Annotated in this window: 88 protein-coding genes, 1 other RNA gene and 1 riboswitch (1 of these 90 cut by a window edge); of the genes, 40 read left to right on the top strand and 49 right to left on the bottom strand. The window is 67.3% G+C overall.

All coding sequences use genetic code 11. The features are described from left to right. A partial coding sequence (locus nbrcactino_RS13230) for a coiled-coil domain-containing protein (RefSeq protein WP_371864579.1) occupies positions 1-519 on the bottom strand: 519 nt, incomplete at its 3' end. 94 nt (positions 520-613) lie between these two features. Further along, the gene (locus nbrcactino_RS13225) at positions 614-1,321 is read right to left on the bottom strand and encodes a C40 family peptidase (RefSeq protein WP_161928009.1); all 708 of its coding nucleotides are present in this window, start codon (positions 1,319-1,321) and stop codon (positions 614-616) included. 13 nt (positions 1,322-1,334) lie between these two features. After that, positions 1,335-1,504, bottom strand: a riboswitch (cyclic di-AMP (ydaO/yuaA leader). A 562-nt stretch (positions 1,505-2,066) separates the two neighbouring features. On the opposite strand from nbrcactino_RS13225, the gene nbrcactino_RS13220 reads away from it, so the two are divergent. Together nbrcactino_RS13220 and nbrcactino_RS13215 are read left to right on the top strand one after the other, a co-directional pair. Beyond that, positions 2,067-3,923: a DEDD exonuclease domain-containing protein gene (locus tag nbrcactino_RS13220; RefSeq protein WP_161928008.1), complete on the top strand. Its 1,857-nt coding sequence runs from the start codon at positions 2,067-2,069 to the stop codon at positions 3,921-3,923. 13 nt (positions 3,924-3,936) lie between these two features. Further along, positions 3,937-4,212, top strand: a complete 276-nt coding sequence (locus nbrcactino_RS13215; RefSeq protein WP_161928007.1) for an Lrp/AsnC family transcriptional regulator — start codon at positions 3,937-3,939, stop codon at positions 4,210-4,212. 16 nt (positions 4,213-4,228) lie between these two features. Here nbrcactino_RS13215 and trpD read toward each other — a convergent pair whose 3' ends face one another. After that, entirely contained in the window at positions 4,229-5,293 is a 1,065-nt protein-coding gene (gene trpD / locus nbrcactino_RS13210; protein WP_161928006.1) for an anthranilate phosphoribosyltransferase, read from the bottom strand. Between the two features lie 180 nt (positions 5,294-5,473). Here trpD and ctaE point away from each other — a divergent pair, with 180 nt between their 5' ends. The 6 genes from ctaE to istB all read left to right on the top strand — a co-directional run bounded on the left by ctaE (position 5,474) and on the right by istB (position 12,208). Further along, positions 5,474-6,088 carry an aa3-type cytochrome oxidase subunit III gene (gene ctaE / locus nbrcactino_RS13205; protein WP_161928005.1) on the top strand — a complete coding sequence of 205 codons (615 nt, stop codon included), beginning with the start codon at positions 5,474-5,476 and terminating at the stop codon, positions 6,086-6,088. A 49-nt stretch (positions 6,089-6,137) separates the two neighbouring features. Next, complete coding sequence (qcrC, locus tag nbrcactino_RS13200; RefSeq protein ID WP_161928004.1) at positions 6,138-7,055, top strand: cytochrome bc1 complex diheme cytochrome c subunit; 918 nt, start codon at positions 6,138-6,140, stop codon at positions 7,053-7,055. Next, complete coding sequence (gene qcrA / locus nbrcactino_RS13195) at positions 7,052-8,206, top strand: cytochrome bc1 complex Rieske iron-sulfur subunit (RefSeq protein ID WP_161928003.1); 1,155 nt, start codon at positions 7,052-7,054, stop codon at positions 8,204-8,206. The genes qcrC and qcrA overlap by 4 nt, the downstream gene beginning before the upstream one ends. Then, the gene (gene qcrB / locus nbrcactino_RS13190; protein WP_161928002.1) at positions 8,203-9,825 is read left to right on the top strand and encodes a cytochrome bc1 complex cytochrome b subunit; all 1,623 of its coding nucleotides are present in this window, start codon (positions 8,203-8,205) and stop codon (positions 9,823-9,825) included. The genes qcrA and qcrB overlap by 4 nt, the downstream gene beginning before the upstream one ends. Before the next feature lie 338 nt (positions 9,826-10,163). Further along, positions 10,164-11,444 (top strand): IS21 family transposase, encoded by a 1,281-nt coding sequence (istA, locus tag nbrcactino_RS13185; RefSeq protein ID WP_161928001.1) that lies wholly within the window; start codon positions 10,164-10,166, stop codon positions 11,442-11,444. Next, on the top strand, positions 11,441-12,208 hold the full coding sequence (gene istB, locus nbrcactino_RS13180; protein WP_161928000.1) for an IS21-like element helper ATPase IstB: 768 nt from the start codon (positions 11,441-11,443) through the stop codon (positions 12,206-12,208). The genes istA and istB overlap by 4 nt, the downstream gene beginning before the upstream one ends. Positions 12,209-12,597: 389 nt before the next feature. On the opposite strand, the gene nbrcactino_RS13175 is transcribed toward istB, so the two are convergent. Next, positions 12,598-13,014 (bottom strand): cytochrome c oxidase subunit 4, encoded by a 417-nt coding sequence (locus nbrcactino_RS13175; RefSeq protein ID WP_161927999.1) that lies wholly within the window; start codon positions 13,012-13,014, stop codon positions 12,598-12,600. After that, a complete protein-coding gene (ctaC, locus tag nbrcactino_RS13170) occupies positions 13,015-14,139 on the bottom strand; it encodes an aa3-type cytochrome oxidase subunit II (protein ID WP_161927998.1) in 1,125 nt (374 codons plus the stop codon). It abuts the gene before it with no gap. Positions 14,140-14,414: 275 nt separating this feature from the next. On the opposite strand from ctaC, the gene asnB reads away from it, so the two are divergent. Then, positions 14,415-16,340: an asparagine synthase (glutamine-hydrolyzing) gene (gene asnB / locus nbrcactino_RS13165; protein ID WP_161927997.1), complete on the top strand. Its 1,926-nt coding sequence runs from the start codon at positions 14,415-14,417 to the stop codon at positions 16,338-16,340. Between the two features lie 10 nt (positions 16,341-16,350). Here the strand turns inward: asnB and nbrcactino_RS13160 are convergent, their stop codons facing one another. From nbrcactino_RS13160 to nbrcactino_RS13150, 3 genes are all read right to left on the bottom strand, one after another. Continuing rightward, complete coding sequence (locus nbrcactino_RS13160; protein WP_161927996.1) at positions 16,351-17,328, bottom strand: carbohydrate kinase family protein; 978 nt, start codon at positions 17,326-17,328, stop codon at positions 16,351-16,353. Positions 17,329-17,422: 94 nt separating this feature from the next. Then, entirely contained in the window at positions 17,423-17,782 is a 360-nt protein-coding gene (locus nbrcactino_RS13155; RefSeq protein ID WP_161927995.1) for a HesB/IscA family protein, read from the bottom strand. Between the two features lie 53 nt (positions 17,783-17,835). Next, positions 17,836-18,900, bottom strand: coding sequence for a glycerate kinase family protein (locus nbrcactino_RS13150; protein ID WP_161927994.1), 1,065 nt, complete (start codon positions 18,898-18,900; stop codon positions 17,836-17,838). A 63-nt stretch (positions 18,901-18,963) separates the two neighbouring features. Here nbrcactino_RS13150 and nbrcactino_RS13145 point away from each other — a divergent pair, with 63 nt between their 5' ends. The 3 genes from nbrcactino_RS13145 to nbrcactino_RS13135 are packed head-to-tail and all read left to right on the top strand — an operon-like array spanning position 18,964 to position 22,092. Then, complete coding sequence (locus tag nbrcactino_RS13145; RefSeq protein WP_161927993.1) at positions 18,964-19,632, top strand: DUF3043 domain-containing protein; 669 nt, start codon at positions 18,964-18,966, stop codon at positions 19,630-19,632. Positions 19,633-19,637: 5 nt separating this feature from the next. Further along, the gene (cobT, locus tag nbrcactino_RS13140) at positions 19,638-21,344 is read left to right on the top strand and encodes a nicotinate-nucleotide--dimethylbenzimidazole phosphoribosyltransferase (protein WP_161927992.1); all 1,707 of its coding nucleotides are present in this window, start codon (positions 19,638-19,640) and stop codon (positions 21,342-21,344) included. Then, positions 21,334-22,092, top strand: coding sequence for an adenosylcobinamide-GDP ribazoletransferase (locus tag nbrcactino_RS13135; RefSeq protein WP_161927991.1), 759 nt, complete (start codon positions 21,334-21,336; stop codon positions 22,090-22,092). The genes cobT and nbrcactino_RS13135 overlap by 11 nt, the downstream gene beginning before the upstream one ends. Positions 22,093-22,099: 7 nt before the next feature. Here nbrcactino_RS13135 and nbrcactino_RS13130 read toward each other — a convergent pair whose 3' ends face one another. Both nbrcactino_RS13130 and gcvT read right to left on the bottom strand, forming a co-directional pair. Further along, positions 22,100-23,230 carry a branched-chain amino acid aminotransferase gene (locus nbrcactino_RS13130; protein ID WP_161927990.1) on the bottom strand — a complete coding sequence of 377 codons (1,131 nt, stop codon included), beginning with the start codon at positions 23,228-23,230 and terminating at the stop codon, positions 22,100-22,102. A 66-nt stretch (positions 23,231-23,296) separates the two neighbouring features. Continuing rightward, the gene (gcvT, locus tag nbrcactino_RS13125) at positions 23,297-24,415 is read right to left on the bottom strand and encodes a glycine cleavage system aminomethyltransferase GcvT (RefSeq protein WP_161927989.1); all 1,119 of its coding nucleotides are present in this window, start codon (positions 24,413-24,415) and stop codon (positions 23,297-23,299) included. Positions 24,416-24,452: 37 nt separating this feature from the next. Between gcvT and nbrcactino_RS13120 the strand changes: the two genes are divergently transcribed. From nbrcactino_RS13120 to nbrcactino_RS13095, 6 genes are all read left to right on the top strand, one after another. Continuing rightward, positions 24,453-26,027 (top strand): leucyl aminopeptidase, encoded by a 1,575-nt coding sequence (locus tag nbrcactino_RS13120; RefSeq protein WP_161927988.1) that lies wholly within the window; start codon positions 24,453-24,455, stop codon positions 26,025-26,027. A gap of 117 nt (positions 26,028-26,144) precedes the next feature. Further along, a complete protein-coding gene (sucB, locus tag nbrcactino_RS13115; protein WP_161927987.1) occupies positions 26,145-27,935 on the top strand; it encodes a 2-oxoglutarate dehydrogenase, E2 component, dihydrolipoamide succinyltransferase in 1,791 nt (596 codons plus the stop codon). A 3-nt stretch (positions 27,936-27,938) separates the two neighbouring features. Continuing rightward, positions 27,939-28,829 carry a TIGR01777 family oxidoreductase gene (locus tag nbrcactino_RS13110; protein WP_161927986.1) on the top strand — a complete coding sequence of 297 codons (891 nt, stop codon included), beginning with the start codon at positions 27,939-27,941 and terminating at the stop codon, positions 28,827-28,829. Continuing rightward, on the top strand, positions 28,829-29,551 hold the full coding sequence (gene lipB, locus nbrcactino_RS13105) for a lipoyl(octanoyl) transferase LipB (RefSeq protein ID WP_161927985.1): 723 nt from the start codon (positions 28,829-28,831) through the stop codon (positions 29,549-29,551). Before nbrcactino_RS13110 ends, lipB begins: the two co-directional genes overlap by 1 nt. Beyond that, positions 29,548-30,594 carry a lipoyl synthase gene (gene lipA, locus nbrcactino_RS13100; protein WP_161927984.1) on the top strand — a complete coding sequence of 349 codons (1,047 nt, stop codon included), beginning with the start codon at positions 29,548-29,550 and terminating at the stop codon, positions 30,592-30,594. The genes lipB and lipA overlap by 4 nt, the downstream gene beginning before the upstream one ends. A 51-nt stretch (positions 30,595-30,645) precedes the next feature. Further along, the gene (locus nbrcactino_RS13095) at positions 30,646-31,389 is read left to right on the top strand and encodes a DUF4191 domain-containing protein (RefSeq protein WP_161927983.1); all 744 of its coding nucleotides are present in this window, start codon (positions 30,646-30,648) and stop codon (positions 31,387-31,389) included. Here nbrcactino_RS13095 and nbrcactino_RS13090 read toward each other — a convergent pair. The 4 genes from nbrcactino_RS13090 to scoE are packed head-to-tail and all read right to left on the bottom strand — an operon-like array spanning position 31,365 to position 34,079. Continuing rightward, positions 31,365-31,820, bottom strand: a complete 456-nt coding sequence (locus nbrcactino_RS13090) for an ESX secretion-associated protein EspG (RefSeq protein ID WP_161927982.1) — start codon at positions 31,818-31,820, stop codon at positions 31,365-31,367. The two genes, nbrcactino_RS13095 and nbrcactino_RS13090, sit on opposite strands and share 25 nt — an antisense overlap. A 9-nt stretch (positions 31,821-31,829) precedes the next feature. After that, positions 31,830-32,588 carry a glycoside hydrolase family 16 protein gene (locus nbrcactino_RS13085; RefSeq protein WP_161927981.1) on the bottom strand — a complete coding sequence of 253 codons (759 nt, stop codon included), beginning with the start codon at positions 32,586-32,588 and terminating at the stop codon, positions 31,830-31,832. 57 nt (positions 32,589-32,645) lie between these two features. Further along, a complete protein-coding gene (locus tag nbrcactino_RS13080) occupies positions 32,646-33,194 on the bottom strand; it encodes an FcoT family thioesterase (protein ID WP_228460866.1) in 549 nt (182 codons plus the stop codon). A 3-nt stretch (positions 33,195-33,197) separates the two neighbouring features. Next, on the bottom strand, positions 33,198-34,079 hold the full coding sequence (scoE, locus tag nbrcactino_RS13075; RefSeq protein WP_228460865.1) for a (3R)-3-[(carboxymethyl)amino]fatty acid oxygenase/decarboxylase: 882 nt from the start codon (positions 34,077-34,079) through the stop codon (positions 33,198-33,200). Positions 34,080-34,257: 178 nt separating this feature from the next. Between scoE and nbrcactino_RS13070 the strand changes: the two genes are divergently transcribed. After that, complete coding sequence (locus nbrcactino_RS13070) at positions 34,258-35,643, top strand: UDP-glucose dehydrogenase family protein (protein WP_161927979.1); 1,386 nt, start codon at positions 34,258-34,260, stop codon at positions 35,641-35,643. Here the strand turns inward: nbrcactino_RS13070 and nbrcactino_RS13065 are convergent. Further along, positions 35,549-36,328, bottom strand: a complete 780-nt coding sequence (locus nbrcactino_RS13065) for a M56 family metallopeptidase (protein WP_161927978.1) — start codon at positions 36,326-36,328, stop codon at positions 35,549-35,551. The two genes, nbrcactino_RS13070 and nbrcactino_RS13065, sit on opposite strands and share 95 nt — an antisense overlap. A gap of 6 nt (positions 36,329-36,334) precedes the next feature. Next, positions 36,335-36,700 carry a BlaI/MecI/CopY family transcriptional regulator gene (locus nbrcactino_RS13060; RefSeq protein WP_228460864.1) on the bottom strand — a complete coding sequence of 122 codons (366 nt, stop codon included), beginning with the start codon at positions 36,698-36,700 and terminating at the stop codon, positions 36,335-36,337. A gap of 120 nt (positions 36,701-36,820) precedes the next feature. On the opposite strand from nbrcactino_RS13060, the gene nbrcactino_RS13055 reads away from it, so the two are divergent. The 9 genes from nbrcactino_RS13055 to nbrcactino_RS13015 are packed head-to-tail and all read left to right on the top strand — an operon-like array spanning position 36,821 to position 46,025. Then, positions 36,821-37,381: an FcoT family thioesterase gene (locus nbrcactino_RS13055; protein WP_161927977.1), complete on the top strand. Its 561-nt coding sequence runs from the start codon at positions 36,821-36,823 to the stop codon at positions 37,379-37,381. Further along, positions 37,378-39,615, top strand: coding sequence for a hypothetical protein (locus nbrcactino_RS13050; protein WP_161927976.1), 2,238 nt, complete (start codon positions 37,378-37,380; stop codon positions 39,613-39,615). The genes nbrcactino_RS13055 and nbrcactino_RS13050 overlap by 4 nt, the downstream gene beginning before the upstream one ends. Continuing rightward, positions 39,612-39,827 carry a hypothetical protein gene (locus tag nbrcactino_RS13045; RefSeq protein WP_161927975.1) on the top strand — a complete coding sequence of 72 codons (216 nt, stop codon included), beginning with the start codon at positions 39,612-39,614 and terminating at the stop codon, positions 39,825-39,827. The genes nbrcactino_RS13050 and nbrcactino_RS13045 overlap by 4 nt, the downstream gene beginning before the upstream one ends. Continuing rightward, the gene (locus tag nbrcactino_RS13040; RefSeq protein ID WP_161927974.1) at positions 39,824-40,897 is read left to right on the top strand and encodes a serine hydrolase domain-containing protein; all 1,074 of its coding nucleotides are present in this window, start codon (positions 39,824-39,826) and stop codon (positions 40,895-40,897) included. The genes nbrcactino_RS13045 and nbrcactino_RS13040 overlap by 4 nt, the downstream gene beginning before the upstream one ends. Beyond that, positions 40,897-41,949, top strand: coding sequence for a glycosyltransferase family 2 protein (locus nbrcactino_RS13035; RefSeq protein WP_228460863.1), 1,053 nt, complete (start codon positions 40,897-40,899; stop codon positions 41,947-41,949). Before nbrcactino_RS13040 ends, nbrcactino_RS13035 begins: the two co-directional genes overlap by 1 nt. Positions 41,950-41,973: 24 nt before the next feature. Beyond that, a complete protein-coding gene (locus nbrcactino_RS13030; RefSeq protein ID WP_161927972.1) occupies positions 41,974-42,996 on the top strand; it encodes an alpha/beta fold hydrolase in 1,023 nt (340 codons plus the stop codon). Then, positions 42,993-44,537 (top strand): long-chain-fatty-acid--CoA ligase, encoded by a 1,545-nt coding sequence (locus tag nbrcactino_RS13025; protein WP_161927971.1) that lies wholly within the window; start codon positions 42,993-42,995, stop codon positions 44,535-44,537. The genes nbrcactino_RS13030 and nbrcactino_RS13025 overlap by 4 nt, the downstream gene beginning before the upstream one ends. A gap of 28 nt (positions 44,538-44,565) precedes the next feature. Continuing rightward, positions 44,566-45,567 carry a COG1361 family protein gene (locus tag nbrcactino_RS13020; protein ID WP_161927970.1) on the top strand — a complete coding sequence of 334 codons (1,002 nt, stop codon included), beginning with the start codon at positions 44,566-44,568 and terminating at the stop codon, positions 45,565-45,567. A 23-nt stretch (positions 45,568-45,590) separates the two neighbouring features. Beyond that, complete coding sequence (locus tag nbrcactino_RS13015; protein WP_161927969.1) at positions 45,591-46,025, top strand: copper chaperone PCu(A)C; 435 nt, start codon at positions 45,591-45,593, stop codon at positions 46,023-46,025. 417 nt (positions 46,026-46,442) lie between these two features. Here the strand turns inward: nbrcactino_RS13015 and nbrcactino_RS13010 are convergent, their stop codons facing one another. The 13 genes from nbrcactino_RS13010 to nbrcactino_RS12950 form a co-directional block, all read right to left on the bottom strand. Continuing rightward, on the bottom strand, positions 46,443-47,528 hold the full coding sequence (locus nbrcactino_RS13010) for an ABC transporter substrate-binding protein (protein ID WP_161927968.1): 1,086 nt from the start codon (positions 47,526-47,528) through the stop codon (positions 46,443-46,445). Positions 47,529-47,567: 39 nt separating this feature from the next. Then, positions 47,568-48,551, bottom strand: a complete 984-nt coding sequence (locus tag nbrcactino_RS13005; protein WP_161927967.1) for a glycosyltransferase — start codon at positions 48,549-48,551, stop codon at positions 47,568-47,570. Next, complete coding sequence (locus nbrcactino_RS13000; protein WP_161927966.1) at positions 48,544-52,629, bottom strand: condensation domain-containing protein; 4,086 nt, start codon at positions 52,627-52,629, stop codon at positions 48,544-48,546. Before nbrcactino_RS13000 ends, nbrcactino_RS13005 begins: the two co-directional genes overlap by 8 nt. 31 nt (positions 52,630-52,660) lie before the next feature. Beyond that, positions 52,661-52,882: a phosphopantetheine-binding protein gene (locus nbrcactino_RS12995; protein WP_161927965.1), complete on the bottom strand. Its 222-nt coding sequence runs from the start codon at positions 52,880-52,882 to the stop codon at positions 52,661-52,663. 46 nt (positions 52,883-52,928) lie between these two features. Continuing rightward, on the bottom strand, positions 52,929-54,482 hold the full coding sequence (locus nbrcactino_RS12990) for an AMP-binding protein (protein WP_161927964.1): 1,554 nt from the start codon (positions 54,480-54,482) through the stop codon (positions 52,929-52,931). A 41-nt stretch (positions 54,483-54,523) separates the two neighbouring features. Then, a complete protein-coding gene (locus nbrcactino_RS12985) occupies positions 54,524-55,849 on the bottom strand; it encodes a lipopolysaccharide biosynthesis protein (RefSeq protein WP_161927963.1) in 1,326 nt (441 codons plus the stop codon). 4 nt (positions 55,850-55,853) lie between these two features. Further along, positions 55,854-56,111 (bottom strand): acyl carrier protein, encoded by a 258-nt coding sequence (locus nbrcactino_RS12980; RefSeq protein WP_161927962.1) that lies wholly within the window; start codon positions 56,109-56,111, stop codon positions 55,854-55,856. Positions 56,112-56,124: 13 nt separating this feature from the next. Beyond that, positions 56,125-57,195, bottom strand: coding sequence for a beta-ketoacyl-ACP synthase III (locus nbrcactino_RS12975; protein ID WP_228460862.1), 1,071 nt, complete (start codon positions 57,193-57,195; stop codon positions 56,125-56,127). 11 nt (positions 57,196-57,206) lie between these two features. After that, positions 57,207-57,872 (bottom strand): MspA family porin, encoded by a 666-nt coding sequence (locus nbrcactino_RS12970; protein ID WP_161927960.1) that lies wholly within the window; start codon positions 57,870-57,872, stop codon positions 57,207-57,209. 11 nt (positions 57,873-57,883) lie between these two features. After that, on the bottom strand, positions 57,884-60,178 hold the full coding sequence (locus nbrcactino_RS12965; RefSeq protein WP_228460871.1) for a glycosyltransferase family 2 protein: 2,295 nt from the start codon (positions 60,176-60,178) through the stop codon (positions 57,884-57,886). 23 nt (positions 60,179-60,201) lie between these two features. Next, the gene (locus tag nbrcactino_RS12960; RefSeq protein WP_228460861.1) at positions 60,202-61,005 is read right to left on the bottom strand and encodes a glycosyltransferase family 2 protein; all 804 of its coding nucleotides are present in this window, start codon (positions 61,003-61,005) and stop codon (positions 60,202-60,204) included. A 203-nt stretch (positions 61,006-61,208) separates the two neighbouring features. Continuing rightward, positions 61,209-62,036 (bottom strand): ABC transporter ATP-binding protein, encoded by an 828-nt coding sequence (locus nbrcactino_RS12955; RefSeq protein ID WP_161927958.1) that lies wholly within the window; start codon positions 62,034-62,036, stop codon positions 61,209-61,211. Further along, positions 62,033-63,082 (bottom strand): FecCD family ABC transporter permease, encoded by a 1,050-nt coding sequence (locus nbrcactino_RS12950; protein ID WP_161927957.1) that lies wholly within the window; start codon positions 63,080-63,082, stop codon positions 62,033-62,035. The genes nbrcactino_RS12955 and nbrcactino_RS12950 overlap by 4 nt, the downstream gene beginning before the upstream one ends. Before the next feature lie 192 nt (positions 63,083-63,274). On the opposite strand from nbrcactino_RS12950, the gene nbrcactino_RS12945 reads away from it, so the two are divergent. From nbrcactino_RS12945 to nbrcactino_RS12935, 3 genes are all read left to right on the top strand, one after another. Continuing rightward, complete coding sequence (locus nbrcactino_RS12945; RefSeq protein ID WP_161927956.1) at positions 63,275-64,525, top strand: lipopolysaccharide biosynthesis protein; 1,251 nt, start codon at positions 63,275-63,277, stop codon at positions 64,523-64,525. Positions 64,526-64,620: 95 nt separating this feature from the next. Next, positions 64,621-65,187: a sigma-70 family RNA polymerase sigma factor gene (locus nbrcactino_RS12940; RefSeq protein WP_161927955.1), complete on the top strand. Its 567-nt coding sequence runs from the start codon at positions 64,621-64,623 to the stop codon at positions 65,185-65,187. 84 nt (positions 65,188-65,271) lie between these two features. Further along, the gene (locus nbrcactino_RS12935; RefSeq protein ID WP_267130407.1) at positions 65,272-67,539 is read left to right on the top strand and encodes a heavy metal translocating P-type ATPase; all 2,268 of its coding nucleotides are present in this window, start codon (positions 65,272-65,274) and stop codon (positions 67,537-67,539) included. Here nbrcactino_RS12935 and nbrcactino_RS18220 read toward each other — a convergent pair. The 3 genes from nbrcactino_RS18220 to nbrcactino_RS12920 are packed head-to-tail and all read right to left on the bottom strand — an operon-like array spanning position 67,531 to position 70,699. After that, on the bottom strand, positions 67,531-68,100 hold the full coding sequence (locus nbrcactino_RS18220; RefSeq protein ID WP_228460860.1) for a zf-HC2 domain-containing protein: 570 nt from the start codon (positions 68,098-68,100) through the stop codon (positions 67,531-67,533). The two genes, nbrcactino_RS12935 and nbrcactino_RS18220, sit on opposite strands and share 9 nt — an antisense overlap. A gap of 29 nt (positions 68,101-68,129) precedes the next feature. Beyond that, positions 68,130-70,130 carry a cytochrome c oxidase assembly protein gene (locus nbrcactino_RS12925; protein WP_228460859.1) on the bottom strand — a complete coding sequence of 667 codons (2,001 nt, stop codon included), beginning with the start codon at positions 70,128-70,130 and terminating at the stop codon, positions 68,130-68,132. 50 nt (positions 70,131-70,180) lie between these two features. Then, on the bottom strand, positions 70,181-70,699 hold the full coding sequence (locus nbrcactino_RS12920) for an RDD family protein (RefSeq protein ID WP_161927954.1): 519 nt from the start codon (positions 70,697-70,699) through the stop codon (positions 70,181-70,183). A 254-nt stretch (positions 70,700-70,953) separates the two neighbouring features. On the opposite strand from nbrcactino_RS12920, the gene glnA (nbrcactino_RS12915) reads away from it, so the two are divergent. After that, entirely contained in the window at positions 70,954-72,387 is a 1,434-nt protein-coding gene (gene glnA, locus nbrcactino_RS12915) for a type I glutamate--ammonia ligase (protein WP_161927953.1), read from the top strand. A 25-nt stretch (positions 72,388-72,412) separates the two neighbouring features. On the opposite strand, the gene nbrcactino_RS12910 is transcribed toward glnA (nbrcactino_RS12915), so the two are convergent. Beyond that, a complete protein-coding gene (locus nbrcactino_RS12910; protein WP_228460858.1) occupies positions 72,413-73,945 on the bottom strand; it encodes an MFS transporter in 1,533 nt (510 codons plus the stop codon). Positions 73,946-74,046: 101 nt separating this feature from the next. Here nbrcactino_RS12910 and nbrcactino_RS12905 point away from each other — a divergent pair, with 101 nt between their 5' ends. Beyond that, complete coding sequence (locus tag nbrcactino_RS12905) at positions 74,047-74,790, top strand: TetR/AcrR family transcriptional regulator (protein ID WP_161927952.1); 744 nt, start codon at positions 74,047-74,049, stop codon at positions 74,788-74,790. Between the two features lie 45 nt (positions 74,791-74,835). Further along, on the top strand, positions 74,836-75,435 hold the full coding sequence (locus tag nbrcactino_RS12900) for an FKBP-type peptidyl-prolyl cis-trans isomerase (protein WP_161927951.1): 600 nt from the start codon (positions 74,836-74,838) through the stop codon (positions 75,433-75,435). Here the strand turns inward: nbrcactino_RS12900 and nbrcactino_RS12895 are convergent, their stop codons facing one another. From nbrcactino_RS12895 to glnA (nbrcactino_RS12880), 4 genes are read right to left on the bottom strand one after another with little or no spacing between them, the layout of a single operon-like run. Further along, on the bottom strand, positions 75,436-76,080 hold the full coding sequence (locus tag nbrcactino_RS12895; protein ID WP_186343384.1) for a biliverdin-producing heme oxygenase: 645 nt from the start codon (positions 76,078-76,080) through the stop codon (positions 75,436-75,438). Between the two features lie 59 nt (positions 76,081-76,139). After that, on the bottom strand, positions 76,140-77,102 hold the full coding sequence (locus tag nbrcactino_RS12890; RefSeq protein WP_161927949.1) for an endonuclease/exonuclease/phosphatase family protein: 963 nt from the start codon (positions 77,100-77,102) through the stop codon (positions 76,140-76,142). A 45-nt stretch (positions 77,103-77,147) separates the two neighbouring features. After that, positions 77,148-80,186 (bottom strand): bifunctional [glutamine synthetase] adenylyltransferase/[glutamine synthetase]-adenylyl-L-tyrosine phosphorylase, encoded by a 3,039-nt coding sequence (locus tag nbrcactino_RS12885; RefSeq protein WP_161927948.1) that lies wholly within the window; start codon positions 80,184-80,186, stop codon positions 77,148-77,150. Between the two features lie 7 nt (positions 80,187-80,193). Beyond that, positions 80,194-81,534, bottom strand: a complete 1,341-nt coding sequence (gene glnA / locus nbrcactino_RS12880) for a type I glutamate--ammonia ligase (RefSeq protein WP_161927947.1) — start codon at positions 81,532-81,534, stop codon at positions 80,194-80,196. 359 nt (positions 81,535-81,893) lie between these two features. Here glnA (nbrcactino_RS12880) and panB point away from each other — a divergent pair, with 359 nt between their 5' ends. After that, positions 81,894-82,730 carry a 3-methyl-2-oxobutanoate hydroxymethyltransferase gene (gene panB / locus nbrcactino_RS12875; protein ID WP_161927946.1) on the top strand — a complete coding sequence of 279 codons (837 nt, stop codon included), beginning with the start codon at positions 81,894-81,896 and terminating at the stop codon, positions 82,728-82,730. A gap of 42 nt (positions 82,731-82,772) precedes the next feature. Further along, positions 82,773-83,726: a prolyl aminopeptidase gene (gene pip, locus nbrcactino_RS12870; RefSeq protein ID WP_161927945.1), complete on the top strand. Its 954-nt coding sequence runs from the start codon at positions 82,773-82,775 to the stop codon at positions 83,724-83,726. Here pip and nbrcactino_RS12865 read toward each other — a convergent pair whose 3' ends face one another. The 9 genes from nbrcactino_RS12865 to cobC all read right to left on the bottom strand — a co-directional run bounded on the left by nbrcactino_RS12865 (position 83,727) and on the right by cobC (position 92,159). Next, the gene (locus nbrcactino_RS12865; RefSeq protein WP_161927944.1) at positions 83,727-84,890 is read right to left on the bottom strand and encodes a S1 family peptidase; all 1,164 of its coding nucleotides are present in this window, start codon (positions 84,888-84,890) and stop codon (positions 83,727-83,729) included. A gap of 130 nt (positions 84,891-85,020) precedes the next feature. Further along, positions 85,021-85,149 (bottom strand): hypothetical protein, encoded by a 129-nt coding sequence (locus tag nbrcactino_RS18370; RefSeq protein ID WP_267130405.1) that lies wholly within the window; start codon positions 85,147-85,149, stop codon positions 85,021-85,023. Between the two features lie 107 nt (positions 85,150-85,256). Then, positions 85,257-86,537, bottom strand: a complete 1,281-nt coding sequence (locus nbrcactino_RS12860) for a S1 family peptidase (RefSeq protein ID WP_161927943.1) — start codon at positions 86,535-86,537, stop codon at positions 85,257-85,259. Between the two features lie 70 nt (positions 86,538-86,607). After that, on the bottom strand, positions 86,608-88,041 hold the full coding sequence (locus nbrcactino_RS12855; protein WP_161927942.1) for an RNB domain-containing ribonuclease: 1,434 nt from the start codon (positions 88,039-88,041) through the stop codon (positions 86,608-86,610). 43 nt (positions 88,042-88,084) lie between these two features. Beyond that, an RNA gene (gene rnpB, locus nbrcactino_RS12850) (RNase P RNA component class A) lies at positions 88,085-88,484 on the bottom strand. Between the two features lie 40 nt (positions 88,485-88,524). Then, entirely contained in the window at positions 88,525-89,148 is a 624-nt protein-coding gene (locus nbrcactino_RS12845; RefSeq protein WP_161927941.1) for a histidine phosphatase family protein, read from the bottom strand. Positions 89,149-89,157: 9 nt separating this feature from the next. Beyond that, positions 89,158-89,895, bottom strand: a complete 738-nt coding sequence (locus nbrcactino_RS12840; RefSeq protein ID WP_161927940.1) for a zinc ribbon domain-containing protein — start codon at positions 89,893-89,895, stop codon at positions 89,158-89,160. A 141-nt stretch (positions 89,896-90,036) separates the two neighbouring features. Beyond that, complete coding sequence (locus nbrcactino_RS12835; protein WP_161927939.1) at positions 90,037-91,146, bottom strand: Nif3-like dinuclear metal center hexameric protein; 1,110 nt, start codon at positions 91,144-91,146, stop codon at positions 90,037-90,039. Next, entirely contained in the window at positions 91,143-92,159 is a 1,017-nt protein-coding gene (gene cobC / locus nbrcactino_RS12830; protein ID WP_161927938.1) for an Rv2231c family histidinol phosphate aminotransferase CobC, read from the bottom strand. The genes nbrcactino_RS12835 and cobC overlap by 4 nt, the downstream gene beginning before the upstream one ends. 58 nt (positions 92,160-92,217) lie before the next feature. Here cobC and nbrcactino_RS12825 point away from each other — a divergent pair, with 58 nt between their 5' ends. Together nbrcactino_RS12825 and nbrcactino_RS12820 are read left to right on the top strand one after the other, a co-directional pair. Further along, positions 92,218-92,703, top strand: coding sequence for a low molecular weight protein-tyrosine-phosphatase (locus nbrcactino_RS12825; protein ID WP_161927937.1), 486 nt, complete (start codon positions 92,218-92,220; stop codon positions 92,701-92,703). A 2-nt stretch (positions 92,704-92,705) separates the two neighbouring features. Further along, a complete protein-coding gene (locus nbrcactino_RS12820) occupies positions 92,706-93,620 on the top strand; it encodes an SURF1 family cytochrome oxidase biogenesis protein (RefSeq protein ID WP_161927936.1) in 915 nt (304 codons plus the stop codon). Here nbrcactino_RS12820 and nbrcactino_RS12815 read toward each other — a convergent pair. Then, complete coding sequence (locus tag nbrcactino_RS12815; protein WP_161927935.1) at positions 93,583-94,500, bottom strand: cobalamin biosynthesis protein; 918 nt, start codon at positions 94,498-94,500, stop codon at positions 93,583-93,585. The two genes, nbrcactino_RS12820 and nbrcactino_RS12815, sit on opposite strands and share 38 nt — an antisense overlap. A gap of 50 nt (positions 94,501-94,550) precedes the next feature. On the opposite strand from nbrcactino_RS12815, the gene nbrcactino_RS12810 reads away from it, so the two are divergent. Further along, the gene (locus tag nbrcactino_RS12810; protein ID WP_161927934.1) at positions 94,551-95,378 is read left to right on the top strand and encodes a spermidine synthase; all 828 of its coding nucleotides are present in this window, start codon (positions 94,551-94,553) and stop codon (positions 95,376-95,378) included. On the opposite strand, the gene nbrcactino_RS12805 is transcribed toward nbrcactino_RS12810, so the two are convergent. Together nbrcactino_RS12805 and nbrcactino_RS12800 are read right to left on the bottom strand one after the other, a co-directional pair. Further along, positions 95,366-96,178, bottom strand: coding sequence for a maleylpyruvate isomerase family mycothiol-dependent enzyme (locus nbrcactino_RS12805; RefSeq protein ID WP_161927933.1), 813 nt, complete (start codon positions 96,176-96,178; stop codon positions 95,366-95,368). The two genes, nbrcactino_RS12810 and nbrcactino_RS12805, sit on opposite strands and share 13 nt — an antisense overlap. After that, entirely contained in the window at positions 96,178-97,473 is a 1,296-nt protein-coding gene (locus nbrcactino_RS12800; protein ID WP_161927932.1) for a family 1 glycosylhydrolase, read from the bottom strand. The genes nbrcactino_RS12805 and nbrcactino_RS12800 overlap by 1 nt, the downstream gene beginning before the upstream one ends. 60 nt (positions 97,474-97,533) lie before the next feature. On the opposite strand from nbrcactino_RS12800, the gene nbrcactino_RS12795 reads away from it, so the two are divergent. After that, positions 97,534-98,270: the 5' portion of a CE1 family esterase gene (locus nbrcactino_RS12795; RefSeq protein ID WP_228460857.1), read on the top strand. The gene runs 223 nt beyond the window's last position; only the first 737 of its 960 coding nucleotides appear in the window; the start codon lies at positions 97,534-97,536; its stop codon lies off the right edge, out of view.

The raw sequence follows: 98,270 nt of genomic DNA, 5'->3' as shown, positions 1-98,270 counted from the left end.
CACCTCGGCGCTCTTCGTCGCCTCTTCCTTGGTCTTCACCGCGGCCGCACGGACCCGCCCGAGGTCCTTCAGGTTCCGCGTCGCGTCGTGCGAGATGACGTCGAGCGCCGACATCTGGTCCAGCATCTGCTGGGGCGAGTCGCTGACCAGGAGCGCGTACAGGCGGTTGATCCGGGCACCGCGGTAGCTGGCCCGCAAGATGCCGTTGACCCGGCCCTGCAGGTACTGCTGACGCGCCTGCGTGGAGTCCAACTGCTTCTGCGCGGTGGCGGCCGCCTTGCGTGAGCGTGCCACGACTGCGCGCTGCTTGTTGTACTCGATCGTGGCGTTGTGCATGGCCTCGGCGGACTTCTCCGCCTCGACGTTCAGCTTCTTGTAGTCGGCGACCAGCTGACCGGCATTGCGCGACGGAACGGCTGACGCCGTCGTCGTCGGGAGCAGGGACAATCCGATCGAGGAAACCACCAGCGCGACGGCCGCGGCCGCTCCGTGGCGTCGCGCCCAGCTAGCAGAACTCATGAGACTCATACTTCTTCCGACTCCAAGAGACGAGAGCAGGCGGACACCCGAGTCATAACCGGAAGCCCGCCCACCTCAACAGCTCGAACCGCGCTCAGTAGCGGCGGACGGCCGTGAGCGCCCAGGTCTTGACCTTCTGCTTGTTGACCGGCACGCCGTAGGTCTGGCTGTGGACGAACTCGCCGTTGCCGACGTAGATACCGGAGTGGCTGCCGCCGTTGAAGATCAGAACGTCGCCAGGCTTGGCGTCCTTGTAGGCCACCGCCTTGCCGCCGCTCATCTGGCCGTAGCTGTCACGCGGGATGGTCTTGCCGGCGTTCTTGTAGGACCAGAACACCAGGCCCGAGCAATCGAAGGCGTTCGGACCGGCCGACCCGTAGGAGTACGGCGAGCCGATCTTGCTCTTGGCGTTGAGAACGGCCTTGTCAGCAACGGTGGTGCGCTCGAACGGGTTCGACTGCCCGGCCTTGGGCTGGAACTCCTTGGGAATCTGGTTCTGCGCGATCCCCGGGATCGAGAAGGTGCCGACGTTCGGCACGGCGACCTGGGCGCCCTGGGCCGCCTTGGCCTGCTGCGTCTTGGCGGGCGCCTTCTTCACCTTCAAGTTCTTGGCGGGGTGCTTCTGCTGGTTGAGGTGGTCGCCGAGCGCGCCGAGCTCGATGCTGCCCAAGTGCGGCACGGCGACGGGGGACGCTGCGGCTTGGCCTGCGGCGATCGACCCCATGGCGATGGCGCCGGTGATGACCGCGCCCTTCGCGACCGCGCTGCTGCGGCTGGTCTGCTCCAAACGGTGTTTGGCCACGAGATGATTCTCCTTTATGTCTCCCTGCGCCTGCCGGGTTAGCTGTCGGGTTCGGGCTGGAAGATGCCCTACGCGTTGCCTGACGAGCTGCATCAGGCGCGGCGATTCACCCCGGTCAAGACCTTGCGGCCCTGGTTGGGTCCCCGGCTCGCCCCTCGCGGGGCGATTAAGCGGTTGACTCTCGCGGACCACTCCTGTTGGAGCGTGACGTTCCGCAATGTCTCGAAAAGGTTACGAAACCGTTTGACGAATGTCCAACGTTTCGCCAACACCAATTCCAGGCGTCGAGTCAGCGGTTCACTTTACCCGGCCTCGACCAGCTTGAGAAATCCGCGCGAAGACTGCCCCTGACGTGGACTTATCCGGCCGATGGCCGCCTTCGCCTCAGCAGGTGTGACGAGCATCGCCCCCCGGAGGTTCGCGATGGCCACCAGGAGGTCGGCACGCTGCTCGGCAATGCTGGGTGCTTCCGGTGTTTCTCCTGCGTACGAGCTTGAATCTGCACACACCAACACGTTCATCATGCAACCGCCGCAGGCCGTCGGGCGCCCCGGACAGCTCTCGCAATCGATTTTCATGTGATCTCCGTCTCATTTGACTGTTCACTCTCGGTTCAAGGCCCATTCACCCGGGCTCCGACCCGGACGCGACCTCTGACCCCGGACGCTATCGAGGACCTCTGACATCGGATCGAGACCGACGACGGTCGCCGAGAATGTCGGGGGCTCGAACTAATGTTCGCCCCATGCGAGTCATGGACCCCGCGGATACCGATCAACTCACCCTGGCCGACTCCGGGTTGCCCGACGTCGGACTCCCCCGCGGACCCCGCCCGCCCGGCCGCGCCGTGCCGGCCGGCACACACCGCCGTGCCCCCTCGTCGGCGCAGCTCGCCGAGATGGCCGCGTGCGTCGTCGGCGGCGTCGAGCAATCGCTGGCCGGCACGACGTTTGTCGTCGTCGATTTGGAGACCACCGGTGGCAGCGCCGACCGCGACGCGATCACCGAGATCGGCGCGGTCAAGGTCCGCGGCGGCGAGGTGGTGGCAGAGTTCGCGACCCTCGTCGACCCGGAGCGCCCGATTCCGGCGGAGATCGTCGGCCTCACCGGCATCAGCGCGTCGATGGTCGCGGGTGCGCCGCCGATCGGCGAGGTCCTCCTGTCGTTCATGGAGTTTGCCCGCGGAAGTGTCCTGGTGGCGCACAACTCGCGCTTCGACCTCGGCTTCCTGTCGGCGTCGGCGCGCCGCTGCGGCATCGACTTCCACTTCCCCGCAACGCTGTGCACCGTGGCCCTGGCCCGCCGCGTGTTGTCCCGCGACGAGGCCCCGTCGGTGCGGTTGTCCGCCCTGGCCGATCTGTTCGCCACCACCACGACCCCCACCCACCGCGCCCTCGATGACGCGCGGGCGACGGTCGACGTGCTGCACGGGCTGCTGGAGCGGATCGGCAACCGCGGCGTCACCACCTTCGCCGAACTACTCGCCTACCTGCCGCGTGCCACTCCCGCCCAACGCGCCAAGGCCGGGCTCGCCGCCGGCGTCCCCCGCGCACCCGGCGTCTACCTCTTCCGGGGGCCCGCGCAGGAGGTGCTCTACATCGGCACCGCGGTCGACCTGCGCCGTCGCGTGCAGTCCTACTTCTCCGGTGACTCGCGGCCCCGGATCGCCGAGATGGTCGCGTTGGCGACCCGGGTGGACCACGTCGTCTGCGCCCACGACCTCGAAGCCGGCGTCCGCGAACTACGACTCCTGGCCGCGCACAACCCCGCCTACAACCGACGGTCGACACAGCCGCGCCGTGGTTGGTGGGTCTGCCTGACCGACGAGCGGTTCCCGCGGTTCACCGTGCGGCGCGAACCGCCCGCCGAACCGGTCGGACTCGGCGAGCCGATGTCGATCGGCCCCATCCCGCGGCGCGCCACCGCCGCGACCGTCGCCGAGGCGCTGACCCGCGCAACCGGGTTGCGCTCCTGCACCACCCGGCTTGGCGCCCGCGCCGACTACCACTGGTGTCCGCCGCGCAACGGCGTCGGGGACTGCGCCGCGGCGACGCCCACACCCGAGCCGGTGGCCGACTACCTGAGCCGGGTGCGCAACGCACTCGAGTTGGCCGCCGGACGATCCGACGAGGCGTTGCGCACCATGGCGGTCGCCGTCAGGTCCGCCGCCGCCGCCGAGCACTTCGAGACCGCGGCCCGGCGTCGGGACCAACTCGCCGACACGATCAGTGCGATCAGCGCGACCCATCGACTTCGGGCCCTCTGCGCGGTCGGCCAACTCGTCGTCGCACGACCCGCGACCGATGGCGGGTGGCGTTTCGCCGTCGTCCGGCACGGCCGCCTCGCCGGCGCCGGAACCTCCCGACCGGGGGCGCCGCCGATGCCCGTCGTCGACGCCGTGCTCGCCGGTGCGCAAACCGTCCGGCCCACCGACGGCCCGCTGCGGGGGGCGGCCCCCGAAGAGGCCGCGCTCGTCTACCGGTGGGCGACCGCCGCCGACGCCCGCATCGTCGACACCACCGACGGCTTCGCACTCCCCCGCCACAGTGCGTGCGGGTGGACCGGATGGGCTGCGACGGCCCGCTCGGCCCGGGACTCGTGACTACGCTGTAGCCATGCTCACTGCATTCGTGATGATCAGCGCCGACGTCCACTCGATTCCGGAGACCGCCCAGGCCGTTGCCGATATCGACGGGGTCACCGAGGTTTACTCGTGCGCCGGCGACATCGATCTCATCGCGAAGATCAAGGTGCGCGATCACGAGGCCATTGCCGAGGTCGTCACCGGCCGGATTAACCGGCTGCAGGGCGTCACCGCCTCGACGACCCACATCGCCTTCCGCAGTTACGCCAGCAGGGAGACCGAAGCCGGGTTCTCCGTCGGCGAGTAGCGGTGCGGCGGCGGCGCTAGCCCAGTTCGCCGCTCAGGCGCGCCCACCGCTCGAGGACATCGGCCGCGGCGCCGGAATCGATCGCCTCGCCGGCCCGCGACACCTCCGAGGCCAGTGCCGCCACCAGTTCGTCCCGACTCATCGGCGCGGTCTGTTGCGCCGCCACCAGGGCCGCCGCGGAATTGAGCAGTACCGCATCGCGAACCGGGCCGCGCTGGCCGGCGAAGAGTTCTCGGGCCACCACGGCATTGGCCGCCGCATCCCCGCCCTGTAGCGCCGCGAGTTCGACCCGCGCCAGCCCCAGATCGCCCGCGGGATCGATCCGGTGCTTGGTCACGGTGCCGCCGACGACCTGCCACACCGTCGACGTACTCGTCGTGGTGAACTCGTCGAGGCCGTCGTCGCCTCGCACCACCAGCACCGACGACCCCCGGTTGGCGAAGGTCTGGGCCAATACCGGCGCCAGGTCGGCGAACGCGCAGCCGATCAAACCGGCGCGCGGTTGGGCCGGGTTGGTCAGCGGCCCCAAGACGTTGAACACCGTCGGCACGCCCAATTCCTTGCGCGGCGGACCGGTGAACCGGAATGCCGGGTGGAAGACCGGGGCGAAGCAGAAGCCGATCCCCACCTCGTCGACGCAGCGCGCGACCCCCTCGCCGTCGAGGTTGATCGTGACGCCCAGCGCCTCCAGCACATCGGCACCACCGCTCTTGGAGGAGGCGGCCCGGTTGCCGTGCTTGACCACGGGGACGCCGGCGGCGGCGACGACGATCGACGTCATCGTCGAGATGTTCACCGTGTGCGACCGGTCTCCGCCGGTACCGACGATGTCAACCGCATCGCGCGTGGTCTCCACCCGATTCGCATGCGCGAGCATCGCGTCGGCCAACCCGTCGAGTTCGGCCGGAGCCGCACCCTTCATCTTCACGGCCAAGCCGAACCCGGCGATCTGCGCACTGGTCGCGGCGTCGGCCATGATCTCGTTCATCGCCCACCGTGCCTGCTCCGAGGTGAGGTCCTGGTTCTCGCTCACCAGACCGAGAACGAACGGCCAACTCAACTCAGACTGCTTGCTGCTCACCCGTCCACCCTAAACGAGGGGTGGGAGGCCCCGCCCCGGCACCGACGACACACGCACACGCGGCCGAGACACGCCGGACACACCACCGCCCACCTGCTTCTACCTGCAGCGCCGCAAATTCTTTCACCAATTTATCGACCCCGGTGGTCACGCTTTACTACGAACCGTCATACTTCTTGTGTGACTAGCGCTGCAGGTACCCCGTCAACGGCCATCACGGCTCGGGTGCACTCGCTGAACCGCCCCAACATGGTCAGCGTCGGCACAATCGTGTGGCTTTCCAGTGAGCTCATGTTCTTCGCCGGTTTGTTCGCGATGTACTTCGTCGCGCGGGCGAACAACGCCACTGGTGAGTGGCCCATGGCCCCCACCGAGCTCAACCTCTGGCTGGCGGTCCCAGTGACCACCGTGCTGATCCTCTCGTCAGTGACGTGCCAGATGGGCGTGTTCGCCGCCGAGCGCGGCGATGTCTTCGGCCTGCGCCGGTGGTACATCCTGACCTTTGTGATGGGCGCCTTCTTCGTCGCCGGTCAGGCCTACGAGTACGTGCACCTCGTCGAGCACGGCACGACGCTCTCGTCGACCGCCTACGGCTCGGTGTTCTACATGGCCACCGGCTTCCACGGCCTGCACGTCATCGGTGGTCTCGTCGCCTTCATCTTCCTGCTCGTGCGCACATGGCTGTCGAAGTTCACCCCGGCCCAGGCGACCGCGGCAATCGTCGTGTCCTACTACTGGCACTTCGTCGACATCGTGTGGATCGCCCTGTTCGTCACGATCTACTTCATCCGTTAGCCCACACAGACTTCCAGCCCCGGTCAGTCCGCTTAGTAGAGAGTCGCAGATGAGTACATCTCCACCGCGAACGTCGGATATCGCGAACGACGACACCGCCACGGTCACCACGACCCCGGCCCGCTCGACGAAGGCCCGCCGCAAGTTGCGTCGCCGTGCCTCGGGGGCGCTGCTGCTGCTGGCCGGCCTGGCGTCGGCCGGCGTCATCACCGCAGTCCTGACACCCAACGCCCAGGTCGCCGTCGCAGACCCGACCACGCAGTCGCAGGCGATGATCGAGGCGGGCAAGCAGCTGTACGACACCTCGTGCATCAGCTGTCACGGCTCCAACCTGCAGGGTGTGGCCGACCGCGGACCGTCGTTGATCGGTGTCGGCGACGCCGCCGTCTACTTCCAGGTGTCCTCCGGCCGTATGCCCGCGGCGCGCAACGAGGCACAGGCCGCGCGTAAGCCCGCCAAGTTCACCGAGGCGCAGATCACGCAGCTCGGCAAGTACATCCAGTCCGTCTCCGGTGGACCCCAGGTGTACTACGTGCGCGAGAACGGCGTCGTGAAGACCGATGAAAACGGCATCCCGATCGTCGCCCAGCGCGAATTGCGCGGCGCCAACCTCGGTCGAGGCAGTGAACTCTTCCGCCTCAACTGCGCCTCGTGCCACAACTTCACCGGCCGTGGCGGCGCGCTGTCGTCGGGCAAGTTCGCCCCGAACCTCGACGCACCGAGCGAGCAGGAGATCTACACCGCGATGCTGACCGGGCCGCAGAACATGCCCAAGTTCAGCAATCGCCAGCTGTCCCTTCAGGAGAAGAAGGACATCATCGGTTTCATCAAGTACTCCTCGGAGTCGCGGCAGCCCGGTGGCCTCGGCCTCGGCGGCTTCGGCCCGGTCAGCGAGGGCATGGTGATGTGGATCGTCGGCATCGGTGCGATCGTCGGCTTTGCAATGTGGATGGGATCGCGATCATGAGTGCTACGGAGAACACTCCGACCAGCGAAGAGCTCGCCGAGATGGACCGTGCCGAGCTGGTCAAACTCGGGACGAATCTCGACGGCGTCGAGATCCTGCACCGCGAGCCGCGTTTCCCCGTCCCCGGAACCCGCGCCGAGAAGCGCGCGTCGCGCATCGTCACCTTCTGGTTCGCCCTGGCCGGCGTCTCGGCTCTCGCGTGCCTGGTGATCTTCCTGTTCAACCACTGGCGCTTCGTGATGCCTGAGCACCCGGACTACTGGCTGTACTCGCTGAACACGCCGTTGCTGGGCATCACCTTCGGCTTGTCGATCCTGTCCATCGGCATCGGCGTCGTCCAGTTCACCAAGCGGTTCATCCCCGCTGAGATCTCGGTCCAGGACCGCCACGACGGCGGATCCTCCGAGGCGGACAAGAAGTCGACCGCGGCGCTCCTCGGCGATGCGCTGGAGACCTCCACCCTCCCCCGCCGGAAGATGATCCTCGGCTCGGCCGCCTTCGGCCTGGGCGCCTTCGCGCTCACCGGCCTCGTCGCCGCACTCGGCGGATTCATCAAGAATCCGTGGGCGCTGCGCGAGAAGGCCCCGCTGTGGCACTCCGGATGGTCGCCGATCTACAACCCGGCCGACAACCCGAACGAGACCATCTTCCTGCGCCGCGACACCGGCAACCCGTACCAGGTCGCCCTGGTCCGACCCGAGGACCTCGACGCCGGCGGGATGGAGACAGTCTTCCCCTGGCGTCCCTCCGACGGCCACGGCGAGGACGAGGAGTCGCGACACAAGTTGCTGCAGGGCCTGCGCTTGGTGCGTAACCCGGTGATGCTCATCCGCCTTCGTCCCGAAGACGCCGCCAAGGTCGTCAAGCGCAAGGGCCAGGAAAGCTTCAACTACGGCGACTACTACGCCTACACCAAGGTCTGCAGCCACCTCGGGTGCCCGACCTCGTTGTACGAGCAGCAGACGAACCGAATCCTGTGCCCCTGCCACCAGTCGCAGTTCAACGCACTGGAGTACGCCAAGCCGGTCTTCGGCCCGGCTGCGCGAGCACTGGCACAGCTGCCTATCACGGTGAACAACCAGGGCTACATGGTCGCCGCCGGTGACTTCATCGAGCCCGTCGGACCGGCCTTCTGGGAGCGGAAATCATGACAACCATCGCCGATCGCCTCGGAGCTCAGGCGGAAGAAGTCGATTCGCGGTACCACCTTGCCGCTGGCCTGCGCCGGCAGATCAACAAGGTGTTCCCCACCCACTGGTCCTTCCTGCTGGGCGAGGTGGCGCTGTACTCCTTCGTCATCCTGCTGCTCTCCGGTGTCTACCTGACCCTGTTCTTCGACCCGTCGATGGCCCACGTCACCTACCACGGCGACTACCAGCCACTCAACGGTGTCACCATGAGCCGTGCCTACGAGACCACGCTGAACATCTCCTTCGAGGTGCGCGGCGGACTCTTCGTCCGGCAGATCCACCACTGGGCGGCCCTGCTGTTCGCGGCGTCGATCATCATCCACATGCTGCGCATCTTCTTCACCGGTGCGTTCCGCCGGCCGCGCGAGGCCAACTGGATCATCGGCTGCCTGCTCCTGCTGCTGGCGATGTTCGAGGGCTTCTTCGGCTACTCGCTCCCCGACGACCTGCTCTCGGGCACCGGCGTCCGCGCCGCAATGAGCGGTATCGTCCTGGGCATTCCGCTCGTCGGGACCTGGATCCACTGGGCCCTGTTCGGCGGCGACTTCCCGGGCGACATCATCATCCCGCGCATGTACGTGCTGCACATCCTGCTGTTCCCGGCCATCATCCTGGCCCTGATCGGCGCCCACCTCGCGCTGGTCTGGTACCAGAAGCACACGCAGTTCCCCGGCCCCGGCCGTACCGAGCGCAACGTCGTGGGTGTGCGCATCCTGCCGGTGTTCGCCGCCAAGGCCGGCGCCTTCTTCGCGATCACCTTCGGTGTTCTCGGGATCATGGCCGGCGTCTTCCAGATCAACCCGGTGTGGACGATCGGCCCCTACAACCCAGCGCAGGTGTCCGCCGGCTCCCAGCCCGACATCTACATGCAGTGGACTGACGGTCTGGCCCGCTTGATGCCGCCGTGGGAGCTGTACCTGGGCAACTACACCATTCCGGCGATCTTCTGGGTCGTCGTGCTGATCGGCTTCATGTTCACCGGTATGTTCGCCTACCCGTGGATCGAGAAGCGGCTCACCGGCGACAATGCGCACCACAACCTGCTGCAGCGTCCGCGTGACGTGCCGGTGCGCACCGCGATCGGTGCGATGGCCGTCTCGTTCTACGTGATCATGACGCTGTCCTGTATGAACGACATCATCGCGTTCCGCTTCCACATCTCGCTCAACGCGACGACGTGGATGGGTCGCATCGGCCTTCTCGTCGTACCGCCGCTGGCGTACTTCATCGCCTACCGCTGGGCGCTCTCGCTGCAGCGCAGCGACCGTGAGGTGCTCGAGCACGGAATCGAGACCGGCATCATCAAGCGGCTGCCGCAGGGCGAGTACATCGAGGTGCACCAGCCGCTCGGCCCGGTCGACGACCACGGTCACCCGATCCCGCTCCCCTACGAAGGCGCGGCCATCCCGAAGAAGATGAACAAGCTCGGTGCCGCGGGTTCCCCGGGCTCCGGTGGCCTCTTCTTCGCCGACCCGCCGGAGGAGCAGGAACTCAACGCCGAGCTGGAGCACAAGCAGCACGTCGCCGAGCACAAGGCTCTGCGCGAACTGCAGGCCCAGAACGGCAACGTGCTCGACTAGCAACTCCTCCCCTCCCCCCGGGGAGGCACAGGCAAGGAAAGGCCGCCAGGATCAGTCCTGGCGGCCTTTCCCGTCGACTGGGCCCACATCCCCGCCGACTGGGCCCCGATCTTCGCCGACTGGGCCCTCATCTTCGCCGACTGGGCCCCGATCTTCGCCGACTGGGCCCACATCCCCGCCGACTGGGCCCTCATCTTCATCGACTGGGCCCTCAATCTCGCCGACTGGGCCCCGATCTTCGTCGACTGGGCCCTTTCAGTTCCTACGGCTGTTGACGACGCGTGAAAACTGACCCCCAGGTGACGGGTGAATTTTGACCCCCGTCAGATCCTTGGAGGGTGATTTCAGTGGAGCAGTGGGCGGAGATCCGCCGGTTACATTTGAGCGAGGGTGTGCCGATCAAGGAGATCGTGCGGCGTTTGGGGGTCTCGCGGAACACGGTGCGGGTGGCGGTGCGTTCGGCCGAGCCGCCGAAGTATGAGCGCAGGCCGTCGGGGTCGGCGGTTGATGTGTTCGAGCCGCAGATTCGGGCGTTGCTGGCCGGGTATCCGGCGATGCCGGCGACGGTGATCGCTGAGCGGATCGGCTGGACCAGGTCGATGACGGTCTTGAAGGATCGTGTCCGGCAGATCCGGCCGGAGTACCGCGGGGTCGATCCGGCCGATCGGGTGGTATACGAACCGGGTGGGTGTTCGCAGTGGGATCTGTGGTTCCCCGACCGGCGAATCCCGTTGGGCCGTAACCAGTTCGCGGTGTTGCCGGTGCTGGTGATGACGCTGGCGTACTCGCGGTACCGGCTGGCCACGATGATCCCGTCCCGTCAGGGCGGAGACATCCTGGCCGGTATGTGGCTGCTGCTGTCTCAGGTCGGGGCGGTCACACGCAAGCTGGTGTGGGACCGTGAATCGGCGATCGGCGGCAAGGGTGTGCCGACGCAGGCGGCCACCGCGTTCGTCGGGACGCTGGGAACCAGGCTGGAGCTGGCTCCGCCGCGGGACCCCGAATACAAGGGCATGGTCGAACGCACCAACCGGTATCTGGAGACCTCGTTCCTGCCCGGCCGGGAGTTCACCGGGCCGGCCGATTTCAACGCCCAGTTGCAGAGCTGGCTCGATACGTGTGCCAACACCAAGGTCGTGCGGGCGATCGCCGATCGCCGCCCGGTCGACGTGCTCGGGGAGGATGTGGCCGCGATGACCGCGTTGCCGCCGGTGGCCCCGGTCAGCGGGCTGCGCGAACGGGTCCGCCTGGCCCGGGACTACTACGTACGCGTGGACGGCAACGACTACTCGGTCCATCCGGCGGTGATCGGCAAGTTCGTCGACATCACCGCCACCGCCACCACGGTCCGGATTTGTCACGGGCAGACCGTGGTGGCCGACCATGACCGATTCTGGGGGCGGCACGCCTCGATCACCGATCCCCAGCATGTGGCCGCTGCCCGGGAGTTGCGGGTCAACTACCGGCTCCAGGACCTGAACAACCGTGCCGCCAACGCCGCCCGAATACGGGCACACGCCGACGGGCACACCGTGCCGATTCGGCCGCTGCCGGACTACGACCGTCTCTACGGCGTCGACTTCACCAGCGGTAACGGCGGCCTGGAGCCGGTCTCGTGAACGGCAGCGATGATCTCGGCTCGCAGATCGAGTACCTGACCCGGGCACTGAAGACCCCGACGATCAGGCGGTGCTGGGCCGAGCTGGCCGACCGTGCCCGCACCGACGGCTGGAGCCACGAGCAATACCTCGCCGCACTCCTGGAACGGCAGGTCAACGACCGCGAGGCCAACGGCACCACGCTGCGGATCAACGCCGCGAAGTTCCCGGCAGTCAAAACGCTCGAGGACTTCAACTTCGACCACGCCCGGTCGGTGCCGCGCGATGTGATCGCGCACCTGGCCACCAGCACCTGGATCGCCAAAGGCGAGAACGTGATCCTGCTCGGACCACCCGGAGTCGGCAAAACCCATCTGGGGATCGCACTGGGCATCAAGGCCGCCCACCACAGCTATCCGGTGTTGTTCGACACCGCCACCGGGTGGGCCGCACGCCTGACCGACGCCCATGCCGCCGGCCGGCTACCCCAAGAACTCAAACGGCTACGCCGCTACCGGCTCCTGATCATCGACGAGATCGGCTACCTGCCCTTCGACAGCGACACCGCGAACCTGTTCTTCCAACTCATCGCCGCCCGCTACGAACAAGGCTCGATCCTGATCACCTCGAACATGCCTTTCGGCCGCTGGGGAGAAGTTTTCGCCGACGACGTCGTCGCCGCAGCACTCATCGACCGACTCGTCCACCACGTCGAAGTCCTCACCATCACAGGAGACTCCTACCGCACCAAAACCCGACACGACCTCATCAGCAACGACCAGTAGAACCAGACAAAACAACCATCAGGGGGTCAATTTTCAACCGTCGATAGAGGGTCAATTTTCGCCCGCCGTTGACAACGGCTAGTTCCCTAATCGGGCGCCGGTGTTTCTGGCGGGTTCAGACTGTGAGGAACCTCGGCCCCTGGGAAGAATCAGATCGCTTGTGCGGTGAGGATTTGTCTGACATCCGACCCAAAACCGTGTGCTCCCCGAAACCACCTTGATGGCGTCGGGCTCAGGGGCCCACTCGACAGGATCGAGGGCCCACTCGACGAGATCGAGGGCCCACTCGACAAGATCGAGGGCCCACTCGACAAGATCGAGGGCCCACTCGACGAAGAACCGCCGCACCCGGAATCCGAATGCGGCGGTTCTCTCAGAACTCGGTGACGCTAGTGCTTCTCCGGGCCCCAGTGGTACTCGAACACGAGGCCCGCCGCGGTCACGATGATGACACCGGCCGCGAAAATTGCGAACCAGAAGTTCCGCGTCGCAAAGCCGACGGCGAACAGAGCCGCGCCCATCGCGACCAGAATCGGCCAGAAGCTGTGCGGGCTGAAGAAGCCCAACTCGCCGGCGCCGTCCTCGATCTCAGCCTCTTCGTAGTCCTCGGGACGGATCTCGACGCGGCGCGCCACGAACCGGAAGTAGGTCCCGGTGATCAGGCACAGTCCTGCCGAGAAGAAGAAGGCGGTCGCACCGGCCCACTCAACACCCTTCGAGGAGATGCCGGTGAGGATCGTGTAGGCAACCGCGCCGATGAGGAAGAACGCGGTGAGCATCTCGAAGATCCGGGCTTCGACTTTCATTTAGGACGCTCCGATCGCTCGCTTGGTGCAGTTCTGCAGAACCGGGCGCCAGGTGTCGCCCAAGTGCTTCGGGGTGTCGCCGCCGGTCTTGCGACGCGTTTCGAACGGCACCGTGGTCACCGAGGTCGGGACCTGGCAGATGGCCTCGAGGGCACCCGCGTTCGTCAGGCCCTTCTCACGCCACTGGAGGTAGCTCTTGAAATCCTGATCGCTGACAACGCGGATCTCGAAGTTCATCATGGCGTGGTACGTGCCGCACATCTCGGCGCATCGGCCGACGAAAGCGCCAGTACGGGTGATCTTCTCGATCTGGAACCGCGGATCGGTGTGGTTCTGCTTCGGGAAAGGCATCACGTCGCGCTTGTACAGGAACTCGGGCACCCAGAAGGAGTGGACGACGTCCGCGGCGGCGAGGTTGAACTCGATGCGCTTACCCTCCGGGAGGACCAGGATCGGGATCTCGCTCGGCGTGCCAAGCGTCTCGATCTTGGAGAAGCGCAGGTAGTCGCGCACATTGTCACTGCGACCGCCGGCCGGCAGCGGCAGCGGGTGGCCGTGCTCGGCTTCGCGCTGCGCCTGCAGCGCAAACGGGCTGCCGTCCTTGACCGCATAGACCTTGTAGGTGCCGTTGTCCTGGCGGACCTTGTCGTAGCCGAACTTCCAGTTCCACTGGAACGCGGTGACATCGACGACGACGGCGGGGTCGTCGGTCTTCTTCTCGACCTTGTTCTCGACGACGACGGTGAAGTAGAACAACACCGCGATCGCCAGGAACGGGAGCGTGATCAAGGTCAGCTCGACAGGCATGTTGTAGGCCGTCTGCCGCGGGAAAGAGTCCTCCCCATCGCGGTGGCGGAAGAACGTGATGGCGTAGAAAATCGCCATCCAGACGAGGAAACCGACGATCAACGAAGCGATCACCGCCCAGGTCCACAGGTGGCCCATGGCCTCGGCTTCTGGCGTCACACCCGTCGGCCAGCCGAATCGCAGGGTCTCACGCGGACCACAACCGGTCATGACCAGCGTCGCAAGGCCCAGCGCGGCCACCAGGCCGACCCGCTTGACCGTGCGCGATGCGGTCGCGGCGGGCTGCGCCGTGGACCGTTCACCGTGTGTCAATTTCATGCCTTCCTGCTCACCTGGACGCTCCCAGACGCACGGCCCGTTCACACCCAAATCCTGACGCCACATGGCTGCAAGACAATTCTTGCACCTAGTACTACGCAGCGTAGACCAACCCGCCCAAACTGTTGCGATCGGGGCCGGTGATCTGGGCGAGTCGGTGGCGCGGGCGCCGCTGCGGCATACTCGATTCGACATATCCGGGCCGCCACCCGTGCGCGGCCGGCCGATTCGGCGGCGCCGACCAAGGGCCGCGAAGAAAGTGGGGCAAGGACACCGTGTGCGGATTGCTGGGTCTGCTGACCTCTGACGCGTCGGCGGCCACCGCCGTCGACCTGGTCGCCGCTGCGTCGCATTGCATGCGCCACCGTGGCCCCGACGAGGCCGGCACGTGGCACGACGACGACCTGGTGGTCGGCTTCAACCGGCTTTCGATCATCGACATCGAGCACTCGCACCAGCCGCTGCGGTGGGGGCCGACCGAATCGCCCGAGCGCTACGCCCTGGTCTTCAACGGCGAGATCTACAACTACGTCGAACTGCGGGAGCAACTGCTGACCGAGTTCGACGCCCCGATGCATACCGAGGGCGACGCCGAGGTGATCGTCGCGGCGTTCCACTACTGGGGCCCGGAAGCCGTGCTGCGGCTGCGCGGCATGTTCGCCTTCGGAATCTGGGACACCCAGACCAAGTCGCTGTTCCTCGCCCGCGACCCCTTCGGCATCAAGCCGCTCTTCTTGGCCACCGGGCCCCGCGGCACCGCCTTCGGCAGCGAGAAGAAGAGCCTGCTGGAACTGCTCGACCGCCTCGGCCTCGACGATGCGCTCGACCACCGGGCCCTCGAGCACTACATCGAACTCCAGTACGTGCCCGAGCCGGAGACGCTGCACACGAACATCGGACGTCTCGAGTCCGGCTGCCACGCGACCCTGTCCCCCGGCCGGGCGCCGACGATTACCCGCTACTTCAACCCGCGGTTCGACGTGCGTCCCTTCACCGCCGATACGGCCGCGTCCCGCTACAGCGAGATCACCGACGTCCTGCGCGACTCGGTCGCCAAGCACATGCGCGCCGATGTGACCGTCGGGTCGTTTCTCTCCGGTGGGATCGACTCGACGCTGGTGGCCGCGCTGGCCCGTCAGCACAACCCCGACCTGATCACCATCACCACCGGCTTCCAGCGCGACGGGTACTCCGAGGTCGACGTCGCCGCAGAGACCGCCGAGGCGATCGGCGTGCGCCACATCGTCAAGGTGGTCAGCCCGGAGGAGTTCGTCGCCGCGATCCCGGAGATCGTCTGGTACCTCGACGACCCGGTCGCCGACCCGGCCCTGGTGCCCCTGTACTTCTTGGCCAAGGAGGCCCGCAAGCACGTCAAGGTCGTGCTGTCGGGCGAGGGTGCCGACGAGTTGTTCGGCGGCTACACCATCTACAAGGAGCCGCTGTCACTGCGCGGATTCGACAGACTGCCCGGGTTCGCCCGCCGCGCCGCGGGCCGCCTCAGCGACCGCATCCCCGAGGGCACCCGGGGCAAGAGCCTGCTGCACCGCGGCTCGATGTCGCTGGAGGATCGCTACTACGGCAATGCCCGCAGCTTCGACGATGCCCGCCTGCAGCAGGTGCTGCGGGACTACCGCCCGGAGTGGACCCACACCGACGTCACCGCCCCGATCTATGCCGAGTCGGCCGGGTGGGACCCGGTCGCCCGGATGCAGCACCTGGACCTGTTCACCTGGCTGCGGGGCGACATCCTCGTCAAGGCGGACAAGATGACCATGGCCAACTCGCTGGAGTTACGCGTCCCCTTCCTCGACAGCGAGGTGTGGCGGGTCGCCTCCGCGCTGCCCGTCGACGAGAAGATCGCCCACGGGACCACCAAGTACGCGTTGCGCAAGGCCATCGAGGAGATCATCCCGCCGCACGTCCTCCACCGGCGCAAGCTGGGCTTCCCGGTCCCCATCCGCCATTGGCTGGCGGGCACCGAGATGTACGACTGGGCCCACCTGACCATCGCCACGTCGCAGACCGATCACCTGATCAACAAGCAGTTCGTGACGACGATGCTCGACGAGCACCGCGACGGTGTGGTCGACAACAGCCGGCGGCTGTGGAACGTGCTGATCTTCATGGTGTGGCACGGCATCTTCGTGGAGAAGACGATCGTGCCCACCATCGAGGACCACACCTACCCGGTGCGCCTCTAACGAGCGCGGGTCAGGCGAACAGCGCGACGATTTCGTCGGCGGCGTCGGCGCCATAGGCGTCGGCCAACCGCGGGTGCGCCTCTGCGGTGTTCCACGACCACCCCTGCGTCGAGTCGCTCTCGAGCACCAGGACGGCGACCATCGAGCCGAGCTGCGCTGCGCGCTCGAACGACAATCCGCCCTGCAACGCCGACAGGAATCCGGCCCGGAAACCGTCGCCGACGCCGGTCGGGTCGATGGCATCGCGCACCGGGACGACCGGGACGTGGATGGCCCCGCTGCCGTCCGACGGTACGATGTCCACGCCCTTTTCGCTGAGCGTGGTGATCCGGACCTCGACGAGTCCGGCGACCTCCTCGGCGGACAGGCCGGTCTTCTGCTGCAGCAGGCCCCACTCGTACTCGTTGGTGAACAGGTACTTGGCCCCGACGATCAGGTCGCGTGCGGTGTCGCCGTCGAGTCGTGCCAATTGCTGCGAGGGGTCGGCGGCGAAGTCGATCCCGGCGTCGCGGCAGGCCCGCGTGTGGTTGACCATCGCCTCGGGGTCGTCGGCGCCGATCAACACCAGGTCGGGCCGGCCGATCTCGTCGAGCACGGCGACGAGGTCGATCTCGCGGGCGCGGGTCATCGCACCGGCGTAGAAGGTCGCGAGCTGCGCCATCGTCTCGTCGGTGGTGCACATGAATCGCGCCGTGTGGGCGGTGTCGAAGACGGTGACCCCCGCGCAGTCGACGCCGTGCCCGGTCAGCCAGGCGCGGTATTCGGCGAAGTCCGAGCCGGCCGCGGCAATCAGCTTCGGGCCGCCGCCCAATTCGCCGATGGCGTAGGCGATGTTGCCGCCGACCCCACCGCGGCGCACCACGAGGTCTTCCACCAGGAAGCTCAGCGAGAGGTGTTCGAGTTGGTCGGCAAGCAGCTGCTCGGAGAACTTGCCCGGGAACTTCATCAGATGATCGGTCGCCAACGACCCGCATACGGCAATAGTCACCCGGGCCACGCTACCGAACGGTCCGACGGCGAACAGAAACGGGCGGTGGACGACCTGTCGGTCGCCCACCGCCCGTTGCGGTTCTGGGGTGGACTCAGTTGAACGAGTCGCCGCAGGCGCAGCTGCCCGTGGCATTGGGGTTATCGATGGTGAACCCCTGCTTCTCGATGGTGTCCACGAAGTCTATCTTCGCGCCCTGCACGTACGGTGCGCTCATCCGGTCGACGGCCAGCTTCACGCCGCCGAAGTCGGTGACCACGTCGCCGTCGAGCGACCGGTCGTCGAAGAACAGCTGGTAGCGCAGGCCGGCACAGCCGCCCGGCTGCACGGCGATCCGCAGTGCGAGGTCATCGCGCCCCTCCTGGTCGAGCAGCGCCTTGGCCTTCGCCGCGGCCGAGTCCGTCAGGGCTACGCCGGAGGCGGTGGTGGTCTCGGTCTCGTTGGAAACGGTCATTGCTTGACTCCCTCATCGTCAGGTCGCTCATCACAACGGTACTCCATCTCGCGCTATTCCCGGTTTCCGCGGTTCGTCGAAGAATAGTTCGCCGCGCATCGGGCGGCGAGAGACACCAATAGGGATCCGGCGTGCGCGAGCGCCCGGTCCCGGCCACCGGCATAGTCGACGAGGCTGTCCACCCGGTCGATTCGCAGGGCGGCGGGATCGGCCAGCGCGTTCTCCCCGACCAGGGCGATCACCTCGGCCTCGGGTCTGGCCGCGGCCGCCACGGCGGCCACTACCTTTCCGGCCGCGGTCTGCTCGTCGAGGCGCCCCTCGCCGGTGATCACGACGGCGGCGTCGTGCGACGCCGCGGGCAGCCCGGTCACCGTCGCAACCAGGGCCGCACCGGAGACCCTGCGCCCGCCGACGGCGAACAGGGCCGCTCCGACTCCGCCGGCTGCACCGGCCCCGGCCTCGTCTGCCACCGGCCGACCGGCCAACGCTTCCCATTCGGCACCCGCGCGCACCAACCGCTCCGCGAGAAGGGCGACGGTCTGCTCATCGGCCCCTTTCTGCGGGGCGAAAACCGCGGCGGCCCCGGACGGACCGTTGAGGGGATTGTCGACGTCGGTCGCGACGACGAGCTCGACGCGGGCCAACCGCGACTTGGCCGCACTCGGTCCGCCGAGTGCATCGAGCATGCCCCGGCCGCCGTCGGTGGTGGCGCTGCCACCGAGTCCGACGACGAGCCGTTCGACCGGGTCGCTCCGCAATGCGACGTCGATGAGTTCGCCCAACCCGGCCGAATCCGCCTGCAACGCGGTCGCGGGTTGCGGCGCGCCGACCAGGTGCAACCCGCACGCCTGCTCGCATTCGAGATAGGCGGTCGCGCGGTCACAACGCCACTGCACCTGAACCGGGACGCCCAGCGGGCCGGTGACCGTCGTCGTACGCACGACCCCCAGCCCGCCGAGGCAGTCGTTGAACCCGGGTCCGCCGTCGGATTGGGGTTTGACCACGACGTCGTCGTCGGGACGCACCGTCGACCAGCCCTCGGCGATGGCCGACGCGGCCTGGGCCGCGGTCAGGGTGGTGCCGAAGCTGTCGGGGGCCACAACGACGCGCACGGGCATGGTCGGGCCAGTATAGGCGGCCCCCGGCCGTCTCAGCGGCGCCGATCGCCTAGGCTCGCAAGGGTGAGAATGCCGTGGCAGCGCAGCGCCGATGAAGCCGACGCCGACGCGACCGATACCGCCGTCGACGACCCGCAGACAACAGAGCCCGCCCGTAAGGCGAGCTACACCGAGGGCAAGGGCCGCCCGACCCCCAAGCGCCGCGACGCGGAGAAGAAGCGCGGCCCGGTGGCACCGCCGCCGATGACGCGGTCGGAGGCCCGTGCGCGGCGCAAGGACATGCGGCAGACCATGTCCAAGGACGAACGCCGTGAAGAGCGCGCCCGCCAGCGCGACCTGCGCAACGAGATCCGTGATCGCCGCATGGCCGGCGAGGAGGAGTACCTCCTGGCCCGCGACAAGGGACCGGTGCGCCGCTACGCGCGCAACCTGGTGGACTCGCGCCGCAACTTCGCCGGCCTGTTCACCCCGATCGCCCTGGTGTTCATCGTCTTGGTCTACGGCCTGCCGCGGTACTCGATGCTGGTGACGCTGGCGCTGCTCGTCTTCGTCCTGATGGTCGTGGTCGACTGCATCTATGTCGGGCGGATGGTGGGCAAGCGGGTCGCCGAACGCTATCCCGACTCCACCGACGGCGGCTTCAAACTGTGGTGGTACGCGGCGTCGCGCGCCTTGCAGATGCGTCGGCTGCGCGTCCCCAAGCCCCAGGTCGAGCGCGGCGAAGCGGTCTGACGCCGATGCGCACCCTGGTCCTCGGCGGTGTCCGTTCGGGCAAGTCGGAGCATGCGGAGTCGCTGCTCGCCGACCAGTCGGCCGTGCGCTATCTGGCCACCGGGCCCACGCTGTCCGCCGATGCCGACTGGTCGCGGCGCGTGGCCGATCACCGGCAGCGGCGCTCGGCCCGCTATGAGACGGTCGAGACCGTCGACGTCGCCGCCGCCCTGCGCGCGCAACCCGACGTCGCCGCGCTCGTCGACGATCTCGGCAACTGGGTGGCCGCCCATGCGGATTTCGACGAGGCCGCCGACGCCGGTGAGCAGGTCCGCCGACTCGACGAGGCGCTCACCGAACTCGCCGCCGCGCTCCGCGCGCATCGCGCCGACGTGGTGGTCGTGTCACCGGAGGTGGGCCTCGCGGTCGTCCCACACACGCACGCGGGCCGACTGTTCCAGGATCTGATGGGACGCGCCAACCGGACCATCGCCGACGCCGCCGACGACACCGTCCTGCTCGTGGCCGGCCGGGCACTGCCGCTGGCCGGACGCCCGGTCGGCACCCGAACCCCGGTGGCGGCGATACCCGAGCCGACCGCGGTCCCCGATCCCCCCACCCCCGCGACGACCGCCCCCGTGCCGTCGACCGAGTCGACCGCGCCCGACGACCCCACCGACGCGGAAGTCTTCGCACTGATCACCCCGCCCGACCCGCAGGTCGCCGAAGCGGCCCGCGACCGGCACAAGCGCCTCACCAAGCCGCCGGGTTCCCTCGGCCGGCTCGAAGAGCTGGGCGTGTGGGTGGCCTCCTGCCAGGGTGTTTGTCCGCCGCGCCCGATCACCGCGCCGACCGTCGTGGTGTTCGCCGGCGACCACGGTGTCGCGGCCCCGGACAGCGACGGCGGCAGCGTGTCGGCCTTCCCCCAAGCGGTGACCGGACAGATGGTGGCGAACTTCCTCGCCGGCGGTGCCGCCCTCAACGTCATGGCCCGACGGGCCGGGGCCGCGGTGCGGGTGGAGGACATCGCCGTCGCGGCCGACACCTCCCCGGCGGTATCGCGCCACAAGGTGTGCCGCGGGAGCACCGACCTGCGGGTCGCCGACGCGATCACGCTCGGCCAGGCCCGCCAGGCCATGGCGGCCGGCCGGGCCATCGCCGACGAGTTGGTGGACTCCGGCGTCGACCTGCTCATCGCCGGCGACATGGGGATCGGCAACACCACCCCGGCGGCGGTGCTCATCGGCCTGCTCACCCACGAGGAACCGGTCACCGTCGTCGGGCGGGGCACGGGCATCGACGACGCCGGGTGGATCCGCAAGACCGCCGCCATCCGCGACGGCATGTGGCGCGGGCGCCGCGTCGCCGACGACCCGCTCTCCCTGCTCGCCGCGGTCGGCGGCGCCGATTTCGCCGCGATGGCCGGCTTCCTCGCCCAGGCTGCGCTGCGCCGCACCCCGGTCATCCTCGACGGGTTGGTGGTGACCGCCGCCGCCCTCGTCGCCGACGATCTGGCCCCGGGGTCGGTCGACTGGTGGCAGGCCGGGCACGTCTCGGCCGAACCCGCCCACGCCATCGCCTTGCGCCGCCTCGGCCTGACCCCGCTGCTGGACCTGGGTATGCGCCTCGGCGAAGCGAGCGGCGCGGTGGCCGCACTCCCCCTGGTGGCGGCCGCCACCGACATCCTCGGGTCGATGGCCACCTTCGACGAGGCCGGGGTCAGTGACGGCTGAGCGCCGGATCGGCCCGCTCGGCACGGTGCGCCTGGCGGTCTCCTGGCTCACCGTCGCCCCGGTGGGCACCCCTCGTGCCACGATCGACCGCCGGGCCGGGGCGGCCGTCATCGCGGTGACACCGCTCGTCGGCGCACTCCTCGGCGGCGTCGTCGCGGGCGTCGCGTGGGGTCTGTCCCACACACGGGCCCCCGAACTCCTCATCGGGATACTCCTGGTGGCCGTCATCGCCCTGGCCACCCGGGGCATGCACCTCGACGGGCTCGCCGACACCGCCGACGGTCTGGGCAGCTACGGCGATCCGCAGCGGACCCGCGACGTCATGCACGACGGACCGACGGGACCGTTCGGCGCCGCGACCCTGGTCCTGGTGCTGATGATCACCGCGGTGTGCTTCACCGCCCTCGTCTCCGACGGCGACTGGTATGCGCTCGGTTTTGCCGTCGCCGTGGGCCGGCTCGGCGCGGTGATCGGTTGCCGACGCCGGCTCGGTCCGGCCGACTCCACTGGTTTCGGCGCCCTCGTCGCCGGCACGCAACGCTGGGCGATTCCGGTCTGGGCCGGGATCGCCGTCGCCGCGGCCTACCCCTTGGGCCCGGCCGGATTCGCCGCCGTGGCCGTCGTCGCCCTCGGATCCTGGGTCTTCACCGCCCATTGCGCGCGCCGGGTCGGCGGGATCAACGGTGACGTGCTGGGCGCGACGATCGAACTGTCGGTCGCCGCGGCACTCCTGGCGCTGGTGTTCTGACCCCGGACTACGCCGGGGTGGTGGCCTCCACCGGCGCGGGGTAGAGCTCGGTCATCCACCCGTGGGTGTCGGCGAACGTGCCCCGCTGGATCCCGGTGAGCGTGTCGCGCAAAGCCATCGTGACCTCGCCCGGCTCACCCTTGCCGATGACGTAGTCCTCCTGCTCGCCGCGGACGCGGCCGACCGGGGTGATGACCGCGGCGGTGCCACAGGCGAAGACCTCGGTGATCGATCCGTCGGCGACGCCGGCCTCCAGCTCGTCGATCGCGATCCGCCGCTCTTCCACGGCAAACCCGGCGTCGACGGCGAGTTGTAGCAGTGCGTCGCGGGTGATGCCGGGCAGCAGCGACCCCGACAGCTCCGGGGTGACGAGTCGCGCGTCGGCCCCGGAACCGAAGACGAAGAACAGGTTCATCCCGCCCATCTCCTCGATGTAGCGGCGCTCGACCGCGTCGAGCCAGACGACCTGGTCGCACCCGTTCTCGGTGGCCTGCTGCTGTGCGACGAACGCGGCCGCGTAGTTGCCGCCGCACTTGGCGAAGCCGGTGCCGCCGGGGGCCGCGCGGACGTACTCGCGGGAGAGCCACACCGTCACCGGCTTGATCCCACCGGAGAAGTACGGCCCGGCCGGCGAGGCGATGACCGCATACCGGTATTCCTTGGAGGGCGAGTTGACCCCCAGCCCGGCCTGCGAGGCGAACATGAAGGGGCGGATGTACAGCGACGCCTCGCCACCGGCCTCCGGCACCCAGGCGTGGTCGACGGCGATCAGCTCGCGCAGCGAGGCGATGAAGTCCTCGGTGGGCAGCGGCGGCATCGCCAACCGCTCGGCGGAGCGCTGCAGCCGCTCCGCATTCGCGGTCGGACGGAAGGCCGCGATCGAACCGTCCGGCTGGCGGTAGGCCTTGAGACCCTCGAAGATCTCCTGGCCGTAGTGCAGGACCATCGCCGACGGATCCAAGGCGATCGGACCGTAGGGCTTCACCTGGGCGTTGTACCAACCGCGCTCGGCGTCGTAATCCACCATCACCATGTGATCGGTGAAGTGCTTGCCGAATCCCGGGGCCGCATGAATCTCGGCGCGACGGGACTCCGGCACGGCGTGCGGATGCAGCGTGCGGGTGAAGTCCAAGGTCATGCGTTCAATATTAGCCGTTGCAACCAAGCGGATTTCTGGGACGTGGGGTTCGCCATTCGGGCGGGTTCACACGTGTGACTCGACGAAGGGCGGCAGCACGACCTCGCACGCGAGTGCCCGGCCCCGGACGTCGATGACCACCGTGTCGCCCTTCTTCACCCCGGAGTCGGCGTCGATGAAGCCCAACGCGATCCCGGTCTGCGCGGTCGGCGAGAACGTCCCCGACGTGCACTCCCCGATCCGGTTGCCACCCTCGCCGTCCAGGATGGCGCATCCGGCGCGCGGGATACCGCGGCCGGTCGCCCGGAGGCCGTAAAGGCGGCGCGACGGCCCGCCCTGCTTCTCCGCCAGCAGCGCGTCGCGGCCGAAGAAGGCGGGCTTGTCCCAGCCGACCGCCCATCCCGACCGGGCCTGGTTCGGGGTGATCGTCGGACTCAATTCGTGCCCGTGCAGGGCGTAGCCCATTTCGGTCCGAAGCGTGTCCCGGGCGCCCAGGCCGGCGGGGAGGCCGTCGCGGGCGGTGACGCCGGCCAGCAGTGCGCCGAACACCGCCGGGGCGTCCGACCAGGTCGGAATGACCTCGTAGCCGTGTTCGCCGGTGTAACCGGTCCGGCAGACCCGGACGGGCCGGTCGGCCCCGTCGAGGTTGACCACCGCGTCGGCATAGGCCATGTACTCCATCCCGGTGGGCAGGCCCAGCTCGTCGAGGACCTCCGCCGAGCGCGGTCCCTGCACCGCGATCACCGCGTAGTCGCGGTGTTGGTCGGTGATCTCGATCCCGGCCGGCGCGACCGCCTTCAGCGCGGCGACCACCGCGGCGGTATTCGCCGCGTTCGGCACCAGGAACACCTCTTCGTCGGACACGAGGTAGGCGATGAGGTCGTCGACGACGCCACCGGCGTCGTTGCAACACATCGTGTACTGGGCCTTGCCGGGCGCGATCTTGCCCAGGTCGTTACTCAGGGTCGCATTGCAGAATTCGGCGGCACCGGGTCCGCGGACCAGCGCCTTGCCCAGGTGGCTGACGTCGAAAATGCCCACCGCGGTGCGCACCGCGGTGTGTTCGGCGACGGTGCCGGAATACGACACCGGCATGTTCCAGCCCCCGAACTCGGCGAAACTGGCGCCGAGTTCGCGGTGTTGCTCGGTCAGGGGTCCGTCAAAAAGCTCGTTCGTCGCGGCCATGGGGCAAAGCGTAGCCGCTGTGGCTAAGTTGGTAGCCGTGAGCAACTCTGACACCGCCGACCGGGTCCGCGGCCCGGAATTCGACCTCGCCACCACCATCGCCCGTGCCGACACCGCACTGCTGATCGGCCTGAACCAGAACGGCACCGGGGATTCGCCGTCGGCCGATCCCGCCCCCGCGCTCGTCATCGGTGACGGGATCGTCGACGACGCCGTCGCCGAGGCGCTCGAGACCGCGTTGGTCGCCGTGGGGGCCACCGGCAAGCACGGCGAGATCACCCGGGTGCCGGCTCCGGCGGGACTCGACGTCGACGTCGTGGTGGCCGTCGGGCTCGGGAAGCTCGACGACGAGCCGAGTGGTGAGACCGAGACCGACGCGGCCAGTGCCGCCGCCGAGTCGTTGCGCCAGGCGGCCGGTATCGCGGCCCGGGAGTTGGCCGGACACCCGACCGTGGCGACGACGCTGTCGTCGTTGGGGATCGGTCCGGTCGTCGAGGGATTGTTCCTGGGCGCCTACCGATTCGAGCTGTTCCGCAGCGAGCCCGAGGCCGGCGGCAAGGCGCCCGTCCCGACGAAGATCCATCTGTTGGTCGAGACGAAGAACGCCGACGCCAAGGCCGAGCTCGCCCACGCCGAGGTCGTCGCCGACTCGGTGGCCATCGCCCGCGACTTCGTCAACACCCCGCCCAGCCACCTCTACCCGGAGGAGTTCGCCGCGCGCGCCGCCTCCCTCGGCCGCAAGTTCAGACTCACCGTGGAGGTCCTCGACGACACCGCGCTCGAGCAGCAGGGCTACGGGGGCATCATCGGCGTCGGCAAGGGCAGTTCGCGCAAGCCGCGCCTGGTCCGCCTGACCCACGCCGGGCGCAAGGGCGCGAAGTCGGTGGCCCTCGTCGGCAAGGGGATCACCTTCGACACCGGCGGCATCTCGATCAAGCCGGCCGCGGGGATGGACCTCATGACCTCGGACATGGGCGGGGCCGCGGCGGTGATCGCCGCGACCATCGCCGCCGCCCGTCTCGGCGTCGACACCGCGGTCACCGCGACGGTGCCGATGGCCGAGAACATGCCGTCGAGCACGGCACAGCGACCGGGCGACGTGCTGACGCAGTACGGCGGCAAGACGATCGAGGTCCTCAACACCGACGCCGAGGGCCGGCTAATCCTCGCCGACGCCATCGTCCGCGCCCTCGAAGACGACCCGGACTACCTCATCGACACCGCGACGCTCACCGGCGCGCAGATGGTCGCGCTCGGGGCGCGCACCCCGGGCGTCATGGGCACCGGCGCCTTCCGCGACCGGGTGGCCGCGCTGTCGCGGTCCGCCGGGGAGAACGGGTGGGCCATGCCGTTGCCGCCCGAGCTGCTCGCCGACCTGAAGTCCCGCGTCGCCGATCTGGCCAACATCACACCGCACCGCAACGGCGGCATGCTCGCCGCGGGGACCTACCTCAAACAGTTCGTTCCCGACGGCCAGTCCTGGGCCCACATCGACATCGCCGGACCCGCCTTCAACACCGGCGGACCGTGGGGCTACTCCCCCAAGGGCGCGACCGGCGTCCCGGTGCGCACCCTGATCCGTGTGATCGAGGACATCGCCGAGACCGGCTAGGCGTGCGCCTGTAGGGTTGATCCCGAGCGGCGAACATCCCCGTCCGCGCCACGCCGGCCGACGTACCACCAATCACGTCCGACCTGCCACAACCGACTATTTGAGGAGTCAACAGCAATGGCCTTCTCCGTCCAGATGCCCGCATTGGGTGAGAGCGTCACCGAAGGAACCGTGACCCGGTGGCTGAAGGCGGAAGGAGACACGGTCGCCGTCGACGAGCCGCTGCTGGAAGTCTCGACCGACAAGGTCGACACCGAGATCCCCTCGCCGGTTGCCGGCGTGTTGGTCAAGATCGTCGCCGCCGAGGACGACGTCGTGGAGATCGGCGGCGAGTTGGCCGTCATCGGCGAGGCCGGCGAGGCCGCACCCGAGACCCCCGCTCCGGCAGCCGAGCCCGCCGCTCCCGCGCCGGCGGCCGAGGCCCCCGCAGCCGCTCCGGAACCGGCCGCACCTGCCCCGGCCCCCGAACCCGCTGCTCCCGCTGCAGAACCCGCTCCCGCCGCGCCGGCCGCGAGCGGTACCGACGTGGTCATGCCCGAGCTGGGCGAGTCGGTCACCGAGGGCACCGTGACGAATTGGCTCAAGCAGGTTGGCGACTCGGTCGCCGTCGACGAGCCGCTGGTGGAGGTCTCCACCGACAAGGTCGACACCGAGATCCCCTCGCCCGTGGCGGGCACTCTGCTCGAGATCGCCGCCGACGTCGACGAGGTAGTCGAGGTGGGTGGCAAGCTCGCCGTGATCGGCAGCGGCGCCCCGGCGGCCGCACCGGCACCCGAACCGACTCCGGCGCCCGCACCCGAGCCCGCGCCCGCCCCGGCCCCCGAGCCCACTCCCGCTCCGGCCACTCCCGCTCCGGCCGCTGCGGCTCCTGCCGCTCCGGCCCCGGCTCCCGCTCCTGCGGCTCCCGCGCCGGCGCCGACCCCCGCACCGGCAGCCGCAGCACCGGCACCGGCCACCGAGTCCGATTCCTCCGGCGGCCCCTACGTGACGCCGCTGGTCCGCAAGCTCGCCGCCGAGAACAATGTCGACCTGTCGACGGTCACCGGCACCGGCGTCGGTGGGCGGATCCGCAAGCAGGACGTGCTGGCCGCGGCCACCGCGCCCGCGGCACCCACCGCCGCGCCGGCCGCCGCTCCCGCCGCACCGGCGGCACCCGCCCCGGAAATCCGCCCGGAACTGGCGGCACTGCGCGGAACCACCGCCAAGGCCAACCGGATCCGCCAGATCACCGCGGCCAAGACGTTGGAGTCGCTGCAGACCTCGGCCCAGCTGACCCAGGTCCACGAAGTCGACATGACGAAGGTCGCGGCATTGCGCGCCGCCGCCAAGGAGTCCTTCGCCGCCGCCGAAGGCGTGAACCTGACGTTCCTCCCGTTCTTCGCCAAGGCCGTCGTCGAGGCGCTCAAGGTGCATCCGAACGTCAACGCCAGCTACGACGACGCGACCAAGGAGATCACCTACCACGGCGGTGTCCACCTCGGCATCGCCGTCGACACCGAGCAGGGCCTGCTCTCGCCGGTGATCCACAACGCCGACGACCTGTCGCTGGCCGGTCTCGCCCGCGCGATCGCCGACATCGCCTCGCGCGCCCGGTCGGGGAACCTCAAGCCCGACGACCTGTCCGGCGGCACGTTCACCATCACCAACATCGGCAGCCAGGGCGCCCTGTTCGACACGCCGATCCTGGTACCGCCGCAGGCGGCGATGCTGGGCACCGGCGCCATCGTCAAGCGCGCGGCAGTCATCGCCGACGAGGACGGCAGCGAATCGCTGGGCGTCCGGTCGATGGCGTACCTGCCGCTGACCTATGACCACCGGCTCATCGACGGTGCCGATGCCGGCCGTTTCGTCACCACCATCCGCAAGCGCCTTGAGGCCGGGGAGTTCACCGCCGACCTCGGGCTCTAAGCCATGCGCGTCCTGATTGCGGGATCCTCCGGGCTGATCGGATCGGCCTTGACCTCGGCGCTGCGTTCACACGGCACCGACGTCGCGCGGCTGGTGCGTCGCGAGGCCCGCAACCCGGACGAGTTCAGTTGGGACCCAGAAGGTTTCGGTGTCCCCGACGAGGCTTTCAGCGGCGTGGACGCAGTCGTCTCCCTCGGCGGCGTTGGAATCGGCGACAGGCACTGGAGCGGTCACTTCCGACAGGAGCTGCGCGACTCCCGTATCACCCCGACTTTGATTCTCGCCGAGGCCATCGCCGGTGCCGACGTGCCGGTGTTCCTCTCGGCCAGTGCCACGGGCTTCTACGGGGATACCGGCGAGCGGGCCGCCACCGAGGCCGATGGCCGGGGCACCGGATTTCTGGCTGACCTCGCGGCCGATTGGGAAGAGGCCGCCGCGCCGGCGTTGTCCGACACCCGAGTCGTCTTCCTCCGGACCGGACCGGTCCTCGCTCCGAAGGGCGGCCTGCTCGCCAGAGTCCGCCCGCTAGTCAAGACCGGGCTCGGCGGCCGACTCGGCGACGGCGAGCAGTTCCTCTCCTGGATTTCGCTGCGCGACGAGGTGGCCGCCATCGAGTTCCTCCTTTCCGACGGGGGTGGCTCTGAGATCACCGGCCCGGTGAATCTGACCGCTCCGCAACCCGTTCGGTTCTCCGAGTTCATCCGGACCTACGGCGAGGTGCTGGGCCGCCCGACTCGCCTCCCGGTCCCCGCGGCCGTACTACGCCTGATCGGCGGCGATATGGCAAAGGAAATGATTCTGGCCTCGTCGCGCGTTGTACCCGATGTGCTCACGAACGCCGGATTCGACTTCGCCGACGAAACCATTGCCAATGCCCTGAGTTGGACGCGCTGATGCCTGCCCAACCCGGATCGCTGCGCCGCGCCGGCTCCCCGGTGGAGGTGCGCCGACTCGGCACGGTCGACTACCGGACCGCCTATGACGACCAGCACGCGCTGGCCGCCGACCGCGCATCCGGCACCCTGGACCACGACCTGTTGCTCCTGCTGGAGCATCCGTCGACCTATACCGCCGGGAAGCGCACCGAGGAGTCCGATCTGCCGACCGACGGCTCCGAGGTGGTCACCGTCGACCGTGGCGGCCGGATCACCTGGCACGGGCCCGGCCAACTCGTCGGCTACCCGATCGTGGCCCTGCGAGAGCCACTCGACGTCGTCGACTACGTGCGACGCATCGAGCAGGCCCTGATTGACGTGTGCACCGCCCTCGGCGTGACCGCCGGCCGCATCGACGGCCGCTCAGGGGTCTGGCTCTCCGACGGCGCTGGGGAACGCAAGATCGCCCAGATCGGCATTCGGGTGGCGCGCGGTGTCGCGCTGCACGGCTTCGCGCTCAACGTCGACCCTGACCTGTCGGCCTTCGACGCGATCGTCCCATGCGGCATCGCCGACGCTGGCGTGACGTCGCTGGCACGCGAGCTCAACCGCCCGATCAGCGTCGACGAAGTAAGTGATGCGGTGGCCGCCGCCGTCACCCACTGGTTCGACCATCCTCTGTCCGCCGGCGACGAGCCCGCCGCACATCCCCCAGCCCTGTCCCAAGGATCCCCACTGTGAGTTGCCCCAGCCCGAACCCGACCCCTGACCCCGCTTCCGCCCCGGGCGGCCGCAAACTGCTGCGCCTGGAGGTGCGCAACGCGCAAACGCCGATCGAGCGCAAGCCCACGTGGATCAGGACCCGCGCCACGATGGGCCCGGAGTTCACCGAGCTCAAGGGGCTGGTCAAACGCGAAGGACTGCACACGGTCTGCGAGGAGGCCGGCTGCCCCAACATCTACGAGTGCTGGGAAGACCGGGAGGCCACCTTCCTCATCGGCGGCGAACAGTGCACCCGCCGGTGCGACTTCTGCCAGATCGACACCGGCAAACCCGCCGAGCTCGACCGTGACGAGCCGCGGCGCGTCGCCGAGAGCGTCGCCGCGATGGGCCTGCGGTACTCGACGATTACCGGGGTGGCCCGCGACGACCTCCCCGACGAGGGCGCCTGGCTCTACGCGGAGACTGTGCGCAAGATCCACGAGCTCAACCCGGGTACCGGGGTGGAGAACCTGATTCCCGACTTCCACGCGACTCCCGACCTCCTCGCCGAGGTCTTCGAGTCGCGCCCCGAGGTGCTCGCGCACAACCTGGAGACCGTCCCACGCATCTTCAAGCGCATCCGGCCGGCCTTCCGCTACGACCGGTCGCTGGACGTGCTGACCCAGGCGCGCGACTTCGGCCTGGTGACCAAGTCGAACCTAATCCTGGGAATGGGTGAGACCACCGACGAGGTACGCGTGGCCCTGGTCGACCTCCACGACGCCGGGTGCGACATCGTCACCATCACCCAATACCTGCGCCCGTCGCCGCGCCACCACCCGGTGGAACGGTGGGTCAAGCCCGAAGAGTTCGTGGAGTTATCCAAGTTCGCCGAGGACCTCGGATTCGCTGGCGTCATGGCCGGCCCGCTGGTCCGCTCCTCGTACCGGGCCGGGCGGCTCTACGCCCAGGCGATGGCCCGCCACGGTCGGCCGCTCGCGCCGGCGATGGCCCACCTGGCCGTCGCCTCATCGGCTCACCAGGAGGCGTCGTCGCTGCTGACCCGTCTGGCGGGTCGGTAATCCCGACCCGGCCGGGCCACGCCCGACTCGGCGCACCGTAGACTGATGACCATGGCAAAGGCGAACGACACCGCGACCAAAGAGGCCAAGAAGGCCGCCAAGCAGGCACGCAAGCAGGCCTCCAAGGAGCGCCGCGCACAACTGTGGCAGGCGTTCCAGATGCAGCGCAAGGATGACAAGCGCCTCATCCCCTACATGGTCGGCGTCGTGGTCCTGGCCGTGGCGATCGCTGTCGCCATCGGGCTGCTGATCGACCAGCTGTGGTTCACCATCCCGTTGGGCATCATGGTCGGGTTGCTCGGCGCCTTCATCCTATTCGGCCGCCGCGTGCAGAAGTCGGTGTTCACCAAGGCCGAGGGCCAGCCCGGCGCGGCCGGGTGGGCGCTGAGCAACATGCGTGGTACCTGGCGGATCAAACAGGCAATCGCCGGGACCACACATCTCGACGCGGTGCACCGGGTGATCGGCAAGCCCGGCGTCATCCTCGTCGGCGAGGGCAACCCCAACCGGGTCAAGGGTCTGCTCAACCAGGAGAAGAAGCGGATCGCCCGCGTCGTCGGCAACACCCCGATCTACGTCGTACAGGTCGGCAACGACGGGGACGAAGTGCCGCTAAGCAAGCTCGAGAAGCACCTCAACAAGCTGCCGAACAACATCAACAGCAAGCAAGTCGACGCACTCGAGTCACGGCTGGCCGCGTTGAGCACCCGCAAGGGTGGCGCGGCGCTGCCCAAGGGGCCGATGCCGCAGGGCGCCAAGGTGCGCAACATTCAGCGCACCGCGCGCCGGCGCTGAACCAGTTCGGCACACGCGAGTCCGACCCGGCGCGACGTCGCCGGGGTCAAAGTGAGCCATTCTGCGCCGTCGGCCGCGGTGGACGGCACGCTGACGACGTCGCCGCGCGGGGAGCAGAACACTCCCACCGCGCCCGGTAGCAGGCGTTTCCCGTCGTCCAGTGCGACGATCTCAATCACTGTCGTCGCACTCGCCAGGGCAGCAGCGAGTACATGCGCATCGGCTATCGGCACACCCGTATAGCACAACGCGGCGAGCACACCCGCGGGGTCGGTGGCCGCAGCAAGTCGCGGCAATAGTTCCTCGGCTCGAACGCGCGCAGACAGGCACGCAACCGGGGTGGTCAACGGCAGGTGTGGCACAACCTCCTCGGGGTGCGGGACCAGCACCGCTGACGAATGGGCTGCTCCGGCTACCCGTAACTCCAACATCCAGCGGTCCTAGAGGGCCAGCCCCGGACGGTACACCGCGACCCAATCGATTTCGACCCTCGTCACAGCCGGTGTACCCACGGTAGGACAGCGTTTGCCGCCCCACTGTGCTCGTTTGGCGCATCCACCAGCTTGAGCCTGCAGGCCAAGCCACATCGGCGTCGATGGGACGATGCCACCTGTCTCGGTCGCCCACACGCGCCCGTTGATCGTGTACCGCACCAGCGACGGGGTCCATTCCACCCCGAAGGTATTCCACTTGGTGAAGTCGCCACGCAACACTCGTTGCCGCTTTTGCCGCTTCCCAGCCGCGTCGCGCCAGTGCAGGAAGGCATCGACCTTGGTTCGCGCCCCACCAAAGCTCTCCGCGAAGTCGATCTCCGGTGGCCATACCTCATTCCGTGGCCAGAGCAAGAAGTGGAAGGTAACTTCATCGCTGGCATCAGCACGCGCTCGCACTTCCCACTTGCCGTACAATTGCGCATTCCGCCAGTTGGACACGCCTCCGGTGACGAGCCTTCCCCCATCGCGATAGCCCATGAGGACCAGCTTGGATCCACCAACCCGGACATGGCTCGGCGACCAGCTGCTCGCCGGATCACCGCCCGGCGTGCCGCTGTAGCGCGACCATCGCGCCCGGTTGAGAGCCTTTCCGGAGAAATCATCGGTGTAGACGTGTTGCCAGCCGAGTACGTTTCCGCGGGGTGCCGGCACGCCGGATACGGCCGCGCCAGCGTTCCCGCAGCCGATCGTGGATGCTCCGGCCATCGCCGCGACTAGCCCGCCCAGCAACGCTCGGGAGAATTGGTGGCCTAGCTTCACGTCCTACCCGTCTCCTCGGTCCATAGTCGGTGGGTCGGTGACGGCAAGGACCACCGCACCCGATGCGCTGCCACCACCGTCGTCGCGGAAAGCAACCGTGGTGTCGAGCCGAAGGTAAGGACGAGACCGCCCTGCCCACTCCGCGGCGAGGATGCGCAGCTCGCCGGAGAATCCGCGAGGGTTGATCGGCCTGCGGTACCTACTACTCAGCTCTGTGATCAAGACATTCGGCAATTGCCGACGCCAGTAGTCCGCCATCGTCCACCCGGCGAACTCGGGTAGCAATGAGTCTCGGACGACGTGAGCGAGGGCAACGTAGGCGAGCTGGTTGTAGGAAATGACGAACTCGGCCGCATTGAAATGCCCGGTGTCATCGATGTAGCACGACTCCTCGATACTGAAGTTCCCGCTCGCGATAACCCCGCGGTTCTCGGCAGCAACGGTCGCGCTGCGCAGGTAAACTGCCTTCTTCGACGAGTACGGCCTCATCGCCTGCGCCAAGAGACCCGGTTCGACGACGATCGGCGTCGCGCTGGTGTCCGTCGACTCCAATCTCTACTCCATCTGATAAAGCGGGAGCCCGTCGAGGGCGGTCACCCGGTACGACTCGACGGGACTGTTGGAAGGGTTGTGCAGGGCGCGGTGGATCAACGTCCGGTTGTCCCACAGCACAATATCGCCGAGTTCATAGGTGTTGAGGAAGATATTGGGATGCTCGAAGGTCGGGTCTAACTGTCCTGATTCCTCTAATACCCGCCGCAGCAGCTCGCTCCCGAGGTCATTGCCGTCGGCGTCAGTGATCTTGAAGGTAAAGGCCTCAGAGACATAGAGCTGTCTTTCCCCAGTCACCGGGTGGGTGAAGACTGCGGGGAACGATTGCGGTGGCAGCTTCTCTTCCACCGAATCGATCAGCTGGCCCAGCGGCTTATACACATCCTCCGGGCGGATCTTGATGTAGCGACGAACGCTGTGATGGGCGATCGCACCGTCGAGCAAGTTCTGCAGGTCTGCGCTCAATCCCGCGTAGGCCTGCGCCATGTCGATGAAGTAGGTGCCCCGCCCCTGCCCGGGAAGGCGTTGCGGATAGAACACCGTGAACGCGAACGGCTGGGGCATGAACTGGTAGTCCGCGTGCCAGAAAGCACCCGTCTTGGGAACGCCAACTTGCTTCCCGCCATGCAGCACGTTCGACGACACGAATACCAACGGCTCAGTCGGATGTTGATAGATCGGCTCGTAGTACCCGACCAGCTCCCCGAACCGTGCGCCTAGTTGGACCAAGCCGGCGGCGTCAATTTGTTGATTCTTCAGGACAACGACCTTGTCCTGGTAAATCCGATCCCTGATCTCACTGATCTCGGCCTCGGTCGCCGACGTGTGATCAAAGCCCTCCACTACGAATCCACGCCGACCCGCCGTCGGGGCGCCCATCTTCATCTGACTTTTCCTACCTTGAGGCCGTTCACGCACTACTCCGTCCTGATAGTAGTCCGCGCAGCTGTCCAAGAAGTTCCCATCAGGTCGGACAAATCTTGCCAAGGCTACCGACGTCTTACGGCAACAACCGTCCACTATTCTATGTGTTGTAGAAGTAGACTCGGTGGAGAGGACCTAGATGAAAGCGTCGATCAGTGTCATCGGCCTCGGGCGCCTGGGCGCCACCCAGGCAGCATGTTTCGCCGCCCTGGGTCACGATGTGATCGGCGTAGATACCGACCCCGACCGTGTCCAGAACCTGCGAGACGGGCGGGCACCGTTTTTTGAACCTGGCCTTGACGCGCTCATCACCGAACAGCTGGCGGCGGGCAGACTGCATTTCAGTACCGATGCCGCTGTCGCCGGCAGCCGTGCCGACATTCACTTCCTTGCCGTTGGTACGCCATCGTCAAGCGACGGTCACCGTGCCGACACCGACCAGTTGACTGCCGCCACCGCCGCGCTGGCACCCCATCTACGTCCGCGGGGGCTCGTAGTCGGCAAGTCCACCGCACCACCGGGAACCGCGGAGCGGCTGCGGAGCATGATCCGCCGGAACGCGCCCCCAGGCACTGAGCCCGAGCTCGTGTGGAATCCCGAATTCTTGCGCGAGGGATCCGCAGTCGCCGATTGCCTTTCCCCCGACCGAGTGGTCCTGGGCCTACACCCGCAGGACGTCAGTTCCGAACAACGACTTCGCGCCCTGTACGGCCTCGCCACGAGGAGATCATTCTTCGTCACCGATTACCGTACGGCCGAACTAGTGAAGCAGGCTGCCAACGCCTACTTGGCCCTGAAAATCTCCTACATCAACGCCATTGCCGAGCTGTGCGAGCAGAACGGTGCCGATGTCACCATGGTGTCCGACGCCCTCGGCGCCGATCCGCGAATTGGCCGGGGCCACTTGGATTCAGGCATTGGCTACGGTGGCGGCTGTCTGCCCAAGGATGTACGCGCACTAATCTCAGTCGCTCATGAGGCGGGCGCGTACTCATTGGCGGGAATGCTGCAGGCAGCTCAGGCGACCAACAGTGCGCGTCGCGACCACGCTGTGGCGCGCGCGGCATCGGTGCTGGGCCCGACGCCGCAGGGACCAATCGCCGTCCTGGGCATCGCCTTCAAGGCTGACACCGACGACCTGCGCGAAGCACCGATCGTCGACGTCGTCAACCAACTCGTCGACCTCGGTTGGGAGGTCCGCGTCTACGACCCGTACGTGACCGCCCAGCGGGTGCCCAGCTGTCGCGCCGCGCTGGAACCGACCGTCTCGGCCGCGTGCGCGGGCGCACAGCTCGTCCTCCTTCTCGGTTCACACCGCCTCACTGGCGTCACCCCCGAAGCTCTCGGCGACGTCGTCGGGGCTCGGCGTCTGCTCACCGTCGCCTCCCGCCCCGAGTTGGATCGATGGCGTGCCGCGGGCTGGGAGTGCATCATTCTTGGTGCTTCAGCAACCCCGCACCGCACGGATCCTGCAGTCGCTGTGCCCGCAGGATCATGGACTGGTCGCCTTCCCGAACACCAATGAGCGTCAGCGCGCCCGCTAGCGCTGGGGCGCCACTCTCCCGCGCAGCCCGATCGTCGGCGATCAACTCGATCAGGATCGCCGTCGCCCGTCTCAACGCGGCACCCCCGAGCGGGCCGGGCAGCCAGCGCCGCTGAAAGTCGGCGAATCGCAGCACAAGGTCGTGGCGTCCATGCAAATGCGCCCGTTCATGGGCCACCGCGGCTGTCAGTTGCGCCGCCGACAACGCTCGGTTGGCCGCCTGGGAAACGACGATGATCCGATGACGTCCCGGGATGGCCAGTACTAGTAGCCGCTCGCCAGGAATAGAGCGAACCGGGACGTCGCGGTACTCGCCGATAGTCACCCCGGCGGTCTGAGCGACCGCGGTGAACCGCTCCCGCTCGTCACGGATCGCCTCGAACTGGACATCCGAACGCTGCCACATCCACAGCGTCAGGCCGACACAGACGCCGACAAACAACCAGGGGGTCACCGAGCCGCCGACGGCGCCTGATGCCGCATGGACCGCCGTCATGGCGACGGCTGCGGCGAGCGCGGTCGCCGCCGCCGCGTGGACCGCCAGCCAACAGGCCAGGCCAGCCCGCGGATGGGCGAACTGCCACTGAGCCGTGCCAAGCCAGGCGGACCCGATCGCCGGTATCAACAACGCCGCCGCCACCAAGGCCACCAGAATGCCGACTGCCACCTTTCGTCAGGCCCGGTCGGCTCGATCGAGTGCCTCTCGCAGGTAGGCGACATCGTCACCGGTGAGCGAACCGGCGAATCGGAGAAGTGCCGCTCGGCGATCAGCACTGTCATCGAGGTTGGCCGACATTCGACGCCCGACGTACTCCGACTCCGACATCGTCGGCGCAAACCGGATACCCCGCAATGCGGTGCCGACTCGAACCACCGTTCCCTTGGCTTCGAGCCGGTCGAGTGCGGTGAGCAGGGTCGTATGGGCAGGCACCGGCTTGGAGAAGCGAGAGCGAATCTCCTTCGCGGTCACCGGGTCGCCAGCATTCCACATGATTCTCAGCACCGATGCCTCCAACTCACCGCGGGCTCGCGTACTCACCAACGCATCCTCTCTGCCGCCACCGAACCAGTTTGTCCACCGACAACCTTACCGACCACGCCATGTATTCTACTATTCGTAGAGCAGTGGGGAGATGGGTCCTCGGCTGACGACAGCGAAGTGAGCGACGCCGAAGTGACACCTCAGGCCGACGATCGACGAGAGTTGATCACCCGGGCCACCGCACCCTACGCCGCGACCGGGTGTCGATTCCTCCAGCAGCTACAGGTGAACGGCGATGCCGCCGGAACGATCCATGCGCGAGCGTCACTGGCCCTGACAGAAGCAGTGGGACGAGAAGGCCCGCCTCTCCTCTCGCCAGTCGAATTCCTCATCTGCTACAACCAGATGCTGTACGGGACCCTGGCGACGATCATCGCCGATCGCCTACATCCCGCCCTGGCGTCCTGGACGCTCGATGACTTCTGGCAACGACAACTGCCCAACGTCGTCATTCACCACGCGACGACGTCGATTGCGGAGCCGCTTGATGCCCGCAGCTTGCACGGGTCACTAACCATCGAACGGATCAGTGATCGACTCATCAAGCGGCGAACGTTGCTCATCGACACCACCGTCGGACTGACCGATCCCACTGGACGAATCGCGACCGGATCAATAGAGGTCGCGCTGACTGACAGTCCCCGCGCCGACGCTGAAGCGAAGAACATCCCGGAATGACACTGCCGTCGATCACCACTTTGTCGGGTACGGACCAGCAGGCCCCGTCCGACGCAACAGGAGCGTCCGCTTCGCGAAGCGGGCTGCGCCTCGGGCCGAACTCTGCGGTCGTACTGATAGCGGCGCTCCTTGCCGTCGTCGTGCCCCTGCTCATCTGGTGGAATGTCACCGTTCCCGGTCGCGCACTGATCGTCTGCCTCTTCGTGCTCATGGTTCCGGGCACACCCGCAGCAATTCTGCTCACGACCCGCGCGCGCCTGCAGTTCTCGCTGGCCCCCGCGTTATCCCTATCGAGCTACATCGCCCTCACCATGCTCACGATGACGGTCGGGTTGTGGTGGCCCCGAACGGTTGTCACCATCCTCGCCGTCGTGGGGTTGGCGCTGACCGGGCCAGCCCTCGATGCCAGCCGCACCGTCGTCGCGCGCCGTCGTAATCGCGCGCTCAGCCAAGCCAACGATCGCGGCATCAGTATTCGCGGTCGCACGCTTGGCAGACTTCAGTTCCGCCTGTGCGCCATGCTTACCTTGGCAGCCTGCCTAGGACTGTGGCTGCGTTCGACCGCCGTTGTCGACCTCGATTCGGTCTCGACTGCCGGATTGATCTCGGCACTGAACTGGCAGTATTTCGCCGCGTTGGCCGGCATCGTCATCGTCGCTGTCATCGCCTTGCGTCGCCCTCGACTCGACGTCATCGTGTTGGCCGCTTCGGCCGTCTGCCTCATCGCGGTGATAACCCTCTATGTCGGCATTGCCGATTGGTCGGCGCCGCTATCTACCGGCTATGTGCACGTTGGCTTCATCGATGCCATCGCCAACGCAGGACATTCCCTCACCGGCATCGACGCCCGATTCAGCTGGCCCGGCTTCTTCGCCACCGCCGCTTCGCTCACCACCGTCGCCGGTATGACCGACGCCACCGGTTTCCTCATCCCATTCCCGCTGGTGGCCGGGACCCTGCTGATCGCACCCGTATTCACCGTGGCCAACGCGATTACCACCTCGGTCCGGTTGAGCTGGCTGGCCGTATTCATCTTCATTGCCGGCAACTGGGTGCAGCAAGATTACTTTTCCCCACAGGCAGTCGCGTTCTACTTCTACCTCACCGTCATCGCCGTGGTGATGGACACGGCCCGGCGGTCAACCATCCCCCGCGCGCACGGCCGAGGCTGGCCGCGATTCGCCAGCCCCACGGTCCGCACACCGAGCCGGGCGGGCTCAGATTCGGCGTCGGCAACCATCGCGATGGAGTCAGCACTCTTGCTAGTAGGAGCCGCGATGGTGGTAAGCCACCAACTCACGCCTGCCGCGTTGATCGTCAGCCTGGCATTGCTGAGCTTTCTGGGGGTGACCCGGTTCCGGACCCTGTGGCTGGGGGTAGGGATCGTTTTCGCTGCCTGGTTCGCTTTCGGCGCGACCGACTGGTGGCTCGGCCACCTCACCGACCTGTTCAACAGCTTCGGCGACGCCAGCGGCTCGCTGCAGTCGGGAGTGGGTTCGCGCGTCCGGGGCGACCCGGAGTACCAACGCATGCAACAGTTCCGCATCCTCTGGTCCGCGGCACTCTGCCTATTGGCCGCGATCGGCTGGCTCCGCCTTCGCCACACGCGCCTCGCTCCTGCCACCGCTGCACTCATTGCCGGAACTGTGTCGCTGGTGGTGGGACAAAGCTATGGCGGCGAGGTGGTGTTGCGCATCTTCCTCTACGCACTTCCCTTCCTGGCCGCCTGCGCTGCGGTGACTATCGGCGGGCTCGCGCGGCGGCCCGGCACGATGGCGACCATCGGGGTGACGGTCCTGATGTCGGCGCTGATGATTAGCGGTACCGCTGCGCGCGGGGTGAACACCTCCTTCGAACGCACGCCCGGCGATGCCCGAGCCGCCGCCGACTTCGTCCTGGCAAAGGCGCCAACAGGTTCGACGGTCCGACCGCTGCTCACCGAGGGCACCCTGCGCGCTCGGCGAATCACCGAGCTGCGCGGACCGACGCAGTCGGCCTGCCGACGCACGGCGTTCGAGTGTCTGCTCGCCCAGCACCCTGATTACATCGTGCTCACTTCGACCCGCGAGTCCTTCGAGCACCTGATCAACGGCGCCATACCCGACTATTTCGGCCACGTTGAGACCCAACTGCTCACAAGCGGCATGTACCGAGTGACGTGGCGCAGCCCCAACGCAACAGTGCTCGAGCGGACCAGCCCGCGATTGACGTTGGCACCGGAGGGAGGCCGATGAATCTGAGCTTTCTGGTAGGACCCGTCACGGTGGTTGCCGCTGTTGCCGCCTTCCTTGCCTATGTCGCGACGGTATACCTACGCGAGAAGCGCGGCGGCGATGCCCGGATAGCCACCCTGGCCGATTCTCATCCAGTCACGACGGCAGTGGTGCTCATCCTGCAGCTTCTGGCCCTGGCCGCGTTGGTAATCAGACTGGGGGTGATGGCGTGAGCTGGCTGTGGCGGCACAAGGTCTGGGGTGTGCTGATCGCGATCATGGTGGGCCTTTCGGTGGCCGGGGCCCGCCTGGCCACTCACAGCCCCACATTGGCTGCCCCCGGCCAGGGTGACGAACGGTTGGTGCACCTGCTCTCACAGGAGTTCGATACGCCCAATCGGCACCGACTGGTGGCGGCATTGGTTGGTCCCACGGGCACCCAAACCGCGACCTTCGGCGCAGACCCGTTCACCACATTCCCGGTCGCCTCGTTGACGAAGACCTTCACCGCCGCGCTGTTCGCCGAGAGCATTCGCCGGGGCGAAGTCGGGCCCCGCACCAGGGTCGGCTCCCTGCTGCCACTGGGCATCGCCGCTGTAGCCTCGACCACCTTGGAAGAGCTCGCCACCTATCGTTCCGGGCTTGGCGAGTGGGGCGACGATCAGCGCGACACCGGCATCCGCCGCTGGTGGGTGGAATCCGTGCGCGGCAGCTCGATTCACAACGCGTCGCTCGACGAAGTTCTCGAGCGCGCCCAGCACGATCAGCTCAGCACCCGCGGACAATTCGGCTACTCCAACATCGGATTCGCGCTGCTGGGCCACGCGCTGGCGCAGGCAGCCGGAACCGACTTTCCGACACTGATGAGAGCCCGCCTGCTCGAGCCGCTCGGCATGCTGTCCACCGCGCTGACACCGGCCAGCGGCGGCCCGGGCCCGCACGGGTTCTCCCGCGCCGGCCAGTTGGCCGCACCATGGCCGATCGGCGCTTACGGACCGTCCGGCGGGGCCATGTCCACGCTCCGCGATATGACGGTCTACCTTCGCGCGCTCCTTGGCAACAAACTGCTCCGCACCGCCATGGCGCCACAAACCGTGCGCGGCGCACCCACCGGGACCGGGTACGGCTGGATGATCGATACCACCCGCACCGGCCACCCCGTCGCATTCAAGAGCGGCAACATCGGCGGGTTCGCCAGCGCGCTCATCGTCGACGTCGAAGGCGGCCGAGCCGTAGTCGTCCTTTCCGACACCGCCAACGAGGTCATCGCCGCCGCCTGGCACCTGCTCGAGCCCGCCCGCTGATGCCGACGCCACCGCTAGTCAGCATCATTCTCCCCGTGCACAACGAGGCCGAGCACGCAGCGGCCGCTATCGCCCAATTGGCCGGTCTGACTTATCCCGCCACCGAAGTCATCGTCGTTGACGACGCATCGACCGACAACACGGCGGCGCTGTGCCAGGCTGCAGCCCAGGCGGCGGGGCTGCCCATCACGGTCTTACACACCGCAACCAGCCACGGCGTCGCCGCCGCCCGCGTCCGCGGCGTCCACCACGCGCGCGGGACCTATGTGTGGCTCTGCGACGCCGACGACGAGTGGGATCGCGAAATCCTGTCGATCCTGGTCGACGGTGCGGTTCGGACCAACTCCGATGTCACATGTTGCCGGGCTCGCCGCCACGAATCGAGTGGCCGGACTTGGGTCATGGAGGGGGTGCCGAGACCGCGCACCCTGACCGGTCCAGAGGTACTCGATGCGGCGCTTGCCGGGCTGATTCGAGGCTACTTCTGGAATAAGCTCTTCCGTCGCGAGGTTCTGGCCAGCCTGCCGAATCGCGAACACCTGTCATCCCAGGACGACTTTGTCACGCTGCTCCAGGTCGTACGCCGGGGACCGACTGTGACACTTCTGCCCGACATCTGCTACGACTACCGTGAGCGAGCCGCCTCCATCAGCACCACCGATCTGAGCCGGCTCGACAACACTGACGCCTGCTACACGATGATGCAGCACGTGGTGGAATCGGAAATCCGGCTCGCGCCGAGAGCGCGGCAGCGCGAGTTGCGACGGAGCTTGGCAGACTTCCGACTCTGGTTCTTAGTCCTGCCGTCGGTATCGACTCCTGTCCACCACGGATGGCCCGACTCAGCGACGACAGCGCTCGTCAGGCGATTCTCCTCGTCGGTCGACGTGGCCACCGTGGTTCGCTCGGCCAGGCTTCACCCCCGTGTCGCAGCCCATGGCGCACTGCTGAAGGTAGCCGGCCGACACTATCCGACGGCGTACCGATTGCTGGCCACTGCACGCGGATTCTCGTTGCGCACCGGCAGCGCCCTGCCGCCGTCCCCGACGTAATTCTACGTATGGTAGAACAGCTTGGTGGGTTCAACCGACAAGCTTGCCGTGGCAATAGCCGAACTGTGTGCCGACCAGTTCGACATCAGCCCGGTTCACCCCACAGATTCGTTCGACCTCCTCGGCCTGTCCTCCCTGCAGGTGGAGCAGTTCCTCCGCGAGGTGCGCCGCCGATTAGGCGTCGACATCGGCGCGGCCGATGTCGCCGGTAACCCACCGATCGCAGCTATCGCTAAGCAGCTCCAGGCGCGTCGACGATCGCGCTTCTTCAAACCAACCAGTACCGTCGTGTTCCGCGAAGCCGCGGGTCAGCCCGTTCACATCCACCTCATCGCCGGCGCCGGCGCCACTGCTGCCGGCTTCATCCCGCTGGTCAATGTGCTGCCGGTGACCGCAGCCATCACCGCCTATCAGGCCCGAGGGTTCGAGTCCTTCGGAATTCCCGAATGGACCACCGCTCAGGCCGCCCGCCGGATAGCGAGCAGTATCGGCCGGGCCGACAACTCTTCGCTGCACATCCTGGTTGGCCATTCTTTCGGCGGCTACCTTGCCGCTGAGACCACCCACCGACTACGCGCGAAAGGGATCCCCGTCGCCGGCACGGTCCTGATAGACAGCGTCCTACGACGACCGGATGTCGCAGTTGCCACAGAATCCTCCGCTGCGGGCAGCCCTAGGACGCCTCCCCCGCTGGCAGAGCGACTGCGGATGCATGCACTCGTAGCTATCGCGGGTCCCATCCGATTCGACGCCAAGACACACCAGGCCGCCATGGGCGAGCGATGGATCCGAGCACAGAATCGACATCGGTTGGGCCGACTGCCAGATCGCACGTCGGTATTGGTCACTGATGAGAACTCCGATCAGGTAGCGCACTGGGAGAAGCTGTCCGCCCGCACCAGCACCATCACCCGAATTCCGGGGAATCACCACGACGCACTTCACGGCCGCAGGCAGGTCGCCGCCATCCGAGACGCCGTCGGCGCCTACCTGCCGGTGAGCCTGGCCGAGGTCGGTTCCACCAACCAGGAGCTCCGAAGCAGATGATCTTCCACAGTCACCTCCAGACCCTGAGCGAATCGCTGGACTTCCATGCCACCCAGAACGCAGAACGAGTCGCCCTGCGAACGACACCGGGTGCCAACCTGAGCTACCGAGAGCTGTGGGCAAGGGCCAGCGCACTTGCCAGCGCACTGCGTGCCCTGGGAATCACCCCCGCACAACGAGTGGCCTACCTGGGCCGCGAGTCCCATCAGTACTACGAGTTGGTTGCCGCGTGCTCGTTGACCGGCATAGTGCTGGTCCCCGTCAACGCGAGACTCGCCGCCGACGAGGTCCGGCATATCCTTGGCGATTCGCAGGCCGCGCTGTGCTTTCTCGACGCCGATCACCCTCTGGTCGAGGCGACCGGTACCCGCGAAATCCTACTCGGCGACGACTATGAATCCTGGTCCGGCTCCGTCGGCCACATAGCCCGGACCGATGTCTTTCCCGCGACCCCCGACACTCCGTTGGCGCAGCTGTACACCAGCGGCACCACCGGACTGCCCAAAGGGGTTGTGCTGGCCCATCGCAGCTTCTTCGCGGTGCGCGATGCCCTCGCACTGGCGGGTTTGGACTGGATCGACTGGCAACCTGGCGATATTGCCTTGATCGGAATACCAGGATTTCACGTCGGTGGCCTTTGGTATGCCATCCAGGCCTTCAATGCCGGCGCGACTGTCGCTTCGATGCCGGCATTCGATGCCCACCTGGCCCGCAAGACGATCGCCGACTGGGGGGTTACGACGGCCATCTTCGTACCGTCGATGATGCAGGCGATCCTGGACCACACTGCGGGACCGGCAACAGACTTTCGTTCGCTGCGAAAGGTCATCTATGGCGGCGCCCCGATTTCAGAGGTGGTCCTCTTGGAATGCGCGAGCCTATTCGGCTGCGAGTTCGCCCAGATCTACGGGCTGACTGAGACCGGAAACACCGCGATCTGCCTCCCTCCCGATCAGCATTACGCCGGATCGCCGCGACTTTCTGCAGCTGGTCGGCCCTACCCCTGTGTCGATGTGAGAATCGTCGACGACCAGGGCGGCGAAGTTGCCACCGGTGAGATCGGTGAGGTTGAGCTGCGTTCACCGGCGGTAATGGTTGAGTATTGGCGCCTACCGCAAGCGACCACGGAGACCCTTGTGGACGGCTGGGTGCGAACCGGAGATGCAGGCTTTCTCGACGAGCAGGGCTATCTGTTCATTCGCGATCGCAAGAAGGACATGATCCTGGTGGGCGGCGAGAACGTCTATCCCGTGGAGATCGAGAATGCGCTGATGCGCCACCCCCAGGTCCGCGAAGTCGCCGTCATCGGTGTGCCCGACGACGTCACTGGCGAGGCCGTGGTCGCCTACGTCGTCGCGAATCCGGGGTCAGCTCCTACCACCCGCGATCTGCGCCTACACGCGGCGGCCTCCCTGGCTGTATTCAAAGTGCCGTCTCGCTTCATCTATGTGCAGGAGATTCCACGCAACCCCAGTGGCAAGATCTTGCGCCGCGCACTTCGGGCCCCGCATTGGGTGGGTCGTGACCGGCTGGTCAACTAACGTGACCACACCAGCGAGTAGGAGTTGTGTGGCGAGCCGACTGGTCGGCGCCGCGCTTGCGCTTGGCGCAGTGGGGTTCACACTCGCCCCAACCGAAGCGCCCCGCGCGGGCGCCTCGGTCCTGGAAGTGCGGACCCACATCCTCGACACCGCCTCGGCCACCGCGAATACCTCCCTCAGCCCGCTGGACTCCGCCGGTGCGCGAGTGATGGCCTACCCGGGCGCCACCACCCCGGCAGTCGTCGACATCGTCAACCGCTCGGCATCGGCCCGGCGATTTCGAATTCGTCCCTCCGGCCTGGTCAGCATTAACGGTCAGTTGCAGCACGTGATTCCCGCACCGATCACCGGGCCGGCCTCTTGGGTGCGGGTGCCCGATAGGGAGATCGTCGTTCCGCGGGAGTCATCCATCCCCGTCCACCTCACCCTTACCGTGCCCAGCGACGCGTCCGCGGGTGACCATGCGGCCGGTCTGATCGTCGACGATCTCGATGCGCCGCCGTCAGCGCGCCGCGCAACGACCCCGCTCTATGTCAAGATTCCCGGCGAACGCCGCCAACACCTCATGTTTCGCCGGGTGTCGCTCACATCGACGACGCCCGTGGCCATCCCATTTCGAAGCCGGCCAGCCATGATGACCTATGAGTTGATCAACGATGGCAATGCAGTCGTTCACGGAAATCTTGAGGTCGGCGTCGAGTCGCTCTTCGGCCTCTCCGGTGCCACGCAGCGCCGCGCCAACATCACCATCTTTCCCGGCGGAAGCGTCTCCGGCCAGATTCCAGTGACTATCCTGCCGACGGTAACGGTGAAGCCGCACGCGGTGATCTCGGTCCCCTTCGTCGCGCAGGCGGTGCAATATTTCAGCGATGAACCATTGGTCGAAACCTACCAGGTTGAGGCCAGCGGCGAGACGACGGTGCTGGCCCCCGCAGGTGAACTGGCTATCGCGTTGACGACCCTTGGGGGCGGGTGGCTGTGGTGGCTTCGGGCGCGACGGCGCGCGCTGCGAACAAGGCCGCAGCGGTGAAGCCCGTGGGAGCCACGGTGGCTATGCTGGCTGCCGCGCTCGGCTGCTCATCGCTGATCGGATGTGCTGCCGCTGGTCGGCCCGGCACCGACGACGAGGGCAGCCGCATCCGCGTCGACAACGCCTGGGTCCGATCGGCAGCGTCGGGTTCCACCAGCGCCTATGCCGACATCGTGAATATCGGCGCGAGGAGCGTCACGATCCGGACCGCGACATCGCCGCCATCGCCGTTCATCCAGCTCTACGAAACCTTGTCACGCGCGGACGGCGTTCGGCTGAACCAGGAGGTCCCGACCGGCTTCCAGATACCCGGACACACCCGGATCCGGCTCGCGCCGGGTGGACGCTACCTGGCGCTGACCAGACTCGTTACCCCGATACGCGCCGGAAGCGACGTACGGATCGCATTGGTGATGGAGGACGGATCAGCAGCCCCGTTCTCGGCCCGGGCGCGATAGTCGAACCGATTCACCCGGTAGTCGTCGATAATGGCCACGGCGATGTATCGCGTCGCGACCACTAGGTCAACGACCGCGATGCCAGCAGCCACCCCGATCAGCGGGACGATCCATCCTGCAGCTAAGCAGACCAGCACCACCGCGACGATGATCCATCGATCAGACCGGTCGACGGCTCGGCGCCCGGGTCCGCAGGCTAGGGCCGTGGCGACCAAACCACGCACCTGTGCTGCCGTCAGGCGGGTGAGCCCCTCAACGAGTGCAACACTCGGCTCGACCTGAACCATCGGTCCTCCCTGATAGCCGATTCCTTATCGACGACTTCGTCGGTGAGAAACGGACCCGATTAGGGTCACTACAGAGAGTGGTCGGTCCTAGTAGGTACTCGGTTCCTGACTATTTAGATTGGCGCCAGCGTCACCAACCGGCATCAGGGTGGGCAACCTTGGCAATCTTCTCGATCGCCGCCGCGTTGGCCGGCCCCAGGTACGGCCCATCGGACACCGCGACAAAAGTCTTCGTCTTCGACGCCGACCATTGCGGGTAGGCGGCGAAGAGCTTGCGGGCCTCGGCGGCCAGGTCCTCACCCGGACGCCAGGCCCCGATGACCAGCACGTCGACTTCGGCGGCCGCCAGCTGCTCAGCACTGAGGTTGCTGGTCAATTGTGAGCCACCGCCGGGGAAGCTCGGCTCACCGCCCGCGGAGCGCACCACCGAGTCATAGATGTTTCCGGAGAAAACGGCAGGCAAGCCGTTAGAGTTCATCACGCTCATGTCGGGGTAGGCGATGAGCATCTTCTTCTTCGGCTTACCCACGACTTTGACACCGACGGTACGTATCCGGTCACGGAGACCGTCGACGACGCTCTTGGCACGATCTTCGACGCCGTAGACCCGGCCCATCAGGGTGATGAACTCCAACGATGAAACGACCGATCCGTTTTCGTAGGCGGTCTTCTCGGCAGTGGTGACGTTGCCAGCCTTCCCGTAGGCACAGTTGACCGGATTGACCAGGGTTCGGATCCCTGCCTGCTCCAACGTCTGGCGACTGGCGAAGCCGAACTTCGGGTCAAACCCACCCGACCACGTTGAGATAACCAGGTCGGGTCGGCGTGCCAACACCTGCTCGGCCGGCACATCCATCGCGGCATTGAGCTTCAGCCCATCTTTGGGCAGGGCGTCGACCTTCGCGGCCATCCCTGGGATGTCGGATACGCCGTAATGCTGGGCGCTGGCCAGCACTGACCCGGCAACCCCCAACTCGATCAGCGTGGTAGCTTCGCCAACCGAGGCACCCTGCAGCAACAGCACTCGTTTGGGAGCTTCGGTGAACGTTTGGGTGAAACCGCAGTTGTTCACCACAACCGGGTAACCCGTCCCCAATTGCGCGGTCGAGCTGGCCGAGTCGTAGGCAGTGTTGACCGAGCACGATCCAAGTATGAGAGCAGCTCCTGCCGCCGCCCCGACGGTTAGCGTCGTGCGCCACCGCTGTGATCGCTTCATCACCACTCCTCATCTCTGGCCGATCGGCCGACAAACGTCTCATTCACAGTAGTCGCTGGGCGCAGCGCTGGAGTTCCCTGCGACAGCCAGCCGGATCAGCTCGTCACCTTCGCGGCTTTCGGCGAGCACTTCGGCCAAGGTGCGGTGCCGAGGCAGACTGCGGATCCCGTCCCACACCCCCGCCACGACGGCGCCCAGCGCCGTCGGTATGGACTGTCCGGTGCCCACTTGCTGCACCGAAACTACGCGCAGCAGCTCCAGCCAGGCCCGCACCCCAATCGCCGACGAATGTGCCTCGCGAACGCACCAGACAAGGTTTCGGATACTGCCCCGGGCCCGGTCCGCCCGAAAGTGGCCGGGCCCCGCACCTACCGGCCGATGGACTACCGCCGCAGCGGGAACATAGCGCCCCGATCCGCCTGTCGCCAACCGCGCCAAGTACTCGGTGTCGTCATGCCAAATGAAGAAGTCTTCCAACGGCGCATGCGTCGCGCGCGCTGCAGCGCCGTCGATCAACGGACCAACGAAGGAGGCCGCGAGACAGGCGCCATGGCCATTGCGCGCCGCCGCCACCCCCTGGGGAAAATCGGCCGACAGGAAGGGTCGATTCCGCGGCCCCAACGCACCGCCGGGCTCTAGCACGAGGGGAGCGACAAAGGGCGCCCCGTTCGCCACTGCCCGTGCCCGGAGCAACTCCTCGAGGCAATCCGGTTGGGCAACCGCGTCATCATCCATCAGCCAAATGGCCTCTGCGCCGAGCTCGCAGGCCCACGCAATCCCGCGCGCGAATCCACCGGCACCTCCGGTGTTCGCCGCGGTGCGGATCCCGCCAACCCGGTCAGCAGATCCCTTGAGATAGGACCAGGTCTCATCGGTCGAGCAATTGTCGACCACAATCACACGGCGAACGCGAACGGTCTGGTCGAGCACCGACTTGATGGCCTCAGCCAACAACCCCACACGATTGTGGGTAACGATCACCGCGACGACGCCGCCCCGCTCACAACGGTCAATCTCATCCATTGCCGACTCCGACTGAGCGGTCAGTGGACAAAGCGGCAATGGCGCCGTCGGTATCGACTATCGCTACCGACCGCGCATATCTGGTCTGCCACCCACGATCGGCGAAGCCACCAAGAAGGAGGTCACACCATCTCAGCGCGGCGGCGCGGTCGATCTCATTGAGTTCGCCCACCTCGCTGACCAACCCTCGCCACGTCGATAGCTCGACCCTGCGCGCATGGGGCACCAATCCGGACAGCACATCGGCAACGCCGACCGGTTCTCCCCCGCGTACATCGATGATTCCGACCTGTCCCCGGTCTCCGGGTGGGTCTTGCACCGCGATTTCAGCAATGAGCTGCCCCGCGTCGCCGGCAAAGCACATCGGTTCGCGTAGCGCCACGTCGGGAATCGCTCGCACGGCCGCCGCCGCTGCTGCCACCCGGCACAAGAAGTCGTCCCGGGGCCGAGCGGTCGGATCGGCGAGTACCCGTCCCAACCGCACCACGACCGCGTCCAGACCTCGAGCAGCGGCGACAGCGACAAGGTGTTCACCGACGCACTTGGTTTGCGCGTAGCCGGTGGGAATCGTCGTCGGCTCGGCGAGGCCGCCGTCCGGACCCGCCGCGGTGGCCGTGGACACGTAGAGGAACCGCAACCCCGCTGCCATGGCGGTCTGCAGCAGGCCAACCGTCGGTTCGACGTTGTCCCCCCGAAGTCCGTCATAGGGCAGAAATGCGTCGACCCGAGCGGCCGAATGAACAATGTGGGTTAGGTCGGCACCCACCTGGTCAACAACTGCGCTTGACTCCTGCGACGCCGGCGTGGCAACCACTCGAAGACGCCCCTGCGTGATTGCGGATCCGATGGCCGGTGCCAGCGCTTCACCGGCGGCGCGAATGAGCCGTTCAACGGCGTGATCATTGTCGGTTGCGCGCACCGGCGCGACCACACCGACCCCCTCCTCGGCGAGTAGTGCGCGCAGAATCTGCATCCCGACGAACCCCGTGGTACCGGTCGCCAGCACTACAGCGGGCTGATGCGAGGACCGAGGGGCAGCGCACGACTTCAACGCCGACTCCCCCCGGCGCAAGTCTGCGGTCATCGACTTGGCCAGCGGACGGGCCTTTGATTCGGTCAACCGCTGGGCAATCGCTACTATCGTCGCCCCCGTCAGAACATCGTCGGCGCGAACTGACTGACCCGTCCGCTGACCCAGGAGGCTGGCCAGTATCACCGCCTGCATACTGGTCGCCCCCGCGTCGAAGATATTCTCGGTATCGCCGGGTCGATGCCCGAGGACTTCGGTTACCACTGCGCGAACCAGCTCGCCCGTCGCTTTTTCGGGGGCACTCGATCCGATAGCGGAAGCGGCTTGGACGGCAAGAGCGCGGTGCGGCAGTGCCGCCACGAAATGGATAGGCCCCAGAGCTGGCAGGTGCGGGGAACTTCGCCGGCAACTCTGCCGCAGCACGGCCGCAGTTGGGGCCGTCGCCGCCGATTCATCTGCCACGATGAACGCCTGGATTGCCCCGTGAGCTGTTGGCGACACTGCGGCCACCCGAACACCCGGTTGGGCCGCCAGCACCTCTTCGACCGCAGCAAGGTCGACCCGACGGCCGCCAACCTTGGCCACCCCATCACAGCGAGTCAAGAACTCAACCGTTTTTGCATCGTGCGATACCGCCACCAGATCGGCCGTTGCAAAGGCTCGCGTCTGGTTCCCGTCATCGCCGACGATGGTGACAAAGCTGGTTTCAGGCTGTCCGTCGTATCCGTTCGCCAGCGGCGGACCATAGAGGAGCAGCTCCCCCACTGCCCGGCTCGCGGACCAGTAGTGCCCCGGTACGGCGGCGTCAACACGCAGCAGGGCCCCGGTATGTGGCAGGAACTCACCCAGCGCCACAGCCCCGCTCGCGGTCACTTCAACCGGCCCGCAGCTGCTCACCACAGTGGCTTCGCTGGGCCCGTAAGAATTCCATACCGGCGGCCCACCGGCGGCCCGCCACGTTTCAAGGTGAGCTGCCGAGGCGACCTCCCCACCGATAACGACCTGCTTCAGGCCGACGGGAAGGCCGTGTCCTTGGCAGTGCAAAACCAATTCATTGAAGACCGACGTCGGCAGATCCAGCACCGTGACACCCAAGTCGATGACCAGGTCGACGAGGTCGGCTGGAGCAAATGGGCCGTAGCCGGCCGGGATGGCCAACGTCGCCCCCGCGCCGAGCGCGCCAAAGATCTCTTCGATGCTGGTGTCAGTATGCAGCGGAGCCAGCCAAGCGACAGTGTCGTCGGGGCCCCAACCGTAGGCCGGGACAATATCTGCCACGAAGGCGGCCAATGCCTCGGGGCCGACACGCACCATCTTCGGGCGCCCGGTCGAACCCGACGTGGTCACCGCATAGCCCCCCGCGGGGAGTGGATGGGTGGCCGACCCCGGCACTCTAATCCGGCAGTCCTGTCCCGTCACCACCGCGCACACGCCCAGCCGATCCAGGGAATCCTCATCCATGCCCCAGGCCGGACTCAGGGCCACATGCCCGCCACCCAAGCGATGGACGGCAAGAACATTCACCAGGTCGCGATACGGGTCGGTGGGCACCAGCGCCACCGCACCTGCGCGCACACCCGCGGCGCTCATGGCTACGGCACGATGATCAACGATGCGATCGAGTTCCCCCCGAGTCACTACCGCGCCGCCGGTACGTAAGGCTGGCGCGTCAGGATCCGCCCGCAGCCACCTGGCAAGTGTGGTTGATAGGTCCGGCGCCGGAGCATCCACCGGGGCGGAGAGCTCTCGGTAGTCACGCGCAATCTCAGATACCAGCGCATCCGGCGCGGCCAGCATCGCCTCAAGCGTGGCGGTGATCACCGCCAGGTAGCCATCGACCTCACGCTCGCGATGCCGGTCCGGGTTCGCATCCAGACACAATTCCACCCGATCGTTTCGTAGGTAGACCTGCAGCGCAAGATCCTCAACCGGGCCCGCCGCAACGTTGGTCGCGCGCGCCGACACACCAGCGATCCCAAAGTCGTAGTCGAAAGCCATTACGTTGACGACCGGACCGAACAATGCCCGTCCGCCCCCTACCCGACCCAACTCCCGACGCAACCACTCATGGCGGTATCGCGCGTGGCGCCGAGACCGTGCGATATCGCGGCCGATCGCGCGAACCACCTCGGCAACTGTCGCGGCAGGGTCAACCCGTACCGGAATCGGGGCCACGTTGACCAGCATCGAGGGCACTCGGGCAGCTTGAGACCCGAGCCTATTCATCATCGGTATGCCCAGAATGACCGTCTCGCGCCGGGCGTTGCGCGAGACCACCAAGGCCACCGCGGCCACAATGGCCTCAACTAACGGGAGCGTGCCACCGAACCGGTTGGCTCCCTGGATCGCCGAGCGCCGACGAATCTTGTCGTGGCCGCGGCCAACACCCGGCTCGGTGGACACCCCCGCGGTCGGCAATGTCGCGGCGGCCAAAGCCGACGCAGGCGTATCAGCGACCAGCCGTTGCCAATACTGCTGGTCGGTCGCTGCCTGTTCGCTGCGGTGATACTCCCGCTCCCGCCGAGTGAGATCTCGATAGGCGCGCATCGCTTCGTCGGCGGTGAACCCTGATCCGGGCGTCTGGTACCGATCAGCCACTTCGGCAAAGCACAATCCGAACCCGTAGCCGTCCAACGCGACGTGGTGCGCCCGGTGATACCACCACGTCACCTCCTCGTCGAGGAGCAGGATGACGTGCCGATCGGTCACCCCGGCAAAGGGGTCAACGGGCGTCTGCGCGTCGCGGCTGATGAGGGCCCCCGCGCACCTCGCCGAATCCGGTTCGGCACGCAGATCGACGACGTCGACGGCGACATCGTCGGGCGGCCGGATCCGTTGGCGTACTACCCCGTCCACCCTGGTCAGTTGCACCCGCGTCGCCGGCACCACGGTGATCATCTCGGTGATCGCGGCGGTCAACCGCTCGGGGTCGACCGGTCCGCGCAGTTCGACATACTCGGCCAAGACGTGCATCGGATGTCCGGGCCAGATTGTCATTGCGTCAACCACACCGGCTTGCGCCGCCGTCAACTCCAGGTCGTCGGTCATGCCTGCCATCGCCCACTCGCGCGCAGCCCAATCATTCGGCCGCCACAAAATCCAGCCAGGCCCCAACCGACGTGTTCTCCGCCAGGTCGGCGAAGCGCACCAGTGCCCCGGCCCGGCGCCACCGCTCCAGCAGCCCAGCAAGTTTGATGGAATCCATGCCTAGGTCAACGAGATCGGTGTCGTGGGAGAGTTCGTCGACCTCGGCAAAAACTGCATCGGCAATATCAGCCAAGACTTGCGCTCGGGTCAGCATCCGTGGGACTCCTCTCTACTCAGGCGTTGGCGGTCGGGCGTCGTGCTCAGTTGATATTTCGGTCCCGCCCGACCCAGTAGCGTTCCCGTACAACCCGGCGCAGAGTCTTTCCGGCCGGGTTCCGCGGGATCTCCGACGTGAACTCGACCGTTGCCGGCAGCTTGAACCCGGCTAGCCGGGTGGCGAGGAACCGCATCAAATCTCGCGCAGTGAGGTCGGCGCCCTCCGTTGCGACCACAACTGCGTGGACGCTCTCACCAACACCTTGATCTGGGACGCCGACGACCGCCGAATCGCTCACCGCAGGATGGGTGTTGATCACCTTCTCCACTTCCGCGGGATAGACGTTCTCGCCGGCGACGATGATGAGGTCTTTCACTCGGTCGTGCAGGTAGAGCAGTCCGTCATCATCGAGATAGCCCGCGTCGCCGGTCCGAACCCATCCGTCAACAAGTGTCTGCGCGGTCGCCTCAGGATTTCGGAAGTACTCGACCATTCGTGCCGGAGTCCGCACGAACACCTCCCCCGACTCACCACCGGACACAACATTTCCTCGGCTGTCGCGGACCTGCAGTTCTATCCCCGGGTAGGGGTACCCAGCTGCTGCCAGTGGCGCGCCGGGGCGGCGGTGCGCCGCTGGCGGCAGGCACACGGCCGTGTTGCCGGTCTCGGTCAACCCGTAGATCTGACCGAAGTCGCAGCCCATCGTGGCGAGGGCCCGCTCGAGTAGTTCTGCTCCGATCGGCGCACCCCCATAGACAACTTTGCGCAGCGAGGCGAAATCGGCGGGCACGACTCCAGGCTCGGCGAGCAGCATGAGAATCATCGCCGGTGCCATGCAGGTGGTGCTGACCCGCTGTCGACGAATAGCGCTCAAGGCCGCGTCCGGGGTGAAGGCGGGGAGGATGATGTTGGTGATTCCGGCGTTGAGTCCTTGGGCTGCCCACCACATGCCGCCGATATGAAAGGACCCCAAGGCGATGAGGCTGCGATCCCCGTCGCGCCAGTCGATCCAGTCCAGCCCGGACCTGTCGAGCAGGTCCCGGACCGCGAAGAAGCTGCGATGGGCCAGGACCACTCCCTTGGGGAAGCCGGTAGTCCCGCTGGTGTACATCTGCACGACCGGCGTGTCGGCGGTTGCGGGAAAGGCCGTCCAGTCTGCGCTGCCCGCCCCCGCGACGCGAGCGGAAAAGTCATCGCATGTCATCGTTATTGCCGCGCCGGATACCCCGGGCCTAGCCTCGGCACTGACCAGCAGCTTCGCCTGCGAGTGGTCGATGATGTAGTCGACCTCGGGCTCGCTGAGCCGCCAGTTCACCGGAACGAGGACCGCGCCTAGCAGGGCTACCCCGTACAAGAGTTCATAGACGGTTGTCTCGTCTCTGCCGATGTGGAGCACGCGATCGCCGGCACCCACGCCCGCCGAAGACAGCACCCGCGCCGCCCCCTGAGCCCGCCGCCACAGCTCGCGGTAGGTCACACTCGAACGTGCATCGATGAGCGCCACTTGATCAGGGCGAGAGGAGGCGTTGTGGACCAGGCGATCGATCAAGGTCGGGAGCTCGACCACCTGGTCATCGTGGCCTTCAGCACCAGTCATTCACGCACCTCTATCGGGCCTCGCCCAGCACCTACACCGACTCATTCTGCTACACCCAATTGTGGTGGGGTCGCAGCAGTGGTCGCGACGCGGCGCCGCGTAGTTCCCGGATCCTTCGACGCTGACTCGGCGGCCCGCACCTGCCGCCACAACGGGACCGCGACGATGCAGGCTGCTAAGGATTCACAGATGAGCAATCCGAAGCCGACTGCCGGCAGGCCGTAATGCGGCAAACCGAGCCAACTGATGACGATGACTCCGGTCGAAATACCGACCTGAACGGCAACGGCATACCCCAACCGTCGGCGGACCCGGGCGATCGCCACGAAGATCCGTTCGGGTACCGCCGCGAGCAGCGACACGGCCACCAGGATCAGCATGAGGCGGGTACTCCTCGAATACTCGCCGCCCAAGCCCGACAAGATCACCGGCGCACCGATTCCCACCACGGTCGCCACGATGACTGATACCCCGGTCACGATCATCAGTTGGCGCCGCCATAGCCCGGGCAGCAGCTCGGGGTTGGCTGCGACGCGGGCAACGAACGGCGCCCCGACCATCGTGACCACCAGTACCGCTGCGGTCACCAACGTCCAGGCCACCCCGAAGTGGCCTGCTGAAACCAATCCCTGACGCTGGAGCACAACCAACGGGATCGCCAGTGGGAGTACCGCACTCGCCGCGACGATGCCGAGCAGGCTGATCGACTCTGACACGAGGCGCTGCGGCCGAACCGAATTGCCGTGCACGGCAGTCAACGGAACCAGCGTCCGATGGCGCACCGCCACCGCCACGAGTATCGCCGCTACCGCAACGGCCGCTGGCGCTACCCAAGCAACGACTACAACCGTCGCCCCGTCGATCAGCGGCGCGAGGACGACGAGTAGAACCAACTTGGCCACCGCATGGATGATGTTCTTCAGCGCCGTCCAGCGAGCGCGGAGCAACCCAATCAACACCGAGTCCTGCAGGGCGAATGCGCCCAGGATCGCAGTGACAACAAGGAAACCGAGACCTGTTGCCGGCGTCGGCAGGAGCAGGTCAGGCGCGATGAAGGTATACGCACCGGCTAACAGGACCGCCAGCGTTGCGGCTATCGCCTGCCCACGCAGGATCGCCGCACGCCCCCAGCGCCCGGCAGTGGCCAAGTGGCGCTCAAACAGCAGGCCCAAGCTCAGATTCGACAACGTCCCGAGAGTGGTGGCCGCGATCAGCACCGTCGTCGCCCGCCCGATGTCGGCGACATTAAGCAGCTGCGCCGCCACCACCCAGAAGACGACACCGACAGCACCGTTGACTGCGGCCGCTAGGACCAGGGCCGACGAGTCGGCCAGCAGTCCGCCGCCGTCGCCTCTCCCCGGGGGCACGTGGCTATCGAGCCCGAGCCGCGAGAACTGCGTCGACGAGTTCGTCGACGGTCTGCAGTGCTTCCAACGTGTCGTCGGGAACCGAGATCCCCAGTCGCTTCTCGACCCGCTCGGTAATCGTGACCACCGAAATCGAGTCGACGCCGAGGTCGTCGAACCGCGCCCCCGGTTTCAGCCGGTCCGCCAGCAGCCCCTCGCCGATCAGTACCGCCTGCACCTCCGCATAGACGACGTCGATATCCCCAATAACCGCTTCGGTCATCCCGGACTCCTCCTCATCGGTTCTCCAGTTCTCCTGGACTCTTACCTGCTGATGTGCCGGTGGATTCGTCAGCGCAACCAAGCAACGGGTCGATGACCTGGCCCGAATGCTCCCACGTGACGGCGGCCGAGCCCCACGCCAGCCCACCGCCCAAAGCGGTCAGTAGGACCCGTTGAGTCGGGGCAAGTGCTCCGGTCGCCGCACAGTGCGCCAATGCCAACGGAATACTCGCAGCGCTGGTATTGCCCATCCGATGAAGGGTCTTGACCAGCGCGGCCGCCGGCAAGCCGAGATTCGTGGCAACCGCATCAATGATCCGGGCATTAGCCTGGTGCGGCACCACCACATCAATCTCAGCCACCTGCCAACCGGCTCGCTCGAGGACCGCCGTTGCTGACGCACTCATCCGAGCGACGGCGTGCCGGTAGGTCGCCCGCCCTTGTACCTGTAGCCATTTCTCCGACGTTTCAACCGGCTCCGGTATCAGCGAACCGCCACCTTTTTGGGTGATGAGATCAACATTGGCGCCGTCTGAACCGAGATCGAAGCAGTGGATTCTGCCGACGTCGCCCGAGCGCGCCCGCCGCACCACGACGGCGCCCGCACCATCCCCGAAGAGCACGGCGGTCGCCCGGTCGGTCCGGTCGATCACTCGAGACATACACTCGGCACCGACCACCACGACGGCCTCTGCCAACGAGCTCTGCACGAATGACGAGGCGACGGCAAGGGCATAGACGAAGCCACCGCACGCGGCGCCAACGTCGAAGGCTGCCACCGGTTGCAGACCCAGCTTGTCGGCGACCACCGGGGCAGTGGCCGGGCTTCGGCGGTCTGGGCTCATCGTCGCCACAATCACCGCGCCCAGCGGTGCCTGCGCATCACCTCGAGCAGCGATGGCCCGGCGAGCGGCGAGTACCGCCAGGTCACTGGTGGCGATTCGTTCGTCCGCGACCCACCGCCGAGCGCCGATGCCGGTACGCCTGCGAATCCATTCGTCGGAAGTGTCAAGTTCCGCACCGAGGTCAGCATTGGTGATCACGCCGGGTGGGAGGTAGCCACCCACACCGTCGATCACTGCCACCGGCGGGGACATCACAACAGATGCTTCCGCCCGTAGACCATGATGGTGTCGCCTTCATTGCTCCATACCCGGATATAGGGCTGGATTGTCACCTGCCCGAGTACCCCGGTGACCGCACCGTGAAAGTTCTTGACCCGCAACACGCCCCCGGCCCCTTTGGCTTGGCCGGTGGTCGCATCTACTGCCCGGACTCCGGGACCAAATCCGACTGCGAGGTTCCCAGTGACAGTGGGAAGCATGTTCCAGTTGATATACGGTCCCCGGATCTCCTGCTGGCTGGGCTCCAGCGGCACCCACCAGGTGATGTTGGGGGTCGAGTAGCTCACGCCAATCGACCCGGTCAGCGTTGCCGGATAACCGATCAGGAAGCCAAAGGTCACTGTGCCGCCCCAATCCTCCACCTTCGCGCCATCCTCGTCCTCGTCCCCGCCGGTGATGCGCAACGTCGATTTGCCCGAGTACCGCCACTGTCGCGACGTCGGGTTGGAGTCGATCGGTACCACCGATTCGACCCGGGTGTCTGACACTAAGGCCGCGATCTTGCGCTTCTTCCCGTCCACCACCGAGTCGCCGCCCTCTACCCTCGCCTGGGCCGGGCCCGCCACCAGCATTCCAGCGGCCATTACCGCAGCGGCAACGCTCAGCGCCCCCCGACTTCTTCGTCCCATGGACGTCATCAACCTGTCCTTTACCTCACCGCCGAGCCGGCATTTCCGGCCTCGGCAACAGACGCTGCAACCTGCACGTCCATCGACACGGGCAACTCTCGCTCCGAGCCGATATGTCTTGTTGTCGCCGCACGCTGCCGGGTCGCCCGGCGTAGCGCCGAGAGCGTCAAGTGGGCCGGACCGGCCGCGTAGCCGACGATCTCCACGACCCCCAGCGCGAGGGGATATCCCTCGCGTTTAGCGGCGTTCTTCGGCGACCGCGGATCGAACAGCAGCCGCAGACCGCCGGGCAATGCTTGCGCGACGCCGACAGCTTCGTTGGGCCCCCGCACCAAATGTCGACACACACTGGCCGACATCCCGGTGCCGTACCCATACAACTGCCGACGCAATGCCGCGCGATTGTCCCGGTGGTGGTGACGTACGATCGCCGCTGGCTGATACACGATCGCGTCACCAGCGAGGTTGACACGACGGAAAGCATCGAGGTCTTCCCCGCCGCGCGTCGAGGTCCCAGCGCCCAGCAATTCATCGAATCCGCCGAGTTCGATGATTCGCGCCCTGCGAAAGGCCATATTGTTTCCCGAGCCGAATTCACTCCCGGCAATCGGATAGGCCAACCCCCGGGCCCCTTCCTTGGCTGTCGGCTCCCACCGACGCAGCCAATCCAGTGATCGGCTAACGCCGGGGTGCCACACCATCGGGTCCAGGCCCCGATCAAAGCGGGCCGCCCGCTCAAACCACCGGAAGATGGCCCGCCCCAGCTCAGCCGGAATGACCGCCCCCGTCACGCAGGTAACGTCACCATCGGTATCGGCGGCAAAGACGGCCGCGAGGCGTTCCAGCCAGTCGGGTTCGGGTTCCGCGTCGTCGTCGGTGAAGACGACGATGTCGCCGCGAGCCGCCGCCAAGGCAGTATTGCGGGCACAGGACAACCCGCGTCGCGGCTCCTCGACAATTCGCAACCGCGGGTTGTCCGCCACTGCCGTCAGCGCGGCGCGCGTCGCCCCCGAGCGCGGGTCGTTGTCTATGACAACAACTTCCGCGGGAACCAGCGTCTGCTCGGCAAGGATCGCCTGCACGGTGGCGGCCAACCTGGGACTGCGCCCGAGGGTGCACAGTGCGGCAGTCACCGTCTGATCAACTGCCGGCCAGGTCGGATATGCGCGTCGGCCGACCCCGGCCACTGCCCCGTCGACAGCGGTCCTGATCTGCGTACTGGCCGGGATCGCCGGCCCGATCGGCACTCGGATGCTGGCGATCTGGCGTCCGTCGAGACGAACCCGAAGGTGGACGGCGTCGACAGCCCGATGACCCAGTTCGGGGATCGGCCGGACCGGCACACCGCTGCTACCGTCGACATCGACCACGCAGGTAGGCTCGGCGCCGATTCCCCAAGCACCGTCGGTGCCGCGCGGCCGCGACACCAACCCGGTTAGCCAGCCCAATCCGGCCGCCCCGGTCCCGATAATGGTCGCGATAGCCCGCTGCAACCCATTGAGGTCCCCGCGACGAAGTCCGACAACGTCGGCCGCAACGGCCCGCGGTAGTGCTGAGCGCAGATACCGACGTTCGGCTGACAGGGAGTCGCGATACCCGCCCCGATGGCCGAGCATCGCTTTCGAACGTCCCTCCGCGATGCATCTCCGAATGAAGTAGCGGCGGCTGCACCGCAGCGGAGAGATCGAGTGACGGACCGATGCGCCGCCGATGCGCATGATTTCTTTTGCTGGCCAAATCTGACGCATCCTGATCGCGAGGTCGGTCTCCTCCGCGCCGGCAGCATTCTCCCCAGCCCGACCCAAACCGGTATGGAATCCACCCGCTGCGATGGCTAGGTCTCGGCGCACCGCCATGTTCGCGCCGATTGGGTTACGGACCGGTGCCCCTACCGGCGGCATTCCCTGATAGTCGCAGCCAACTACCCAATCGAAGGGCAACGGCAGCCATGTCGGTCGCGAGCCACCTGGCCACTGCGGAAAGATTTCACCGCCGACCATCATTACCTGTGGATCTGCGAAGGATTTTGCGATCGCGTCCAGCCAACCGCCAGCGGGAACCGCGTCGTCATCGACGAAAGCCACAATCGTCGAAGCCGCGTTCTGCAGGCCGGTGTTTCGTGCCGCGGACAGCCCGCCGGTGTCACCTCCGAGCACAACTCGGACCCCACCCGAGGCTGACTTCAGGCGGGCATACAGGTCTGGATTTCGGTCGACGACGACAATGACTTCGTCGCCCTCGCGCCGCTGGGCTGTCACCGCCGCCAGGCAACGTTGGATCGCCTCCCACCGCCGCGAGTCGTGGCAACAGATCACCGTCGATATCGGGATTGCCACGCCTAGACCGCCCGCGAGCCAGGGGTTGTGTCGCGCCCACCGTCCTCGGCGAAGTGCCGGATTGCTGGCGTCAGCTGCGGCGACCGGTCCCGCGCGCGGTATTCGACCAACAGGGTGCGCAGGACTCGACTCCCGTCGCTAACAGCCCGCAAGTTGCTCGGACCATGTAGCCGGTGCCGCTCGTGACTGGGCACCTCGCGGATAACCAGCCCGGACGTGGCGGCCCGGCAGTTGATCACCGTTTCGATCTCGAAGCCGTCCCCCCACTGCTGCTCGCCGCCTGCGGGTTCGTGATCGGGCAGTTCAAGCAGCGGCAGCACGTCTCGCCAGAACGCGTTGTAGCCATAGCAAAGGTCGGTGAAATGCATGCCAAAGAGCAGATTGGTGAGCACAGTCAGACCCCAGTTCCCGATCCGTCGGATCACGGTGATGTCGGCACTTCCGCCACCGGGTGCGAAACGCGTGCCTTTGGCAAAGTCCGCACCGGAGGTCAACGCCGCGACAAAGGAGTCAATCTCTCGCGGGTCGGCCGATCCGTCGGCGTCAAGCATGACGATGACATCACCGGTCGCCGCGGCGAAACCGCAGGCCAAAGCATTTCCTTTGCCCCATCGGGTTTGCTGCACAACGACCGCATCCGGACGCAACCTGGCGACCACCCCGAGCGAGTCATCACTCGAACCGCCATCGACCACGACCACCTCGGCGTCGGCGGGCAGGAGCGGTAAAACGTGACAGAGGTTGCGCTCCTCGTTGAAGACGGGGACCACGATGGATACCGTCGGCCCGCCCGGAGTGTGCACCACCTTTCCCCGCCTACGCCACGACACCACTCCCCTGCCCGTCACGTTCGACCTCCGATTGGTGCCGACACGCGAATCGCATGGGTCGGCCAAGCTGCTTTACCCAGTAGTCGGCCGCCACTCGCGTTTGGTTCCCACCGCCCCGCTTCATGCTGGGCACGCGCGGCGAGGAGCCCGACAGGTTGGCGCCGTCGGGCGACTGCGGGTTACCGGCAGCGCCCGTAAACGACGTAGTGGTCGCCGGTCAGCGGGTTGCGCGAAATGCGGGCCTCGATGCGGAAGACATCGGCGAGCAGGGTCGGGGTGATGACTGTCTCAGGCGGCCCGGCGGCGACCACCTTCCCGTTGCACATCACCACGACGTTGTCGGAATAGGCCAATGCATGATTGAGGTCGTGGACCGCGACGACGATGGTGGCCTCGAGGTCGGCGAGAATATCCAATAGGCCAATCTGGGCGTGCACGTCGAGATGATTGGTCGGTTCGTCCAGGATGATCAGTGGCGATTGTTGGGCTAGCGCCCGCGCCAACAGCACTCGCTGCCGTTCTCCGCCCGACAAGTCCTGAAAGTATCGGTCGACGAACCCGGCCATATCTACCCGGTTCAGCGCCGCGTCAACGATGTCCCGGTCGTGGCGGGTATCGCCTTCCAACGGTCTCTTGTGCGGTGTGCGCCCCATCGACACAATCTCGCGCACCGTGAAGTCGGCCGTCTCCCCGTGATGCTGCGTCACCACTGCTCGTAGCCGCGCACTGTCACGTACCGGCATCTGCCAGACATCCGCAGCGCCGATCAGGGCAGTTCCACGAGAGGGTCGGCAGGCACGGTAGAGCGCCCGCAGCAGAGTCGACTTGCCCGATCCGTTTGGACCGACGATCGCGGTAAGGCTGCCCGCTGGAATGGCGATATCAACGTCGGCGATGATCGAAACACCGTCAATATCGACCGAAACCGCCCTGGTGGCAACGGTGGGTGGTCGCTGATTCCTCGCCGGTTGCGAGCGGCGCCAACGGCCCGCGTCGTCGCTGGTCACACTGCACCTCCGGCCCGACTCCGTTTGAGTAACCAGAGGAAGAAGGGACCGCCCACCGCAGCGGTGAATATGGTCAGCGGATACTCGTTCGGCGGGTCGACCGACCGTGCGACGGTGTCTACCGCGACCAAAAAGGCAGCGCCCAGTAAAGCGGCCGCCGGGAGAAGCCGGCGGTAGTCCGCCCCGACCGCGAAGCGCGCGATATGCGGAATCATCAATCCAACGAATCCGACTCCGCCGGCAATGCTGACCGACACTCCGGTGAGCAGTGCGACCACAACGATGAGCTGGAGTCGAAAGGCATTGACCGACACGCCCAGCGCTACGGCGTCATCGTCGCCCATCGAGACTGCGTTGAGGCTGCGCCCCTGAACCATCAGCAAGGCAACGCACCCCAGCGATACCACCGCCGGAATCACCAATACCGACAACGAGTCCACGCCAGCCACACTCCCCATCATCCAAAAGAGCATGCCGCGTATCTCGGCTGGGTCTGAGTGCAACTGGACCAACGAGGTTGCCGCGGCAGCGACTTGACCGACGCCCACCCCGGCCAGCACGATGCGGGATCCGGTGAATGTGCCACTCCGATGAGCGAAGAGCAGAACGATCAGCAAGGCGATCATGGCGCCAATGAAGGCAGCCGTTGGTAGGCCCAGGTTGCGCAACCACAACGCCGACGCCGACGACATCACCAGGACCGCGCCCAGCGAGGCTCCCGAGGAGACTCCGAGCACGTACGGGTCGGCCAACGGGTTTCGCACCATCGCCTGCAGTGCCGCTCCGGCGATGGCCAAGGCCGCCCCAACCACGATGGCCGCAAGCGTGCGCGGCACGCGTAGCTTCCAGACGATCAGGTCGTTGACCGCACTGTCCGGCGGAGCGGGACGCGGAATCGCCACGCCCAGTTTGTCGGCAACGTCGGCGACGAGCCCGCCGAGGTGAAAAGCCAGTGACTGCACAACCTCGCCGGGGGGAACGGTGACCGACCCAACGGCAATCGCGGCTACCGCCGCGCCGACGAATAGGACGGTCCCAACCACCATGACCAGCGGATATCGTCGTCGAAGTGACGTCCGCGTGCTCACTGACACCCCACAATATCGCGACGGCGGCGGGTGACGTCTGCGCTGTGTGGACTGGTCGACACTTCAGCGCGGCCGATAGACATGGCTACTATTCTACAAATGGTAGAATCCGTGTCGTCGGTGCACCCGCCACAACAGGCGCGGACACGCATGCAGATCGACACCCTGAGCCTGCTCGCAGCGAGTGGGATCAACGCCGTGCTCGGCGTGGCCTACTGGGGCGCAGCGACCCGACACTACGGAGTAGCCGAGGTTGGCCGAGCATCAACCCTGATCAATTCGGCGCTGCTGCTGGCATCCCTGGCCAACCTCTCACTGGGGCCGTTGTACGAACGGTTCCTGCCGGTCGCCGGATCGCTGCAGCGACGTCTCATCCTCGCCGGCCAGGTGATCACCGCCGCGCTGGCCGGACTGTTCGCCGCCGTCTTCCTCGCGGTCGGGCCCGGCGAACTCGCCAACGGTCACGATCTGGTCGGATTGCTCTTCCTATTCGCGGTGCCGACGCTTGCCACCTTTAGCCTGCTGGACGCAATTCTGGTCGGACTACGCAGCGGTCGCTGGGCTGCCGCAAAGAACACGTTCCACGCGATGAGCAAGCTGGTGCTGGCGATACTGTTCGCCGGCATCGGCACCGCCACGGCACTGGTGTCGAGCTGGGTTATTCCCAGCCTCGGCGCAGTTGTCGTCATCGAGATACTTTTGCTGTCCCGTATCGGACCGTTGCGCCAAGACCGCCGCGCGACACCCGAGCTGCCCGAACGCAAGGCCCTGGGCGCCTTCACCGGCTGGGCAATGGCGTGGATGCTCGCCCAGACCCTGCCCGGACTACTGATCCCGCTCATTGTCGTCAGCCAACGTGGGCTCGCCGATGCCGCATTCTTCAACATCTCGTGGACCATCGTCGCGGCGTCGATTTTGTTGATGGCCCTGGTCACCGGCCCTTACGTCGCCGAGGCTTCCCGCCGTCCTAGCCGATCACGCTGGGAATTAACCCGGACCCTGGCCACCAATCTCGTCCTGATCAACATTGTCCGCGCGCTACTCGTCGGAGCCGTCGGCCCAATCGTCCTCTACCTCTATGGGCGGGAGTATTTCTCGGCTGGCACACCTTTGCTGCTGGTCATGGCGTGCTGCCAATTGATTTCGACAGTCGGCTACCTCTACGCAAGCATCGCACGGGTGAGTGGAAAGATCGGCTTCCCCACCGTGGTGCAATTGCTGGGCACCGGGGGGTTGTTGCTGGTGGTCCCCGTCCTGGTCACCCATTGGGGAATCGTTGGCGTGGGCGTGGGCTACCTAGTCCACGACGTTGTCCTCGCGCTGGTGATAGCGCCGAAACTCATCAAGGCGCTGCGCAGTGAGAAAGCTGTGAACTTCCAAGTCCCGGTACGCGACAACTAATGATGTGCGAAATGAACTCGGCTACCGCGCAGCAGAGGTAGCGCACCCAGGGCCCGCCACCGCCATCGCCGGCCGGGTCGACTATCGTCAGGGGTATGCGAGAAGCCCACGCCGATGATGCCGAGGTCACCAGCGCAGCCCTGGCCGCGGCAAGTGGAGACGACGCATCGCTTGAGTTCTTTGTGCGCGCGACTCAGCGTGACGTGTGGCGTTTCATCTGCCACCTCGGACATGCCAAGACTGCTGACGACCTCACGCAGGAGACCTTTCTCCGGGCGCTCAAGAGTTTGCCTCGCTTCAAGGCGCAGTCGACCGCGCGCACCTGGCTGCTCTCCATCGCACGGCGCACCTGCGCCGACGAGGTGCGCTACGCGATGAGCCGACCCCGCATCGCCGACACAGTCGACTGGGTAGCCGCGGCTGACCGTCACGTCGGCGCCAACAACGCCTGGCAAGGCATTGTGGAACTCAACCTGCTGCTCGACCAGCTACCCGCAGACCGGCGCGAAGCACTGGTGCTCACCCAGGTCATCGGGCTGTCCTACCAAGAAGCCGCAGAGGTAGTCGGCTGCCCGGTCGGGACGATTCGCTCCCGTGTTGCCCGCGCCCGGGAATCGCTGATCGCGGCGAGCTCGCCAGCCACGCTGCGGAGCGTGAACTAGACCGGGACGTCTCGGTCGGGACGACATCAGCAATGGTGAAGCGTCCTGAGAAGCGCAGAAGGACAGGTAGGCACAGTGACCGCACTGGACGAATCCACACCGATAGTACCTGGAGCTGACCAACCCGCCGGTCTCAACGCCCCCCAGCGAATCCAGCTCGACGTCTCCGGAATGACCTGTGGCGCATGTGCCGCCCGGGTGGAGAAGAAGTTGAACCGGGTCGAGGGCGTGCGCGCAACGGTCAACTATGCGACGCGGGTTGCCACGATCGACGCCAACCCCGAAATCAGCGCAGCAGCGTTGTGCGACGTGGTGGACAAGGCCGGGTATGGCGCAGCGGAGCGCGACTCACGTCCCACCCCAATTGCCGATACCGACGGTGACCACGCCAGTAGCCTCTTTCGCCGACTCGTCGTCGGGCTCATCCTGTTCATCCCGCTCGCCGACCTGTCGATCCTGTTCGCGGTAGTCCCCTCAGCACGCTTCGCAGGCTGGCGATTCCTCCTGCTCGTCCTGGCGATTCCAATTCTGACCTGGTGCGCGGCACCGTTCTATCGGGTCGCCGTCAAGAATTTGCGCGCCCGCACAGCGAGCATGGAGACCTTGGTGTCCATGGGAATACTCTCTGCCACCGCGTGGTCGGTCTGGACGATGTTTGGGTCGGCCGCCACGCCTGCGGGCTCGAAATCAACCGGGGTCTGGTCGGCGATCTGGGGCAGTGACGCCATTTATCTCGAAGTAGCCACCGGTGTCACGGTTCTTGTGCTGGCCGGCCGCTACTTCGAGGCCCGGGCCCGCTCCCGGGCTGGCGGCGCCTTGCGCGCCCTCGCCGCACTCACCGCGAAGACGGTGACGATCGTCGCCGCCGACGGGCAAGAAATGACTATTCCGGCCGATGAGTTGAAGGAAGGTCAGTCGTTCATCGTTCGCCCCGGCGAAACGATCGCCACCGACGGCATCATCACCAACGGTCGGGCGTCGGTGGACATGAGCACCATGACCGGCGAGTCTCGCCCGGTCAAAGCGACCGTCGCCGACGCAGTCATCGGCGGTACCACCGCGTTGGACGGACGACTGGTCGTCCAGGCAGCGGCGGTGGGAGCCGACACCCAGCTGGCCGGAATGATGCGGCTCGTCGAGCAGGCACAGTCCGGGAAGGCCAACGCCCAGCGCCTTGCCGATCGGATCTCCGGAATCTTCGTACCGACCGCAATCGTCATTGCCATCCTCACCGTGCTGGGCTGGCTACTCGTGGAAGGCACGGCCGAACGCGCTATCGCTGCCGGGGTTGCCGTACTCGTGATCGCGTGTCCCTGCGCGCTTGGCTTGGCCACCCCGATTGCTGTGATGGTGTCTGCCGGGCGGGGAGCCCAACTGGGCATCTTCTTGAAGAACCACCAGGCGATGGATACCTCGCGGGAGATCGACACGGTGGTGTTCGACAAGACGGGAACCGTCACCGTCGGTGAACTCACCGTGACCGACGTGTGGGTCGCCGAGGGACAGAGCCGCGACGAGATCCTTGCAGTCGTGGCTGGCGTCGAAGCCGCCTCCGAGCACGCTGTCGCCGCCGCATTGGTCGCGGCGTGTACTGGGGAGGTCCCGCCGGTCAAGGACTTTACCGCCCATCCTGGTCAGGGTGTCACGGGGTTGGTCGAGGGCCACTCGGTTCGAGTCGGGTCACCCCGCTGGATTTCCGCATCGGGCAGCACGCCGTTTGGCGCCGCGTCCTTGCGTCGAACCGCCCACGAACGAGGTGACAGCGCCGTGTTCGTCAGCATCGACGACCAGCTGTGCGCAGCGATTGCGATTGCCGACACCGTCAAACCTAGCTCGGCGCCGGCAATCGCGGCCTTGGACAAGGCCGGCATTCGTACCGTTCTGCTCACCGGCGACAACCTTGCGGTCGCCAATCGGGTGGCGAAGCAAGTTGGAATTGACAAAGTGATCGCCGAGGTCCTACCCGACGAGAAGGTAGCCGTCATCGCGGCCCTGCAGGCCGAGGGCAGAGCCGTGGCCATGGTCGGTGACGGAATCAACGACGGGCCGGCACTGGCCACCGCTGATCTTGGCCTGGCCATCGGCCGCGGTGCTGACGTTGCCATTGGCGCCGCTGACATCATTCTGGTCCGTGACGATCTACGCTCGGCGCCAGCCGCACTGAGCTTGGCCAATGCCACTAAGCGGACTATTCGGACGAATCTCATCTGGGCGTTCGGCTACAACATTGCGGCGATCCCGATCGCCGCAATGGGGCTACTCAATCCCCTGATTGCCGGCGCTGCCATGGCCCTGTCGTCGCTATTTGTTGTCTCCAACAGCCTGCGTCTGCAAAACTTCGGATCAACCTAGCGCCCGTGGCCCTCGGCGCGGCGCGGGGTCGGGCCGAGGTGGACGCAGTTGAACAACCTCAGCTGATTCCGGCGCTTCATCGGCCGCTCTTGCGAACCGACGATCGGCCGACGCTTTCCTGTGGTCGCGGAGATTTCGCCAGCGACATACCAGCAACGCACTAACCAGGACCAGAGTAGCTGTCGCCAGGGCACCATGAATTGCCGGATACCAAGTGGGCAAGTCCCGCAGGAGATAGCCGAACGACCACATGAGTGTCGCGATGGTCGCGGCAACCGTGGCGGTGGGCAATCCAGCCGGACTCCGCATCACGTTTCCCCACAGCGACTGCGCAGCACGGTGCTCGGGAGCGCGTGATCGGTTGCGCAAGTCGGCCATGATCTGGCCACTCAGGTCAGGAGCGACATCTGGGGAGAACAAGTCGAATGAGCAGACCGCCTCATACCACCGAGCACATTCCCGGCACCCAGCTAAATGCTCATCGACCTGCGCCGCCGGAACCATCTCCCGTTCTCCGTCAACCCGAGCAGACAACGATTCACGGGCAACTTCACACTGCATCGACTAGCACCTCCCTTGCCTGGAAGAACTCAGCGACGAGATCTCGCTAGAGCGGCAAGCATTTCATTATAGGAACTGAGTTCGTCATCCTCATAGGTATCGGCGTGACGATCAGCGCGCGCAGCTTGGCGACGATCTGATTTCGCCCATTGCACGACGATCGCAACGACCACCATCAGGACTGGGAGTTCACTTGCTCCCCAGGCGATGGCCCCACCGAGCCATTGGTCGCGACTCAGATCAGAAACCCATGGCAATGCCAACTCACTATAGAAGTTTCCCGCGATCACCGTCGTCATCGTCATTAGCGCAATTCCGAAGAATGCGTGGAAGGGCATTACCGCGAACAGTAGGCCGATCCGCGCCAGGAAAGGCAGTCGGCGGGGCCCCGGATCTATACCGAGAATCACCCAGAAGAATAGGTAGCCGACGATCACGAAATGGACCGTCAGCAGTACGTGACCCCAGTGGTATTTTGCAAACGTGGCGAAGATGGAAGTGAAGTAGACTACATACAACGACATGACGAACATCGCAAGAGCGACAATCGGATTGGATGACACCCGGGTGATGCGCGAATGCAGAAGCCAAAGCACCCATTTTCTCGGCCCCGGCGATCCGTTCGCGGTGGCCGTTGGCAAAGCGCGAAGTGCCAGCGTGGCCGGCGCACCGAGCACCAACAAAACCGGGATGAACATATTCAGCGCCATATGCTCAGCCATGTGCACACTAAACATGGCCGACCCATACGATCGGACACCTGACGAAGTGAAGAAAACCAGCGCGAGGCAACCCAGAATCCAACTCATGGTGCGGCCCCGCGACCATTGGTCGCCCCGTCGGATCAGACGCACCACGCCCCAGACGTAAAGACCGACGGCCACCAGGCAAAACGTTCCGATGAAAACGTCGAACCGCCAGAAGAGGGCCAATCGCTGCACGGTGGGCGGTCCGGGCAGCGGGTATCCCAGGAGTACGTCAAAGGCACTGAACCTTCGAGCGAGGAATCGCGGGGCGACCCTGGTGTCCATGACGGCCCAGGCGGCAAAGACCACAAGCGCCAGTATCGTCGCCCCAGCAATCGATAAACGCACGTCACGGCCTAACACGCCTCTGGTCGCTAGGCGATGCTCGCGCCACCCGACGTATCCCAGCGCCGATAACGCGAGCATAAAAACCACCGCAGCGACCCCAAAGGCCGTGTCGAATACGAACCTTTGGGGCAACAGGAAAGCGACCAGGCCCGCACCGCTCAACCAACTGACCACGTCGGCGATCACCACTATGAGCGGGCACCGAGAAGGAACAGATTGGCTGGTGTCGTCGCCATTGAGTTCCGGCGCGCAGGCAAACGCCCAACGATATCCCAAACCCACTGAGAGTGAAGCCGCGAAAAGAATCGCCAAACCGGTCATATAGTCATGATTGGGCCCCTGCCCCGCGTTTCCGGCCATATACGGCGCCACCACAGCAATGAATGCTGGTACCAAAAGGACCACGTGTCCGATCCAGCTCAACACAAATCGCGACACCACTGCGACCACCGTTGCGCAGCAGGCCACAACAATCCAGGCCACTGCCGTCTCACTGACGGCTATCCCAACCCCCACTGCGGCCTCACCGACCAAACGAATCGGATTGGTACCCATCGCGTCGGCTGCGCCTACCAGAACCATCGCCCACGCGCCGACGGCCAACCAGGAACTAGCCCGAGTGACCATCAGGTGAGCGGGATAGACCCGCGCATCAATAAAGCCCCCCGCGGGACGGGCCACCGTCACTACAAAGACCAGGCTGCCAAGTACGAGCGCCCCAGCAACCGATACCAAGAAGTACCCGACGACATCGGCGAGGGAAGTCAGCTGGCCGGGATACGGATCGCCTCGCTCCACGTAACGATCGGGGCCAGCAATTACGGAGTAGACGGCGAGCCCGACTGCCGATACGCCCAGCCCAGTCCAGGCCATCCGCCTAGCTGTGGACGAAAAGACGGGGATACCGCCGTCGGCAGCCGTCTCGTCGTTGGACATGGCGCCATCCTACCTTCGGTGGAATGCCGCCCCGATGCTGGTAGGCCCTGCTACCGGCTGTGCACGACCGCCGTCTGCGTGACCCGGTCGTGCAGGGCGCGCCCGTTGTTGTCGTTGATCAGGGCGGGCACGATCACCGTGATCAACAGTTGGCGGACGAAGGCGCGCAGAACACCGACCGCGGCGCGCATCGAAGCGTTCTCCGTCGGCTCGAAATCGACGCGGATGACGCGCAAACCCACGACGTACTGTCCGGGCGTGAATCCGAACAATGTGACAGTCGCCACACCCACGACAAACCACACCGCGAGTTGGGGCAGTGCGATGGCGTTGATCTTCGCCTCGATCGTCGGCTCGCCGGCCACGAAGAAGAAGGCCACAGCATAAGCCATCAGCCAGTCGACGAGCAAACCGCCCACGCGGCGCCAACCGGTGGCCAGCGCGCCCGGACCCGACTGCGGCAGACCAAGGTCCTGACCTGGGTATTCGTTGTCTTTGGTGGCAACATCGTCCACCCGCGGTCCGGAAAGCCACGATCCGGCGGCACGTCGTCCCGACTGCTGTCCCATGCCCGCCATCCTAGGCGCTCGCCCGCCGACCACCGCATTCCCGGGGTTAGAGCCAAGCGCGAACCGCATGTTTGCGATAGTGGAAGCAGCCCTCTCTCGGGCAAGCACAGCGTCGTGCGTCGGTTAACACGGGAGAAACACGACTTTGACCGAAGGGCAACGTGCCCTCCATAACGTCATCGTCATTGCCAGGCCCCTGGCGCAGTAGCCACCCCATCCCGGAGGCTACAAACGAGTGAAGGAGTCACCGGACGGTGTATACCAGCAAAGAAGAACTTCTCGAGGGCATCAAAAAAGAAGGCGTCGAGTACGTCGACATCCGCTTCTGCGACCTGCCCGGCGTGATGCAGCACTTCTCGATCCCGGCGTCGGCGTTCGACGAGTCGGTGTTCGAGGACGGTCTCGCATTCGACGGTTCGTCGGTGCGCGGATTCCAGTCGATCGACGAATCCGACATGATGTTGCTGCCGGACCCTTCGACCGCACGCGTCGACCCGTTCCGCAAGGCCAAGACGATGAACGTCAGCTTCTTCGTCCACGACCCCTTCACCCGCGAGGCCTATAGCCGCGACCCCCGCAACGTCGCCCGTAAGGCCGAGGACTACTTAGCCTCCACCGGCATCGCCGACACCTGCTTCTTCGGCGCCGAGGCGGAGTTCTACATCTTCGACTCGGTGTCCTACGGCTCTGAGATGAACGGGACCTTCTACAAGGTCGAGTCCGAATCGGGCTGGTGGAACGCCTCCTCCGACACCGACCCGGACGGCAGCCCGAACCTCGGTTACAAGGTTCGCCCCAAGGGCGGCTACTTCCCCGTCGCGCCGTACGACCACTACGTGGACCTCCGTGACGAGATGTCGACGAACCTGATCAATTCCGGCTTCACCCTCGAGCGCGGCCACCACGAGGTGGGTACCGCCGGCCAGGCCGAGATCAACTACAAGTTCGATACGCTGCTGCACGCTGCTGATGACGTTCAGCTGTTCAAGTACATCATCAAGAACACCGCGTGGCAGAACAACAAGTCGGTCACCTTCATGCCAAAGCCGCTGTTTGGCGACAACGGCTCGGGCATGCATGCCCACCAGTCGCTGTGGAAGGACGGCAAGCCGCTGTTCCACGACGAGTCCGGGTACGCCGGCCTGTCGGACCTGGCCCGCTACTACATCGGCGGCATCCTGCACCACGCCCCGTCGCTGCTGGCGTTCACCAATCCGACGATCAACTCGTACAAGCGACTAGTGCCCGGCTACGAGGCCCCGATCAACCTTGTCTACAGCCAGCGCAACCGCAGCGCCTGTGTCCGTATCCCGATTACCGGCAACAACCCGAAGGCTAAGCGCCTGGAGTTCCGCTGCCCGGACAGTTCAGGTAACCCGTACCTGGCGTTCGCCGCGATGATGATGGCCGGCCTCGACGGCATCAAGAACAAGATCGAGCCGCACGAGCCGGTCGACAAGGACCTCTACGAGCTTCCGCCGGAAGAGGCCAAGTCGATCCCGCAGGCTCCGACCTCGCTCGCCGCAGTGATCGACCGCCTCGAAGAGGACCACGACTACCTCACCACCGGTGGGGTGTTCACCGAGGACCTCATCGAGACCTGGATCAGCCTCAAGCGCGAGAACGAGATCCTGCCGACGCAGATCCGTCCTCACCCGTACGAGTTCCAGCTGTACTACGACTGCTGATAACCCGGCAGGCTCCCACACGGCGCTACGCGCTCCCACTCGCCTTTGAGTGGGATGCGGTAGCGCCGTGTCGGGTTTGCGGGGTGTCCCGCAGGGCCCAGACCGCGAGAACCGCGGTGGCGACCAAGACGCCCGCCCCCACCCACGCGGCGGCCGACAGTCCGTCGACGAAGGCGCTGCGGGCCACCGCGAGCAGGTGCTCGGCCTGGTCGGCGCCGAGTCCGTGGGCGGTGGCCAGCGCCCCGGCCAGGCTGCGCCCCGCAGGGCTGTCGGCGAAGGCCGGATCGTCGAAGGACAGCCGGTACACCGCGTTGAGCACGCTTCCGAGGATCGCGATGCCGAAGGCTCCCCCGAACTCGCTGGACGTCTCCAACAGGCTCGACGTCGCACCCGCCCGGTCGGCCGGCGCCACCCCGACGATGTAGTCGGCGATGACCGCCGCGACCGCGACCGTCCCACAGGCCAGTGCCGTCGCCCCGACGAGGACGACCGCCAGCGACTGCGTCGTCGTGAACGCGGCCAGCACCGCGAACCCGGTTGCCGCGACCAGCAGGCCGGTGACGACGACGGGCGGCCGGCCGAACCGGTTCGAGCCGGCGGCCGCCGCGGGTGCTGCGGCACCGACGAACACCGAGGGCAGCAGGCTCCACAACGCGGCCACGAGCGGCGAGTAGCCCAGCACCGACTGCAGGTACTGGGTCATCATGATCGCGTTGCCCAGGATGGCGAACATGCTGATGACGTTGATCCAGATCGAGGCGGAGAACCGGCGGTCGGCGAACAGCGAGACGTCCGCGAGTGGCTGCTCCAGACGCGTCTGCCGCCAGACGAACACCGCGCCGACGACCAGACCGGCCGCGATGAGCCCCAGCCAGGACGCGGCCCACCCGTCGGCGGCCAGCTTCTTGATGCCCTCGATCACCGGCAGGATGGCGCCGAGCGCCAGGACCGCGCTGAGAACATCCACCCGGCGAGACCGGTCACCGGTGTCGCCGGGAAGCAGGATCGGAGCCGCGATCACCAGGGCCGCCATCACCGGCACGTTGATCAGGAACACCGACCCCCACCAGAAGTGTTCGAGGAGAAGGCCGCTGATGATCGGGCCGACCGCGACACCGCCGGTCAGGACCGCACTCCAGGCCGCGACCGCCTTGGCACGCTGTGCCGGGTCGCTGAACAGGTGCCGGACCAGCGCCAGCGTCGACGGCATCAGCGTGGCCCCGCCGACCGCGAGCAGGGCGCGGGCGCCGATCAGCATCGTCGGCGTGACGGAGAAGGCCGCAATGACCGACGCGACGCTGAACGCGACTGCCCCGATCGTCAGCAGTCGGCGGTGGCCGATCCGGTCGGCGAGCGAGCCCATCGTCAACAAGAGGCCGGCGAGGACGAATCCGTAGACGTCGAAGATCCAGAGTTGTTGCTCGGCGGTGGCGTCGAGGTCGGCGGCGATGAACGGTGCCGCGAAGAAGAGGACGGAGACGTCCATCGAGACGATCAGCATGGGCAGGCACAGGGCGATCATGCCGATCCACGGGGAGCGTGTCGGTGTTGGTGACATGGTCTCTCCTAACTGTTTACGTTAGATACTGTTTACAACACATACGAATGTATACCCGTTCTGTATACGACACAAGCAATAATCGCGGTAGCATGTCGACCATGACCCCGCCGAACGCCGCCCTCCCCCGGTACCTGCAGCTCATGTGGGATATCGACGATCCGAACCGGCGGGGCCCCAAGCCCAAGCTCACCGTCGGCGACATCGGGCGGGCCGCGATGGAGATCGCCGACCGCGACGGCCTCGACGCCGTGTCGATGAAAGCCATCGCCGACGGCCTCGGGGTGACCCCCATGTCGCTCTACCGCTATGTGGAGGCCAAGGAGGACGTCTACGAGATCATGTTCGACGACGCCTACGGCACCCCGAACCCGGGTCTCCTCGACGGTCGCGACGACTGGCGGGACCGGATCACCGCGTGGACGATGGCAGTCGTCGAGCGGATGGTCGCCCATCCGTGGGTCGCCGCCCTGCCGATGGTCCGCCCGCCCGCCGGCCCCCAGTCACTGCGGTGGACCGACCTGGGCATCGCCGCCTTCGACGGCACCGGCCTCCCCGATTCCGAGCGGATGTCGACGCTGCTCCTGATCTCCGGTTTCACCCGCAACCATGTGCGGATGTCGGCCGAGATGGGCGCCTTCGACGCCACCGCGACATCGAACGCGGACCACTACATGGCGGTCCTGGGCGGGGTGATCGACGCGGCGCGGTTTCCCAACCTGACGCGCGCAGTGGCATCGGACTACCTCGACGACGACGGTGAGGACTTCTTCACCGACGAGCTGCGATTCGGCCTGGACCTCATCCTCGACGGTGTGGCCGCGCGTATCGCCACGCTCGCGTAGTCACGGTCGACGGCCGGTCCGGCGCCCCCTGCTAGGTTAAGGCGCATGCGCACATCCGCCTTGCTCCCCGCCCTCGCCGCCGTCACCGCACTCGTCCTGGCCGGTTGCGGTTCCAACGACGACACGACGACCACCGCCGGCAACGGCGCACCGGAGACCGGCTCCTGCCCCACCGCGGCCCCGGCCGCCGACGCCAAGCCCGACTGGACCTTCACCGGGTCGACCGGCGAGATCAAGGTGGTCGCGCCGACCACGACCACCGCTCCCGGCGTGACCGTGCAGACGCCCTTCGCCGTTGCGGCGACCAAGGTCGAGACTCTCACCCCCGGCACGGGCGACCAGGTGATCACCCTCGAGGACATGGTCTCGGTCTGCTACGTGGGCGTCAACGGCCGCGACGGCAAGGTCTTCGACAGTGCCTACGAACGCGGCACCCCCACCCCGTTCCCGCTCACCAACGTCGTCAGCGGTTTCCAGAAGGCCATCGTCGGCCAAAAGCCGGGTGCCACCGTCGCGGTGGCCATGACCCCCGATGACGGCTACAGGCCGATGGGCGGTCAAGCCGACGCGGGCATCTTGGCCGACGACGCGCTGATCTTCGTCCTGCAGATCAAGGGCATCGAGCAGACCGACGGGAGCGAGTGATCAGCTCCCCAGCGCGCCGAACAGCGCCTGGTTGAACTCGAAGGCCCGGATGGCCTCTGCGGTCAGCCGACCGGTCGCCTCGGCGTCGAGGTCGAGGGCGTCAAGCTGATCGCGGTAGGCGTCCTTGTACCGCTTGAGCTTGTCGATGCCCTCGAACCGGTAGAAGCTCAGGGCGTCCTCCGACACCCCGTACAGGTTGCGCATCTTGCTCGCGATGATCTGGCCCCCCGACAGGTCGCCCAGGTAGCGCGTGTAGTGGTGCGCGACGAAGCGGACCGGATCGGCCGCACTCGCCTCGATCGCCGCGACGTAGTCCGCGGTGGCCGGCAGCATCGCCAGCGCGGCCGGGTCCACGCCGATCGCGACCAGGTCGGACTCCAGCGACGCCGTCCGGCGCAGCCGCTCGTCGAGGACCGCGGCCGCGACCGGGTCGGCGGCCAGCCGGTCCCCGGCCTGTTCCAGGGCGCGGTAGACGAAGAGCAGCTGTCCGGCGAGCGAGGCATAGGCCTGCGCGTCGAGCCGTCCGTCCATCAGGTCGGTGACGAATGCCGAGCGCTCGGCATTCTCGTGCGCCCGTGCCGTGGCCTGCCGCAACACGTCGGATGTCCGCTCGGCGGGAGCCCGGTCTTTCGTCGCAAAAGTCATGGCAGACATGCTACAGGACGCCAAGTGAGGTAAACCTAACTAAGCGACGAATCCCACACTCAGCGCGGCGACAGGCGGACCACCAGGACGCGGTGGTCGGCCCCCGACAGGTGGTAGGTCTTGACCTCGGTCGCGACGAAACCGCGGCTGATGACGTGGTCGATCCCCACCACCGGGCGGCCCAAGAGCCGATCGGTCGGGTACGTCGGCAGCCACCCGGCGCCGGCCTGGTCGGCGGCATCCTCGATTCCGCCGGTCAACAGGTCCCGATAGTGCTTGTGGTCCCACGTCGCGTTGAAGTCGCCGACCGCGATCAACCGCCCGGCCGGCAGCCCTTCGATGTGTGCACGAAGCACGCCCAGGTCGGCGATCGCGCTCTCGCCGTGTCCGGCGCCGGGGACAGGCGCCCCCGGGTGGACCGCGAGCAGCCGGGTCTGCGGTGCGCCCGGCAGGTCGGCCGTCGCCGCCAGGTTGTGCAGGATCATCCCGGGGACGCGCGTCTGGTCGCGCTGCGCGGCGCGGGTGAGCAGAACCGTCCCCACCGCCCCCGGGCCGGGAACGGCGTACACATTGGGCAGCTTCACCGTGATCGGCGACGATTCGATTCGCGTGAATGCCTGCGCCGTGACTTCTTGCACACTGACCACGTCCGGGTCGACGTCGGCGATGAGGCGCGCCAATTCGCCGACGTCGCCGGACCCCACCATCAGGTTCGACGAGAGGACCGTGATCGTCGGCGACCCGGCCGCCGGCGGCGGGGACGCCCGCCACAGCGGAACCTGGGTGACGAGCACCGCGCCCGCCACCGCCACGGAAACCCCGGCGAGGACCCAGTTGCGCAGGCTGGCGAACACGAGCACCGCGGCGATCGTGCTCAACACCGCCAGCGGCACCGCGCTGGTCGGGTAGATCGTGAGATTGCTCGTCGACGGGGAGAAGTGCAACCACACCGCCACGACGCCGACGGCCAGCATGAGCACGCCGACGGCCACACCGCCGGCACGGAACACCTTCCCAATCACCCGGACCACCCTAATCGGTCGGGTGCGACCGTTACCCGAACCGGTCTACGCGCCGAAGACCTCGGTGACCACGGCCTTGGCCCGACGGGTCACGCGCAGGTAGTTCTCCAGGAAGTCCGACGCCTCGTCGGCGGGCCAGCCGGCCGCGAAGGCGACGGCCCGCAGCGCCGAACCGGGACCGGGCAACTCGTCGACCGGTTTGCCCCGCACCAGCACCAACGCGTTGCGGGCCTTGGTCGCCGTCAGCCACGCCTCGCGCAACAGGTCGACCTGCTCTTGGGGCAACAACCCGTCGGCGGCGATCGCGTCCAACGACTGCAGGGTCGAGGTGTTGTGCAGGGACGGATGGTCGTGGGCGTGGCGCAATTGGACCAGCTGCACCGTCCACTCGACGTCGGCGAGCCCGCCGCGGCCCAGTTTCGTGTGCAGGGCCGGGTCGGCCCCGCGCGGCAGCCGCTCGGCGTCGACGCGCGCCTTGATCCGCCGGATCTCGCGCACCGCCTCCGGCGAAACACCCCCCTCGGGGTAGCGAATCCGGTCGGCCATGTGGAGGAAGTCGATGCCGAGCTCGTTGTCGCCGGCCACCTGATGGGCACGCAGCAGGGCCTGAATCTCCCACGGCTGGGCCCACTGGTCGTAGTAGGCGCGGTAGGACTCGAGGGTCCGGACGACCGGACCGTTGCGTCCTTCGGGCCGCAGGTCGATGTCGACCTCCAAGGGCGGGTCGGCACTCGGCGTGCCGAGCATCGTCCGGACGTTCTCGGCCACGGTTTGCGCCCACTTGAGCGCCACCGTCTCGTCATCGGCGCCGGAAGCGCCGGCGAGCGGGTCGGACCTCGCACAGCCCTGACGCGGCTCGCACACGAACATCACATCGGCGTCCGAGCCGTAGCCGAGTTCCCCGCCACCGAGGCGCCCCATCCCGATGACCGCGATCCGGGCCGGCGGCTCCTCCCCCGCCGGCAACGACTCGGCGACCACCACCTGAAGGGCGGCGTTGAGAACGGCCGCCCACACCGAGGACAAGGCCGCGCAGACCTCCCGCACGTCGAGCATCCCGAGGATGTCGGCCGAGGCTATGCGGGCCAACTCGGCCCGACGGTGCCCCCGCGCCACCGCGACGGCCTGCTTGAGATCGGTGCGGCGCACCGTCGAGGCGACCAGGCCCTTGGCCACGTCGTCGGGGTCGACCCCGATCAGTTTCGGCCCGTCGGCGCCGTCGCTGTAGAGCTTGATGACCTCGGGTGCCCGCATGAGCAGTTCGGCGATGTAGGCCGAGGTGCCCAGCACGTGCATGAGCCGCTGCGCCACCACCCCGTCGTCGCGCAACAGTCGCAGGAACCACTCGGCGTCGACCAGTTCCTCGCACAGCCGCCGGTAGTTCAGCAGCGCGGCGTCGGGATCGGGGGTCCGGCTGATCCACTCCAACAACGAGGGCAGGATCAGCAGCTGGATCTGGCCGCGCCGCCCGGCCGTGGAGGCCAGCGCCCTGATGTGGCCCAAGGCGCGCTCGGGCTTGGCATAGCCCAGGGCGGCGAGCCGCCGCTGCGCGGATTCGCTCGACAAGGTCAGCTCGTCGGCCTCGAACCGGGTCACCGACTCCAGCAGCGGCCGGTAGAAGAGCTTCTCGTGCAACTGGCGGATCCGCCGGCGCTGGGACCGCAACTCCTCGCGCAGGACGCCCGCCGCGTCCAGGTCTGACGTCGGGCGGATATGTGCCGCTCTGGCCAGCCAGCGCATCGCCGGGGCATCGTCGGGATCGGGGAGCACATGGGTGCGCGACAACCGCTGCAACTGCAGCCGGTGCTCGAGCAGGCGCATGAACTGATACGAGGCGGACAGGTTCGCCCCGTCGTCGCGCCCGACGTAGCCGCCGGCGGTCAGGGCCGCCAGCGCCTCGACGGTGGCCTGGACGCGGAGCGACTCGTCGACCCGACCGTGCACCATCTGCAGCAGCTGCACGGCGAACTCGACGTCGCGCAGACTCCCGCTGCCGAGCTTCAGATTCCGTTCGCGCAAGTCGGCGGGGACAAGCGATTCCACCCGTCGGCGCATCGCCTGGACGTCGACGACGAAATCGTCGCGCTCGGCGGCGGTCCACACCATCGGGGTGACCGCGTCGATGTACTCGGCGGCCAGCGCCATGTCCCCGCACATCGCGCGCGCTTTGAGGAGCGCCTGGAACTCCCAGGTCTTGGCCCACCGCTTGTAGTAGGCGATATGACTCTCCACGGTCCGGGTCAGTGCGCCGGCCTTACCCTCGGGCCGCAGCGCCGCGTCGACGTCGAAGAACGCCGCGGACCCGATACGCATGAATTCGCCTGCGATGCGCGCCGACGTCGAGTCGGCCGGTTCGGCGACGAAGATGACGTCGACGTCGGAGACGTAGTTGAGTTCCCGCGCACCGCATTTGCCCATCGCGATCACCGCCAGCCGCACGTCGAGCGGCGCCTCCCCGCAGACCTGGGCGATCGCGACCGCCAGCGCCGCGGTCAGCGCCGCGTCGGCGAGGTCGGACAACAAGGCGCCCGCCGTCGGGATCGGCACATAGGGCTCGTCCTGCACCGTGGCGGCCACGTCGTGCGCGGCGATCACCAACAGCTGGTCGCGATAAGCCGTGCGCAGCGCGTGAATCGCGTCCGTCCCGGTCACCTCGGCGCGAAACACCAGGTCGTCGGGCCCGGCGCTGGGATCCGGTTCGGCGGCCACCGACCCCAGCATCGCCGCGCGCATCCCCTCGACCGTCGGGAGATCGGTACCGGTGAGCAGCCGCCAGGCCGTCGGCTCGGCGACCAGGTGGTCCCCCAGCGCATCCGAGGCGCCGAGCACCCCGAAGAGCCGACCGCGGAAACCGGTGTCCTCGACGATGAGCCGCTCGACCGCCGACCACTCGCCCTGCTCGGACAACGCCTCGCGCAGGCGGACCAGCGCCTTGAGCGCCAGGTCGGCGTCGGCCGCCCGCGACAGCGCCCAGACGACGTCGACCCGCTCGTCGGTGTTCCACCCGAGCATCGCCAGATTGGCCCCGGCGTCGGCCTCGAGGAGGCCGAGCCGCCCCGTACTGGGTACCGTTCCGCGCCGCATCGGCGCCCTACAGCGGCAGGTAGTTGCGGAGTTCGAACGGCGTGACGTGGCTCCGATACGCCGTCCACTCCGCCCACTTGTTGCGCAGGAAGTAGTCGAAGACGTGCTCGCCGAGCGCCTCGGCGACCAGCTCGGACCGCTCCATCTCGTTCAGCGCGTCGGCGAGGCTGCCCGGCAGTTCGCGGTAGCCCATCGCGCGGCGTTCCCCCGCGGTCAGCGCCCACACGTCGTCCTCGGCCTCGTCGGGCAGTTCATAACCCTCGGCGATGCCCTTGAGGCCGGCCGCCAGCAAGACCGCGAATGTCAGGTACGGGTTGCACGCCGAATCGGGACTGCGGACCTCGACGCGGCGCGAGGAACCCTTGTTCGGCGTGTACAGCGGAAGCCGCACCAGCGCCGATCGGTTCGCGCGGCCCCAGGTGGCGGCGGTCGGCGCCTCGCCACCGTGGATCAACCGCTTGTAGCTGTTCACCCACTGATTGGTGACGGCGCTGAGCTCGGTGGCGTGGTGCAGGATGCCGGCGACGAACTGCTTGCCGACCGCCGAGAGCTGCATCGGGTCGTCGGGGTCGTGGAAGGCGTTCTCCTCGCCCTCGAACAGGCTCAGGTGGGTGTGCATCGCCGAACCGGCATGGTCGCTGAACGGCTTGGGCATAAAGGTTGCCGTGACGCCCTCGTTGATGGCCACCTCTTTGATGAGGTAGCGGAAGGTCATCACGTTGTCGGCCATCGAGAGCGCGTCCGCGTATCGCAGGTCGATCTCCTGCTGTCCCGGGGCGCCTTCGTGGTGGGAGAACTCGACCGAGATGCCCATCGACTCGAGGGCGTCGATGGCGTGGCGGCGGAAGTTCGGGGCGGCGTTGTGCACCGTCTGGTCGAAATAGCCGCCGTGATCGGCGGGCTCGGGCTCGGTGCCATCGGCCGGCGCGTTCTTCAGCAAGAAGAACTCGATCTCCGGGTGGACGTAGCAGGTGAAGCCCTTCTCGGCCGCCTTGTTCATCTGGCGGCGCAGCACCTGACGCGAATCGGCCCACGACGGCGAGCCGTCCGGCATGACGATGTCGCAGAACATCCGCGCCGAATGATGCCGACCATCCGACGTGGTCCACGGCAACACCTGGAAGGTGGACGGGTCGGGACGGGCGACGGTGTCGGCCTCCGACACCCGTGAGAAGCCTTCGATCGCCGAGCCGTCGAAGCCGATCCCCTCCTCGAACGCCCCCTCCAACTCCGCCGGAGCGATCGCCACCGACTTGAGGTAACCCAGCACGTCGGTGAACCACAGCCGGACGAAACGGATGTCACGCTCTTCGAGCGTTCGCAGCACGAACTCTTTTTGGCGGTCCATATCCGCCGAGCCTAGAAGCAACCTGTTACGGGCGTGTTACTTCCAGGGGTTTTGGCAACCGTGTCGGAGACGCGTCTTGGCAACCGTGTCGGAGACGCGTCTTGGCAACCGTGTCGGAGACGCGAATCGGCAGCCGTGTCGGAGACGCGAATCGGCAGCCGTGTCGGAGACGCGAATCGGCAGCCGTGTCGGAGACGCGTCTCGGTAGCCGTGTCGGAGATGGCTGACCGGATACCGCGGCAGTGTGACAAACCGCACTCGGCAACGCATTGGCCGCACCGGCGAGCGGTGGAACAATCGAGGATGTCCACACCAGCCCGGGTACCCGACGAGGGACTCGAGGAAGAAAAGAGACAACCATGTCCGACGCACCCGTGTACGGCTCGTCCGGCGACCAGCCCCGTCGCGCCACGCGCATCCAGCACCTCGCCCAGATGAAGGCCGAGGGCCGCAAGTGGGCGATGCTCACCTGCTACGACTACTCGACCGCGGCCCGGTTCGACGAGGCCGGGATTCCGGTCCTGCTCGTCGGCGATTCCGGCGCCAACACCGTCTACGGCTACGACACGACGATCCCGATCACGCTCGACGAGATGATCCCGCTGATCCGCGCGGTCGTGCGGGGCGCACCGCATGCGCTGGTCGTCGCCGATCTCCCCTTCGGCTCCTACGAGGCGGGCCCCCAGCAGGCACTGGAGTCCTCGGTCCGCTACTTCAAGGAGACCGGTGCCCACGCGGTGAAGCTGGAGGGCGGCGAACGGGTCGCCGACCAGATCGCCGCACTGAGCGCCGCCGGCATTCCCGTGATGGCCCACATCGGCTTTACCCCGCAGAGCGTCAACGGCCTCGGCGGCTACCGCGTGCAGGGCCGCGGCGACGGCGCCGACCAGCTGATCGCCGACGCCATCGCCGTCCAGGAGGCAGGCGCCTTCGCTGTGGTGATGGAGATGGTGCCGGCCGAACTGGCCGCGCAGATCACCCGGAAGCTGACCATTCCAACCGTCGGGATCGGCGCCGGCAACGAGACCGACGCCCAGGTCCTGGTCTGGCAGGACATGGCCGGGCTGACCTCCGGCAAGACGGCCAAGTTCGTCAAGCGCTTCGCCGCCATCGGCGACGAGCTGCGCGACGCCGCGGCAACCTACGCCGACGAGGTGGCCCGCGGGACCTTCCCGGGCCCCGAACACGGCTACTGAGCCGGGTGCGCCGCGTTGACGGCTGCTGATTAGCCTGAGGACATGCGCGAGCTGTACCCCGAAATCGAACCGTACGACCACGGCCACCTCGACGTCGGCGACGGCCAACACGTCTACTGGGAGGTCTCGGGAAACCCCGAGGGCAAACCGGTTGTCTTCGTGCACGGCGGGCCCGGCGGTGGCACCTCCGGACGGCAGCGGCGCTTCTTCGATCCGCAGGCGTACCGCATCGTCTTGTTCGACCAGCGTGGGTGCGGACAGTCCCGCCCGCACATCGCCGACGGGGCCGACCTGTCGGTCAACACGACCGCGCACCTGATCGCCGACATGGAACTGCTGCGCGAGCACCTCGGCATCGATCGCTGGCAGGTGTTCGGCGGTTCCTGGGGGTCGACATTGGGGCTCGCCTACGCACAGGCCCACCCCGATCGGGTCACCGAGCTGGTGCTGCGCGGAATCTTCTTGCTGCGGCGCAGCGAGATCGATTGGTACTACAACGGTGGCGCGGCCAACATTTACCCCGATCGGTGGGAGGAGTATCTGGCACCGATCCCGCCCGAGGAGCGCCACGGCGACCTCGTCGCGGCCTATCACCGATTGCTCACCGGGCCCGACGTGCAGCGGGCCGAAGCTGCGGCGCTGGCCTGGACGCGGTGGGAGTCCTCGACGAGCTATCTGATTCCCCGCGCCGATTCCGACGACGACGACTCGCGGTTCGCGTTGGCGTTCGCGACCATCGAGAACCACTACTTCACCCACGGCGGGTTCCTGCGCGACGGTCAGCTCCTCGACGAGATCGCCACCATCGCCGACCTCCCGGCGGTCATCGTGCAGGGCCGCTACGACGTGGTGTGTCCGATGCGCAGCGCCTGGGACTTGCACCGCGCCTGGCCCGGCGCCGAGCTGAAAATAGTCGACGACGCCGGGCACGCATCCTTCGAGCCCGGCGTCGTCGACGCACTTGTTGCCGCTACCGACGGCTTCGCCGATCGCTGATCAGCTACCCGGCGTGGGTCCGAACGGGTTCTGCGGCGGAGCGGACTGACCGCCGGTGGCACCGGGGACGCCCGAACCCGGCCCCTGCGGCGCCGGGTAGGCCTGCGCGGCCGGGGACGAATTCGACATGCGCTTGAGCCCCAGCACCAGGCCGGCGAGGAGCAGCAGTGCGACGATGCCGATCAGCGGGCCGAGCCACACCCACATGTTCAGACCCGAGGACTCGCCGCTTTCGGCGCTGACCAGGGTGGCACCGTTGCCCTGCAGGTAGTGGCGCAGCGCGATGTTGTCGGTGACGAAACCGAACTCGGAGGTCTCCTCCTGGGACACCGTCTTCATCGAGTTGGTTCCGATGACCTCGCCGTTGGCGTTGACGGTCGGACCGCCCGACATGCCCTTGCCGATCGTCGCCGACACCTCGGTCTGCGCCACTCCGTTCGGGTTTTGCTGACGCGAGGACACCGTCCCCGTCTTGAACGACGGCTGAGGCAACGTCATGTCGTCGCTGACGCGGCGCACCTGGCCTGGGAAGCCGACGCTGGTCACCGCTTCGCCCGGCTTCGGCACCACCGCGGAAATCGGCAGCGCGGTGAGTTCTCCCGGGGGCGTGTTCATCTTCAAGACGGCGTTGTCGCCCTCCATGAAGGACTGGGACGCGAGGACCTGGACCGTGGTCCATTCGCGGACCACCTGGTTGGGCCCGCTCGGTTGCTTGACCCGGACCGACACCGACGGACGATCACCGTCACCACCGGACCCACGGACGGCCCAGCTCTGGTTGATGGCCTGCCGGTAGATGTTCGTGGCCCACGTCGCGTCGCGACCCTGCTGCTGCGCCAGTGCGACGATCGCCTGCTGGCGCAGTTGGTTCTTCATGCTCTCGCCGCCGGTGTACACACAGTGGCCGGCGGTGGCGATGAAGCCGGTCTTGTCGACGATGTAACCGGTACAGGTACCGCCGGTTTGCACATCCTGCGACCAACGCGCACCGCTGGTGAACGGGATCTGTACCTGGCCGGTGATCGTCATATTCAGAAAGACGAGCGCCTTACTGACTTTGTCGTTGACCGAAACCGGATCGGCCATCGCGGGACCCGCGGCCGGCATGATGCCGATGGCCGCCACAGCTGCGACCGCTGCGATCTTGAGTGTGGTTTTCACCATTCCTCTTTTCCGAATAAGAGCCGACCGCCTACATCGGCTGCCGTTACAGACTCGGTCAGAATAGCCGAATCGGACGCCGCAAACGGCTGCCTCGCCACCATTTCATTTGAACAACCGGCGTGCCCGTCATTCAGGCGGCCGGATTGTCGGCCAATGCGACGATAACCTCCACGACCAGCGGGTTTACCGACAGTTCGACGAGCATCGGCAAAACCGGCAGAATACCCCGTCGGACCGGGGCGCCGATGGGCGCGACCATGCCGGAATCACCGTTTGCGGTATCCAAGAACTTTCGTGACAATCGCGATTTCCACGCCGCCCTGCCGGACTAAACAAACCGTCGCGACGCAGCCGCCAGGGCCGCCGTCAGCGGCCGAACGGCTGACCGGGGAATCCGGGCTGTTGCGGTCCGGCGGGCGGGAACGGTCCCGGCGCGCCGAAGCCGGGCGTCGGCGGCCGGGGTGCGGCCGGCGGGCCGAACGGGCCCGAGGCCTGCGAGGGTGTTTGCGGAGTACCGAAGGAGGGCTGCGACCCGAAGGCCGGCTGGGCGCCGAACTGCGGCTGGCCCGGACCGGATCCCCCGCCCGGGTAGAACGGCGGCGGGCCCGACTTGGGCTTGCGGCGCAGGAGCAACACCAGTCCGAGGATCAGCAGGATCGCGACGATGCCGATGAGCGGACCGAGCCACACCCACATGTTGAGCCCGGAGGGCTCCGCGGCGGCCGTGGTGAGCGTTGCGCCGTTGCTCAACAGGAACTGGCGCAGGGCCACGTTGTCGGTGATGAAGCCGAACTCCGACGTCTCATCTTTGGACACGGTCTTCATCGAGTTGGTGCCGACGACCTCGCCCTTGGTGTTGACCGTCGGGCCGCCCGACATCCCCTTGCCCAGGGTTGCCGACACCTCGGTCTGCGCCACACCGGCGGAGTTCTGCTGCCGCGACGACACCGTTCCGGTCTTGAACGACGGCTGCGGCAGGGTCACGTCATCGCTGACCCGGCGCACCTGGGCCGGGAAGCCGACACTGGTGATCGCCTCACCGGTCTGCGGCGGCTCCTTCGCGATCGGGAGACCGGTCAGCGGACCCGGGAGGCTGTTGAGCTTCAGGATTGCGTTGTCGCCATCCTTGAACGGCTGCGAGGCAACCACCTGCAGGGTCGTCCAGTCCCGGATCACCTGGTTCGGGCCCGAGGCCTGCTTGGCCTTGACCGACACCGACGGCGTGTCGCCGTCGCCGCCGCCACCGCGAATCGGCCACGACTCGCGCAGCGCGCGCTGGTAGATGGCGACCGCCTTGGACTCGGCCCAGTTCTGCTTCTTGGCCAGGTCGAGCACGACCTGCTCGCGCAGCTCGTTCTTCAAACTCTCGTCGGAGGCGTTCACACAGTGACCGGCGGTGGCGATGAACCCGGTCGGGTCGACGATGTATCCGGTGCAGACCGCGGCGACCTGAACGTCCGCGGACCACGCCGGGCCGTCGTTGAAGGGAACCTGCACCTGACCGGTGAACTGCACCAACAGGAACACCAGCGCCTTGTTGACCCGGTCGTTGACCGAGACCGGATCGGCGCCCGCGGGTGCCGCGCCGCTCATCACAGCGATGGTTGCCGCAAGCGCGACGGCAGCCGCCTTGATCGTCCTTCTCACCTTGTACTCCCGATTCCGAGTGGGCAGTGGCCCCCAGCGATCGGCCGAGGGTAACACGCAGAAATTCAGATTAGCCCTGCGCCGGGGCGAAGGTGACGCGACGTGTCGCCGGATCGGCCCGGACCAGTCGCACGGGCAAAGATCGCCCTGGTTGCAAGTCCCCCTCGCACGGCGCCAAGACCGGCGGATCGGCGATGAATACTTCAGCCGAACGACGCTCCCGGGCCGGTCGGGTGACGACCGCGGCAAAGGTCTCGCCGACGGCGTGCTCCAGCACGACGGCTTCGGCCAGGTCCACCGATTCCCGATCGGCGCGCCCGGCGAGCCGCGAGGATTCGGCGATCTCGGCGGGCAACCCGGGCAGCGCGTCGAGGACCCACTGCGGCACCGGACGGCCTCCCGCGATCGCCAGACAGGCCTCCGACGCGAATCGGTCCGGTAGCCGTCGCAGCGGCGCGGTCACGTGTGCATAGACCGCGGCGAGTCCCGAGTGCTGGGTCACCGGCTGTGTTGCGTCGTCGTTCTCCGCAGGTAGCGCCAGGTATCCGGAGCCGCCGAGTAGACCCGTGGCCGCCGACATCAGCGCCAGGGTCGCCGGTTGGGCCGTCGGCTGTCGGGCCAAGAACTGGCCGCCGCTTTCCCCGTCGCGCCACCCGATCCCGAGGGTCTCGGCGAGCTCGTGCATGGCCTCGACCGCTTCCTCGCCGGGCGGCGGGAGGGTCCGCAGCAGTCCGACGTCGGCGTCGAGCATCATCTTTCCCGCCACCATCCCGGTCAGCAGGGACAGCTCCGCGTTCCACTCCTCACTCTCGTGGCGGGTCGCCAGCCGGATGGTCCATCGCCCATCGACGCGGACCACTTCTTGGGCGGGCAGATCAAGGGTGACGCTCCCCCGCTCGAGCGCGATCCGGTGGCGCAAGTCGCCGAAAGCGGGGAGCAAGGCGACGGACGGGTGCAGCGTCCCGCGCGCGGCGTCGGCCGAAACACCGGCGTAGTCCAGTCGACCGACCACGTGGACCAGGGCTCGCCGCACCGACACCGAACCATCGGCCACGTCGCCGACCGTGCCGTCGGGCGCGACCCGGATGGTCCACACCACCGCCGGCCGGTCGACGTCGGGCAGGAGCGACCCGCTTCCCTCGGAGAGCACCCGGGGGTGCAGCGGTACCGAGCCGTCCGGGAAGTAGAACGTGGTACCCCGCGTCCGCGTCTCGGCGTCGAGCGCCCCGCCGGGGCGGACCAGGGCCGCAACATCGGCGATCGCGTAGTGCACGACGAAACCGCCGTCACGCCCCGGTTCCAGATAGACGGCCTGGTCCAAGTCGCGCGACGACGGTGGGTCGATGGTCACGAACGGGAGGTGGCGAAGGTCTTCGCGATCGTCGGCGAAAGCATCAACGGCCGACTGCGCCTCCGCCAGTGCTTCAGCGCCATAGTCCTCGGCGATGCCGAGGTCGGCGCGCACGCGCGCGAAATCGATGTCGGGGGCCGAGAAGTAGCGCACGTCTGGAACGCTACCGAACGGAGGCGCGAGCAGGCCGTAAGGGCGAACGAGTCGGCCGATAAGCCGGATCCTGTCCCGCGTGAGCGGGGGCGACCATCCATCTGGGCACACCGTCGCCGGGTGCCTCGAGCAGTCCACCCGCGGGCTCGGGCGAGCAGCCCTCGAACGCCCGCGCACCCGCACCGAATCGGTGCGGGCTTCGACCTTGCTCCGGGTGGGGTTTACCTAGCCGACGCGGTCACCCGCGCCGCTGGTGCGCTCTTACCGCACCGTTTCACCCTTACCGGCTTGCACCGGCGGTTTGTTTTCTGTGGCACTGTCCCGCGAGTCACCTCGGGTTGCCGTTAACAACCACCCTGCTCTGTGGAGTCCGGACTTTCCTCGGCGCGCGGCGTACCGGAGAACCCGGCCGTTCCGCGCGACGCGGCCGCCTGGCCGACTCGTTCGCCCATTCAGGGTACACACCGGCCCGGCGCGACACTGTTACGCGAGTGGATAGCTGCGCAGGTGGGAAGTGTCGTTGACCAGGCGGCCCACCGACCCGCCGTCGGCGAAGTACTCCACCAGCGACACCGACGCCAGATCGAGGTGCAGGCCGTAGAGCAGTTCCGGCCCGACTTTCATCGCTTCGCGCAGAACCGACTTGATCGGGGTGACGTGGGAGACCACCACGACGGTCTCGTCCGGGTGGGCGGCGACGATTGCGGCCCGTGCGGCGGCCACCCGGCGTGCGGCGTCGGCAAAGCTCTCCCCGCCCGGGGGCGCCACCTCGATGTCGCCGATCCACGACCGGTGCAACTCCGGGTCCCGCTCGGCCGCCTCGGCGAACGTCAGCCCCTCCCACTGCCCGAAATCCGTTTCGATGAGCCCCTCGTCGACGGTGACCGGCAGTCCGGTCGCGGCGGCCAGCGGTTCGGCGGTCTGCCGGGTCCGCTGCAACGGCGACGTGATGATCGCCGAGATCGGCCAACTGGCCAGCCGCGCGGCGGCCAGGGCCGCCTGTTCGTGTCCGACGTCGGTCAGCGCGACATCGTCGCGCCCCGAATAGCGGCGGTCGACCGAGAGCGGGGTCTGGCCGTGGCGCAACAGGACCAGCCTGGTCGACATCGTCACGTCCTAGAGTCCCGACTCGTGCGTCCGGATCAGCAGGGCGCCGCACTCCTCGCAGCGCACCACGTCATCCTCGGCGGCTGCGGCGATCGTCGCCAACGTGCCGCGGTCGAGCTCCATCCGGCAGCCGCCGCAGCGGCGCTGCCGCAGCAATCCGGCACCGGGCTTGCCATGGGCGATCTGTCGTTCGTACACGGCCAGCAACTCGCCGGGCGCATCCGCCACGACCGCGGTGCGCCGCGCAGTCAGATCGGCGATCTTGCCGTCGAGTTCGCCCGCCGACACGTCGCGCCGCTCCTCCACGGTGCGGACCTGCGCTTCGAGGGAGGCGACCAACTCCCGGGCCCTGGTGTGCTCAGCGGTCGTCGCCTCCTGCTGCTCCATCAGATCGAGCAACTCGTCCTCGGCGACGCCGCGCCGGCGCACCAGTCCGGCGAGTTCGTGCTGGAGTTCGGACAGCGCTTTGGGTGCCATGCCGGTCTGGTTCAACAACGCCGAGTCGCGCTCCTCACGGGTGCGCATGCCGTTGACCTCGCCCTCAAGGCGCTTGTATTCCCGGTCCAGATCCTCGGCGGCGATGTCTGCGCGGACCGCCTCGTCGCGGGCGACGCCGATCTTCTCGTTGATCGCCGCGATCTCGGCGTCCTCGGCGAGAGTCCCCCGCCGGTGCCGCAGTTTGGCCAGGTCCGCGTCGACCTCCGCCACTTCGAGCATGATCCGCTGCCGCGCCGCCTCGACCTTCATCTGCGCGAGTCTACTTCTCCGCCGAGTGGGCCCCAATTCCCGCCGACTGGGCCCTCATCTCCGCCGAGTGGGCCCTCATCTCCGCCGAGTGGGCCCTCAACTCCGCCGACTGGGCCCTGCTACCCGTCGGAGTGACCGGGTCTACCCGTGCAATCCGAACGGATCCGTCGGCTCGGTGAAGACCTGAGCGTCCACGCCAAGGGGGGCGAGCAAGCTCGCCGCCTGCGCACACCACGGAAACTCCGTGGCCCAATGACCGGCATCAACGAAGGCCGGCCCGCCGGCGCGCAGGGCTTCGTCGACGAGGTGGTGGCGCAGATCTCCGGTGAGGTAGACATCGGCACCCGCCGCCACTGCCGCGCCGATCAGCGAATCCCCGGCCCCGCCGCAGACCGCCACGCGGACAACCCGCCGATCCGGATCACCGGCGGCGCGAATCCCCCACGCAGACTTCGGAAGTCGATCAGCGGCAAACCGGACGAAGTCCCGAAGCGTCGTCGGCGCCGCCAACTCCCCAACGCGTCCCAGGCCGACGTCCCCGGGCAACTCGGCCAGTTCTAGGACGTCGAACGCGGGTTCCTCGTAGGGGTGGGCCGCCCGCAGCGCCGCGAGCACCGCCGCGCGGGCCGCCCGCGGAGCGACCATTTCCACGCGAGCCTCGCGCACCTCGGTCAGGCCGCCGACCTCGCCGATCGCCGGCTTGGCGCCCGGCAACGGCTCGAATTGGCCCGTCCCGACCACCGTCCAGGCGCAGTGCCGGTAGTCCCCGATCTCGCCGGCCCCCGCGGCGAACATCGCCGTCCGCACCGGCTCCGCCGCGTCGACCGGGGCCATCACCACCCACTTGTCCAACCGTGACGGGATCGGTTGCAGCGCAATCGTTTCCCGCAGACCGACCAGTTCAGCCAGGGCATCGGACACCCCAGGACGAGCGCTGTCGGCGTTGGTGTGTGCGGTGTACAACGCGCACCCGCCGCGGATCAGCGCATGGATCAACGCACCCTTCGGTGTCGTCGCCGCCACCGTGTCGACGCCGCGCAGCAGCAGCGGATGGTGGGCAATGACGAGCTGGCACCCCTCGGCCAGGGCGCGCTCGACCACGGCCGGGGTGACGTCGACGCAGACGAGGGCGCGCTCCACCGTTTCGGCGGGTTCGCCGCAGACCAACCCGACCGAGTCCCACGACTCGGCGAGCCGCGGCGGGTAGGCCGTCGCCAGTGTCTCGACGACGCGCTCCAGGGTGACGGTCATGCGATCTCCTCCAACACCGATTCCAACGCCTGGGACAGATCATCGACGAGCGCGCGCGGCCGGACGGCGAAACGAAGGTACTCCGCGGACAACCCGGTGAAGTTCTCCGCGCTGCGCACGGCGATCCCCCGCCGGGCCAGCCCTTCCCGGATGGCGGGCGCACCGGGGTGGCGGGCCAGAACGAAGGGCGCATCCGGCTCCACCGGCAGCGAGAACCCAGCGTCCCGCAGCGTCCGGCAGAGATAGTCGCGCTCGGCGGCCACCTCCGCGGCCTGCTCGGCGACATACGCTTGGCCCGCGGCCCCGGCGCAGGCGGTCAGGGCGGCGAGCGTCGGCGTATCCACCGGCCACGCCCGCCGTCGGCGGGACAGGTCGGCAATGACACCCGGCGCCGCGATCAGGTAGCCCGCCCGCAGCCCCGCCAGTCCGAACGTCTTGGTCATGCTGCGCAGGACGACCACGTCGTCGAGCCCGCACCCGGCCACCGATCCGCCGCCAAGATCGGCGAAGGCCTCGTCGACGACGAGCAGCCGGCCCGGCGCCCGAAGCGCGAGCACGTCGTCGGCCGGATGGCGCACCGACGTCGGGTTGGTCGGGTTTCCGACGACGACCAGATCGGCGTCGGCGGGGATGTCGCGGTACACGTCTGCCAGGCGCCACGGCGGGGTCCCGACGACCTCGGTGACACGAACCCCCGCCTTGTGCAGCAACACGACCGGCTCGGTGAACGACGGCACGACGACGGCCGCGTGGCGACTCGGCAAGCCCGCGACCAACTCGAATCCCTCTTCGGCCCCGTTGAGCAGGAGCACCTCGTCGGCCGTCCGACCATGGAGCGCGCCCAGCGCCGTCCGCGCCTCGTCCTCGTCGGCGCGGCGCGGATAGGCGGCCAATCCCGCCACCGAGTCGCGCAACACCTGCGCCAGGAATCCCGGCGGTCCCGGACGCACGTTCACCGCGAAATCGGTCATGCCCGGCTTCGCATCTGCATCGCCGTGCCGATCCGGATCCATGCCCGCGAGCGTACCGACTCCTGCAACCCGTCTCCGCCACCCGTAGGCTAGAGGGGCCATGACTGAGAATCTGCTCGTCTGCGTGGTGTGCACCGGCAACATCTGCCGGTCCCCCATGGGACAGAACATCCTTCGGCACGCGCTGGCGCAGGCCGGTTTGGACGACCGCGTCGAGGTGGTCAGCGCGGGCACCACCGGCTGGCACGTCGGCCACCCGGCCGATAACCGCGCCCGCGCGGAACTGCTCGCCCACGGCTACTCCGACGCACACGTGGCCGCCCAGTTGGGGCCCGAACACTTCGAGGCCGATCTCCTGCTGGCCATGGATGCCGACCACGCTCGCGCCCTCCAGCGCAAGCGCTTGGGCGACCGGGTCCGCCTGATCCGCAGTTTCGACCCGACCGCCGGCGCCGACGCCGAGGTCCCCGATCCGTATTACGGCACCGAGGACGACTTCGCGCAGGTCCGCGAGCTGATCGAGGCGGCTGTTCCCGGAATCCTCGATTGGGTCCGGCAGCAGTTGCGCGAGTCCGCCGTGAGCTGACGATGTCGGTGTTGCGCCTCTTGTTGCGACCCGGCTGGATCGCCCTCGGCATCGCGGTCGCGGCGTTCGCCGCGCTCTGCTTCTCGGTGCTCGCCCCCTGGCAGTTGGGGAAGAACACGACCACCTCCCACCGCAACGACCTGATCCGCGTGGCTGCCGCGACGCCGCCGGCCCCGCTGCTCGACGTGGTTCGCGATCCCGGAGTGTTCGATCCGCGGACCGAGTGGCGCGAGGTGTCGGTGTCGGGCCACTACCGCCCCGACAAACAGGTACTCCTGCGCCTGCGCAGCGTGGACGGCCAGCCCGCCGTCCAGGTGCTCACCCCCTTTGAGACCGAGAACGGTACCTTCCTGGTCAACCGCGGCTACGTGCGACCGGCCAAGGCGGCGGCCATCCCCGACGTCGCACCCCCGCCGACGGGAACGGTGCAGATCACGGCGCGGATCCGGGCCAGCGAGGGCACGAGTCCGGGACGCGGCGTCGGCCCCGCGGACGGCGCAATGGCCGCCCTGTCGATCGACCCCGTCGAGGCCGGCCGCGTGTTGGGGGTGCCGCTGGCACCCTTCTACCTGCAGCTCTCCGCCGGCCAACCTGGCTCGCTCACCGCAATCGAGTTGCCCCAGCTCGAGTCCGGGCCGTACCTCTCCTACGGCCTGCAGTGGCTCGCGTTCGGAATCATGGCCCCCCTCGGCGTGGCGTACTTCCTCTTCACCGAGATCCGGCAGCGCCGCCGCCAGCGCGCCGCCGACGCCGAGGCCGAGGCGGTCGTCGAGACCGCCGCACCTACCACCAAGGACCGGCTGCGCGACGCCGGGTTCACCACCGGGTCGACTCAGCGGCAGCAGATCGGCGAGGCGCCGAGCGTCACCGACGACGAGGTCAAGCGCAAGCTCGCCGACCGCTACGGCCGCGGCTGAAAGCGAGCACGGCCGCGGTCACCGTCGCAGCGATCTGCACCCGCCGCGACAGGCGTACGGCGGCACGCAGATCCGCCACCCCCGGGTCCGCGCCCTCGCCGAGTACCGGGCGCTGTTCGACGTAGCCCCGGTAGGCGGTTTCCCCGCCCAGACGCACCCCCAGCGCCCCGGCGAAGGACGCCTCGGCCACCCCGGCGTTTGGACTCGGATGCCGGTCGGCGTCGTTGCGCCAGGCCCGGACCGCCGGCCGTCCACCGCCGCACACCGCGACGAGGACACCCGTCAGCCGGGCCGGGAGATAATTCGCCGCGTCGTCGAGTCGCGCACTGGCCCAACCGAACTCGCGATACCGCTCGGTCCGATAGCCGACCATTGCGTCGAGGGTGTTGATTGCGCGGTACGCCAACACCCCGGGCGCACCGCCGACCGCTGCCGCCAGCAGCGGCGCCACGGCGGCATCGGAGGTGTTCTCCGCGATCGACTCCACTGCCGCCCGGCAGATGCCGGCCTCGTCGAGCGCATCCGGGTCACGGCCGCACAAACTCGGGACCAAGGCGCGGGCCGCCTCGACGTCGCCGGACTCCAGCGCGTCGGCCATCGCCTCGCCCACCGCCGTCAACGATGTGCCGCCCAGCGCGATCCACGTCGCAGCGGCCGTGCCGAGCACACCGAACCGCCCGAGCACCACTCCCGCCCCGGCCGCGGCCCCGACGCACAACGCGGCAAAAGCGGTGCCGCGCAAGCGCGACGGCGCGTACACGCGCCGTTCGAGGGCCGACGCCGCCGTGCCGAATCCGGCCACCGGATGCCAGGACCGCGGATCGGCGACGGCACCATCGATCAACGCCCCGACGAGAATCCCGGCTGCGGTGTTGTCCACGCGGCGATCGTATCGGTGCCGCGGCGGCGCGCCCCCATAGACTGGGCCGGGTGGCACCGCGCAACACCGGCCCCGCCCCGGGCCGCTACCCCATCGACACCGGAACCGCCGAGCTCAGCCCCTCCGACGGCGGCTGGCTGGTCCGCATCAACGGCGCCGAGAGCAGCCACATCGACCCCGACGACCCGGCACGGCTGGATTTCGAATACATGCGGCAGATGGCCTTGGTCATCGAAGAGCGCTACGGCGCCGCCGCGCGCCCGCCGCGCGTCCTGCACCTGGGGGCGGCCGCCTGCGCCCTGCCGCGCTACCTCGACCACCGGTTCCCGGGCGCCCGCCAGGTGGCGGTGGAGATCGACGCCGCGCTGGCGGCGTACGCGCGCGAGTGGTTCGACCTGCCGCGCGCGCCGGCGCTGCGCATCCGCGTCGGCGACGCCCGCGACGTCGTCGAGTCGTTGACGCCGGGCACGCGCGACATCGTCATCCGCGACGCCTTCCGCGACGAACGCGCACCGGCGCATCTGACCACCGTCGAGTTCACCGAAGCCGTGGCGGCACTCCTCGACGACGGCGGTCTCTACCTCGTCAACAGCGCCGACGACCGGCGGCTGCACCTGGCCCGTACCGAGGTGGCGACCATCGCCTCGGTCTTTCCGCATGTCGCCGTGATCGCCGACGCCGCCATGCTCAAGGGCCGGCGCACCGGCAATGTGGTGGTCGCCGCGTCCCGCTCCCCGCTGGCCGCGACCGCATCGCTGACGCGCGCACTGCTGTCCGACCCGCTGCCGGCGCAGATCCTCGACGGGCAGCGCGCCGCGGGCTTCGCCGGTGCGGCGACTCCCCTGCGGGACGGCCGGTCACCCGATCAGATCGTGTAGGCGAGGTGGTCGGCGATCTGGCGCCCCAGGGCGTCGTCACCGGCGATCGCCACCGCCGACGGATCGGCGTCGCGTCGCCCGCCGATGAGCCGGAAGAATTGCGCGGTGTCGACGGTGAGCGCCACGTCGGGCTCGGCCTGGTCGGCGGGGACCAGCCGGGCCCGCTCCGCGACCGACACGGCGATCGACCGGGAGACCAGGCCGGTGAGCTCGACGAGCACGGTCGTCCCGGCCGGGACGCCGGCCCGTTTGGCCATCACGTAGGGCAGCGATGCCGACGCCTCGTCGACGGCGACCGTGGCCGGACCCGCCGTCGTGGGCGGGGCGAGCCCCAGACCGTCGCGGACGTCGAGCTCATGGATCCAGCAGTCGAATACCCGGATCCGCATGAACCGCCCGTAGGTGTCCGGACCGGCCGGAGTCATAGTTTCGGCCGCGAGGTCGGCGTCTGTCATGGTGGCGAGCGCCGCCGATCGCTCGGCGATGACCGCGTCGAACTCGGCGAGGAGCCCGACGCGATCCTGGGACGCGAACTGCGCGATCCACTTCTCGTTCAACTCACCGATCGGGTTGTGGACGTGGGCCCGACCCGCAACGTCGTACTCGGGTACCCGCCGCCCGGCGAGCAGGCTCTCGGTACCGATGACATGGGCCAGGATGTCGGCGTTGCGCCACCCCGGCAAGACCGACGCCGCAGCGAACCGGGCGTCGTCGAGGCTGCCGAACAGCTCGCGCAGCGCCGCCCACTCCTGCGCAAGGGCGGCCACGGCCGCTGCCGCATCGACCGCGGGATCGGCCATCAGTGCACCGGTTCCAGGCAACTCACGGCCGCGTCGACGACCGAGCACGGTTCGGGGGCGCGCGTGGGCCGGTAGTGGGGACCGACGCCGTTGCGGGCGATGATCCGCCGGTAGACCGGCACCGCATCGGTCGGGATGCGCCGCAGACTGGGGTCGCGCAGGACGTTGACCGTGTACAGGCCGAAGCGCGGCGTGAAGCTGCCCCACTCGTAGTTGTCGGTCAGACTCCAATAGTTGTAGCCGAACACCGGGATCCCGTCGGCCCGCGCCCGCTGGACCCAGTAGACGATGTCGGCGAGGTGGTCGCCGCGACGGTAACCGTCGGCGCGCGGCTTGCCGTCGGCGGTGGGCATGCCGCTCTCCACGATGTAGATCGGCTTGCCCGGGTAGCGCCGCGCGTTGTACCGGAGCGCGTAATAGATGCTCTCCGCGTTGATCGGCAGCCCGGCCATCCCATCGCTGAGACCGTTGGCCGACGCCAGCGGGTTGCTGAGCGAGAAGCTGTAGTAGTTGTCGAGGCCGACGAAGTCGGCATGCGCCATGAAGCGGTCGGTGAGGAACGGGTCGATGACGCCTTCGGCGCCGAGGGGCATGTAGGCGGAGTTCGACGTCACCATCGCCTTGGGTTGGACCCGGTGGATCTCGCGGTAGATCCGGCGGTGGACTTCGACCATGCGGTCGGCCATCACCGGCGCCGAGGCCGGTGTCAGTTCATTGCGCATCAGCTGTTGGGCGACGTTCATGATGGGCTCGTTGAACGTCACCCACAGCGGGTTGTACTTGGCGAACCGGTGTACCACCTGGTTCGCGTAGGCCAGCCACCAGCGCACCGCCGCCGGGTTGGCCCAGCTGCCGGCTTTGCTCATCCACCGCGGGTAGACCCAGTGGTCGATGGTGATCATCGGCCGCATCCCGGCGGCGACGATCGCGCCGATCATGTCGTCGTAGTAGGCCCACTCCCGCTCGTCGAAGCGGTGCGGCGACGGCTGCACCCGCGCCCATTCGACCCCGACGCGGTACACCTTGGCGCCGAGTCCCCGGGCCAGCGCGATGTCCGAGCGGTAGCGGTGGCGGAAGTCGACGGACCGGCCGATCGGCGTCTGCCCGGGCTGCAGCACGGTCCAGTTGCTCGCCGGCAGACCACCGGGCGATCCCTCCGACTGGAATCCCGACGACGCGACGCCCCAGAGGAAGTCCTGCGGCAACGGGGATGCGGCATGGCTCGCCGATGGCACGGTCATCGCCAGCATCGCGGCGCCGAGCGTCGCGATGCCCAGCCGTGTCGGAAACTTCATTCGCCCTCCTGGTGAGGCTCGGTGGATGCCGTCATCGCGGCCCACCCTATTCTGTTGGTCGTGCTTTCTCGTCGTCTTGCGCTATCTGCCGGAGTCCTCGCCGCCGCGGGCCTCCTTGGCGGCAGCGCTGCGCAATGCATGCTGGCCGCCCCTCGGGTCGAAGCCGAAACCGCCGCCGGGTGCAGCGGTTCGGCCAATCTGTCCGCGAGCACGTCGGTGGCCCGCACGGTGACCGTCAACGGCGTCGAACGACATTTCCGGGTCCACCTCCCCGCCGGGTACAGCAAGAACCGGGCCACCCCGCTGATCCTCGCCTTCCACGGCCGCGGCGAGCGTGCCGCCATGTTCGAGCGCTACACCCAGATCTCCCGATTGCCGGCGATCGCGGTGTACCCCGAGGGCCTCCGCAGCCCGGAGGGCCCCCGATCGTGGCAGTCCGCGCCTTACGCCAACGCCAAGGCCGACGATGTCGCGTTCACCCGCGCGATTCTGCGCATCGTGCGCGCCCAGGCGTGTGTCGACAACTCGCGCGTCTTCGCCGTCGGGCGGTCCAACGGCGGCGGCCTGGCCAACCTCCTCGCCTGCCGGTTGCCGGGCCAGTTCGCCGCGGTGGCGATGGTCTCCGCCGCCTTCTACCCGCAGGGGCAGCGCGGTTGCGAGCACGCGCCGCCGGTCTCGCGCATCGAATTCCACGGCACCGCCGACCCGATCGTCCCCTACGACGGAACCCGCAAGTTCGGCTATCCGCTGCCGGCCATCCCCCAGGAGGTCGGCGGTTGGGTCCGCCAGGCGGGCTG

This window comes from Gordonia crocea (assembly GCF_009932435.1).
Classification (GTDB): Bacteria; Actinomycetota; Actinomycetes; order Mycobacteriales; family Mycobacteriaceae; genus Gordonia; species Gordonia crocea.
The sequence above is the reverse complement of the archived record's forward strand: the minus strand, read 5'-3'. Positions and strand labels throughout refer to the sequence as shown.

What these genes read in the sequence shown, in the direction of transcription:
- nbrcactino_RS13220 (WP_161928008.1), top strand. Translation starts at nt 2,067, where the DNA reads ATGCGAGTCATGGACCCCGCGGATACCGATCAACTCACCCTGGCCGAC.
- nbrcactino_RS13215 (WP_161928007.1), top strand. Translation starts at nt 3,937, where the DNA reads ATGCTCACTGCATTCGTGATGATCAGCGCCGACGTCCACTCGATTCCG.
- qcrC (WP_161928004.1), top strand. Translation starts at nt 6,138, where the DNA reads ATGAGTACATCTCCACCGCGAACGTCGGATATCGCGAACGACGACACC.
- qcrA (WP_161928003.1), top strand. Translation starts at nt 7,052, where the DNA reads ATGAGTGCTACGGAGAACACTCCGACCAGCGAAGAGCTCGCCGAGATG.
- qcrB (WP_161928002.1), top strand. Translation starts at nt 8,203, where the DNA reads ATGACAACCATCGCCGATCGCCTCGGAGCTCAGGCGGAAGAAGTCGAT.
- nbrcactino_RS13175 (WP_161927999.1), bottom strand. Translation starts at nt 13,014, where the DNA reads ATGAAAGTCGAAGCCCGGATCTTCGAGATGCTCACCGCGTTCTTCCTC.
- ctaC (WP_161927998.1), bottom strand. Translation starts at nt 14,139, where the DNA reads ATGAAATTGACACACGGTGAACGGTCCACGGCGCAGCCCGCCGCGACC.
- nbrcactino_RS13155 (WP_161927995.1), bottom strand. Translation starts at nt 17,782, where the DNA reads ATGACCGTTTCCAACGAGACCGAGACCACCACCGCCTCCGGCGTAGCC.
- nbrcactino_RS13150 (WP_161927994.1), bottom strand. Translation starts at nt 18,900, where the DNA reads ATGCCCGTGCGCGTCGTTGTGGCCCCCGACAGCTTCGGCACCACCCTG.
- cobT (WP_161927992.1), top strand. Translation starts at nt 19,638, where the DNA reads ATGCGCACCCTGGTCCTCGGCGGTGTCCGTTCGGGCAAGTCGGAGCAT.
- nbrcactino_RS13130 (WP_161927990.1), bottom strand. Translation starts at nt 23,230, where the DNA reads ATGACCTTGGACTTCACCCGCACGCTGCATCCGCACGCCGTGCCGGAG.
- gcvT (WP_161927989.1), bottom strand. Translation starts at nt 24,415, where the DNA reads ATGGCCGCGACGAACGAGCTTTTTGACGGACCCCTGACCGAGCAACAC.
- sucB (WP_161927987.1), top strand. Translation starts at nt 26,145, where the DNA reads ATGGCCTTCTCCGTCCAGATGCCCGCATTGGGTGAGAGCGTCACCGAA.
- nbrcactino_RS13110 (WP_161927986.1), top strand. Translation starts at nt 27,939, where the DNA reads ATGCGCGTCCTGATTGCGGGATCCTCCGGGCTGATCGGATCGGCCTTG.
- lipB (WP_161927985.1), top strand. Translation starts at nt 28,829, where the DNA reads ATGCCTGCCCAACCCGGATCGCTGCGCCGCGCCGGCTCCCCGGTGGAG.
- nbrcactino_RS13095 (WP_161927983.1), top strand. Translation starts at nt 30,646, where the DNA reads ATGGCAAAGGCGAACGACACCGCGACCAAAGAGGCCAAGAAGGCCGCC.
- nbrcactino_RS13090 (WP_161927982.1), bottom strand. Translation starts at nt 31,820, where the DNA reads ATGTTGGAGTTACGGGTAGCCGGAGCAGCCCATTCGTCAGCGGTGCTG.
- nbrcactino_RS13085 (WP_161927981.1), bottom strand. Translation starts at nt 32,588, where the DNA reads ATGGCCGGAGCATCCACGATCGGCTGCGGGAACGCTGGCGCGGCCGTA.
- scoE (WP_228460865.1), bottom strand. Translation starts at nt 34,079, where the DNA reads ATGAAGATGGGCGCCCCGACGGCGGGTCGGCGTGGATTCGTAGTGGAG.
- nbrcactino_RS13070 (WP_161927979.1), top strand. Translation starts at nt 34,258, where the DNA reads ATGAAAGCGTCGATCAGTGTCATCGGCCTCGGGCGCCTGGGCGCCACC.
- nbrcactino_RS13050 (WP_161927976.1), top strand. Translation starts at nt 37,378, where the DNA reads ATGACACTGCCGTCGATCACCACTTTGTCGGGTACGGACCAGCAGGCC.
- nbrcactino_RS13045 (WP_161927975.1), top strand. Translation starts at nt 39,612, where the DNA reads ATGAATCTGAGCTTTCTGGTAGGACCCGTCACGGTGGTTGCCGCTGTT.
- nbrcactino_RS13035 (WP_228460863.1), top strand. Translation starts at nt 40,897, where the DNA reads ATGCCGACGCCACCGCTAGTCAGCATCATTCTCCCCGTGCACAACGAG.
- nbrcactino_RS13025 (WP_161927971.1), top strand. Translation starts at nt 42,993, where the DNA reads ATGATCTTCCACAGTCACCTCCAGACCCTGAGCGAATCGCTGGACTTC.
- nbrcactino_RS13015 (WP_161927969.1), top strand. Translation starts at nt 45,591, where the DNA reads ATGCTGGCTGCCGCGCTCGGCTGCTCATCGCTGATCGGATGTGCTGCC.
- nbrcactino_RS13010 (WP_161927968.1), bottom strand. Translation starts at nt 47,528, where the DNA reads ATGAAGCGATCACAGCGGTGGCGCACGACGCTAACCGTCGGGGCGGCG.
- nbrcactino_RS13005 (WP_161927967.1), bottom strand. Translation starts at nt 48,551, where the DNA reads ATGGATGAGATTGACCGTTGTGAGCGGGGCGGCGTCGTCGCGGTGATC.
- nbrcactino_RS13000 (WP_161927966.1), bottom strand. Translation starts at nt 52,629, where the DNA reads ATGACCGACGACCTGGAGTTGACGGCGGCGCAAGCCGGTGTGGTTGAC.
- nbrcactino_RS12995 (WP_161927965.1), bottom strand. Translation starts at nt 52,882, where the DNA reads ATGCTGACCCGAGCGCAAGTCTTGGCTGATATTGCCGATGCAGTTTTT.
- nbrcactino_RS12990 (WP_161927964.1), bottom strand. Translation starts at nt 54,482, where the DNA reads ATGACTGGTGCTGAAGGCCACGATGACCAGGTGGTCGAGCTCCCGACC.
- nbrcactino_RS12980 (WP_161927962.1), bottom strand. Translation starts at nt 56,111, where the DNA reads ATGACCGAAGCGGTTATTGGGGATATCGACGTCGTCTATGCGGAGGTG.
- nbrcactino_RS12970 (WP_161927960.1), bottom strand. Translation starts at nt 57,872, where the DNA reads ATGACGTCCATGGGACGAAGAAGTCGGGGGGCGCTGAGCGTTGCCGCT.
- nbrcactino_RS12950 (WP_161927957.1), bottom strand. Translation starts at nt 63,082, where the DNA reads ATGGTGGTTGGGACCGTCCTATTCGTCGGCGCGGCGGTAGCCGCGATT.
- nbrcactino_RS12945 (WP_161927956.1), top strand. Translation starts at nt 63,275, where the DNA reads ATGCAGATCGACACCCTGAGCCTGCTCGCAGCGAGTGGGATCAACGCC.
- nbrcactino_RS12940 (WP_161927955.1), top strand. Translation starts at nt 64,621, where the DNA reads ATGCGAGAAGCCCACGCCGATGATGCCGAGGTCACCAGCGCAGCCCTG.
- nbrcactino_RS18220 (WP_228460860.1), bottom strand. Translation starts at nt 68,100, where the DNA reads ATGCAGTGTGAAGTTGCCCGTGAATCGTTGTCTGCTCGGGTTGACGGA.
- nbrcactino_RS12925 (WP_228460859.1), bottom strand. Translation starts at nt 70,130, where the DNA reads ATGTCCAACGACGAGACGGCTGCCGACGGCGGTATCCCCGTCTTTTCG.
- nbrcactino_RS12920 (WP_161927954.1), bottom strand. Translation starts at nt 70,699, where the DNA reads ATGGGACAGCAGTCGGGACGACGTGCCGCCGGATCGTGGCTTTCCGGA.
- nbrcactino_RS12910 (WP_228460858.1), bottom strand. Translation starts at nt 73,945, where the DNA reads ATGTCACCAACACCGACACGCTCCCCGTGGATCGGCATGATCGCCCTG.
- nbrcactino_RS12905 (WP_161927952.1), top strand. Translation starts at nt 74,047, where the DNA reads ATGACCCCGCCGAACGCCGCCCTCCCCCGGTACCTGCAGCTCATGTGG.
- nbrcactino_RS12900 (WP_161927951.1), top strand. Translation starts at nt 74,836, where the DNA reads ATGCGCACATCCGCCTTGCTCCCCGCCCTCGCCGCCGTCACCGCACTC.
- nbrcactino_RS12895 (WP_186343384.1), bottom strand. Translation starts at nt 76,080, where the DNA reads ATGACTTTTGCGACGAAAGACCGGGCTCCCGCCGAGCGGACATCCGAC.
- nbrcactino_RS12885 (WP_161927948.1), bottom strand. Translation starts at nt 80,186, where the DNA reads ATGCGGCGCGGAACGGTACCCAGTACGGGGCGGCTCGGCCTCCTCGAG.
- glnA (WP_161927947.1), bottom strand. Translation starts at nt 81,534, where the DNA reads ATGGACCGCCAAAAAGAGTTCGTGCTGCGAACGCTCGAAGAGCGTGAC.
- panB (WP_161927946.1), top strand. Translation starts at nt 81,894, where the DNA reads ATGTCCGACGCACCCGTGTACGGCTCGTCCGGCGACCAGCCCCGTCGC.
- pip (WP_161927945.1), top strand. Translation starts at nt 82,773, where the DNA reads ATGCGCGAGCTGTACCCCGAAATCGAACCGTACGACCACGGCCACCTC.
- nbrcactino_RS12865 (WP_161927944.1), bottom strand. Translation starts at nt 84,890, where the DNA reads ATGGTGAAAACCACACTCAAGATCGCAGCGGTCGCAGCTGTGGCGGCC.
- nbrcactino_RS18370 (WP_267130405.1), bottom strand. Translation starts at nt 85,149, where the DNA reads ATGGTCGCGCCCATCGGCGCCCCGGTCCGACGGGGTATTCTGCCGGTT.
- nbrcactino_RS12845 (WP_161927941.1), bottom strand. Translation starts at nt 89,148, where the DNA reads ATGTCGACCAGGCTGGTCCTGTTGCGCCACGGCCAGACCCCGCTCTCG.
- nbrcactino_RS12840 (WP_161927940.1), bottom strand. Translation starts at nt 89,895, where the DNA reads ATGAAGGTCGAGGCGGCGCGGCAGCGGATCATGCTCGAAGTGGCGGAG.
- nbrcactino_RS12835 (WP_161927939.1), bottom strand. Translation starts at nt 91,146, where the DNA reads ATGACCGTCACCCTGGAGCGCGTCGTCGAGACACTGGCGACGGCCTAC.
- cobC (WP_161927938.1), bottom strand. Translation starts at nt 92,159, where the DNA reads ATGGATCCGGATCGGCACGGCGATGCAGATGCGAAGCCGGGCATGACC.
- nbrcactino_RS12825 (WP_161927937.1), top strand. Translation starts at nt 92,218, where the DNA reads ATGACTGAGAATCTGCTCGTCTGCGTGGTGTGCACCGGCAACATCTGC.
- nbrcactino_RS12820 (WP_161927936.1), top strand. Translation starts at nt 92,706, where the DNA reads ATGTCGGTGTTGCGCCTCTTGTTGCGACCCGGCTGGATCGCCCTCGGC.
- nbrcactino_RS12805 (WP_161927933.1), bottom strand. Translation starts at nt 96,178, where the DNA reads ATGGCCGATCCCGCGGTCGATGCGGCAGCGGCCGTGGCCGCCCTTGCG.
- nbrcactino_RS12800 (WP_161927932.1), bottom strand. Translation starts at nt 97,473, where the DNA reads ATGAAGTTTCCGACACGGCTGGGCATCGCGACGCTCGGCGCCGCGATG.